We start from the raw sequence: 115,343 nt of genomic DNA, 5'->3' as shown, positions 1-115,343 counted from the left end.
CAAGAGGAAGCTTTGGTTTTGTCTTTGGATGAATATAACGCAATTAAAAAGTTTTGTAAGCAAAATGGAGTTTCTGTTCCTCTCTATTTTAAAGGATTATATGCATATTTATTAAGTGTTTATTTTAGAGAAAGGAATCTACAGTTTTTTGAAATCGTTTCAGGGAGGCACAGATGGGGGGAAGAGATAGTTGGTTGTTTCTACGGAGTGCTTCCGGTTGTTATAGACCTTGGGTCGGTTTGCAACGAGGTAGTGGAGTTCTTACAATGCTTAAGAATACAAAAGAAATCCCTTAATAATCACGATATGGTCTCTATTATGGAACTAAAAAGGATCATAGGTGATCAAGGGGTTTCTTTCTTTTATAATTTTCAAAACTTTTTTTTCAATAGTGAAACGGATCAAACGTATATTGAGGATATCATTAATTATGCAGCTGAAGAAATTCATTTGCTGGTAGCTGAAACTGCAGCTGGAATTAGACTGAAACTAACCAACAGTACCAGTTCAACGAACTTGAATGGTTTTTTGTCCGTACTGCAGAATATAAGTCGTCAAATTATCAAAGGAGTTAATAAGTTCGATCAAATAAAGTTCGATAATGTAGGCAACGTTATACCGGCTCACTTTGTAGCTGTACAAAACAATATGACAATTCATGAATTACTAGAAGAAAAAGTAAAAGTAAGGGCGGATCAGGTAGCCGTATGGTTTAACGGAATCACATTAAGTTATGCCGAATTACAGGATTACTCTAACAGAGTATGTAATTTTTTGGTTCATTCACAAGGGGTTTTGCCCGGTGAGAATATAGGGGTTTTACTCGATCGATCCGAGAAGATGATTGTAGTAATTTTAGGTATATTGAAGGCGGGCGCCACTTATGTTCCGATTGACCTATCGTACCCAACTGAGAGAATACTTCATATTATTAATGATGCCCATATTAATACCGTCATGTGTGATACCCAACTCCCTCAGACAAGTCAATATAATTGCATAAATATTGAAGAGCTGTGGGATCAATTGCAAACTGTTTCAAGCGAAACACATCGCAATGGAAATAACAATGATGACATTCCTGCTTATATTATCTACACATCAGGAACAACGGGAAATCCTAAGGGAGTAATAGTAACACATAAGAATGTAGTAAGTCTTCTCTCTAATATAAATTCTCTATTTCAGCTAAATAATAGTAGAGAAGTATGGACAATGTTTCATTCGATATGTTTCGACTTTTCCGTATGGGAAATGTTTGGGTGCTTAATTACTGGGGGGAAACTCGTAATTGTTCCAAATTCGATTACTAAGGATTATGAGCAATTCGCAACACTAATTGCGGAACAAAAGGTTACAGTATTAAATCAAGTCCCGTCTTCGTTCTATCATCTATCTTCTGAAATTCTAAGAGGTAAGATTGACTATAAGAATATAGAATTAAAGTATGTTATTTTTGGTGGTGAGGCATTAAATAGCTCCATGTTAATCGACTGGATTAATGTCTATCCTTCTATAAAACTAGTGAATATGTACGGCATTACTGAAACGACAGTACATGTTTCATATAAAGAACTTTCTAAGGAAGACATAAATACTGGATGCAGGAGTATTGGCAAACCAATTCCTTCCCTAAATCTTTATATTGTAGACGATAAAATGAGACGACTGCCTCCTGGAGCAATAGGCGAAATTGTCATTGGGGGTGGTGGAGTAGCAGCGGGGTATCTGAATCAGCAAGACTTAACCAGTAAAAAATTTGTTACGGCAGCCATACAGGGGATTGAACAAAAATACTATAGATCCGGTGACGTTGGATTAGTCCTGCCTGATAACGACGAAGTTATTTGCCTTGGCAGAGCAGATGAGCAAGTAAAAGTTAGAGGTTTTCGCATTGAAGTGTCAGAGGTTGAGAATGCGTTGGTGAGACATGGGAAAGTTTGTTCGACCGTGGTTACTGCAGAAAATGATAGCATGGGTAATAAGATTCTTGTAGCATATCTAACACTTAACAGCACTCTACTAGTTCAAGATATTCGTTCACATTTGAGCGAGATTGTCCCTTACTACATGATGCCATCCAGGTTCACGGTTGTAAGCGAAATTCCATTAACAAGGAATGGTAAGGTAGATAAAAAAGCACTTTCGTTAATTCAAGGCTATAGTTTGGATCAAACGGAATCTTACTCTCCCGCAACTACAACCTTGGAGATTGCTCTAATGGAGATTTGGGCTGAACTCCTCGGTATACAACCTAATGGGATAGAGGATGATTTCTTTTTACTCGGAGGGCATTCTTTAAATGTAATATCATTAGTATCTATTATGCATAAACGATTTAACGTAAGAGTACCCATAAATAAAATTTTCGAATATTCGACAATTAGAAAGTTAGCCTGGTATATTGAGGCTGAATCCCAAAACAACATTGAGAGTAATCTAGATACAGCAGCTAATTCAATTCCCAAATCAGCAGAAGGTATAGAGTATTATCCTTTATCATCTGCCCAAAAAAGGATATTTTTCTTATCTAAAACCAATGTGCATACGGCATACAATATCACTGGAGCATTACATATTAGGGGGAGGATAGATCTTAATAAAGTAGAGAATATTTTTAATAAATTGATCCAACGGCATGAGATGTTAAGAACCGGATTTGAAATTATTCAGGATGAACCTGTACAAAAAGTGTATTCACATGTTGACTTTTCTCTAGAACGGTTTGTTGCTCATACTAAGCTTGGACAATATAAATTGTTGCGTAAATTTATACGGCCGTTTCAGATTGAGAAACCAGGCCTAATTAGAGTGGGGGGGGTAGAAATAGGAGATAATGAATATCTTCTGATGATTGATATGCACCATATAATCGCTGACGGCATTTCAGTTAACGTATTAATAGAAGAATTCATGGAATTATACCAAGATAACGCAAAACTGGATACCCCAACTTTGACGTATAAAGATTACGCGGAGTGGCAGCAAAACATTATATATGATGAAGGGGTTAAACAATATTGGAAAAAGGTGTTTGAGGATGGAATTCCACTACTAGACATGCCTTCAGATTCCGTACGGCCAATGTATAATGACTACTCGGGTGACAGCTATACGTTTGAAATTCCTGGTATGTTAATGGAGCGATTACGCGGAGTAGCCTTGGAGAATAATACGACCTTATTCATGTTACTACTAGGTGCATATTATGTTTTCCTCCATAAATATAGCGGATGCGAAGACATTGTTGTTGGTGTGCCTGTTTCTGGTAGAGATAATTTGGAATTGGAAAATATTGTAGGTCTATTTGTGAATACAGTACCAATTAGAATCCAAATCAATTCAGAGAAAACTTTCAGTGAACTACTACACAATGTTAAAACGAACACCATAGACATTTTTGATAATCAAAAATTACCTTTAGAAGTACTTGTAGAATTGCTTAACGTGAAGCGTGATATCAACAGGAATCCGATATTTGATACTACTTTTTCATTCAATATGACTGATAGCATTAAAATCGAGGGTCTTACTATTAACCCAATTGAAGTAAAATCAAAAACATCAAAATTTGATATGTCTTTGAATGTTAATCGGTCAGGGAACATATGGTTATGCAGTATTGAATATAGCACTCGCTTGTATAAGAAAAAAACGATCGTAAATTGGATGTCAATGTACTTAACTATTTTGGAGAGTATCTCCAATGGTCATTGTTCGTCAATTGGCAATATGAAGATAATTTCTGACATTGAGGAAAAACGAATAAAGGAGGACTTTAACCAAACTCACTATGAATATGATAAAGAGAGCACCATCACTAAACTGTTTGAAAACCAGGTTGTTCGTCTCCTGGATCGAGTCGCTTTAATAATGAATGATCGGCAAATTTCTTATAGGGAGTTACATGAACGATCTAATCAATTGGCAAACTTATTATTAACAATGGAATTGCCTGAGAATCCTATTATCGGCTTAATGGTTAAGAGATCCATTGATATGGTAGTAATTTTGTTAGGGATTCTGAAGGCTGGGGGCGCATATCTGCCAATCGATCCAAACTACCCTATAAATAGGATAAATCACATGTTGACTGACAGCGGTTCTAAGCTCTTGATCGTCGACAGCGAGTGTCCAAGTAATATTTCATTTGAGGGTGAAATAATTGTATTGGAGGATATTCATTACATTGAAGAACAAAAGAAATTAGTCCGTAACAATATTCACTCTAGGGACTTGGCATATCTTATTTACACTTCTGGATCTACAGGGCTCCCAAAAGGGGTTATGGTTGAGCACCGTTCAGTCGTAAATTTATATCATAGTATCAAGAACCGTCTCGAATGGGACGAGTCAAAAACAGTACTTGCTCTAACAACGATCTCTTTTGACATTTTTGTTATAGAAGTAATCTTACCGTTGCTTACAGGGATGAGTGTGGTTATTGCAAGTAGCGAGCAACAATATTTACCTTCAGAAATATTAGGACTAATAAAGAATAATAACATATCGATTGTCCAAATGACACCTTCACGTGCAGAACAGTTATTAATTGAGAACGGTCATAGCGACTTTTTAAGAGATGTTGAGACTTTTCTAATTGGTGGAGAAACATTAAAAATGGGAATAGTGGATAGGTTGCGGACATTAAGCAATGGTAGAGTCTATAACATGTATGGTCCGACAGAAACCACGGTTTGGTCCACGATGAAAGAAATGACTCATACCAATACAGTTAACATTGGTACTCCATTATACAATACAAGAGTCTTTATTTTAGACCATAATATGAAAGTTCAACCAGTTGGAGCGATCGGTGAATTATATATCGGGGGTGATGGGCTCGCGCGCGGATATTTTAACCATGATAGATTAACATCCGAGAAATTTACAAACAGTAATTTCGGGACAATTTATAAAACAGGCGATTTGGCTAAATGGTTACCATCAGGGGAAATTGAACTGTTAGGCAGAACCGACCATCAGATAAAGATCAGAGGGTATCGTATAGATTTGGAGGAAATTGAAAATGTAATTAGCATGTACTTCGAAGGAAGTAGATGTGTAGTATCTGCAAAAGATGATCCCAATGGTCAACTATTTCTCATTGCCTATATTGAAAGAGAGACTAATATTAATAAGAAAGAATTAATAGCTTATTTGCGAGATTTTCTCCCGAATTACATGGTCCCAGTTTGTTTTGTTGCGTTAGATCCGTTGCCCTCTACTCCAAATGGAAAAATAGATCGCGGGGCATTGCCAATGCCTGATGAGATATACGTGACGGAATCGAAATACGAGGAGCCAAGAGACGATCTTCAACAACAAATACTATCATGTTGGGAGGAGATATTACAGGTAGAAAAGATTAGTATTCACGATGATTTTTTCGAAATAGGAGGTAACTCCATCAATGTAATGCTTCTTACGGAACGATTGAATGCTGCATTTAATCAAAATATTCCAATAATTGAATTGTTCAGGTGTTCAACCATCGAAGCGCAATCTCATTTTATAAAGGGACTGTCGATAACTGGAAATGCACCTTTGATTGAGAGATCAATAGAGAAAATATATTATCCTCTATCTGCAGAGCAAAGCAGGATGTATGTCCTTAATCAATTGGAGCCTAACTCAACAAGTTACAATATGCCTGTTCTCCTTAGGATAAAGGGCAGGCTTAATAAAGAAAGATTAGTCAAGGCAATAAATTCATTAGTCGAAAGGCATTCATCTTTGCGAACAAAATTTGATTATGTGAACGGCGATATTGTACAAGTTATCATTGATAATTATTGTGTTGATTTAGAAGAAACAGTTTCTGAACAACAAAACCTGGAGGTTGTAGTTAAACAATTTATCCGGCCCTTTGATTTATCGTCCCAATTGCCGTTAAGGGTTGGATTAATCGAATGTAAAAATGAAGAATTTTTACTGATGTTCGATATGCATCATATTATATCGGATGCTTTATCAATAATGAATATGGCGAAGGAATTCGCTGCATTGTACAGGGAAGAGCCACTCCCTCCATTAGATATAGAGTACAAAGATTATGCAGTTTGGCAGAATCAGGAAAAGGGGGCTGGTCGATTCGATAGTATGGAAAAGTATTGGCTGCAGGAGCTTTCCAATATTAAAGCCAACGAATCCCTTCCAAGTGATTACACTAATCCAGATATAGAAATTGATGGTTGTAAAATAGATGTTTGGTTTAGTGAAACTGAAGCTAAACAGATTAACAATTTGGCAGTGAAGCTAAAGACAACAAAAAATGTAATACTACTCTCAATATATAAAATGCTTATATATCACTTTTCTGGAAATGAGGATATTGTAGTCGGAGTTCCGATAAACGGAAGGTCACAGTTAAATATGGATAATGTCGTTGGGAATTTTGTGAACACATTGCCGATAAGAGTGACGATCCACTCAATTAATCAATTCCAAGACATAGTGGATAAGGTAAAGACGAAAGTATATCAAGCAATTGGTAATCGTGAATACCAATTAGATTGGTTAATTATGAAACTAGGAATCCAGGGTGTCACGGAAAGCAACGCTCTCTTCGATACCGTATTCATTTACCAAGAAGAACCTGTTATACATGGTTTGGAAAAGGATATAGCAATATCGCTTTTCCAGTGGAAGCAAATTGAAACTCAGTTTGATATTCAATTTGTTATATCTGAAGCGACAAAAACAATACGATTGACTATTGAGTACAATAGAAAAAAATATTCGGATGCACTGGTTAAAAAGTATGCCCATTACTACCACGAAGTACTAAAAGTTGTTTTGGCAAATCCAGAGGTTAACATATCGCAATTGAAGCTTATTACAAGCGATTGTGGTAAATAATATTATTAATTTGTTGCTGCTTGTTCTACTAATATAAGACAGGGCAATTCAGGGGGGAAATAAATATCGACTTGCTTCGCCATTTTTCCAAAGTTGAAAATGGCGAAGATTTCGCTGTATCGCCTACAAAATCGACAAGTACCCCCTGCATTTACCTACTTTGCACGAGAGTGTTATGACACGCTGGCAAAACTGGACGACTCTTGGGAACAAAAAAGTGATAGTTATCCCAGGGGCAATTTATGCGGTCTTTACCGCTATTGCATTTTGATATGATTTTATACCGGATTTGTGAATCAAACTTAGATCTATAGCTCAATATACAAATAAGCGAGTTTCAATTGGGGATGTATATGGAAATACAAATTCCGAAAGCACCTTTATTGGCTATAAAAGCTTGTTTGAATATGAATAACATTCGAATGTCTGATGTGGACCGAATTACCATTTTCGGTAAAATGATTAAAATGAGGGAGGATTATAGACCGTTCGCACCTGCTATTTTAGAAGAATCTGCTCGAGAATATTTTGAGATCCCAGAACAGTATGAAGCGAATATGTTTTCTTTTATGAATATGGTTTTAAAGGTAAGAAGTGAAAAACAAAAATCATTAGGCGCGGTAACACATGTGGATGGGTCAGCAAGAGTACAAACCGTATCCTCAACCAATAATCGACTGTTTAACAATTTAATTGCTTCATTTGAAAAGAAAACGGGAGTTCCTGTTCTGTTAAACACCTCCTTTAACAATAACTATGAGCCTATCGTAGATTCTATAAACGATTCTGTGGTTTGTTTCTTAACGACACAATTAAATTACTTATGCATTGGAAACTACCTTATCAGAAAAAGACCATTAAAATCTGAGGGAGTTATGAGGTTAATCCCCGTTTTACCCTAGTATGTGTCACTTAATAAGAGAAAGAAGACCAGTAATGATGGCGTTCAAAATGGATTATGTTTATGAAATAAGTTTTTGTTATTTTTTTGGTCAAACCGTATCTATTTCAAAAAAAGTTTACGATTTTTTAATAGAAGTCGATCACTCCAAATCGGTGGGAGAAATTATCCAAAACCAATCATTCTTCAATATAGATGAACGGATTAAAATAGAAGACATAGTGGATTTATGGACAAGACGCTTGCTAAAGTTAACTATAAAAAACTGAAGTTTTGAGGATTTTAATCTTAAGGAGGAAAATTTATGCATGAAAATATCGATTCTATGATGATTGTAAAGCATGCATTAGAGAGATATTTAATCCAAAGTAAAGATATTCAATATTTAGGTGAAAGTGAAAATTTAAACTATAGAATAAAAGCAATAATGAATGAAAAAGAAAATGATTTTCTATTAAAAATCAGATATTCTTCTGCTAATCAAAACTTAGTTGAGATTATTGAATCGGAACTTAAATGGCTTGAGGCGCTGGAAAGTGATTTAACTTATAACGTTCCTGGTCCTGTAAGAAATAAGGAAGGAGAGCACATTACCACAATAACAATCGACAATTCTGACGAAAAAATATATGTATCATTGTATAAATGGGTGGAAGGTGATTTGCTTAATAGACCACCGACTATAGAAGAAACAATTAGCTTTGCTAAATTGGTGGCTGCATTACACAAACAATCAAAGAATTGGGATATTATAGATAAGTCTAATGTGCGAGTATACGATGCTGATAATTTAATCTCATCTTATACACAACTATCCCAAAATTTAAATGCACTTATCACCGAAGAAGCTAAGATATGTCTTGAACAAACTATTCAAAAAATTTCTTGCGAAATTAATAATCAAAAAATAACAAGAAATACTTGGGGTATGATCCATTCTGATCTTCACGAAAGTAACTATGTTTTTTATAAAGATGAACCTCGACCTATTGATTTTTCAAATTGTGGATTAGGATTTTATCTATTTGATATAGCTGAAATATTTATGCATCTTTCACATGAAAACCAAAAAGTATTTATATCAACCTATAGTACTATTCATCAACTTCAAGATAATTATGTTAATGTTATTGAAGCCTTTTTTCTTTGGTCAATAATCAGAACATTTTCTTTCCATTCAATAAATCCAGAAGAACATGAAAATACTGCATCTACTTTAAATTGGGTTATAGATACCTATTGCAAAAAATACCTTGAAGATGAAAACTTCCTTCTTTACTAAATGTTTTATTTAAATTCATAAATGCGAATTATGTATCAATAAATATATTAATCGAAAAGTAGGTTTTGCCAATGAATATAACTACAATAGTAGAAGATGCTATCAGAAAAGTTTTAGAAGTTCCAGAGAATCATCCACTTAACGAAGGGCTGTTAGAAAACGGCATCAACTCCCTACGATTCATACAACTAGTTATAGAGTTAGAACTTCAATTAGATATTGAATTTTCTGACGAATATTTAAGTGAAGATAACTTATCAACCATTACTATTGAAGAGTTTTCAAATTATATTATTAATAATTTTGGTATATCTAATCAAGGGTGAGCAACATCCTCCTGCATATAATGATTAAGGAATTTGGGAATGAAATTAACTATTGAACCGGGCCTCATTTCGTTAGCATTTTAATGATACAACTATAAATGAAGTCGACTCGGTTTCGTACTCGATCACTAAGGAGGAGGGAAACTACATTGGAATCCAATTAGAGATAACTTATCTCCAGCCACTGATCGTTATGATTAACAATCGCCACGAAGACTGAAAAGAATACTTTCCTAGGATACGCATTCAACTAGACCTATGGTTTATGGGATTGCTTAAATGCTTCAAGGATTATTCGACGATATCATGCTGAGAAAATTAAATAAGTATAATGAAGTATTATAAATTATCGGTTTACAATTTAATACAAACCGTATAAAATTGATTGGAATGACAATTGGGTATTACAACAACCTGTTTTACTATGATAATCGTTGTTTCGGCACGTTATTAATAACAGGGGACATATATATGTAACTTTGAATGCGGTTACACCGGATGAATGGGCGAAGCTATGTCTGTTTGTCCCACTGACGTCACATCACATATTCTATTATCTGGAGACATGCACCCTTGAGGTGTTTTTTTTTTGCGACAACACAACTAACATGTTTGAGCACTGCTAAAGAGAAGAGGTGAGCCTCCTTATGGGAGATGAGAAATCTTAAATGTTTACCAATTATAGTATCAAATCTACTCGTAAAATCTTAGAGTTGTTATTGAGCCTTTGAGCCATGATATGTTTGTTCCAACGAACGCTTAGATTATCATTATGGCGCAACCTAGAATTCCGTTGAGGCGAAAAATCTTATCTATTTTATATTTTGTTCTATTTTTTCATCCTCTGCCGGAGGGATAGTATTCCATTAAATACCAAATGACATGCGGTGAAATAGTCGAAGAACTAAATCTGACTGGCATGAACTTAGAACGGTATGTACAGAGACTATATAAATGCTACAATTCCAAATTTACAGCAAGCTTGGTGGACGCCACGTTTCACCTGTTCTGGTAGAACTAGGGTCACTGATTCCGGCATTGATGTATCTATCGATACGCTAAGCGATGACGATAATATTGCAAATGCCTCACCTTAAAGATATGCCGAAGCATGTATTGTACTGAACCGGTCAATAAGAGCGAATTATACGATTCTAAGGAGGATTCTAAGATTGTGAATATGATGAATCATCTGTTAACTCAGCCGCAAATGAGGGTTTGGCTGATAGACCAAATGAATCCTGGAACACCGATAAACAATCTAGGCGGGACAGTTCGATTTCGTACAAATTTAAATATTGATTGGCTCAAAGAAGCAATCAATTACATAATAAGGACTCAGGGAGGAATGCGTGCACGTTTCTTTCTAGAAGAAGGCCAAGCATTTCAGTATGTTGAAGAATTTTCTCATATAGATATCCCTTATCTAGACTTTTCGAAATCCATTTCTCCAGAAATGGATTTTGAAACCTGGGTGGAGAAGGAATCAAAGAAACCATTTGATATATATCGGGAACGGATGTATCGGTTCGTGATTATTCGTTTTAATCAACAAGAAACAGGCTATTTTATTAATATGCATCACATGATATCAGATGGCTGGAGTTTTAAACTGCTTACTGAGCAGATTCTTCGGCAGTACAGCGAGCTTGCAGGATTGAATACGGAACCTGTAACGCTTAACGCGGGTTGTTATACCGATTATATTGAAACTGAGAAGGTATATTTTGATTCCGATCGGTATCAGAAGGATAAGCGTTTCTGGCGAGAAATGTTCGCTAACATAGACCTAGAACAGCTGATGAGAACATCCGAAGATTTTAGTGCCAAGCGGCTAACATTCTTTATAAAACAGGAATACGTCGGTCGAATCGCGGATTTCGCACAAGCGAATAAATTGACTTTAAATACGTTCTTTACGGGCGCAATTTCGTTATTTCTGTCGCGAATTACACAGCAAAACAATGTAATCATAGGCATTCCGGTTCTGAACCGTTCCGGTGGCAAGGAGAAGAAGACCATCGGGATGTATACGAGTACAATGCCCATTCATGTTCATATAGGTGAAGAAAAGCAGATTATAGATTACTTCGTTGAGGTTCAGCGGAATTTAACCAAGTGTTATTTCCATCAGAGATATCCGTACAATTACTTGGTTGAGGATTTGCAAATTCGACGCCGAGGTTACGATCAATTATTCCAATATTGTGTCAATTATAGCAATGCCAAGCTCCCTTCGAGTATGGGACAAGTCGAGATCGTGAACGAGGAATTTTTCCCGGAGATGCAACCCTACGCGTTGCACTTCTTGATTAAGGACTGGTACGAGGACGGGACGATACGATTAGATATCGATTATAAGAATTGCGAATATACGGAGAGAGAGATCCGTTTAATATTCAACCAACTTATTGAACTGATTGAACGTATCGTCGCTAACCCGTATATGTCTCTTCGCAGCATTGATATTCTCTCAGAAGCAGATAAACGGAAGCTATTGTATGAGTATAATTCAACGAAGGCAGATTATCCGAAAGACCAGTTATACCATCAGTTAGTGGAAGTACAGGCACTGGCAACCCCTGATAGAATCGCGGTCACGCATGGCAATGAATCCTTGACGTATAGAGAATTGAATGCGAGAGCAAACCAGCTGGCACGGTTCCTACAAGTCAGGGGTATCCGACGGGGGCAAGTTGTCGCATTGATCGCGGAACATTCGATGAATACGGTGGTTTCTGTTCTGGCCGTCATGAAAGCAGGCGGCGTGTATCTCCCTCTTGATCCCGAATATCCTAGGGAGCGTATGCAGTATATTCTAGACAACAGCGGGGCAAATCTCATTCTGACGAACGTTCATATCGATGGGGAAATCGGCTTCAAGGGTGATGTCATTCATCTGGAATCCGATGACTTGTTCTGCGGGGACGATACGAATTTGGAGACGGGGAACAGCCCGGATGATCTCGTCTATATCATATACACATCTGGCTCTACAGGCACACCTAAAGGAGTAATGGTTCATCATCGGGGACTGGTGAATTATGTATCTTGGGCGGCGAGAACCTATATAACCGATAGAGACGATAAATTCGCACTATATACTTCCCTAGCGTTTGACTTGACCATTACCTCCATGCTTGTGCCGCTAATCGCTGGCAATGAAGTCATCATCTACAGGCAGGATGCCGAGCGCTTCGTGCTGCATCAAATCTTGGAAGAGAGAAGAGCGAGCATAGTTAAGATAACCCCGGCACATCTGGCATTAATTCAAGACTATTCTTTGGCCGAGACAGCTGTACGCGTTTTTGTCGTGGGCGGGGAGATGTTCCAAACAGCCCTTGCAAAGACTATGACAGATTCGTCTGGCGGAAGAGTAGCGATTTATAACGAGTATGGACCGACAGAAGCTGTTGTAGGCTGCATGATTTATAAATTTAATGAATTGCAATGCAACGAATCCGTTCTGATCGGTAAACCGATTAGTAACGTTCAAATTCTTTTGCTCGATTCCGATAAGCGTATTGTCCCCTTTGGATCCGTAGGCGAGATATACATATCCGGAGATGGAGTAGCCTCTGGTTACATTAACGCACCGGAACTTACCGCGGACAAGTTTACTCCGTGCTTGACCGACCCCGGCCGCAACATGTACAGGACTGGCGACCTTGCCCGCTGGCTGCCGAATGGGGAAATGGAATATATCGGGAGAGCAGATCATCAAATCAAGTTAAACGGTTACCGCATCGAGCTTGGAGAAATTGAAAGCCGGGCTTGCATGTATGAAGTCGTCAAAGAGGCGGCAGTTAAAGTATTCAGCAATTCGAACGGCCACAAATACCTTGTGCTGTACGTTGTTGGGAGTCGGAAAATAACTTGGTTGGATCTGAAGAACTTTCTTGTCGAATATTTGCCAGGTTTCATGATACCCCAGTCGATGGTAGTGCTGGACAGAATGCCGCTAACCATCAACGGTAAGATAGACAGAGATGCGTTGGCAGTACCAGATTCCAATTCGGAGAGCGCCGAATTAACGAATCACTCTAAGGATGAGGGGTTGCAAAAGCTCCATCGGATCATGAGGGATGTATTGGGCATCGAAGCGCTGGAATGGAACGATAACTTTTATTTCGTGGGCGGTGACTCGATAAAGGCGATTCAGATCGCATCGAAGTTTAACGAGGATGGGCGTTATTACTTAAAGCCAAAGGATATTCTGATGTCTAGCGTTGTAGGAGATATTGCTTTTGAAAAGATATACCAAAGCGATAGGGAACATAAGCCGGCCCAAGGATTGCTCCAATCATCTCCCATCATCAACTGGTTCTTCGCGAACCGTCTAAAGAATGTGAATTATTATAATCAATCTGTGTTGCTTCGGGTATTAGGTGTCATGGATAGAGAGCTACTTGAACATGCGGTTCAACGCATCATGGAAACTCATGATTCGCTACGTTTGTACTATGATCAAGCATTATCCATGCTCAAGTACAAGGATTTAGACCCTGGGATGGTCTCGGTAGATCGTGTTGATCTTTCGATTTATCCTGCTGAGGTCAGGTGGGACTTATTTAAAGATTATGCAGTAAAGTTGAAATCATCCATTAATGTTACAGAAGGGCCATTATTTAAGGCTGGACTTTATGATTTTGGAGATGGAGAACAACGGCTTCTACTGACTGCACATCATCTAGCGGTAGACGGGTTATCATGGCGGGTTATTCTTGAGGATATGAACATGATCTTATCTTATGAAGCAAGCGAGAGTTCGCAAGCGTATATTCGCAGATCCGATTCCTATCAGGATTGGGTAAATGCGTTGTACGAGTATAAGCCCACAATACCGTCAAGTATTATAGACTATTGGAGCAATTTGGCCACCAAGAAACCGACTAGACTTCCAGAGACCGGATTGAAAGAGAAAGGCCCGGGGATTGAAACGCTTCACGCGTTACTTTCGGCGGAGGATACGCATTCCCTCCTTACGAGCGCTAATCAAGCTTACGGCACACAGTCGTTGGAATTGATTTTCGCCGCCTTGGCTAGAGCGCTAGAACCGTATGCCGAGAATCAGCGCGTTGTGATCGAAGTGGAAGGACACGGGAGAGAAGAGATCGGAAAAGCCTTAGCCATCGATCGAACAGTAGGCTGGTTTACGAGTCTATATCCTTTAGAGCTAATCTGCGAGTGTTCTCGCTTATCAGATCACGTCAAGTCGATTAAAGAACAAATTCGTTCCGTCCCTAATAAGGGGTTCGATTACGGCATTATACAATACTTGGAGAATGCAGATAGGATTATCAGCAGAGATTACATCCGTTTTAACTTCCTTGGAGAGGCTGACAATACGATAGGCTCCTATTTTGAGTGGGCTCATGAAGACGCGGGACCGGATACATGCGAGAGCAATCCGATGACATGTCTTCTCGCGATAGATGCCATGATTGTAAGGGGTCAATTGCGCGTGGCGTATACATTCGACCCGCAAGTGTGTGACCCGGATGCTACAAAGCAGGTGATAGCATCCTTCCTGAAAGAGCTGAAAGAAATCATCGCGCATTGCAGCGCGAAAGAAAAACGAGATTACACGCCTTCCGACTTTGACTTGGTCAAGCTGTCTCAAGAAGACTTGAATCAACTGTTCGAATAGTCGGATGAATGCTGATTAGGGGATCTATGATGGAGAAGCTAGAGTTATTATGCCTACCTTACGCGGGCAGTTCGGCAATCGTATACGGAAGCTGGAAAAATCAGTTACACTCGGATATTGCTCTAAGAATGGTGGAATTTTCGGGTAGAGGCAGGAGATATGAAGAACCATTACTTGATTCCGTAGCCGGTATGGTAGACGACCTATACGTGCATTTGCGATTGGAGCAGCAGGACCGCCCCTATGCCTTCTTCGGACATAGCTTGGGGGCTATTCTTGCATATGAACTGGTTCAACGATTAATCGATGAGAACAAGCGCCTCCCGGAGCATATTTTCCTATCTGGTCAAACCGCCCCGCATAAGAAGGAGCAATATCGAATTGACCATGAATTGGATGATCCATCTTTCATTAAGGAAATTTTGAAACTTGGAGGAACCTCCAGCGAGGTGTTCGAGAACATGGAGCTTTCTAATTTATTCCTGCCGGTAATACGAAACGATATCAAGGCAGCCAATACGTATCGATACGTGGAGAGAAACAAAATTAACGTTCAAGTATCTGTATTATTCGGCGATAACGATCCTTTGAGCAACGACTTTAGCGATTACGGAGAGTGGAACATCCATACATCCGTGAAGTGTAAATTGCTGGAGTTTAAAGGAGGACATTTCTTTATCCACGATCATAAAGAGCAAGTCATTCGATACGTTAATGAGACACTGGCGGGCAAGTGAATCGAAACCGTCTAAATGCATGCAGTTTATTGGGGGGGCTTATTATACATGCAAATCGTAATAGAAGGAATTGAGCCCTATAATGAGTTGTTTTTTGATAATTGTTTCTATAATTCCTTCTTTCCAATCATAAGGGCATTCCATAAGGATGAGCTTCCGTTCTTTCTGAACGAGAACATCGTATATGAGTTAAGTCAGAAGGCGAACGAAGCGGTAATTGGTTGCCGTTATCGTCAAAGGCATAGTTTTGCCGAGCTTGTGGATAGCTTGTACTTAGGGGCGTTGACAAAGCATCGATCCGAAGATGTGACCGCTGACATCAAGTCAGCGATATCGAAAGGCAGGCCCGTCATATTATGGGTGGATTGTTACTATGAGCCTATACGATTAGACACGTATCTCAAGGAACATTGGCCTCATACTTTGTTGGTTTACGGGTTTGACGACAATGAGCAACGATTCCAAGTCATTGAACACAAGCACAAAGAAAACCTTTCTTACGAGAAACAATCGCTCTCCTATCATGATCTCCAAGAAGCGTACAGAGGGTATTTACAATATTTCATCAGTGAAGGTCATCTGACATTCTATGAAATTTATGAGCTTGATGGGCAGGAGTTGATATCGGGCGAGTTCGGCAAGATAGAAGTAGTAAAGCATCTGTCGGACCTCTATTCCTCGCAGATGGGAGATGTAGATAAGAGAGGGCTAGCACAATTGCAGAAGTTTGAAGATACAGTAAAACATCTGCAGGAAGAACAGTACTCTTCGGCTACCTACTATTCAAAAGTGGTAGAAGGCTTGAATAAGATAATTAACTGCAAAAAAGTGGAAAAGATTCGGATGGCGAAGCTGATTGACGATCCTTCCATACTCGGTACAATGGATGAAATCGTAAACTTGTGGGTTCAAGTTCGAGCTGTAGTCGCAAAAACACTTTATACGAATCGAATGGGAAGCCATATCTGGCCTGGTATCTTGGAGAAGTTAAGTAAATTAGTCAGTCTTGAGGGATTGATAGGGACGGATATAGAGATATATTGCAAGCGGTTACAGGAAAAATGACAAATGAAATTACTCACGGCAATCTCGGAATAGGAGAGGTTACTTTGAAAATAAATCTGGTCGGCGTAGTCGGTGCTGGAGTAATGGGGAGCGATGTCGCCCTTGATCTTGCATGTAACGGTTATCGTGTTGTAATAGTTGATATTGATGAAATGATACTTGACAAATCAGATGAAAAAATGAAAAAAACGTTCTCGTTAATGAAGATGATGAGTCCCAAATATCGAAGTCTTGATTGGAATGTAATCGATGAGAAAATTGAATTTCATACGGAGTATAAAGCGTTAAGTCATGTCGATCTGATCATCGAGAACGTGACGGAAGACTGGAATGTGAAGAAGGCAGTGTATGAGGAATTAAGGGAAGTTTGCAAGGAAGAGACGTTGTTTGCTGTCAATACCAGCTGCATATCAATAACGAAAATTGCTGGTCTAATGAAAAGGCCAGATAACGTATTAGGCACGCATTTTATGAACCCGGTTCCGATGAAAACCTTGGTTGAGGTCATTAAAGGGCATCACACTTCGGAGGCTACAGTCGAGACGGTCACCGCGTTCTTGAAGTCGATGAATAAAGTCCCGGTTGTGGTTAATGATTTTCCGGGTTTTGTAACGAACCGTGTTCTAATGCTTACCATTAATGAAAGCATCTGGCTCGTCCATGATCGAGTTGGGCGACCGCAGGATGTCGACAAAATTTTCCGGCTTGGATTCGGTCATGAGATGGGCCCACTTGCTACGGGGGATTTGATCGGGTTGGATACGATATTGAAATCCCTAGAAGTATTACATGACAGCTACAACGATCCTAAATATCGGCCTTGCCCGTTGCTTAGAAAAATGGTTGATGCTGGGCTGTTAGGCAAAAAATCAGGGCAAGGATTCTATACGTATGACAAAAGAAATTAAGTGCGTGGTATGGGACCTTGACGAGACGTTATGGGATGGTACTTTGCTGGAATCCGAACAAGTTCGGCTCAAGCCGGGAATGAAAGAGATTTTGCACGTGCTAGACGAACGGGGAATTCTACAATCTGTTTGCAGCAAGAACGATTATAATCACGCCATGACGGCATTGAAAGAGCGGGGCTTAGACCATTTGTTCATATATCCGCAGATTGGATGGGACGCTAAATCTATCCTGATCGGCAATATTCAAAGGGAACTGAATATCGGCTTCGACTCCATTCTCTTCATTGACGATCAGATGTTTGAGTTGGATGAAGTTAAGAGCGTTCATCCGGATATTTTCTGCATGCAGACTATCGATCAGAGAACGTTTTTGGATATTGCAGAGCTAAATCCCAAGTTTATTACTGTAGATTCTGCTCGGAGAAGGTCCATGTATATGGATGACATGCAACGCAAACAAGATGAACAAACGTATAACGGGCCGAAAGAGCAATTTTTATCTCAGCTGAACATGGAATTTATAATCTCTCCTGCGACGGAGGAGGATCTGGCCCGAGCTTCTGAGCTTACGGTCAGGACACACCAGCTTAACGCAACGGGGGTCACTTATGATCACGATGAGTTAAATCGATTTAGACAGAGCGACAGTCATCGTCTGTACCTATGCGAATTGACGGATAAATACGGAACATACGGGAAGATCGGATTGGTATTGGCGGAAATTACAGATACGCACTGGCACCTCAAGCTCCTGCTCATGTCATGCAGGGTTATGTCAAGAGGGGTAGGCACCATTCTGCTATCTTTCATGATGGATCAAGCCAAAAAAGATGGTAAGAAAATGCTGGCAGATTTCAGAAAGACAGATCGCAATAAAATGATGTATATCACTTACCGCTTTGCAAATTTTAAAGAAATCGATGTACGAGAAGACGGGGAACTTTTGCTTTTGGAGAATGATTTATCGGTCGTGCAAAAATATCCGGAGTATATTCGTATCATCGTTAAAGAAAGGTGACGGCCATGGAACATTCAGAAGCAGCAGTATTAATTAGAGGGTTTATCGGAAAACATCTAGTTGTCTTTGATGATGACGCAACATTTACCGATGAAGACCATATTTTTCAGATGGGATTCGTTAATTCTCTATTCGCAATGGAGATGGTTGGATTCGTAGAACGCGAATTCGGGATCACCGTCGAAGGCGATGACCTGGACATCGCGAATTTTAGTTCCGTCCGTAACATCCTTCGTTTCGTTGAGCAAAAACGTACGGTGATGTAGCTATGGTCGATCATCAGGAGCATTTTCTTAAAGAAGCAGAGCAATTCGTTAAACATAACATCGATCCATATGCAACTTCCTTTGACAGAAGCGAGATGCTTCCAAGAGAGATGATAGATAAACTTGCGGAGAAGAAGTATTTGTCAGCCAATCTTCCTATCAAATATGGGGGCCTAGAGCTTTCTCCTGTGAATTATGGCAAGTTTACCGAAATAATCGGGAAGTCGTGTTCTGCTGTTCGTACATTAATCACAGTTCACTCCACGCTTGTCGGAGAATCGATATCCAGATGGGGAACAGCGAATCAAAAGGATAAATGGTTGCCGCTAATCAGTGCAGGTAGCGTACTGGGCGCATTCGCGCTATCTGAACCCGACACGGGGTCTGACGCTAAAGGAATCCAAACGACATACCGGCGAACAGCAGATGGGTATATCCTGAATGGCAGGAAGAAGTGGATTTCTTTCGGTGGTATCGCAAATGTCTTTCTTACTATCGCAAAAGACGAATCTAGCGAGAGCATCACGGCATTTCTAGTCGAGCGGGAATCTAAAGGTCTTTGCTCGACCCCAATTTCCGGCATGCTGGCGGGAAGAGCCACGCACCTAGCGGAAATCGAACTAGATCATGTTGAGGTTCCCGCCGGCAATGTGCTGGGGAAGGTGGGAAGCGGGTTTACGTACGTTGTCAATCATGCACTAGACCATGGACGTTATAGCATTGCTTGGGCTGGGGTCGCTATTGCTCAAGCTGCTCTTGAGGAAATGGTGAAATACACGAGAACCCGAAGTCAATTCGGTAAAAAATTATGTGAGTTTGAGTCGGTTCAAACTATTATCTCGAACGCAACGATAGATGTTGAGGCCGCAAGGTCTTATTGTATACGTGCGGGGGAATTGAGAGGCAGTCGTGATCCGGAAGGGATCATGATGACCACTATGGCCAAAATATTTTCCTCCCGTGTAGCAATGAAAGTATGTACAGATGCTGTTCAACTTCATGGAGCCAATGGCCTTCATTCCGATTTCAAGGCAGAGCGATTGTTCAGGGAAGCGAAAGTATTGGAGATTATCGAAGGTAACACGCAAGTTTTGGAGAAGGTAGTGTCCGGAGCTGTTTTATCGAAATACATGTCGTCGTAAGCGAGGTATAACAATGTACAGAAATAAGGCCAAGATCGTAATTGGCATCGTCTTATTATGGTGCGCTCAGATATGGGGAGCCTCCGCAGCGGGAGCGAGCGCAATAGACGATAAGGTCATTCAAGAAATCGATGGGTATATTGTAAAGCTTATGGAGGAATCAGGTATTCCCGGTCTTGCGGTCTCCATTGTGCAGGAAGGACAGGTAGCTTACGATCGAAACTTCGGATATGCGGATGTAAAGAAGAAACTGCCTGTCACCAATCAAACGAGATTTGAGCTAGGTTCGACTACGAAGGCCTTTACCGCTCTTGGAATTTTGAATCTGGAGGACGAAGGCAAATTAAAGTTGACCGATACGGTAGAAGCTTATCTTCCGTGGTTCCATATGGAATTCGAGGGTGAGCGAGAGGCAATCACCATTGGTCAGCTATTGCACCATACATCGGGCATCCCATATAACACGATCGGAGATATCCCTACGGAAGATTCGCCAACCGCCTTGGAAGAAACGGTAAGGAGGTTGGTCGGTACCGAGCTTGTCGAGAAACCGGGGAAGCAATTCGAATATGCGACCATTAATTACGACATACTCGGCTATATCATACAAACCGTATCTGGACAAACCTATCAGGATTATATCCGAGAGCACATTCTCAAGCCACTGGCTTTGAACGGTTCTGTCTTTTACGACGAGTACGACCAAGTACCGAATTTAGCGAAAGGTTACAAACCAGCCTTCTATCGTTATCGGGATTACTCGGCTCCTCTCTACACAGGAAATACGCCAGCAGGATACCTAATTACGACGAAGAATGATATGGTGCGCTGGTTACAAATACAGCTTGGGATCGTTGAAGATATACCCGAGAGGTTAAAGAAACTGGTCGCAAAATCGCAAGTCCCGGATCGATCCGTCTATCCGTCCATGGACGGGAGCTCCTATGCAATGGGGTGGTCCGTCTTTCAAATCGGTAGCGGTGAATTGTCGCATCTAGGGGCTAACCCTAATTACTCGTCGTACTTTGGATTCCGGCCGAATGATGGGATTGCCGTAGTTGTCATGGCGAATGCCAATTCAGACTATACGAATCTGATCGGCCATAATGTGATGAGAATGCTGTTGCATCAGGAAGTAACAAGCCTTAATTCCGATTTCTATAAAAAAATTGATAAGATGTCATCTTCAGTAACGGTTCTCTTTATTGGTATCGGACTATTATCGTTATGGATGTTAGCCAGGTTGATGGTAGAGATTCTTAGAGGTATCCGACGCTTTGTTGGATTATCATTCAAGCGCATCCTATTCATTGTCTCGGGAGCGGCTTTTGTTCTAAGCTTGCTAATTGCGATCTATTTCCTTCCGGATGTCATGTTCTCCGGAATGCCTTGGAAGTTTGTGCTGGTGTGGGGACCGTTGAGTATTCCATCAGCGATTATAGCTATATCGGCGACGGCACTGATTTATTATTTATATCTAGCAGGCTCCATTCTCTTCGTAAAGCAGAATAACAGTTCGCTAGTCAATATCGCTCTAATGAGTGTCATGAGCGGATTCGGCAATGCTTTCTTGATTTTTGTCATCAACCAGCAATTGGTCCAAATGAACGGCGATCAATGGGCCGTGGGGTTAATGTATTACTTCGGAATTGGCTTACTATTGTATGTTGCGGGTCAGCGTCTGCTTAGGAAACGATTGATCGTCATCACGAACGACAATGTGTACCGCAAGAGAATGCAGATCATCGATACGATTCTGCGTGCAAGATATCAGACTGTCGAGAAGTACGGTAGAGATAAGATCATGGCCAGTTTGAATAATGACACGGAAGTCGTAAGCACTTCCATCAACGTGGTTATAGGAGGACTTACAAACCTTGTTACATTGATTTGTTGCCTTGTATATCTCGGTACGTTAAGCTTGCCAGGGCTTCTCATATCTGTTCTATTAATCGGGCTGGCTGTGGGTGCTTATGCCATCGTGTCTCGACAAGCGGAACGTCTATGGGAAGAAACAAGAGATATGCAAAATGCATTCTTCCGGTTTATCAATCATTTGATTTACGGTTTTAAGGAGCTAAGCTTGTCGGCTCGTAAACGCAAGGAGTTTCGAGAAGATATGAACGAAATTAGCAATGCTTACCGGCAGAAGCGTGCACAAGGCGATATCGCCTTTGCTAACGTGTTTGTCCTTGGAGAACTTCTATTTACAATCGTGATCGGCAGCATCGCCTTCTTACTGCCTATGCTATTCAAGGATATATTGAGCGAAACCCTGAGGGGTTTCGTTTTTGTTTTCCTGTATATGACAGGACCCATTAATGGCATTCTTAACTGCATTCCGCAAGCTACCCAAATGAAGATTAGCTGGAAGCGGATAAACGATCTCCTTCATGAAGTATCGAGTATTGCACCCTCCAAGGAAGAGATTACAGCAGTTGATCGAAGGGAAGCACAAAAGATCGATGTGATCGATGTAGCTTTTCATTATGGGGGCGATTCTTCCACATTCGGGATCGGGCCCATCAGCTGCAGCTTCGCGAAAGGACAAATCGTATTCATCACAGGCGGAAACGGAAGCGGGAAAACAACATTCGGTAAGCTGTTGACGGGTTTGTACGAACCTGCCGCTGGGAGCATTCACATTGACGGACATGTTGCGAATCCTGCAGATATTGGCGAGGTGTTCTCTCCGGTGTTTAGCGATTATCACTTGTTCGAGAAGCTATATGGGATTGATACGAAGGGACGCGACTCTGAAGTAGCCCGTTATCTAACCTTGCTGGGGTTGGAAGAGAAGGTTGCCGTTCTGAACAATGAGTTCAGTACAATTGACCTATCCGCGGGGCAACGAAAACGACTAGCTTTGTTCATGAGTTATTTGGACGATCGACCTTTCTTGTTCTTCGACGAGTGGGCTGCAGATCAAGATCCGGAATTCAGAAGGTTCTTTTACACCGAGCTGTTGCCTAATTTGAGAGCAAAAGGGAAGGGCGTAATCGCGATTACGCATGACGATCAATATTACGGCGTTGCTGATAGAGTACTCAAATTTGAGCTAGGAAAGTTACAAGGGACATAAAAATTTATGCATGACTGACGTTCAAGAGAGATGGGGAGGAAATGAATTTTTTTGAAAAAGAATGTTCGTTTTTTGTTTGATATGCCTCTGATGCAATTAAATGGGAGCCAAACATAAATCTCTGATGTGGCCAGAATTATGGATATCAGCGGCTTTGATGGTGCCCTTATGTATTATCAGCACAATACAGCTTTTTGTTACCTTAGGAAATCGATCAGAACTTTCTTATTATTCATTAGGTTTTTTGTCAGGTGAGAGTTTCAATAATTTTTATTACCTTCATTGGGAAAATTAATTTGGAGGAGAAGATGATGAGTACTAATTTGATTGCTCGAGATAACGTGGAAGATATTTTACCACTAACTTCTATACAAAAAGGAATGCTATTTCAACAACTTATGTCACCCGACACCAGCGAATATTTTGTACAGCTTCATATTAAGTTAGAGGGATCAATCTTTTTGGAAACATTCATTAATGCATGGAATCTTATAATAAAAAATAATGAAATGCTTAGGACGTTTTTTAGGTGGGATAAGATCGAGGAACCAATTCAGATTATTCTAAAAGAACATCAGTTGAATTTTATAACTTTTGATTTATCTGGTGAAAACAAAGAAAATCAAGATAAACGATTAAAAGAAATTATTTCTGATGACAAGATGAAAAAATTTAATTTGACTGAGGTTCCATTTCGAATTACATTAATAAAATTAACCGAAAATAACTATTCGTTGCTTATTTCGAATCATCATATTATTTATGATGGTTGGAGTACTGCAATATTAATAGAAGAGTTTTTAAATCACTACTCTTCGATGTTTATGGGAAACGAACCGAATATACGCATTAAATCCAAATTTAGAGAATTTGTCAAAACCGAATATTCCTCAGTTATTGATGATGTTTTTTGGTCAAATTATTTATTAGATATTGAATCTTATCCATTACTTAATGGTTCATGGGATAAACAAAGAGACGAAAAAGATTTTAGAACATACGAAACAATTGGAACTAGAGAACTAAGCCAACAAGTAATAAATAAAGCACGTGAACAGAGGGTCTCACAATCAAGCATATTTTTTTTGGCTTGGGGGATAACACTTCAAAAGTACTTAGACCACAATGATATTGTGTTCGGTATTACGTTATCACAAAGAAATGAAAGTATTCCAGGTATTATGGAAAGTATTGGTTTGTATATCAATACTCTGCCGTTAAGACTTAAGTTTAGTTGTGAAGATATGGTAAACGATCAATTACAAACGGTAAATAATAATGTGACAGAGTTATCGCGACAAAGGAATACATCCTTAGTTGATTTAAACAATTATGTTAATTCGAAAGATGCTTTATTTGATACTCTCGTTGTTGTGGAAAATTACCCGATAAATAAAGCAATGATTAAAAAAAATGAATTTCTAGATATAACAGGATATATGGTAGATGAGCATACCAATTATCCTTTAAGTATGGCCATTACATTGAATGATGTATTTCAGGTGAACTTCACATACGATACATCGCTATATTCAGAAGAGGTAGTTAAGAATTTAGCTACTCACTTTATGACTTGCATAAAAGAACTAGTGAACAGTAATTTTGTAAGCACTAAAATTAGTGATATTTCCATTATTGATGCAGTTGAAGAGAGTTCAATTCTTGATTTAAATAAAAAAACTGTTAGTTATGAGGATTTTAAACCAATACATTACCTTATTGAAGATCAAACTAGTTTGACTCCAAATAATATAGCTGTGAAATTCAAAAATATGGAACTAACATACAAAGAATTGAATGGTAAAGCTAATGATCTCTCCAGAATATTAATAAAAAATGGGGTGACAAATGGTCAGTTTGTTCCGATATATATTGATCACTCATTAGAACTTGTTATTGCAATATTTGCGGTTATGAAAATTGGAGCAGTATTTGTTCCTATTGATACTAAGTGGCCTAAAAATCGAATTTCAGATATCTATAAACAACTCGGTGAAGTAAAAGTGACATTAACTAGCATTGTCGAGGCTGATCAACTGGGGTTACCCACAAAGTTGATAAAAATTTTAACTGATCAGTTGAATATAATTCCTAATAACCCTAGTATTAACGTTCAATTGGATGACCCTATTTATTGTATTTTTACATCCGGTTCTACTGGGAAACCAAAAGGGGTAATCATACCTCATCAAGGGATAACTAATAGATTTTATTGGATGAATGAATACTTCGAAAGCAATACAGTAGTGCCTGTTACACTTCAAACTACTAGATATGTCTACGATAGTGCTGTTTGGCAGCTTTATTGGCCATTAATTTGTGGAGGAAAAACAGTTATATTACCTTCGGACTTTGAGTTTCTTCCAGATAATGTATTAAAAATAATCGATGAGAACGATGTTAACGTAATAGACTTCGTGCCATCAGTATTTAATACGTTTGTAGATAATCTACAGTTTGGCGCAGACTTGAAAAGTCAATTGAAGTCTATTCGCCATATCATTGTAGGTGGTGAAGAAGCGAATATAAGTCCTATAAGAAAAATTATGGAGGAACTACCAACTATTAAATTTACGAATTTATACGGCCCTACTGAAGCTAGTATAGGTTGTGTTTTTTACCAGATAAAAGATAGCGAATTAAACAAGATTCCAATTGGTAAGCCGATTAATAATATGGACGTTTACATTCTAGATGGAAATCAAAAACTTATGCCTATAGGCCAAAAGGGAGAAATATATATATCTGGTGTTGGTCTTGGGATTGGATATGTCAACGATCCAGATAATACTAAAAAGGCTTTCGTCAAAAAAAGTTTTGGATATAGAGGTTTATTATATAAAACAGGTGATCTCGGTAGATGGCTTCCAAATGGAGAACTAGAATATTTGGGGAGGATAGATAATCAAATCAAGAAAAGTGGACATCGCATAGAACTTTCAGAAATTGATTCCGTATTATTAAAATTTAGTGATGCTACAAATATTGTAACAATTGTAACTGAAGATAAACAAATTATTACTTTTTATCATTCAAAAGACAAATCAATAGATTTGAAGAGTATTGCAATTAGAAAATTACCGAGATACATGGTTTCAAATCACTATGTTCATATAGAGAAGTTTCCTTTAACTCTATCAGGAAAAGTTGATAAGAATCAATTATTAACATATTTTCATCAAGAAAATAAAACAAATCAAATAGTTGAGCCAAGTAGTGAATATGAAATTGAGCTAAGTAAAATATGGGGCCGAATATTTAATACCGAAAAAATGATAGGTGTCGATGAGGATTTTTTTGATCTTGGGGGGCATTCATTGTTAATAATGTCACTAAGATCAGAAATATTAAAGAGATTTAATGTATCAATTCTTTTAAGTAGTTTGTTTGATATTTCAACGATTAAAGGGCAGGGAGAAATCATAAAGGAGAAATTAAAGGATAAAACACTTAATACTTCTAATAAACTACAAACAAATACATTGGATCATTATCCATTATCATCTGCACAAAACCGAATGTATATATTGCATCAAATGTATGTAGACAGTACTGTGAATAACATGTCGGGGATAGTTCGATTGTCAAAGAATGTATCACAAGATAGAATTGAATTCGCATTTAATTCATTGATTTCCAGACACGACATTTTACGTACGGCTTTCATGAATGATGAAGGACAAATTATACAAAAAGTTTTTCCAAAAGTGAGTTTCAACTTGGAGTTATTCGACAGTAGGATTCAGCCCTTACGTGACATTTATTTAGAGTTTATAAAACCTTTTGAGTTAGAAAAGCCTTGTCAATTTAGGGCAGCTTTAATATCTACTGATGAAGATCATTCGATATTACTAGTCGATATCCACCATATTATATCAGACGGTATGAGTGTTGAGATTATGATTAAGGAATTAGAATTACTTTATTATAATAGAAGTATACCAGAGCCTAGATATCAGTATTCCGATTTTATAAAATGGCAACAAGAAAAAAACAAAAACCAGGGATTTTTAGAACACGAAAAGTACTGGATTGATACTCTTAATGAAAATATACCAGTACTTCAACTCCCTACAGATTTCCCAAGACCTGCGATAAAAAAAAATATTGGTGATAGGTATGATTGTTGGATTAGTGATACTGAAATCATAAGTAATTTATACTTTCTAAGTAGAAAAACTAATACTACTGTTTTTATTACATTATTAACTGCATTTTATGTATTACTACAAAAGTACAGTGGACAAAACAATTTGATCGTAGGAACGCCAGTTTCTGGGAGGATTAACTCAGAATTTAACGATACTGTAGGACTCTTTATGAATGTAGTACCTTTAAAATGTACTATCGATTCTACTAAAACATTTGAAGAGCTGGCAATTGAAGTAAAAGAATTATTTCTTGGAGCGCTTGAATACCAGGACTATCCTATTGAATCATTGATTAAGAAAGTAATATTAGAACGAGATCTCAGTAGAAATCCTTTATACGACGCAATGTTTAGTTACGAATCGAGTTTGGAATCTGAAAAATCAGATATTTTTGGGGATTACACTTATATTAATAAAAGTACCTCGAAACTGGATCTAACTTTATTGGTTGAGGAGAAGAAGGACGGACTATTATTTTCAATTGAGTATGATACTACTCTTTTTAAGGAGAAAACAATCACCCGGATGATGGGCCATTATTTGACTATTATTGATCAAATTATAGCAAATTCTAAAATTAATCTGGAAGATATTGCGATTGTAACGGAACAAGAAAGGTATGAGTTGTTGTTTGGCTTTAATTCTGAAAAGAGAATCTCGCAACCATTCCATTCTATTGTTTCTTTAATTGAAAAATATGCAAAATCTAGATTAAATGACAAAGCAATTTATTTTGGTAGTGAATATTACACTTATAAAGAGATTCTTGAAAGTGTAAATAAAATCTCTGCTGCTTTGAAGGAAAAAGGTATATCAAAAGGTGATGTTGTAGCCTTGCTTTTGAATAGATCACTTGAATTGATTCCTTTAATTCTTGCATTATTAAAAGTCGGCGCAGCATATCTGCCAATTGATAATAATACACCAAAAGAAAGAATTAGATATATGTTGGAAGATTCTAAGGCAACTCTACTAATTACAGATCAAAAAGATTCTTACAATATTACAATAGTTTCTCTTTCTGAGTTAAGTAACTCATCGACAAGCCAGGGAAATGGTTTGGATTTAGTTTATAATTATCCAGGTGACTTAGCCTATTTAATCTACACTTCAGGTTCTACCGGTAAACCTAAGGGAGTTGAAATAGAGCATAGATCTCTTACAAATCTAATATATGCAATAAACGAGAAAATACCGTTTGAAAGAAGGAATAAGATAATATGTTTGACAACTGTTTCATTTGATATTTTTGTATTGGAGACTCTTATTCCGTTAGCTAATGGGATGCAAGTTATTTTGGCAAACGAGAATGATATCAATGATCCCAAAAGAACAGTTTCTTTAATGGAAAATCATAGCGTAGATTCAATTCAATCCACACCTTCTAGAATGGGGATTTTAATTAAACAAATGAACCGTAAGGTACTGGATAACTTGAAGATCGTATTAATCGGGGGTGAACAATTCCCGTTAAATTTACTTACGGAGTTAAAAGAAAAGACAAATGCAAGGATTTTTAATATGTATGGTCCAACAGAAACAACCGTATGGTCTACGGTAGGGGAACTAACAGATTCAACTAATATTCATATTGGGAAACCAATTTCTAATACCCAAATATTTATACTAGACCATAAGAAGAGACCTCTACCTGTTGGGGTTATTGGAGAGTTGTATATCGGCGGAGATGGAATCGCAAGAGGGTACACAAATAAAAAATTAACTGATGATAGATTTGTAGATGATCCATTTTTCAATAATAAAATGTATCAGACAGGGGATTTAGCTAGATGGATGCCAGATGGCACTATTGAATTATTTGGTCGAATAGATCATCAGGTTAAGGTTAGGGGATACAGAATTGAATTAGAAGAGGTTGAAAGAGTAATTGCAAGCTATAATCCATCTTTAGAAACAGCTGTAGTGAAGAAGAAAGGAAATAGTAAGGAAGATGTATTGTGTGCATATTTTCGTAGTGATATCAATTTAACTACGGAGGAGTTAATGAACTATTGCCAACACTATCTTCCTTATTATATGATACCCAATTATTTTATTAGATTGGATCATATTCCGCTTAATGTTAATGGGAAAATCGATAGGAAGTTATTGAGTGAAATAGAGTTATCGGAGCGAGAAGAGATATCTTCAATAGAACCTCAAAATGAAATTCAAAAGAACTTAATAGATTTATGGAAAAAAGCGATGTCCATTGACTATGAGATAAATATAAATACAGATTTCTTTGTAATTGGTGGACATTCCCTTAGCTTAATAACGTTGTCCCATTATATTACCGAAACATATGATGTTGAAATCCCAATTGTTGATCTATTTCGTTATTCTACAATAGAGCAACAAGCCTCATTAATTGAAAGATCAAAGCAAAATGTAAACTATATGGTTGAACCTGTAAGAAAGAAAGAAGCGTATCCATTAACAGCTGAACAAAGTCGTATGTTTATTTTAAGTAATATAAACGAAAATGATACTAGCTATAATGTTCCTGTTAATTTACATTTTACTGGGGATTTAGACGTTGACAAACTAGTTTCAACTATTCAAGAGATCGTAAATCGTCATGATTCTTTAAGAACATATATTGATTACGTGGATGGCCAATTTCTTCAGAAAGTTATAGAAAATATGGAAATAACTATTGAGCGTATTGGTGCCAGTGAAGAGGAAGTTCATAAAATTATTAAGAACTTTGTTAGACCTTTCGATGTAACAAAGCCTCCATTAATTCGAGCATGTTTAATAGAAATAAATCACGAAAGCTATATACTGGTAATGGATATGCACCATATAATAACAGATGGTACTTCAATCTCTATATTGGCGGAGGAATTTTATAATCTATACAATGGAGAGGAGTTAAAGGAATTAACTCTCCAATATAAGGATTACGCAGTATGGCAGCAAGATGAAAGGAATAAATTAGCCTTTTTAAAAGCGGAGACATATTGGACTAAGCATATCAGTAATAGAAATTCAAAAAAAGTTAGCCTTCCAGCTGATATTATTGAAGTTCATAATGAAGATGACAACCTAGGTAAAGTGCTACAAACATCACTCAGTCCAGTTTTGGTATCAAAAATCAGGGGAATTGCTCAAAACAGTAAAACAACAATAAATGCTATCATGCTCACCGCATATAAAATATTACTACATGGATACACAAAAGAAAAAGATATCGTAATCGGAGTTCCGCTATCATGTAGAGAAAATGGATTGGATAGGGTAGTTGGAAATTTTGTGAATACTATGCCATTTCGAACTGAACTTAATCCAACTAATACTGCTTCTGAGTTATTAAATCAGGTCTCGAAAACAATGTTGGAGGCAATCACGAATCGTAATTACCAATTAGATTGGTTGATAGCAAAACTAAATCTTCAAGGTAACTACCAAAGTAATCCGCTATTCGATACCGTTTTTATTTATCAATATAGAAAAGAACTATTGAAATTAGCAGATTTAGAAGTTGAATTATGTCCATGGAGGGAACTACAAGTACAATTCGATATTCAATTTGCCATTGAGGAATCGCTAGAGTCGATAATATTATCAATAGAATATAGTACTAGCAAATACTCAAAGGACGCTATCCATAAATTTGCTGAAAATTATATTGATATATTGCAACAAATAACTATTGATCCTGATCAAATGGTAAACAATATAGTTTGTCACTTTAATATCTGACCGAACCAGATCTCTCTGGGAAATAGAAGCGAAAGAATGAATAAAGCAAATTGATCGTTATACCCGACGTTGTGGTCGGAAGCTAAGGAGGTGGAGCCAATATACTTGGCAAAGCCTCTATTTTTATTACCGATCAAACTTGATACAGGAAAGAAATTGATTCTCTTCAGAAGCAACAAGTTTACCGCTATTGCTTTTTGATGTTTTTTGCGAATCAAACTTAAATCTATAGCTCAATATACAAATAAGCGAGTTTCAATTGGGAGGGATGCATATGGAAATACAAGTAAATGACCTCAATGCCTATCATTATTTTGATGAACAATATGGACCGTTAGCTAGTTTATGTTCTCTGCCAGAAGATCAAGCAATAAAAATAGAACATAAAGGATTAACTACTGAGTCCGATCGAATCCGTTACTTAAAGGAAAGGAAAATTTGTGAAAATATCATGTTTCGAAGCTTGGTTAAAAAAGGCGGAAAACCTGAAATAAATTATGCCTTATATTTTACTATCGGCGAGCAGAGGGTTGTTGGTGATTTATATTCAACGCATATGGTTATCCCAGTTAGAGATTTTGATCCGAAAACAATCAGCTTTACTTACACAGATTCATTCCACACATATAGCCGAATTGACAATCATCCAACCAGAAGAAAATTATACACAATTGAGGAGATCAATCATGTTATTAGCAACTATGGATTCCACTCGAATTTAAATGGGGAGGGGAGCTTATATAAATTTATTGAAATGCAAGTCTGGAGTTTACAAGCTATGAAAAATGCCATGAAAAAGAATAAATATATATAAGTAAATGAAAATTAGTCAGGAGACGGTTAGATGATAATATTGGGTTTAACAGGTAACCTAAATAAAATATTTGAACAGACAAATGAAGTTCCATACGATACAGATTGTGATGCGGCGGCTGTATTAATAATTAACGGAAAAGTCGTGACCGCTATTGAGGAAGAAAGATTAAACAGAATTAAACATTCTCCGAAAGCACCTTTATTGGCTATAAAAGCTTGTTTGAATATGAATAACATTCGAATGTCTGATGTGGACCGAATTGCCATTTTCGGTAATGAGGATATTCAAGATAATAAATACCGAACCCAGTTTCTTTATAATAATTACCAAGGAGACAGGAGGGTTACGAATATTCGTTCTGCTTTATGTGATTTATTGGAAGAGGAGTTTCAGGAGAAAGTGGATCCTAGGAAATTTATTTTTGTTTCGCACCATATTGCACATGCTTATAGTGCTTTTATAGCATCAGGATTTCAAAAATCACTTGTTTTATCGATTGATGGTGCTGGGGATGGAATATCAGGATTAATTTTAAATGGTGAAAATGGAAAAATGGAAATCATTCGAACTATTGAATCTTCCGACTCACTTGGTTTCTTTTATATGAAAGTTGTCAGATTTTTAGGATATAGCATAGGCGATGAATATAAGATAATGGGTCTGGCACCTTATGGTGATCCAAGTGTATATAGAAAAATATTTAGAAAGCTTTACAAATTAGGTGAAAATGGAACGTTTACTTTGTCTCACGACAAGCTGGATGTATTGTTCTATATGCTCAGTCCTAGACTCAAAGGAGAACCAATAGAGCAATCACATAAGGATTTAGCCGCTGCAGTGCAAGAAACTTTGGAAATAATAGTGATGCATATACTAGATTATTATAAAGAACTGACAGGTCATAATAATCTATCCATGGCTGGCGGGGTCGCTCACAATTGTTCAATGACTGGTAAAATACTTTACAGTAATCTTTTTGACGATATTTATATTCAGCCAGCATCACATGACGCAGGCAATGCGCTAGGCGCAGCATATTATGTTTTGTTAAATGAAGAGCCTGAAGTATCTTATAGCAGATTGAATGATGTTTATCTAGGAGAAGATATTGGAGATGATAAACAGATTGAGCAAGAACTTCAACTATGGAAAGAATTTATTGATATTTCAAAGCCCGAAAACATTGTAGAAGAATGTAGCCAATTACTTGCGGATGGGAATGTAATTGGTTGGGTACAGGGTCGTTCTGAATTTGGTCCCAGAGCTTTAGGTAACAGAAGTATTTTAGCAGATCCCAGACCGTCAGAGAATAAGAATATCATTAATAGAATGATTAAAACGAGGGAGGATTATAGACCGTTCGCACCTGCTATTTTAGAAGAATCTGCTCGGGAATATTTTGAGATCCCAGAACAGTATGGAGCGAATATGTTTTCTTTTATGAATATGGTTCTAAAGGTAAGAAGAGAAAAACAAAAATCATTAGGTGCGGTAACACATGTGGATGGGTCAGCAAGAGTACAAACCGTATCCTCAACCACTAATCGACTGTTCTACAATTTAATTGCTTCATTTGAAAAGAAAACGGGAGTTCCTGTTCTGTTAAACACCTCCTTTAATAATAACTATGAGCCAATCGTAGATTCTATAAACGATTCTGTGGTTTGTTTCCTAACGACACAATTAAATTACTTATGCATTGGAAACTTCCTTATCAGAAAACGACCATTAAAGTCTGAGGCAGTTATGAAGTTAATTCCCGTTTTACCCCAGTATGTGTCACTTAATAAGAGAAAAAAGACCAGTAATGATGGTGTTCAAATGGATTATGTTTATGAAATAAGTTTTTGTTATTTTTTTGGTCAAACCGTATCTATTTCGAAAAAAGTTTACGATTTTTTAATAGAAGTCGATCACTCCAAATCGGTGGGAGAAATTATCCAAAACCAATCACTCTTCAATATAGATGAACGGATTAAAATAGAAGACATAGTGGATTTATGGACAAGACGCTTGCTAAAGCTAACTGTAAAAAAATGAATTTTTGAGGATTTTAATCTTAAGGAGGAAAATTTATGCGTGAGAATATCTAATCATCAAAAAACAACAAGAAATGCTTGAGGGATGATATATTCTGATCTTGAAGACTTCCTTCTTTACTAAATGTTTTATTTTAATTCATAAATGTGAATTAAATATTTAAACTTTTTTACCATACAATATTAGGAAAGCGGGTTATGTCCAATGAATGTAACTACAATCGTAGAAAACGCTATCAGAAAAGTATTAGAAGTTCCAGAGAATCATCCACTTAACGAAGGGCTGTTAGAAAACGGCATCAACTCCCTACGATTCATACAACTAGTTATAGAGTTAGAACTTCAATTAGATATTGAATTTTCTGACGAATATTTAAGCGAAGATAACTTATCAACCATTACTATTGAGGAGTTTTCAAATTATATTATTGATAATTTTGGTATATCTAATCAAGGGTGAGCATCATCCTCCTGCATATAATGATTAAGGAATTCGGGAATGAAATTAACTATGAACCGGGCCTCATTGCGTTAGCAGTTTAATGATACAACTATAAATGGAGTCGACTCGGTTTCGTGCTCGATTACTAAGGAGGAGGGGACTAATTGGAACCCGAATTGGAAGAATTAAAAAATAAGAAATTATATGAAATTTATCAACAATATAGTGGCAGAGTTGACGAAAAGCTTTTTGTTAATCCTTTTGGTATACATGGTGTATTACATTCAAAGCGAGTTTTATTAATTAATTTATTAATTTCTAATCGTTTGGCGGTTTCGAGGGAAGATACTTTATTGTTGGCTGAGGCATCCGCATATCATGACATTGGTAGAAGACAGGATGGAGCATGTACGGTTCACGGCTTGTTGAGCTTTCGAAAGGCCAAAAGACTCGGTTTAATTAGGTTAGAGAGTGTAGAGGACTTAAATATATTGAAATTTATAATTGAAAATCACTGTATAGATGATACATCGGCATTGAAACAAATTAATTCATATAATATAGAAAATAAAGAGAGAGCAATTTTCTTGTTTAACATTTTTAAAGATTCCGATAACCTTGACCGAGTTAGGCTTGGTGATTTGGATGTCTCATATTTACGAAATGAGACATCCAAGGAGATGGTGCCCTTAGCGCTATATCTTTATAAATCAGGTAATAGCTTAGATAAAGTCTGGACGTGTTGATAAGTGAAATTTTATTGCGTGTTAATATCACATAAATATTTCTGATTATTTACAGTAATTTCAAAATTAAAGCAAGGGAGTTTTGATAAATGATTACATCGTATCTAAACATCAATTCCTATTTCGATTATCAGTTGCTTGAGCAATCTACGAAAAAGTCTTTAACAAGGGAAGAAATTATTCAATTAATTCCGCCTTCTCTTGCCGAGCTTGAATTGTCAAAGGAAAAGCATATTCCGATTCCGGAAGAAGTGTTGAATGTATACGCTCAGTACCGTTCGACACCATTGTTCCGGGCGGTTGCTTTCGAACAAGCGATCGGCACCGATTGCGAAATTTACATCAAAGACGAAGGAAAAACGCATTCGGGAAACCACAAAGCGAACAGTGCCTATCTAATCGCTTATATGTGCAAGAGAGACGGAATTAAGACAATCACAACGGAAACGACAGGCAACTGGGGCACCGCGTTGGCTAAGGCAGCGAACCATTTTGGAATCGAAGTATTATGCTTCATCGACGAGGAAAGCAATCGTTTGCGCCCCGACAGAGTCAAGATTATGGAGGACGCAGGTGCCAAGACGATCGTTGTACCTTTAGACGAGGAACATCAGGATTTGCTGACCTTGTCGGCGGATGCCGCCATCACGTATACCAAAACGTTAAGTAATTCGGCTTATATCTTTGGAAGCGTCTATGGATACTTCGTCATTCCACAGACCATTATCGGACTTGAAGCGAAGGAACAATTAAAGCAAATTGACCGTTATCCCGACATTGTAGTGGGAAGTTGCGGAGGGGGTGCCAATATTCTTGGCACCGCCTCCGTTTTTATTGCCGATAAACTTGACGGCGGAAAAGAAGTGGAAATTTTCTCGGCCGAAGCCACAAGTTGCCCGATCCTGACGGAAGGAAAATGGGGACACTATTCCATCGACAGCCAGAGCTACTACCCGCTAATCCATACGTATGGATTGGACGGCTTGCTGAATGACGGCAAGTATATCGGCGGTTTAGGTTCTACGATCGTTGCTCCTGCCGTGTCATATTTTCATAGTCAGAATATAATCCAGGCCAAAACGTTCACGTCGGAGGAAGCCAAACAGGCAGCTTCGCTATTCTATCAATCAGAACAAAAGCTGGTCGCTCTTGAAACGGGATATCAACTGGCTGGCGTCATTCATAAAGCCAAAACGAACAGCAACAAAGTCATTTTGGTGAATATTAGCTCAGGCGAGAATGACAGGAAAATATACTTTTCGTAATCCAAGCGATCGAGCGGGAAGAGGTAGACTAGACCATGAATAATTCTGTCGAAAATAAGGAAAAGGAAAAACGCTTGCAGAGAGAGTTCCCGCGTGTACAATTCCCTTACGACAATCGAGTGGATCCATCTCGCGTAGATGGCTCTTCTCGTAAGATAATTGAGCTCGAGGTGCCAGAAGTCGTGTCATCCAAAGTAGCATCGATCAGCAACCATTCCGATACGCGCATGCATATTGTCATAATGGCAGGTGTTCTATCGGTCCTTCAACGATATGCCGGCGTTCCTGAAGTGGCCGTTGGTTCGCCCGTATACAAACAAGTTGGCGGAGATGAGCATGTCCCAGGCTTTTTCCCGATCTCATGCAGGATTGACGACAAGGTATGCTTCAGGGAGCTCGTTCTTTCCGTCAATCAAACCGTGAGGAAGGCGCTTGACCACCCGGAACTAACTTGGACACCCGAGAGCGGGCCAGCGCCTGATATTGGCGTTATTGTTCAAATGGATGGCATACATCGCAGTATCGGGCATTCGTCCGCATACTCGGATATGACCTTTACTATCCAAAGGGAGGAAGGCAACTTATCGCTTAAGATCGATTTCGACGCGACACGATACGAAGATTCAGGAGTATCTTCAATCGGACAGCATGTGGTTCAGCTACTTGCTAGCGCGCTCTTCCAGTCCGACCAGCCGATCGACGAGATAGATATCTTGCTAGAAGCCGAACGTGCGAAAATATTGGATGAGTACAATCGTACAGAGAAACCTTGGCCCCACTGGAAGACATTGCACGGCCTTGTGCTCGAACAAGTACAGTGTAATCCCGATCGCATTGCGTTAGTGCATGATGAGGAAACGCTGACCTATCGCGAACTAAACGACAGAGCCGATAAAGTTGCACAATTCTTGAGCAAGCAAGGCGTTGTCAATGAAACGGTCGTAGCGATTATGATCAAACGTTCGATCGAGATGATTGTCGGCATATTGGGCATTCTCAAAAGCGGCGGAGCTTATTTGCCTATTGGGCCCAATACGCCGGTGAACAGGGCAACCATGATGCTCGAGGAGTGCGCGGCTTCGCTAGTCCTTACGAATACTGCTACGTTGACAGGTTCGAAGTCTTTACAGAACCTGCGAACTAGCAATGTAGCAGAAGTGTACGAAGTGGATCGGATCGTGGAAAACATCGATAACAACCTGCATGCGGACGTCAAAGTGGCCTCCAGTGACCTTGCCTATATTATGTTCACATCCGGGTCTACCGGTAAGCCGAAGGGCGTCATGCTTGAGCATCGCAACGCCGTGAATACGATCGATTGGTTCGTTACGATTACCGGGTTAAATGAGAATAGCCGTACCTTATTAACCTACAACTATACGAGCGACCCTAGCGTAGAAGATATTTTCGCCCCGCTATCAGTAGGAGCTACCTTATATATTACGGATGAATACTTAACGATTGATCACATTCGTTTTCGTGAATTCGTCCAACGACACGGGATTCACATCTTAAACTTCGTTCCGAGAATGATTCGAGAGCTCTTATCTGGTGCACCGAAGTTGGATAGTCTGGGGATCGTTCTGTCTGGCGGTGAGGAATTGGAGGATTCCCTAAAAGACGAGTTGCTCCAGTTGGGATATACCGTATACAACAATTATGGACCGACTGAGGCAGCCATTGACTGTTTATCGGAACGTTGCGGGCGGCAAAAGGTAACCCTTGGCGGTCCTATTCAGAATATGAAGTGCTTTATCATGAATCCGGCCCATCGACTTGTGCCGTTCGGAGGCATCGGCGAACTGGTTATCTCTGGAGTTGGTTTGGCAAGGGGCTATATCAATCAAAAGGAATTGACCGACAAGAAATTTATTGATAATCCGTTGCTTCCAGGCGACAGGATGTATCTAACGGGGGATATGGCAAGATGGTCGCGGACCGGCGCTATCGAATTTCTTGGAAGAAGCGATTCGCAAGTCAAAATCCGGGGGTATCGAGTCGAGCTGGGAGAGATCGAGGCTTCGCTGCTGTCGCATCCCCGTATTGTCGATGCAGTTGTACTTGCCAGACCGGATATGAGAGAAGATGACCTGGTTATATGCGCATATGTGGTTGTCAAACCTGGCTATCGAGAAACTGACGCTCGACAGCATCTTACGGAACAGCTCCCTGCGTATATGGTGCCAGAGCACATTGTGGAAATGGACAGAATACCATTGAATGCTGTGGGAAAAGTCGATAAGCTGTTGCTTCCTAAACTTGCCCCCGAACGAAATTCTGAAGCGGAAGTAGCGCAGGATGGCATGGACATGGAAGGAAGAGAAACACATCAACAGGGCAACGCAGAGCAGGTTTTGGCGGGGCTATGGAAGGAGCTGCTCGGAATCGATGCTGTTTCCCGCTCAAGCAACTTCTTTGACTTGGGTGGCACTTCGATGGATATGATTCGGTTGAATAGAATGATTCAAGAGCGAATGGGACTCCATATTCCAGTCGTCACCTTATTCAGATTTCCGACAATTGCCGCGCTTGCCAATCATATCGAAGAAAAGGAGGTCCACAAGTGAATTCATCCGAGACCAATCGGGCGGAGAAAGACCATGCGATTGCCGTAATTGGGATGGCCGGAAGATTCCCTGGCGCCGATAACATAGAGCAATTCTGGACCAATCTCGAAAACGGCGCGGAATCCATCACCTTTTTCTCCAAAGATGAGCTTGCTGAGCATGGCATCGAACCCGAGCTTTTAAATCAAGAAAATTATGTAAGAGCCACTGGGGTCTTAGAAAATGCTGAATATTTCGATGCGGGCTTCTTCGGTTATTCCGCTAGAGATGCGGAGACAATGGATCCTCAGATCCGTTTGTTCATGGAGTGCGCTTGGGAAGCATTCGAAAATGCAGGGTATACGCCGGATGACTATGAGGGACGCATCGGGCTATACGCAGGAGCTTCATCTAATGTGCTCTGGGAGTACTTGTCAAACATGGCTGACACGGATGATAATGTTCGCTTCGAGGCAGGACAAATCAATGATAAAGATTACCTCAACTCGAACGTATCTTATAAATTGAACCTGAAGGGACCGAGTGTTTCCGTATTCACGGCATGCTCTACTAGTCTTGTTGCCATCCACATTGCATGCAAGGATATTATTGAGGGACGCTGCGAAATGGCGCTAGCGGGAAGCTCATCTGTATCTCTTCCCCAAGAAAAAGGTTATTTGCATCAAGAAGGCGGTATTTCTTCGGCAGATGGGCATTGCAGAGCGTTCGACGAACAGGCGAGCGGCACATTACTCGGGAACGGTCTGGGCTGCGTAATCCTAAAAAAACTTTCCGACGCGGTCGCCGACCGTGATCATATTTATGCCGTTATTCGCGGGTCAGCGATGAATAATGACGGCGCAATGAAAGCGGGATTCTCTGCGCCAAGCGTTGATGGTCAAGTTGAGGTGATCAGAGCCGCGTATGAAGATGCCGGGGTATCGCCGGAATCGGTGAACTACGTCGAGACACACGGCACCGCTACCCGCCTGGGGGACCCAATTGAAGTGGAAGCGCTTCGTCTAGCTTTTGCGACGGATCAACGGAACTATTGCGGGATTGGATCGGTTAAGACCAATATCGGCCATTTGGACAGTGCCGCGGGCATTGCGAGTTTTGTGAAGACTTCTATGGCACTGAAGCATGGAAAAATTCCGCCCAGCCTGCACTACAGTAATCCGAATCCCTATCTTGATCTGGATAATAGTCCCTTCTATGTCGTGAGTGAGCTAACGGATTGGAATTCCGAAGGTCCTAGGCGTGCGGGGGTATCGTCACTCGGCATCGGAGGGACTAATGTTCATATCGTCATGGAAGAAGCGCCACCGCTTCCGGTCCGGCCTACTTCAGATAACGCCAAGCTCTTCGTCTTGTCTGCGAGAAGCGAAGTAGCGTTAGATCAGATGAAATCTAACTTTAAATCGTATCTGGAGCACAACCCGGCAATCAACTTAGACGATGCGGCCTATACGCTTCAAACGGGTCGTAAAAAGTTTCCATATCGGATGTCATTTGTATGCAGCAGCCGTGAAGAAGCGTTGGATTGTTTAGAAGCTGACCCGTTGAAAAGGACAAGAAGAATGCATTCTGAGGTTGAACAAGCCAAACTTGTGTTCATGTTCCCGGGACAAGGGGCGCAGTACATCAATATGGGTTTGGGACTGTATAAGAACGAAGCGGTGTTCAGAGATGAGCTCGATCAATGCTTCCAGATCCTACGAAACATAACGGGTACCGATTACAAGGAGATACTGTATCCTGCGGAAAACAAGCAATTGGAAGATCAAGGATTGGAGAATACATCATTGGCTCAGCCGCTCATCTTCAGCTTCGAATATGCATTGACCAAGCTGTTGATTCATTGGGGAATGGACCCGCATGCCATGATCGGATATAGTTTCGGCGAATACGTGGCTGCATGCATTGCCGGAGTATTCACGCTTGAAGATGCGCTGGGAATCACGGTGTTTCGCGGCAAGCTGATGCATGAGATGCCGGCAGGAGCCATGCTCAGTGTTCCACTGCCGGAGGATCAGGTGCTAGCGTCCTTGACTGAAGAAGTATCCTTGGCGGTCGTTAATGGACAGTCTTGCATCGTATCGGGAACGGTTGAAGCGATATCGGCTTACGAGTCAAAGATGAAAGCGATGAAATTGCTGTGCACACGGTTGCCAGTAACGCATGCAAGTCATTGCAGACTTACAGAAGGGATCGTTGACAGGTTTCATCAGTACATGCGAAGCGTGAAGTTATCCAAACCGAGCGTTGCATATATCTCAAGCATCACAGGTGGTTGGATTAATCCCGATCAGGCTATGGATCCGAATTATTGGGTCAGTCACCTGCAGGATACCGTTCGGTTTGCAAAGGGGATTGAGACATTGGCAAAGATCCCCAATTGTCTTTTCGTCGAAGTAGGTCCTGGGCAAGATCTTAGCGCCCTCACTAGAAGGTTTGTTGCCGAACAGCATGCCCGGCAGATTGTACCGCTTGTTCGCCCTAAGGTGAATTCGGTTCCGGACATTCAATATATCTTGAATAATTTGGGCTGGCTTTGGATCAATGGAGCATCAATTCGGTGGGATAACTTATATAGTTCTCAGGAACGGTATAAGGTGCATTTACCCGCGTACCCGTTTGAAAGACAACGATACTGGAAGTTAATGGACCTATATAAGAAGGGTGCAATCGGCCAGCAACCTGTACGCAGAGCAACCAAGGTTAACTTGACCGATTGGTTTTATACACCTTCCTGGAAATATGCGAAGCCCATAGGAGGACTGCGTCAAGCCGAAAAGATTCCTTGGTATGTGTTCTGCGACGGTTTTGGTCTAGGAGAGGCCATCGTGGAGTCGCTTCGTTCTCAAGGAATCGACGTCACCGCGATTTACCAAGGGTCGGCGTTTCAGGAGAAAAGCAACCAAACGATTGTGATGCAGCCTGAGATCGAAGAACATAATGCAAGGTTAGTGCGCATCATGGAATCCGCTAACTCCATAAATATCATTCATCTCTGGGGATTAACGGATGAAGCGGATTTTGAACAAATTCAAATCAGCGGGTTATACAGTCTCGTAAATTTGGCCAAAGCGCTTGGAGCATCCCGCATCCAGGGAGCAATCCGGATTCAGACGGTAGGCGACTCCGTATTTGAAATCGATGGAACCGAGACCATGGTGCCTGCCAAAGCAACGGTGACGGCGGTTAGTAAAGTCATTCCGCAGGAGAATGCGAACATCGCCTGCCAATATGTCGATATTGTGAAGCCGCAGGATAATGAGATGATTCGCGACCTTGCAGGGGATCTGATCAACGAGTTCCAATTGAATCGCTTGGAGCCTACGGTAGCCTATCGCAAGAGAAAGAGATTGGTACAAGATTTCCAAGCTCATCAGTTGACGCCGTTGCCCTCCGAAGGCCAAGAACAATATAAAGATAAGTCCTTCTACATCTCAGGCGGATTAGGCAATATCGGTTACACTGTTGCCGAACACCTAGCGGGAATAGGCGCAACGCATCTCGTCCTTTCAGGGCGGACCGAAATTCCGGGCCGGGGAGAATGGGGTAGCTGGTTATCCACTCATGGTCCGGACGATCACATTAGTAGGAAGATTGACAAGTTGAAGCGACTGGAAGCATTGGGTGCGAATGTACACTATATCCAAGCGGATGTGGCCGATGCCACCCTACTAAAGGCAGAAATTGGGGAATTTGAGCGTCTGTATGGCCCGGTCCATGGCGTAATCTATTCGGCAGGCGTCACAGAAGGGGATTCCTTAGCATTAATTAGCTCGATTCAAAAGACTCACTTTGAAACGCAGTTTCACTCTAAAGTGAAGGGATTGACGGTTCTTGAGGAGATTTTCAAGAACCAGAAGCTAGACTTCTGTATCATCTTCTCGTCCCTTGCTTCCATTCTAGGAGGGATCGGATTCAGCGCATACGCTGCTGCTAACGCTTACGTAGACCATTTTGTGTCCTGCCACAACCAAAAAATGCTTAACCGTTGGGTTAGCATCGATTGGGATGCTTGGCCCTCCGAGAAAGGGAAAGCATCCGGTATTCGGACAACCTTGGACCAGTATACGATGACCTATCAAGAGGGAATAGAGGCGATGTTCCGCATTATTGACCATGCGGTGATGGACCAGGTCGTCGTATCGACAGGTTCTCTTACGACACGGATTGAACAGTGGGTGAGCCAAGCAGGCGAAGAAAATGCGGATCTCGCGGATTCGGCTGATCGCTCATACGATTCCCGACCCAACTTGTCCTCGGATTATGTTGGATCGCGCAACGCCTCGGAAGAAGAATTGGTTTCCGTTTGGGAGCAGTTTTTTGGTGTAAAACCGATTGGCATTCACGATGATTTCTTCGAGCTGGGCGGCGATTCTCTTAAAGGCATAAATCTCCTTGGGAAAATCCATAAGCGAATGGGAGTGCGCCTACCTATCGCCGAAGCATTCAAGCATCCAACGATCGAAGGCTTTGCCCGATTTATCATGAATGGGGAGAAAGACGACTTTATATGCTTGCCAACCGCGCCGGAGCGATCTTATTATCAGCTCTCGGCGGGACAGAAACAAATATATTACATGGACGTGATGGCGCCGAATGCGTTGCGGTACAATATGCCGGCCTGCGTCGAAATCGATGGCAGCGTAAGCAAAGAGCAAGTCGAAATCGCATTTTGTGCTCTAGTGGACCGGCACGAAATGCTGCGAGCTACCATTCAAACGGTTGACGGAACTCCGGTGCAAGTCATTCCCGATCGCCATGAATCTTTCGCTATCGAGTATAGCGTGGTCAAGGGCGAGGAGTTGGAGGAAAAGAAGCGCCAATTTGTTCGTGAGTTTGATCTTGGAAGCGGTCCGCTCATCAGGGTAGCTTTGTGGAAAGTTCACGATCAACACCATATTTTAATGTTGGACACGCATCACATTGCATGTGACGGAGTATCCACAGGCATACTCATTGACGAATTTACCCGATTGTATCGAGGCGAATCCTTGCCGCCCGTTCGTACGCGATACCGCGATTACGTGGAATGGCAGCAGGAGCGAATTGCATCGGGCGTCTTAGCCGATCAGGAACGGTATTGGCTGAATCAATTCTCGGGTGAGATTCCTTCGCTTGACCTTGCGGCGGACGGTAAGAGGGGGAGCTCCAGCTCGTACCTGGGAGATAAGGTGTACGCGAGAGTTGACAAAGCAAGCACGGCCGAAATTATGCGGTTGTGCAAGGAACAGAATGTTACCTTATATATGCTGTTGAATGCGGTATTAGGGACGTTGCTGTACCGGTACACGCAACAGGAAGATATGGTCATCGGCTCTGCGGTTGCAGGACGAACGCACGAAGACTTCCAGGAAGTGATCGGCATGTTCGTGAACACGATTGCGATGCGTCACCGCCCAGAGGGGGATTTGCCTTTTGCGAGTTATTTGCAGAATGTAAAGTCGACTGTCATGGAGGCATTCGAGAACCAGGAGTATCCATTTGACCGGCTTGTGGAGAAGTTGTCATTGCATAGGGAGAACGGCCGGAATCCGCTGTTTGATATCATGTTTATTCTGCAAAATATGAACATCGGAGCAATCGAATTAGACGATGTCGTTGTTAAACAAAGCGACCAAACCGTTCTGGCTTCCAAATTCGATCTCACCTTGTATGCCGTAGAGAAAGATAAGGAAGAGATTGAATTTATATTCGAATATAGAACGGATCTATATTCGAATGAATATGTAGAACGTCTCGCTCGCCATTATATCAATATCCTGCTCGATGTCATTCGCAGGCCCACCGTGGAACTCGGGCTAGTTCAAATGTTAGACGAATCCGAGTTGAAACACATTCGGCATCTATTAAGCGGAGATGACCGTAAGCTGGATGAATCGTCGGTACTGGAACAATTCGAGAAGCTTGCGACCGCATATCCGCATCAAGTCGCAGTCTTATGCGATGGTTGCGAATTCAGCTATTCGGAATTGAATGCTAGAGCTAATCGGGTTGCAGCCTATATGCAGCATTCGGCAGTGGAGAGCAGTCCGTTCATAGCGATCATGGTAGAACCATCAATTCATATGATTGCTGGCATTCTTGGGATACTCAAGCTAGGGAAAGCTTTTGTTCCAATCGATCCGAAGTATCCGGCTGACCGCGTACGGCATATTCTTCGCGACAGCTGTGCAGGACTGATATTGACCCAAACCCATCTGATGGATCTTTGTGAAGAAGAGAATACGTTTGCCATTGATCTCGACGCATTGAATTGGGATTTGGAAGGCGAAATCACTCTTCGGATCGAACGGAAAAATGACAATGCCGCTTACATGGTCTACACATCTGGCTCGACCGGTGTTCCCAAAGGCGTTGTGGTAGGTCATCAAGCACTTTCGAATTTATGCGGATGGCACCAAGAACAGTTTCGCATCGGGGGAGAAGATCGCGCTCTGAAGTATGCAGGATTAGGCTTTGATGCAACGGTGTGGGAAATATTCCCTTATATTTGTTCCGGCGCAGGTATCGTGATGTTACCAGAGCGGCTAAAGCTAGATATGCTAGGGCTGTCTGCATTTATCAACGACATGGGTGTGACGATTGCCTTCTTGCCTACGCCTATTGCTGAACGGTTTATGGAGATAGGGGGGCCGTCATCGCTTCTGACATTATTGACTGGAGGCGAACAGTTGCGTAAATTCACTCCTGTTGACTATACCGTCTATAATAACTACGGACCGACAGAGAACACTGTCGTAACAACTTGCTTTACAGTTGAACGTTGGCAAGCGAACATTCCAATCGGAAGGCCGATCTGCAATGTAGACATCCACATTCTCGATAATAATCTACAGCAGCTGCCTATAGGCGTTCCCGGAGAGATTTGCATCTCAGGGAAAGGGTTGGCTAATGGTTATTGGAACAATCCGGATCTAACGAACGCGAAGTTCGTAATGCACCCGCTAGACCGTAATATTCGGTTGTATCGAACTGGCGACATGGGTAGATTGCTGCCTGATGGACAAATCGAATACCTCGGTAGAATAGATTCGCAGGTGAAAGTAAACGGGGTAAGGATTGAATTAGGAGAAATCGCCACGATCTTCATCCAACACAACGCAGTACGGGATTGCGTTGTGGATGCCGTCCGAAATCGGGACAACATGTTGGATCTGACTGCCTATATCGTATCGGAACAGCAGCTAACCTTGGATGAACTATTGCCGTTCTTGAAGAAGCAACTTCCGGTGCATATGATTCCCTCACATATCGTGCAAGTGGCGGATATCCCAATTAACGCGAACGGCAAGGTAGATCAGAAGGCGCTTACGAGTGCCGAAGGAGTTAAGTTGGTCAGACAGCATGGGGAGATCATCCCTTGCTCCACCGACACTGAACACAAATTGCATGCTGTCTGGAAAGAAGTTTTAAATTACAACGATGAATTCGGCACGGAAAGCAACTTCTTTGAGTTAGGCGGAAATTCTATGCGGGCGATAACGCTGGTCACAGCAGTGAAAGAAGCCTTTCAGGTGGAACTGCCGTTATCAAGAATATTCAATCAAGCATCGCTTCAGGAGATGGCAGAAGAGATCGAGCGCCTCCCGAAAGCAGAAGCTTGGAGCCGCATTTCTATCGCACCGAAAGCAGACCATTATCCATTGACTCCCTCCCAGAAGCGGATGTATTTGCTACAGCAGATGAATGAACAATCGATGGACTACAACATTCCATTTGTTCTTTCGCTGGAGGGGGAAATTGATATTGAACGTTTCCAACACGCATTTGAAGCGCTGTTTGCCAAGCACGAAGCCCTTCGAACAGAATTTACCGTTATCCAAGATCAAATTGTTCAGAAGGTAAGGGATGAGGTTGACTGCCAAGTCCAGTATGAGGAAATCGAAGAACCGCATGGCATGCAGGATGTACTGAAACGATTCCTGCGACCGTTCGACTTGACGAAGGCCCCGCTTTGCAGGGTAGTTTTAGTCAAAACGGGGGACAAAAAGCATTTGCTTATCATAGACATCCATCATATCGTTTCAGACGGCGAATCTGTAAAAATCTTGCTAAAAGATTTTACAGCTCTATACAAAGGCGAGGACACTCGTACACGTAGTACTTCCTATATGGATTATGCAACGTGGTTAGACTCCAATGAACAGCGTGCTCTCTTGAGCCGTCAAGCCGATTTTTGGTTGACTGCTTTGGACCAAGTGCCGTACCTGCAGATTCCAACGGACTTTCCTAGAGAGAAGAAGCTGGTTTCGGGAAGCGAGCTGTGCAAGGCAACGCTGAACGAGGAGTATACTTCAAAGCTAATGAGGTTATCGAGGAAGCACCAGGTTACGCCATTTATGATTATGTGGAACTCATTCCATATTCTGCTGGCTAAGTATTCCGGTCAAAATGATTTTGCGATCGGAACGCCGGTAGCTGGACGGAGACATACGGATATTCAAAATTGCGTTGGGCTATTCGTGAACTCGCTGGCTTTAAGGCATCATTTGGACGAATCGGACACGTTCTTATCCGGACTCCTGAAGGCGAAGCATTCGATTATTAGTGCGTTTGACCATCAAGATTATCCATTCGATGAGATCGTACGAAAATTAGGGGATTCCGGCGCTAATAGATTGATGCCTGTGTTTAATACAATGTTCTTCCACCAGTCGCTGGCGGATCAGTCCCTGGAGCTACCGGATTTGACCGTTCGTTCCGAGGACTTCCATAACGGAGCGTTGAAAGCCGAGATTTTGTTGACGGCAATCGAACAGCACCAAGATATAACGTTCCAGCTAGAATACGCTGTAGACTTGTTCCGGAAAGATACAGCTTCGCGGATGCTGGACCGCTATATCGAAATACTGAAACAAGCGCTGGATAATGAGAACATTGGCATTGGCGAAATGACGCTGTCAAGTGACCGATCGGTTGCCAAAAGCGTATTATTGCCGGAGCTTCTCGATGATTTCGTATTCTGAAGCAACCAGTAAGAGACTGGAGGATGTCAATGATATTCGTGATCGGAAAAGTGATTGCATACTTCTTCATTTGGACGCTGTATTCGTACGGCGTCCATCGGCTGGCGCATATTCCCCATAAGAAAAACATTTTATACAAAATCCATATCGTGCATCACCGTGTCAAGTACGGGGAATCAAATTGGCCTGAGCCTTCGAACTATTTTTTTTGGTTCGGGGGCTTGAAGGCTTCGCTGGATGTTTGGATAACGCTGACAGCACCCCTAATTGTACTTACCTTCATCGATCCGATTCCAGGAGGGATACTGCTGGCGTTTCATTATGCTTATGAAGTGTTCTTAGCTGGTAAGGTTGTTGATCACAACCCGAGAATCAGGGGCATCATCACCCGATGGCTATCAATAGGCACATACCATTTGAAACATCATGATTTGTACAAGTGCAACTATTCTTTTTTTATTACCTTGTGGGACCATATATTTCAAACAAGCGATAAGAAGTTTCTGGCGGTAAGAGGGATAAAGGGGAGAAGAGAATCTTGATGAGAGAGATGCTGACCGAAAAAACGGTAATTGCCAAGCAACTTGTTGCTGAAGAAGCTTACTGGCTGGGCAAACTGTCAGGCGTCGAAGACCATACCCACATTCCGTATGAATTGACCGATACGGCTGTGTCTGGGGAACGTAAACAAGCGAATATCATTATCCCTACGGAAATATTTGATAAAGTGAATGCCATCTGCGGGGGAGTTGAGGAACGCATCCACGTGTTATTGGTAAGCGTTCTCTTCGCGTTGTTGTATAAATGCACGGGTCGCCGGGATCTTATTATTGGCTCCCCGATGCACCATATGGGCAAGCTCGAGAACGGTTGGCTTAACGCTGTCCTCCCATTAAGAGAAAGCGTAGATGGCGAACTCAGTTTTAAGCAATTGCTCTCGAAAGTTAAGGTTACCGCTCATGAAGCATTTCAACATCAGAATTATCCAACGGACGTATTGTGGGATAAGCTCAACCTTGATCAATCGGGGGAAGGTTTTCCTCTGTCGGATTGCATGTTCATGCTTGAGAATATTAGCCCTGCAGGATGGGAAGATCAAATTGCTTGCGGAACGCTCTTTGCTTTCCGCTATTCGTCTACGGATTTGCAGGGTCGATTGGAGTATGACAGCTCTTTGTATACGGAAGCTGTGGCAACGAGGATTGCTGGATATTACGTCCACATGCTACGAGCTGTGGTGGCGCAGTCTGACGAGCAGTTGCGGAGTATTCGGCTCATTACGGAGGAAGAGCTTCACAAGTTGCTGTATGAGCACAATGCAACCAGCTTGGACTTGCCAATAAACAAGACAGTCGTGGATTTAATTGATAAACAGGCTGAGCTGTATCCAGAACAAATCGCAATCGTATATCAAGATGAGTCGGTCACCTATTCGGAGCTTATGGCGAGAGTGAAGCAGACGTCCTTCATCTTGCGCAACCATGGTGTAGGCCCCAACTGCATCGTTGGGCTCATGCACTCCCGTAGCATTAATCTAGTGGTTGGCATGCTTGCGATATTGAAGGCAGGCGGGGCATACTTGCCAATTGACCCGAACTTTCCTGAAGATCGCATAGCTCATATGATTACGGACAGTCAAACAAAGTGGGTAGTCACGGAGCGCGATTTGGTGGCAAGGCTTGAAGGCTATGCGTTGCACGTTATCGAAGTCATAGAGGGGACGGCCGATCCGGGATTTATGGCAGAGGCAGTTGCAACCCCGATTCACGGGGATCATCTGGCCTACTTGATGTATACTTCAGGCTCAACAGGAAAACCGAAAGGCGTCATGGTTACCCATGGTAATGTCCTCAACTTCGTAACCGGTATGGATGCGGTGATCCGGCCTTCGATGAACGAGGCATTTCTCGCTTTAACGACGGTATCATTCGATATATCCGTACTTGAATTATTGTGGACGTTATCGAAAGGGATACAGGTTGTCCTTAAGCCCGAGGACCATGTAATGAATCATTCGTACGATGCGTTTTTACGCGTCGGGCAGATGGATGAAGTATCTTTCAGCCTATTGTTTTTCTCGAATTATGGCGCAGAGGACGAGCGGGAAAAGTATCGGCTATTCTTGGAAACAACGCAATTCGCCGATCAGAACGGCTTTGAAGCAGTGTGGGTCCCGGAGAGGCACTTTCACGAATTTGGAGGCCTGTTCCCTAATCCGTCTGTTCTGTCAGCTGCTGTAGCTGTAAAGACGAATAAGCTACGCATCCGTTCGGGTAGTGTTGTAGCTCCGCTTCATCATCCTGCCCGCGTTGCGGAGGAGTGGGCCGTCGTCGATAATCTTTCCGGCGGCCGCGTCGAGCTGGCATTCGCTTCCGGCTGGCATTCGGATGACTTTGTATTTTACCCCGAGAGGTACGATAACCGGGTCGATGAGATGTTCGGGCAAGTCGATGTGATCCAGAAGCTTTGGCGGGGAGAGGAGCATCAGTTTCTGAACGGGTCCGGCAAACCAGTCAGTATCAAGACATATCCTAGACCGTTGCAAGCCGAACTTCCGATGTGGATTACGAGCGCGGGAAGCCGCGATACCTTTATTCGGGCTGGCCGAATCGGCGCGAATATTCTTACGCATTTGTTGGGTCAGGAAGTTGAAGATCTGGAAGAGAATATTAAAGTTTACCGAACGACGCTTGAAGAGTACGGCTATGATTCCAGTAAATCCAAGGTTGCAATTATGCTACACACGTTTATCGGGGACGACGAGCACGCTGTGAAAGCAAAGATCAAGTCACCATTCTGCGAATATATCCGTTCCAGCATTGGATTAATGAAGAATTTGGCACAAAGTCTTGACATTCCAGATGTTGAGAGTTGGCTTGGATCCAAAGTGAGGACAGACGAGCTTGTCGAGCTGGCGTTCGAGAAATATTGGTCCAGGGCAGCGCTATTCGGCACCCCGGAAACCTGTTCCTCCTTAGTCTCGAAACTCAGTCGAATGGGCGTCAACGAGATCGCTTGTTTAGTCGATTTTGGATTGTCCGAAGCAGATATCAGGGAAGGGCTAGAGCACTTGAACCAGGTGAAAGGCAAGTTTGACGGAACAATTGAGGCACGTCAGTCAGAACGGCAGCTCCGACCGGTTACCCAAATGCAATGTACGCCCTCCAGATTAAAGATCATGCTACAGGATAAGGAGTCACACAAGTTCCTTCGTTCGTTGAAGACGATTTTAATTGGCGGCGAGAAGCTGGATGAAAGGCTCATTCGCGAGTTGCGCGAGGTCACCGATGCAAGAATTTTAAATATGTACGGACCGACTGAAACGACGGTCTGGTCTTCGGCATATGAGATTCAAGCTGATCAGCAGGTATCTATAGGCAGACCTATTGCTAATACGCAAATCTATGTACTAGATGACGACCTTAGTCCGTTGCCGTTCAATACCGTCGGCGAAATATGCATAGCCGGTCTGGGGGTTACCGATGGATACTGGAATAATTCAGCTCTTACGGCAGAACGCTTTATTCCTAATCCATTTTCTAAAATAGAGTCTGACCGGATATACCGTACGGGAGATCTAGGTATCATGCATCGTGACGGAAGTATGGAAGTAGTTGGAAGGAAAGATAACCAGCTTAAGATACGAGGGTACCGAATTGAGCCTGGCGAGATTGAAACTGTACTGCATCGTCACCCACATTTGGAAGAAGCAGTCGTTGCCGGGCGGGAAGGATCGGAAGGGAATATGACGCTTGCCGCGTACGTCGTTGCCTCTGGGGAGGTTACAAATGCCGAGCTTATTCGTCATCTTCGCCAAGAACTTCCGCTCTACATGATACCGAGCGAATTCTTCATTTTAGATCGGTTGCCTTTGACACCTAACGGCAAGGTTGACCGAAAGAAACTATCAAAGATGGCTCGCGCATACACGGGAGATGCCAGCCTTCCATCAGGTGCTCTAGAGAATCGGCTGCATGGCATCTGGAAGGAGCTACTGGAGCGCGAAGACTTCGGGGTCAACAGCAATTTCTTTGAGCTTGGAGGTCATTCTTTAAGCGCTATGATGATGGCCTTCCGCATTCATCGGGGATTTCATGTACAGATCCCTTTGAGGGAAATATTTGATAGGCAAACGATTAGTGGTATCGCTGACTATATACGAACGGCGGAGCAGGAGACATATACGCCTATTCCTCGAGTTAAGGAGCGAACTTATTACCCGACAACGGCTTCGCAGAGAAGATTGTACATTCTTTCGGAGATACAAGGGGATTCGATCAGTTATAATATGCCAATGATTTATCGATTGGAAGGACCCTTGGATACAGAAAAATTATGCAACTGTCTGGGCAGCATTGTAGAAAGACATGAGATCCTCAGGACACGGTTCCAACTAGTCGACGGAGAACCGGTACAGCGAATGGTAGAACTAATGACGCTGGACATACCTTGCGAAACTTGCGAAGAGCATGAACTGGAGAGCAAGCTGAAAGAATTCGTTCGACCGTTTCGTTTAAAAGAAGACCTGTTAATTCGCAGTAAATTGCTACGTGTCGATAAGGAGACACATTATCTGCTCTTGGATATGCACCATATTATATCAGACGGTCCTTGGACGACAGGCATCATGATTCGCGAGCTTACGGCTTTATACAACGGGGACGAGCTTGAACCACGACCGTTGCAGTACAAGGACTACGCGATTTGGCATCATGAGCTACTGCGGTCCGATATCATGAAGCACCAAGAACAATACTGGTTGTCTGTCTTCAACGGAGAATTGCCTTTGCTCAATCTGCCCACAGATTATCCAAGGCCGCCGATTCAACGATATGAAGGGAAGCGTTTCGTTCACAAAATAAATAAAAAATTGACGAGCGAACTGGAGAGGCTGGCTGGTAAGCATTCCACGACGCTATTTTCACTATTGTTGGCGGTCTATTACACATTGCTGTCCAAGTATACTTCACAAGAAGACATCGTGATTGGCACGCCAACGGCGGGAAGAAATCATATGGATTTGGAAGATATGATGGGGCTATTCATTAATACGCTCGCGATCAGGAGTTATCCTTCTGGACAGAAAACGTTCCGTTCTTTCTTGGTAGAGGTCGCAGAACGAGTGCTTACTGCTTTCGAGCATCAGGATTATCCATTCGAGGATTTGGTCACGAAGTTGAATGTGCAACGCGACTTGAGTAGAAACCCGCTCTTTGACACGCTATTTGTGCTTCAGAATACGAAACACGAAGTCAATGAGATGGCAGGGCTGAAGTTTGAGGCGTTCGCTTACATGCCCGACATTTCCAAATTCGATTTGACTTTGCAGGCGGAAGAAATGGAAGGAGAAATCATACTTCATTTTGAGTACTCTTCAGCGTTGTTCGCAGAACGAACGATTGAGCGGATGTCGGAGCATTTCGTGCAAATTGCTATGCAGGTAGCAAATGATCCTGAGGTGCCGATATCCTCCATTGATATCATGACGGAAAAGGAACGCTTACAAATAACGCAGCATTTTAACGATACGCGACGGGAGTACGATCGAGAAGCTACCGTTCATGCTCTGTTTGAGAATCAAGCGGAGCGGTATCCGGATCGGATGGCGGTCAGATGCGGAACGGATTGCATCACATACAGGGATTTGAACGAAAAGTCGAGTCGCTTGGGGGGCTACATGCGAGCCAAAGGAATCGGCAAAGGGAACTTCGTGGGAATTATGCTCGAGAGGTCAGCGGATTTGCTGGTGGCGATCCTTGCAACGTTGAAAGCCGGAGCCGCTTATGTGCCGTTAGATCCCACTTACCCATCTGAGAGGCTGAATTATATGCTTGAGGACAGCAACAGCCGGTTGTTGCTGACACAGGAGGACCTCGCAGGCAGAGTAAGATTCGAAGGAGAGATGATTATTCTTGGGCGAGATGCAGGGATGGTACCTGTGGAGAATGACCTATCGGCTCCTAGAACGGCAAGCGAAGGCAGCGATTTAATGTATGTGATTTACACATCTGGTTCTACGGGCAATCCGAAAGGGGTAATGATCGAGCATCGTAACGTCGTTAATTTCATAGTTGGAATAACGGATACCATTCCGTTCGTTCCTGACTCCTCGGTGCTTTCTCTAACAACCCTATCATTCGATATTTTCGTGTTGGAAACGTTGTTGCCGCTCACGATGGGCATGCAAGTCGTTCTCGCAAGCGATCAGCAGAGTAAAGATCCGGACAGCTTGGCCAAGCTGCTTGATGAGGTGCCCATTGATACTATCCAACTGACGCCATCCCGCTTGCAGTATTTCCTTGGAAGTGTCAAAGTCAGCAGTCATCTAAAGACCGTGAAGAATATCCTCATCGGAGGAGAGATGCTTCCGCACTCCTTGTTGCATCGGCTCCGTGAAACGACACAAGCACGGATCTACAACATGTACGGGCCGACGGAAACGACTGTATGGTCATTGCTTGATCGGCTGGATACGAGTAGCGAAATTACAATAGGCAAGCCCATTGCCAATACGAGAGTTTATGTTGTGGACACGGAATGCCGATTGCTCGGCATTGGAATCCCGGGCGAGCTGTGTATTGCTGGTGATGGGGTCTCAAGGGGGTATTGGAACAATGCTGAACTGACCCGCACGAAGTTTATTCGTTCGCCGTTTGCAGATAATGAGCTCCTGTACAGGACAGGCGACTCCGTCAAATGGTTGCCGGATGGCAGGCTTCAATTCTTGGGAAGATTGGATAGCCAGGTCAAGATCAGAGGATACCGGATTGAAGTAGGTGAAATTGAAAGTATTCTCAATCAGTTTGAGGATGTGCGTGAAGCCGTTGTAGTCCCATGCCAGTCCAATGCGGGATTGCAATACCTGGCGGCGTATTACACCGCTAATCAATCAATTGATACAGCTCATATTAGAAGGCATGCAGCAAACAAACTCCCAGACTATATGATTCCTGCTGTATTTGTAGAACTGGATACCCTGCCGCATACGCCAAACGGAAAAATAGATCGGAAGGCGCTTCAGGCCAAGCAACCTCAGCTTGAACAAGAGAAGCAATCGGTAGCGCCTGCGACAGAGGTCGAGAAAGCGTTGATAGAGATATGGAATGCTCTAGTCGGTATAGGATCAATCGGGTTGCATGATAGCTTCTTAGAATCCGGTGGGAATTCGCTCATACTCGTCCTGTTGGCTGAACAGATCGAACAGCTGTATCCGGGCGTGATCACTGTGGCAGACTTGTTTGGTTTCCCGACGATCGGACAGCTGGCCGGACAGATCGAGTCAACACTGAAGGCAAATTCCGTATCCGGGAAAGAAGTGCATGGCGTGAAACTTCCGGAGCTTTATTTCCTTGCCGAAGCCGGTACAGTTAGGCAGGAAATCATGCAATTCGTGCTCACTGCGGATGAAACTTCGGCGATCACGCGCATTTCGAATCGGTACGGCGTACAGCACTTCGATGTCATTGCTGCCATCTATGCGTACCTGCTGGCAGATGTGATAAATCAGGACGAGGTTTCAATCAACATACAGACAGGAGCTTCGGTTAACTCCTTTGTGGTTCAGTTATTGGATGCGGAACACTTCTCCGATGTCATAGCCTCTGCCGCAAAAGGGCTTCTTCACTCAGAGAAGGTTGCCGATCCGCCAATCGTCAAGCCGGATGGGTACGCTTACTTTGTATTAGTTCAACATGCTACCAGAGCCGTACCCGGCCGCTATGATATAGCTTTTAGAGCTTGGCTTGCTGGCGGAGTCATTCATGTATCTTGCGAGAACATGACCTCGCGTGTGAGCATGCAAGCCGTCAACAGATTATTTCAAGCTTTCCGACAGCTTCTTTCGAACATAGAGGAAATGATTAAATCATAAAGACAAGGACTGATAAAGTTGATAAAAATTGCATTGTTATTCCCCGGTCAAGGTTCGCAGTATGTAGGTATGTGTAAGTCGCTCATCGCTGATCACGCCATCGTGAAGTCGACATTTGATGAGGCCAGCGAGGCGTTAGGCATCAATTTGACCCAAATCTGCTTAGAAGATCCCCACTCCGAATTGTCAAGGACGGAGATCACGCAACCAGCGTTGCTTACTGCCGGTGTAGCGATGTTTCGACAGTATATGCAGGAGATCGGCATTCTGCCTGCATATTTCGCAGGCCATAGCTTAGGAGAAATTACCGCATTGACATGTACGGGTGCCATCGCCTTCGAGGATGCAGTGCGAATCGTACGAGCAAGAGGCAGATTCATGCAAGAGGCGGTCGGCATCGGTCAAGGTGCGATGGCCGCCGTAAGCGAAGTCGATGTTCATGACGTGGAGGCGGCTTGTTCGGATGCGGGGAATGTCGCGGTTTCTAACTATAACTCGCCTCGGCAGGTTGTCATTTCCGGACTGGCCGAGGACGTTGAACGTGTATCAGAGCAATTAGCTGCGAAAGGTGCAGTGGTCAGGGCACTGAATGTAAGTGCACCGTTCCATAGTCCATTAATGGCACCTGCTGCCGCCCAATTCAGAGAAGAACTTCAACAATATAAGTTCAGAAATCCGATATGGGCAATGGTATCGAACGTCGATGCGAAAGTATACAGAGATTCCACGAAAATCATAACGAATCTGACAAATCAAATGACCATGCCGGTTCGCTGGTACGAAACGGTCAGCCATCTAAGTGAAGTTGGGGTTACTCACGCGTTGGAACTTGGACCGAAATCCGTGCTGAAAAATCTCATGCGGGATTGCGATACGTCGATAAAAACCTATTCGTATGACCACGAGAATGACCGTAAGGAGTTTGCCGTTCAGGTTGCCTCAGAGCTGAAGCGGGTACCGACCGTCGTGACCCGCTGTTTGGGTATCGCGGTGGCGACTCGCAACCAAAACTGGGATAACGAAGAGTATAAGCAGGGGGTAGTTATTCCGTATCGTCGTATCCAGGAAATGCAAGACGAATTGGACAAGTCTAATTCGAAACCAAGCTTGGAACAGATGAAAGAAGCGATTCTTATGTTAAAGAGTGTGTTTGCTACAAAGAGGGTACCTCAAGAAGAGCAGGAAGAGCGTTTTCACCAGCTACTTACCGAGACAGGCTCCGGGCATTTGTTAGCGGAATTCATATCGATGCAAGGTGTACATTCTTGAACCGAGTAGAGGGTGGTGAAGCTGTTAATGCGTAAGAGATTGCTTGATTGGAGCATGGAACAAAACGAGGATGGGCTCCCATCGCCCTCACCTTCTACGGTATCCAAGCATGATATCGCGATAATTGGCATGGACGGGCGAGTGGCAGGAGCCAACAACCTAGAGAATTATTGGCAAATGGTCGTAAATGGCGAGTGGTGCATTCGAGAATTGCCGGAACAACGTAAGCCTGACCCGGAGGCTTTTATGTCCAGAATGAAACATTTGGGTCTGGCGGAGAACGAATGGGAGTATTCCTTTGAAGGATTCCTAGACAATATCAGCGGTTTCGACGCTGAGTTTTTCCACTTGTCTCCCAAAGAAGCGGAGTTGATGGACCCTAACCAACGGTTGTTTCTTCAGGCAGCGTGGGCGGCTCTTGAAGACGCAGGTTACGGCGGCAAGCGAATCATTGGAACCAAAACAGGATTATTCGTCGGCTTCAGCTCCGACTTTGGGGAGTCCTACAAGGACTATATTCGGCTCCTTGCACCTGATCAGGAGGGACTATCGATTCCGGGCAATATTAAGTCCGTCATTGCAAGCAGGCTATCTTACTTATTGGATTTGAAAGGCCCGAGCATGCTGGTAGATACGGCATGCTCTTCCTCTTTGGTTGCCATCCATATGGCCTGTCAATCCATTCGTAACGGGGAGTGCGATATGGCGCTTGCCGGCGGAGTCAAGATTAATTTGCTGCCGCTAGTTGCAAGTATGGAAACCGATATTGGAATTAGATCTTCCGACAGCTTAACAAGGACCTTCGATGACCAAGCTGACGGAACGGGATTTGGCGAGGGTGTCGCTTGTCTATTGCTTAAGCCGCTTTGGAAAGCCATGCATGACGGAGATCATATCGAAGCGATTATCAAAGGCAGTGCGGTGAATCAAGATGGGCGATCATCCAGCCTCAGCGCTCCCAACCCTTCAGCGCAGGAAGAACTGCTGATTGCCGCTTGGGAAGACGCGAACATCCAGCCGGAATCCATCGCATATCTAGAGGCGCATGGAACAGGAACAAGGCTGGGAGATCCTGTCGAAATCAATGGGATTCAAAGAGCTTTTTCAAAATATACCGATAAGCGGCAGTTCTGTGCGATCGGATCTGTAAAATCGAACATCGGTCATCTCGACCATGCTGCCGGAGTGGCCGGACTTGTGAAGGCGATTATGGCCCTTAAACACCAGGTGCTGCCGCCAACCTTACACTTTAATCGTCCAAACCGCAGTATCCGACTCGAAGAGACCGCCGTATATGTCAATGATCGAATGCAAGTGTGGCCGCGAGGGAACGCGCCAAGACATTGCGGCGTCAGTTCTTTCGGTCTTAGCGGAACGAACTGTCATATCGTATTGGAAGAGGCGCCGAGCCTTGTTCTGTCTAGGGTTGACCATACGGAGACAAGCCATTTGTTTACGCTTTCCACTCGGGATGAAGACGCCATGCATAGGCTTATGCTCGAATATGTGGATTTCCTTGAGACCAAGGCAGAATTAAGTCGTTTGGCCGATATCTGCTATACCGTGAATACGGGAAGAGGCCGATATGCATGTCGTTTGGCTGTTGTGGCGAGCAGTAAGGAAGACTTGCTTGCCAAATTGAAAGGCATTGCGACTGACCCGAAACAGAGTTCGCAATCCGTGCAAGGAGTACATTACAATTGTGCAGTTCAAGGGGAAGAAGTTCGTATCGTTGAGATTCAGGATCCCAGGATAAAGTGTGCAGTTGAGAGCTATATGTCGGAACATGAGGTCGAATGGGAACAGCTTTATGAGGGGATCGATGTCAAGAAGGTGAGTCTGCCGACCTATCCCTTCTCGGCGGAACGCCGTTGGGTTGTGGCGAAGGAAGAGACGAGCCGGCCTGAGGTCAATATCGGACCGTCTGACGAGCGGCTTTCAATTCATAAAAGGAATCTATCCGATTGGTTCTACACGGCGACTTGGAAATATTTGAAGCTTGCTACTCAACCATTCCCGACCAGTCAACAGAAACCTTGGGTTGTATTTATGGATTCCCATGGTATAGGCACAAGCATAATCGATCAATTGCGAGCGGGGGGCAACACGGTGATTGCGGTTTCTGCCTCGTTTCGTTACGAAGTGACTAATCCGCATGAAGTGTCCATGCGAGTGGGTGATCAAAACGATTATGTTACTTTGTTCGAAACCCCGATTCTCAAACAAGCGGTCTCTGTGAATATTGTCCACTTATGGGGACTTAATAACTCAAGTAGCTTTGAGACGGCGCAGGTCAATGGATTATACAGCTTGATTCTCTTATCGAAAACAATCGGCAGGCTTGGGATGACGGATGGAACGAAAATTCAGGCTGTAACAGACCAGTTATTTGACATTACGGGCAATGAATCACTTAACCCTGATAAGGCGACTGTGCTCGCTGGCTGCAAAGTAATTCCGCAGGAGTATATGAATATCAGCTGCCAGTGTGTGGATTTGGATATGGCTGACCTCCCGGCGGGTACCACATTAGCAGCTAGACTGCTGGAGGAATTTAATGCTGACCGTTTGGAGCCCGTTGTAGCGATGAGACATGGTAAGCGACTCGTTCAACAAATTGAAGAATCAAGATCGTTCGGAGGAAGAGAGGATGCCTCTGCGATCGTTCAGGAGGCCGGGAATTATCTCATTGTCGGCGGGCTGGGAAATATCGGGTTTGTCGTTGCAGAATACTTTGCGAATATTGCTCATGTTCATTTGATTCTTGCAGGAAGGACAGTTCTTCCAGAGAGAAAGGATTGGGATCGTATGCTCGTCTCCGGCGACCTGGAGGTTTCGGTCCGCGCCAAAATGGAGAAAATCTTGCGTTTGGAAGCGCTTGGAGCCAGGGTTTCGCTCATTCAATCGGACATTGCGGATGAGCAGGCCATGTCGGAGAAGGTTAAGGATGTTGAGGCCGTATCCGGTCCTATCAAAGGTATTATTTACGCTGCAGGTATTTTGGAAGGGGAATCGATTGAACTCATTGATCGTATTCAAATCCCTCACTTCGAAGGGCAGTTTCAAGCAAAGGTCAAAGGACTTCAAGTACTGGACCGAATTTTCGAGGGACACAACCTGGATTTTTGCGTTGTTTTCTCTTCATTATCTTCAGTGCTTGGCGGTCTCGGCTTCTCGGCTTATTCGGCTGCGAACATCTTTGCTGACCATTTCGTCGTCAAGCATAATCAGACATCGGTCAATCGTTGGATCAGCATAGGATGGGATGCATGGCAGTCGGAGAGACGTGATGTATCGCTTAGGTCGACATTAGATCATTATACAATGGCGTACGATGAAGGACTTGAGGCCCTCAGCCGCATCATTGTCATGGGCAATCGTAAGTATGATCATGTCGTTGTATCGAGCGGATCTTTGGCCGAGCGGATGAATCAATGGATTCGAATGGGTACTGTTCAGCCTCAGTCTCCGCCCGTTCGTAACGCCGAGGGTTCGCTAGGAACCGGTATGAGGTCCGTAGCGATACTTGACTCCTTGCCTGCCGCCATAAGCATCGAGGGAAAAGATAACGGCAGTTACACGGCGACGGAAGTGAAGGTTGCAGATATATGGTCGAGAATGTTGGGGTTGACCAAGATAAACATTCACGACGATTTGTTCTCTCTCGGCGGCGATTCGATTATTGCTTTGAGGATCGCAAATCAAATAGGCAAAGAATTAAACATAAGTCTTCAGATCAGCGACCTGTTCGCGAATATGACGGTATCGGGATTGTCCGAACTCATTGACACGAGAAGCGCGAACGAAACGACTATAGGTCTTAGCTATATGAATCAAGCAATGATAGGTTCGGCGTTTGAATTGTCGCATGCACAAAAAAGAATTTGGGCTATACAAAAAATGAATCCCGAAATGACAGCGTATAACCTCATCTCAACGCTGTCCATTGAAGCTGAAGTATCGCTTGACCTCTTCCATAAGGCACTTAATCGGGTTGTAATGCGGCATGCGTCTTTAAGAACTTATTTCGTTGAGGATAACGGAGCGCCAAGGCAAATCATTAAACCGAGCGCAGACATTGTATCGGAAATGATCGATCTTTCGACGGAGGACTCGCCGCATATTAAGCTAGCAAGCCAAATCAGGCATCAGAATAGTTTGCCGATGGATCTAGGCGAGGTCCCGTTGCGAATCAAATTGTACAAGCTTCATGAGCGAAGGTATGAACTCTACGTCAACATCCATCACATCATAACAGACGGTTGGAGTATGAATATATTCAGTAACGAGCTGTTTGAAATCTATAACGGGCTGATAACCGGCCATGAAATCGAATTAGAGCCAGTTCCTCTGCAATACGTAGATTGGGTTGCGGAACAGGAGCAATTGGCATCCAGCAGCCGATATTTGGAAATGGAAGGCTACTGGATGAATGAGCTTTCCAAGCCATTGCCACTCCTAAACTTCATCACGGATTATAAGCGGCCGGAATTTCTGACTTATAAGGGCGGAGCCGTTCACTTTACGCTCTCGGACGTTCTGACTCAACAAGTGAAAGCCATGTCGCATCGCGAACGCATAACCATACAAGCTTTGCTGCTGGCAACCTATTTCGTTTTGTTGCAAGCATCGACCAGAGATGAAGATATTATCGTCGGCGTGCCGACTACCAATCGGAGCCGTGCTGACTTAGAACGAGTAATTGGATTATTTACGAATACCGTATGTATAAGAGCCCGATTGCAGCCTAATGATAGCTTCAGAGATTTCGCCAAGTATGTGAGCCAAAAGAGCTTAAAAGCTTTTTCGAACAGCCAGTATCCTTTTGATACGCTGGTTTCTAAGATTAATCCTGAACGTGATCCGAGCAGAACGCCGATATTCTCAGCCATGTTCCATTTCTCGAATCAAATTCCTCAAGAAGTGGAAGGGATAAGCTTATTCGATCTTAATTTATTATCCAAAGAGGAAAGCGGGCAGTTCACTTTCAGATTGGAATACAACCGCGATTTATTCCATGAAATGACGGCTTTGATGCTAGGTAATCATTTTCAATCCTTAATCACTCATATTATGGATAGGCCGGAGATCACGATTAACGAACTGGTCCGTCTCGTCAAGGATCAACGGACACAGGTGTCACCAGAAATTCAATCCATTGATTTTAACTTTTAGTTTAATAGGCTGTTATTCTGAATATACAAGGAAGGTGAATGAATGAATACGAGAGAAATGCAAATTGCAGAAAACATAAGCAAGGGGAAATTTCTCAAGTTAAAGGATCAAATTCATAATTTTGCGGGGATGGCCGACGCTTTGAGAACGCTTATTCGTAACGATATCGCAAGTATTGAAATTACCGAGCACATAACGCTAATACATCTCAAAGATGGCAGAAAGTATAAATGGAACCCTGAAATTCTGGATATGGCAGTTTGGTTATTAGAGAAAGGGACCGTAGAACCGGATGAAACAGCGATGGTTCAACGTTTGGTCGGAGAAGGGAATATCGCATTGGATATCGGGGCAAATGCGGGGTGGTACTCAATTTTATTAGCCAATTTAGTAGGCGGGAACGGAGAAGTCCATGCTTTCGAACCGTTGGATGATGCGAATCAGGCTCTGATTGGGAATGCGGAACTGAACGGTTGCAGAAACTTGCATGTTCATCCGTATGCCGTCAGCAATAAAGAGGGGGGGGCAGAATTATTTGTGCCTAGTTATCATCTGAATACACTGGCCTCCTTAACGTCCAATCCATATGTGAGCGAAAGCAGACTGAAGTGCCAATTGGTTTCTTTGGATAGATTTGTTCAGGACAATAGCTTAACAAATGTACATTTTATTAAAATTGACGCTGAAGGCCATGAACTAGCTATACTGCAAGGTGCAAAGCAGATGATATGCGCATGTCATCCTATTCTCATGCTCGAATGTTTGGATCAACAGGCATTCGAGGAAATACGGCAATTCCTTGAGCCAATAGGTTACTCCTTCTATATGGCGAAACAAGGCGTTTTGGTACAAAAAGTAACCCTAGGGCAACTGGGTCAGGAGAGTAATATATTCTGCATGCGGCCTGAGCAAGCGGCACCCTATCTGCACGAATGTTAGGGCAACAGCCATTCACTTGTCACCATTAATACATGGAGGTATTGTTTGTGATCGATGCGACGAATGGGTTCACGACAAACGAAAGTATGGATGAAGCAAACAATCCATTCATACAGTTTGAATTGCCTGGAGATCTATCGAGAAGTCTTCTGTCTATGGGTGGGAGCTCCGATTACGCGCTTTACGTCTTGTTAACTTCCGGTGTCTGGTATTTGATGGAATTGTATACGAACCAAAATCGGGTCGTGGTGGGTATGCCAGCAGTCGATGAAGACGAGAGTCCGGAATTTCTTAGTCCGCTAATGTTTCTTGAAGTTCAAACTACTGATCTACATTCCTATAAAGAGTTTCTCTTTTATTTAAAGGGCGCATTGTCGGAAGCTTTGAAAAACCGAAATGTGCCTGCACATCATCTGTACGACCGGTTGGCATTAGAGACGAGCCCGGACGGCAAATTGTTGCTCCAAACGATCGTATCCTTAGATACGTTGCATCATAAAAACATGGAGATCCGGAAGAGCGTCGAAAGCGATATATGGTTTCATTTTGAAAAAAGAGAAGAATGCATTTCCGTTCGTATTGACTATACAGTAGCCTACCAGGCTAACCAAGTCGAGCGCATCCATCATCATTTAATTCATTTTTTTCGAACGGTTACGGCTAATCCAGACGTCTTGCTGGATGAGATTACTGTGCTTACCGAGAATGAAATACAAATGTTGAAAACTATTAACGATACTCGAATCGTCTATGATTCCGATCAAACTATCCACGGTAGCATCGAGGCTCAAGCAGCAGATCATCCGGACAGGGTGGCACTATGCTATAAAGGTAAGGAAATGCGCTTTGAAGAGTTAAATCGCCGAGCCAATCAACTTGCTAGATTCTTAAGTGAAGTCCACCACGTTCAGCCGAACGATCGCGTAGCCCTTATGATGGATCGCTCGTTAGAGATGGTAATTGTCATATTAGCTATCCTCAAATCAGGTGCAGCGTATTTGCCGATCGATCCCACGATGCCTCCCGAACGTGTTCGGTCGGTTCTGGAAGACAGCGAGTCTAAGCTCATCCTTACGCAAAGCCAATATGCTTTTATTGCGGGAGATGCATCCATTGTTCTTATAGCAAATAACGAACAGGAGCGGATTAATCAGCAGCCTTCGCATAATTTGCCATCCATAGCTGTCGCTGAGGATTTAGCTTATATCATCTATACATCGGGTTCAACCGGAAAGCCTAAGGGAGTAATGGTCGAGCATCGAAACGTAATTAATTTCTTTGCCGCGATGGACGAACAATTAAAGCCGGATGCGAATGATGCGATGTTGGCTTTAACGACCGTTTCATTTGACATATCGGTCTTGGAGTTGCTATGGACATTAAGCCGCGGCGTTCAAGTGACCATTCATCCTAATGACGGGACGCAGTGGGAGGATTTTGACGCATACCTGCAACCAAGCCGCGTTGCTTCAATGGAATTTAGCCTGTTTTTCTTCTCTAGCTATGATCACGCTCAGGAAACCGATAAATATCGGCTTTTGCTGGAAACTGCAACGTATGCGGACCAACATGGATTTCGTGGTGTATGGACGCCAGAGCGGCACTTCCATGAATTCGGGGGGCTGTATCCTAATCCATCGGTAGTATCCGCGGCGTTGGCGATGGTTACGAACCGACTGAAAATTCGTTCGGGAAGCGTGGTGTCACCGTTGCATGACACAATACGAATCGCCGAAGAATGGGCTGTTGTCGATAACTTATCGAAGGGAAGAGTTGAATTGTCGTTCGCTTCCGGCTGGCATGCGGACGATTTTGTGTTCTCACCAGATAAGTACCAGGGGCGCAAAGAAGAGATGGTCCGGCAAATTGAACAGGTGCGGTCGCTATGGAGAGGGGAATCGGTGACCCGCCAGAACGGTTTCGATAAATCCATTGAGGTTAAAACGTATCCCAGGCCGATTCAGAAGGAATTGCCGATATGGATTACGACTGGGGGCAACCGCGATTCTTTCATTGAAGCGGGGAAAATGGGCGCGAACGTATTAACGCATCTGCTTGGACAAGATCTTGATCAGCTGAAAGATAACATAAGTCTTTATCGCCGTGCGTTGAAGGAGAACGGGTTTGAGCCACACAGCGGCAAAGTAGCGCTAATGCTTCATACGTTTATCGGCGAAGACATGGAATCCGTCAAAGAAATCGTTCGCAAGCCCTTTATCGATTACCTGCGCTCCAGTCTAAGCCTTATCAAAAATTTGGCCGAGGATTTTGCCATTGACCCTGCTGCGCTTGAAGACCCGGAGGTCATCGAGAAAGTGCTGGAAATGGCATTCGAAAAGTATTGGGATACGGCGGCTTTGCTTGGCACTTCCGATAGCTGCTCGGAATTAATTGAACAGCTTTCGGTGCTCGGCGTGGACGAGGCTGCCTGTCTCATCGATTTTGGCGTTGAGAAACAAGCCGTTATGGACAGCTTACACCGATTGGCTGCGTTGAAAGAACGTTTTCGTCCAGATAACGAGCAACTTCAGAAGGAGGCCGCCAGTCGAAAGATTACGATGTTGCAATGCACGCCTTCCCGATTAGGCATGTTGCTGACGGATGAACGTTCCCAAGCATTCTTGGGTTCTTTGAAGAAAATCATCATTGGCGGCGAGGCGCTTCCGACCCAGCTTGCGGAGTCGTTGCGGAAGCGGACAAGCGGAGAAATCTATAATATGTATGGCCCCACGGAGACAACTGTATGGTCAACGTGCTACAGGCTTATGAATATCGAAGGAACGATCCCGATCGGTCGACCGATTGGAAACACGCAGGTCTATGTACTGGATAAGCGTAGACGTATGACACCAATCGGAGGTTACGGGGAGCTATACATCGGGGGAGACGGGGTTACGCGCGGGTATTGGGCTCGGGAAAGCTTGACGGCGGAACGATACGTTCAAGACCCGTTCTCAGACAAGCCGAATGCCCGCTTATATCGAACGGGTGATATCGGGAAATTCCGGGATGACGGCACGATTGAATTCCTGGGCAGGGAGGATCATCAAGTCAAAATTCGCGGGCATCGCATCGAGCTTGACGAAATCGAGTACTGGATCAGAGAATATGAGCCCATTCGGGATTGCGTCGTGTCTGCACGCAAAGACGATGGTGAAGAAACGTATTTATGCGCTTACGTCGTGTCCAACAAACAGCTGAGCACATCTGAGCTTAGAGGGTATTTATTGCAACAGATTCCGAACTATATGGTGCCTGCACGGTTTGTCGTGTTGGATCAATTACCGCTCACTTTCAATGGCAAGATTGACCGCAATTCATTGCCTGATCCATCGAGCCTTGCATCTGTTAGGGAAGGGGACGACATGCCTTCGAGCGAAACGGAGAGGGAGCTTCAACATATCTGGGCGCAGGTGTTGAGGGTGGACGCAAATGCAGTCGGGATGTACGATAACTTCTTCGATCTAGGTGGAAATTCCATCTTGCTGATTCAGTTGAATTCCCAAATTAACAAACGTTTCCCGGATACGGTATCAATGACGACCCAGTTCTCCTTGCCCAACATCAAAGCTTTGGCGGGCTATATCGATAAGAAAGGGAAAGCTGCAATTGCCAGGGTAGCATTCCCGGATTCATATTTTGAAAGTAGCGGCGAGGAGACTTCATTATACAAGAAATATCAGTATCGTCTGGAAGGAGAGGCACTGACCGCGCTTCTTGATAAGTCAGTCTACCACCACACTTCCATCGAAACAATCGTACTGGCCGTTTATATTTACCTATTAAGCGAATTATCGGATTCTAGCATGGCTGAGGTAGAGTACATCTCCGAAGCCGAACATTGTCGTCTAAAAGTGGATGTTAGCCAAATCGAGGATCTCCCCGCCTTATTTGCTGCGGTTGAACGTTCCGAAAGGGTAAAGCGGGAGTGGAATCAGCACTCCCTTTTAGAGGCGGTATCTGGTGAGAACGGGAACTCCAACTCCGTTATAATTCTGTTCGGCGAGTTCCCGGAACAGGGCATTGTCGAAGCATCGATAGGTGCCAACCTGATCCGGCTGCAGGCAGAGGAGAATGAGCAAGGCATTGAATTATCGCTTGTCGCATGCGGTCATTTACTTAATAAAGAAGCTTGTAAAGGTCTATTTAATCGGATCATTCGATCATTATTGGGGTTTGCAAGCAGAAGGCAGGAGAGTTGAGGGATAAGTGTGAAGAAATTGTTTCAAGAAGACAATCAGGCTAGCTTTGAAGTATATGAGTCCGAATCTTCTCTTCAACAAGAACCAATAGCTGTTATCGGAATGGCGGGCAGGTTTCCGCTCGCTAATAATTTGGAGCAATTTTGGTCAAATTTGACTGTAGGCATGGACTGTATTACATCCATCCCAGACAGCCGGAAGAAGACGATCGAACGGTATTTTCAATTAAAGAATATGCCTCTCGATGATGCAGCCTATGCAAGAATGGCATACCTGAACCAGATCGACCTATTCGATTCGGAATTTTTCAACATTTCTCCTCAGGAAGCTAATCTTATGGACCCGAACCAGAGAATTTTTCTGGAAACCGCTTGGACTGCATTTGAAGATGCGGGGTATGGGGTAGAGAGGCTTAGGGGAAGCAAGACCGGTATATATGTCGGATATTCTAACGAAGGCACGAAGTATAAGGAGCTCATTGAAGATTTCGAGCCTGAATCGTTGCCTGTCGCAACGCCTGGAAATTTACAGGCAATCATTGCAAGCCGAATCTCTTATTTGATGGATTTAAGAGGCCCAAGCATGCTCATCGATACAACGTGCTCTTCTTCCTTGGTTGCAATCCATACCGCCTGTCAAGAGATTCGGAATGCCGAATGTGATATGGCGATAGCGGGCAGCGTGAAAATTCATCTTACGCCAATAGAAAGCGATGCCAAGATTGGGATTGAATCCTCGGACAGCAGAACCAGAACATTTGACAATTTATCGGACGGTATCGGACTTGGGGAAGGAGTCGCTGCCGTTGTACTGAAACCATTGCGGAGAGCCATTCAAGACGGTGATCGCATATATGCCGTAGTAAAAGGGAGTGCCAAAAATCAAGATGGAGCTTCGATGGGTATTACAGCTCCTAATTTGGAGGCGCAAGCGGATGTTATTACGAGTGCTTGGGCTTTTTCGGGCGTGGTGCCAGAGACGATCAGCTATATAGAAGCACATGGGACCGGGACGAAATTAGGAGATCCCATTGAGATTGCAGCGATTGAACAAGCTTTTCGGCGTTACACTTCACGTAAGCAATTTTGTGCAGTCGGTTCGATTAAGTCGAATATGGGGCATCTGGATACGGCTGCGGGGATAGCGGGGTTTGTCAAAGCCGTTCTTATGCTTCAGAATAAAGTTCTTATTCCTACGTGCCATTTCCAAAGGCCTAATCGAAAGGTAGAATTCGAGGGCTCCCCTGTCTATGTTAACGACCGTTTCATGCCGTGGGAGCCGATCGGTACGCTACGCAGATGCGGAATCAGTTCATTCGGGTTAAGTGGCACAAACTGCCATATGGTTCTCGAAGAATACGTTTCAGATGCCGCACAGACAGAAAAAGACAACCAGATGCATCTCATTGCTTTATCAGCCAAAAGCAAGAAAGCACTGATGGAATCGATTGCTCTCTATATCGATATGTTGCAAGAGGATAATAATATCTCGATCAACAATCTTTGCTATACGGCTAACGCGACAAGAGAACATTATTCGCACCGATATTTCGTGATATTTCGAAATCAGACGGAACTGGAGTCATGTTTACGGAGTGCCCTTGCCCATGATCTGCAGCTAACTGCCGGGGAATTGAGCCGTTATTCCGAACATAAACTGGGCAGTGTTCGGGGTACAGCCGATTCAACGCATATCAGCGAGGAGGAGCTGCATCGGATATCGAAGGAAGCAGACCAACTCATTGCGCAACTGGTGAAGACGGGTAAGGCTGACCCTTCGAAGCTATTCGATCTAGGGCTGTTATATGTTCGCGGAGCGAAAGTGAAATGGAGAGAGCTACAAAAAGGGAAGGGGACACGCACGGTCAATGCTCCAACATACCCATTCCAAAGAAAGCGGCATTGGCTTAGAAGCATGGATGCCGTGCAGTCGAATTGGGCAGCACAAACTGGCTATTACCAAGTGAAATGGGTCAAAGAGCACCGGCTTGGCAGAAATGCGGTCCATCGCGGAGGGTGCATATTGATACTCGGGCAGCCCGAAATGATGCGCGATCGACTTGCTGGCGAGGTCGCAAAACTGTTGAGGCGGGCAGGGCTGGATGTGGTTGAAGGAGTCGTAGCAGAACGGAACGAAAGTTACGGCAACGGATCATATGGATTCATGGACACAGATGCAGGATATCTATACTTATTACAGCAAATTGGAGAAAAATCGATTGATCAAATCATACATTTGGGAGGCTGGTATGAGCGCACTTCCTCAGCACAGCTGCTATCGGAGCCCGACCTATCGGGTTTAAACAGCCTTTTCCGTTTGGTACAGGCACTCGTCGTAGCAGAGAGAAAGCAGTTGATGGATGTTGTGCTCATTACCAAACAGGCTAATAGGGTTACCGGAACGGAGAACGTAACGCCGGAACACTCCTCTTATATTGTCTTTGGGAAAACCGTTGGTCAGGAACATTTGAATATTAGATGCCGAAGCCTGGATATCGATGATCTTTATAATATTGCAGATATAATTAGCGAACTTTCTTATAAGGGAAGCACATATTCGGTTGCTTATCGCAACGGTGAACGTTTTATTCAAAGAATCGAAGCAGCGGCATTCGTGCCTGCTCAGAAGCAAATTCTTAAGGACGGCGGCGTGTATCTCATCACGGGCGGTTTGGGGGATGTCGCTCTAGAGGTGGCAACATGGGCTGCCAAACAAAAGAAAGTCCGACTATTGCTTGTCAACCGCTCCTCGCTACAAGAAGCTGGTACGGATTCGAGCACGCGACTCGAGCGAATCAAAACCAAACGATCCAAGATCCAAGAAATCGAGGGACTTGGTAGCCAAGTACACCTATTTCAATTCGATATTGCTGATTCGCAAGCGTTATCGGAGCATTACTCCCAATGGCGGGAGCAATTCGGCAAGGTAGATGGGGTATTTCATTGTGCGGGGGTAGCGGCTCCTTCGTTGATTCAAGACAGGCAGCTATTGGAGGCGGAGGAGGTACTGCGTCCCAAAGTGCAAGGGACTTGGGCATTGAAGCGTGTGTTGTCACAAGAACCACTCGATTTCATGGTACTGTTTTCTTCGGTCGCTTCACTGATGGGCTTATACGGGAATAGCGATTATGCGGCGGCAAATGCCTACTTGGACGCGGTTGCGTCACAAGAAGGCGATGCTTCTGGTCAAGTCATATCAATCAGTTGGCCTGCGTGGAAGGATATAGGGATGGGGAGAGCACTGGATAATGAAGGGGAGCATCTATTCAGCCCTATTCTCCCTGTGCAAGCAATCGCGGCAATGGAACATGCGTTGTCCAGTTACCGTGGTCAAGTCATCATTGGGAGTATGAATATGACCCACCCGTTGCTCACGCATCATGATCTCGCGCCTATTGAAGTTTCGGTGGAAGTTCAGGGTGCCGGCAAGAGAAAGCCAGACGCAAGCGTTGCGCCTGCTAGGCAGACGGTGTTGTCAGGCAGTGCACAAGGGTATTCGGATACGGAAAAGCAAATTGCGAAGATTTTTACGGATGTTTTGGGAATCGAGGAGATAAGCATTCATGATCACTTCTATGAAATTGGCGGTAACTCACTGCTAGCAGTGGAGTTTATTAACCAGATGGAAAGAAGTTATCCCGGAATGATGGACATTGCCGACTTGTATTCCTACCCCAGCATCGCTCGAATCGCTGAGCATATCGACGGCAAAAGCAACAAGGAGCAGGAAGGAAAAGAGGACCCGCTGGACTTACTGCTGGACGGCCTTGAGGACGGGAGTTTAACATTCGACGAAGCACTGGATCTGTTTTCCAAGGGGGATTGACTGATGAAACAAATAGAGAAGTACATCTTATCTCAGGTCTCAGAGAAGCAATTGTCCAAACAGCAAGCCAAAGCGATGCTTCAAGAACTGAAGACAAAAAGGCTGAACGAAGAGTCGGCAGGAAAACCGCTTGCGATTGTCGGAATTTCCTGCAAACTTCCGGGTATCAAAAATCCTGATCAGTTCTGGGAGCGGCTGTGTCATGAGGAGAACATGGTGGGAATGTTCCCTAACTCCAGAATTCAAGACATCGCTGTCTTGAATCAAGCCGATCCATTCCGGGTCGGCGGTTATGTGGACGATATTGCTGGGTTCGACCCGGCATTCTTCAGGATTTCTGCCAAAGAAGCAGAGTTAATGGATCCGAGCCAACGGTTATTTTTACAATCCGCTTGGGAGGCATTGGAAGATGCGGGGATGCATCCTAGGAATCAGTCGATCGGCGTATTCGTCGGCATGGAAAGTACGGATTATCCCGAATATTCGCGGTTAATTACGGAGGACAACCCACTCGTGCAGACTGGGGCAAGCACGGGAATTTTGGCAAGCCGAATTTCTTATATTCTCGATCTGCATGGACCGAGCATGGTCATTGACTGTGCCTGTTCTTCCAGTCTGGTAGCCCTGCATACAGCATGCCAATATATTCGCAGCGGAGAATGCGATTCAGCATTGGTTGGCGGAGTCAGTTTATTCCTGAACCCTGCAGGTGATGGCGTAGTGGACTCTGCCGGCGGCCAGATCAGAACCTTTGACAAAGACGCGGACGGAACCGTCTGGAGCGAAGGAATCGCTTCCGTATGTGTAATGCCGCTGGAAGAGGCGTTGAAGAAGAATCATTTTATCTATTCGGTGATAAAGGGAAGCGCGGTGAATAATGACGGTGCATCCAATGGAATTACCGCACCGAGCGCCGAAGCTCAGGCTCAATTGTTGTTGCGTGCATGGGAAGTCGCTGGCGTGTCACCAGAATCGATCAGTTACCTGGAAGCTCACGGTACGGGAACTAAGCTTGGTGACCCGATTGAAATTAAAGGAATCACGCAAGCGATGCGGAAGCATACGGATAAACAGCAATTCTGTGCAATAGGCTCCGCTAAGACCAATATCGGTCATTCCAACGGCGCTTCGGGAATCGTTTCCGTCATCAAGATGGCATTATGCCTTATCAATAAGAAACTGCCACCTTCACTGTTCTTCGGAAGCCCTAATCCTTATATCAACTTTGTGAGTTCTCCGGTTTTCGTAAACGACCAATTGAGAGACTGGCAGACTGGGGAGAATCCTCGCATATGCGGGGTAAGTTCTTTCGGATTTAGCGGGACGAATTGCCATGTCGTACTGGAAGAGGCGCCGATTCGTGCCGAAGAAGAGGGCGAATCCCACCATCAGATGCATGTGTTCCCGCTTTCTGCAAAATCGCTGAATTCCTTGCGAGGTACTGTCGAAAAGTATATCGCGCATCTAACGAATAATCCGACATTGCGAATTTCTGATATTTGCTATACGGCAAGCAGAGGGCGCGGCCACTTCAACTACCGTTTAGCATTAGTCGTGGAGAGTGTCGAGGATCTGCTTCATTCGTTGCGAGAATTTATGCAGCGTGCCGATTGGGGGAACAGGGAAGGACGACTTTACGGTTCATTCAAACTCGTGTTCAATAAAGAAATCAAGTCGGTAGGGGAAATTACGGAGGATGAGCAGCGCATTCTGAGCGCGGAAGCAACTGCGCTTCTGTCCGGTAGCGGTGGAAATAATCGAGAACGAACAGTCTTGTATGCCCTGTGCCATAAATATTGCCTTGGTGCGGATATCGATTGGTCGTTGCTGTATCATGCGGACGAGGCAAAAATTGTACGGTTGCCGACCTATGCGTTCGAGTCTATCAAGTTTTGGGTACCGATCGAATCTCAAGTTTATTCATCCGGCAGGGGATCGAAACTTGCAATAGGCTCTTCTTTAATCGGTGAATTGTTGGCTGAAACGGAAGATCAATGGATATATGAGACTTCGATGTCGGTTGATGCTCACTGGATACTGAGCGAACACCGCGTGGCTGGCACGTGCATAATACCCGGTACGGCTTATCTGGAAATGGCACTACAAGCTGGAAAGCGAAGCTTGCGATATCCTGTAACAAGGATGGAAAATGTACAAATCCTCATCCCGTTATCGGTAGAGGCTGATGAAAATAAATGTGTCCACACGTTGGTGCGAAGAGAAGGTAGTAACTATACCTTTAGGATCGCCAGCAAGCTTAACGATGGCCCTGCAGTCGAGTCGCCATGGAGCGTACATGCGGTTGGCGAGCTGTTCTTTGACCATTCCATTGAGGCAACATCGGACAAACATACAGGTAATCTGCAGACAATGGTACAAACGATTCGCGAAAGTGAACCGAATCCTATCGTACCGGAGAATGGTCTGATTCAATTTGGTCCCCGGTGGAATAACATTCAGCATGTCCATCGGATGGAGAAGGAAGCTGTCGTCTCGCTTCAATTGCCAGAGGAATACCGGAAGGATATAGAGGAATTTGCGTTGCATCCAGCGCTGTTAGATATGGCGACATCGGATTTCAATAGACAGGATGGGAATTTTATTCCCCTGTTCTATAAGAAAGTCTCCATTATCGGTTCACTGCCAGACCGTTGCATAAGCAGAATCGTGCAGGCCAATCCAGACAATCGGGATGTCCGCAGGTACGATGTAACGATTTGCAATCCTGATGGGCATATCTTGGTCGCAATCGAGGGCTTCACTACGAAACGCGTCCAGGGTCAAGACCGCAAGCAGATGGACATGAATCGGTCAGCGCCATCCTTCTATCGCATGGAATGGAGGGAAGAGCACACTCGTCACTCCCCGATTGTAATGCAGCCCGATGAGACAACGCTTATTCTAAAGGGCGAAGGTGTGGTATCGGATGATGCGGCTGACGCCATTCAAAAGCTGGGGGGATGCGTCATTACGGCCGTTCTCGGAGACCGCTACGAAGAGACCGATGCGCGCAACTATATACTGCCTGCAGATGTCGAAGGATTTGATCACGTCGTTCGATGGGTCAAGGAATGCAAAGTCCGCCGAATTATTTATATGGCAACAATCGGCAACGCAGACGAAAATGACTCGCTGGCTAGCCTCCGCCACAAGCAAGAAATAGGGTTCACGGGCTTGTACCGCTTGACTAAAGCTCTGGTTAACGGAGGAATCCGAGAGGAAATTGACCTTGTGCTCATATCCGACTATGTTCATGAAGTAACGGGCACGGAATCCGTTCTAATGCCTGGTGGCGCTACGTTGTTAGGATTGGGCAGGGTTATCTGCGAAGAGCATCCCAACATTCACTGCAGAGGAATTGATATTGATCATCATACGGATGTCGAACAAATCGCGAGGGAAGCGTTAAGCGGGATCGAAACGCCTTATCTCGTTGCTTTCCGCGAAGGAAAAAAATATGCGGAGTATTTCGATACAATGGAACAATCTGCTAGCATCACCGACGAAGTATTGATCCGGGATGAAGGATATTACCTCATAACGGGTGGGTTTGGAAGTATCGGACTAGAGATTGCTCAATATTTGTCTGATCGAAGCCAAGCTGCAATTGTGCTTCTAAGCCGGACGATCCCGTCGAGGGAAACAAACGAAGCCCGTACAGCCGATGAGGTCGAGCGGGCAAGAAAAATGGAGATCCTTGATCAATTCGATCGTCTCGGTAAGACAATCGTCTATTGCGCGGCAGATGTTGCGGATGAGCAGCAAATGAGAGAGGTCTTGCGAAATTTGCAGTCAGAACACGGCCCCCTTCGAGGAATCGTGCATACCGCCGGTGTCGCAGGAAATGGTTTTGCAGTCATACGGGACGAAGAGGAATACCACGAAGCGTTGAATGCTAAAGTTTATGGCACATGGATTCTTCATGAACTCACTCGTCAAGAAGAACTTGATTTCTTCGTCATGTTCTCGTCTGTAACGTCGATTATTGGTGCGGCAGGACAAGGGGATTATACCGCGGCTAATCGGTTTCTTGATGCTTTTGAGGCTTATCGAAACCGTATATGCGGAAACACCTATGCCATCAACTGGGCAGCGTGGTCCGAAGTGGGAATGGCGAAACGGTTTGGTGGAAGTCAGGATGGTATATTCCATACATTGACGACCCAAGAAGGACTTGCGTATTTTGCAAAATCTCTTAGCTTGAAAGCAGGAAGGGTCATTGCGGGGACATTGCGGCCCGAGAGCTTGTCGATCCTTCAATCCTCCAATTCGATTCGAGTAACGAACGAGGTTATCGCATCCTTAACGCACAAGGAAACGGTAAGCGCAGCCGTGAAGAGCAACAATTTGTTAGGTTGGAAGCAAACGGAGCTTGAAGGGAAGCCGGATGTGCATTACACCGATATGGAAAGAATCGTAGCGAATGTGTGGGGTCAAGCATTGGGCACGTCCACCATTAATGTGCATGACAACTTTTACGCGCTTGGTGGGGATTCTATTTTAGCGCTCCGGATTGTTAACGATATTACAAAGCATTGTCGGATCACAGTGGATATCGTCGATTTGTTCGAATACCCTTCCGTCCATGAATTAGCAAAATATCTCGACCATAAACAAACGAGCGAACACCAACATCCCGTTGCGGGTGACAACGCGAATGAGGTGTTATTTGAGCTGTCATTAGCACAACAACGCATATGGTTCTTACAAAAGTTTGATCCAGAAATGACCGCATACCAATTGTTCACCAATATTCCGATTCAGAACGAGATGAACGTTGAGCGATTTAAGGAAGCTTTGAACATATGTGTGCACCGGCATGATGCCTTGCGTACGCGATTTGTAGAGAAGGATGGGGAGCCATGGCAATATTTCGCTTTGGATGTCGGCGAAGTATTCGAATTCATTGATTTGTCCGACCGATCGAACCCTAAGGAATCTGAATTGGAGATGGTGGAACAGCAATGCTCCAAGCCTATGGATCTGTTCGGTACCCTATTCCAGGTAACCTTATTTAAGCTTGAAGATACCAGCTATCATTTATTTTTTAACGTGCATCATTTAATTACGGACGGATGGAGCAGCAACCTGCTATTCAACGAATTGCTAAACGTTTATGACTCGCTAAGGGAATCGAAACCGCTTCGCTTGCAGGACCCGGCTTATCAATATGCCGATTGGATTCGTGTACAGAACCAGTGGCTAAATAGTTCGGAATTCCAAGAGTCAGAAGTCTACTGGCAACAGCAGATAGCCAAGCCGTTGCCTATGCTAAACCTGCCGATAGATTACTCGAGGCCGCCTGTAAAGACTTATAATGGTGGGTATTTGCTTCATACGTTCGACCAAGAACAAACGGAATCCTTGAAGCAACTTGCCGCATCATGCAATGTAACCCCATATATGCTGATGTTGTCTTTGTACGGCATATTCCTTAACAAGATTAGCGGGGATTCAGATATCATCATAGGATGTCCGTCAGCCGGAAGAACAGGAAGCGATTTTGAGCATGTCATTGGGTTGTTTATGAACGTCCTGTGCATCAGAATCAAATTCAGCGATAACCAACCCTTCAAATCGTTAGTCGAACACGTAAAGCAACAAAGCTTACAGGCTTACAAGCATGGCAGATATCCATTTGAACGATTGGTTACCAAAGTCAATCCGGAGCGCGATGTAAGTCGAAGTCCAATCTTTACAACCATGTTTCAATATTATGATCACATTCCGCAACCGAATGAAAGGTATAGTCAGTATGACTTGAGCTTGTTATGCAAAGACTCGGACGGACAGATCGAAGCGAGAGTAGAATATAATTCCGATTTATTCCATCGGGAGAGCGTTATTCAGCTGGTAAGTATGTTCGCACACCTCATTGAAGAGATTTTGCGTGACCCGGACGTTAACATGAGGGACATCCAATATGTTCCCGCCACCCTTATGAAAAAGTTGAGAGAGGATTTTAACGATACGAAGGCAGCATTTCCTAACGGGAAAACCGTGCATCAGCTTGTACATGAACAAGCGCTTCGTACACCCGACCTTGTAGCGGTCGTTAACGGAGAACAATCCCTTACTTACGGGGAGCTTGAGGAGCGATCCGACCAATTGGCGCTCTGGTTAAAGCGGAACGGAGCAGGTCGGGGGGATCTGGTTGCATTGGCTATGGGTAGAACCACAGAAGCGGTGGTTGCTATTCTGGGCATTCTTAAATCGGGAGCAGCATATTTGCCTATCGACGTGAATTATCCTAGAGACCGGGTCGAGTATATTCTGGAAGACAGCGGCGCGAGGTTCATCGTGACGCAGTCTTCATTGGATGTAAGTTTACCGGAGGGGTGCATCGTTTGCAATATCGATACATGGCATGGAGAGGATGCCGACCGGAATGGGGTTTTGGCATATTCCTCCATGCCTAATGATCTTGCATATATCATCTACACTTCGGGCTCCACGGGCAAACCGAAGGGCGTAATGATTGAGCATCTGTCCGCGGTCAATTTTATTTACGGCATGACCGACCAGATAGACTTTTTGACAGGTAAGTCAATTTTGGCTCTCACTACAGTGTCATTCGACATCAGTTTCCTAGAGTTGGTGTTGCCTTTGACACGCGGCATGAAGATCGTAATGGCGAGCGAGGAAGTGCAACTGGATCCCAAACTGCTTGCCGACGAGATAGGAAAGCAGGGTGTGGATATGCTTCAAATGACTCCGTCCCGCATGGCCTTGCTTCTGCGTTCGGGGCATACCGCTTGCCTGAAGCATGTATCTGAAATCTTGATCGGCGGAGAGCCCTTCCCGGAGATAGTATTGAAGCAGTTGAAAACGCTGACCGCAGCGAAAATTTATAACATGTACGGACCGACGGAAACGACAATATGGTCCACCATGAAGGATCTAACCGAAAGTACAGCCATATCAATCGGAAAACCGATCTCCAATACATCGATCTATATTCTGAGTGAAGACGGTCAGTTGCTGCCTCCAGGGTTTGTCGGAGAGTTATGTATCGGAGGAACTGGCGTCGCGAGGGGATACCGGAACAAGCCGGAGCTGACGGAGATGAAATTTGTTAATAACCCGTTTGAGCCAGGTACGAAACTGTACAAAACCGGAGATCTAGCTAAATGGTCGATTAACGGTGAACTTCAGCATTTGGGACGAAATGACAACCAAGTAAAGATAAGAGGATATCGTATCGAAATCGGAGAAATCGAGTCAGCGCTCTTAGAGGTAACTTCGATAAGAGAAGCGGCCGTCGTTACGAGGCAAGACCGATCCGGCCATATGTTCCTTTGCGCTTATATCGTCTCGGATGAGAATTTAGGCGCTCCGCAAGTTCGCCAAGAGCTGGCGAAGGGATTGCCGGAGTATATGATCCCCTCCAAGTTTGTGGCTTTGGATTGTCTCCCGATGACGCCGAACGGAAAGATTGACCGCAAGGCCTTACTGGCGGAAGTATCCAAGCACGACGAACCGACGCCGTCCGCTCTCAGTGAAACGGAAAGAAGGTTGATGAGCATATGGCGTAGCGTACTGGACCTGGACGCCGTCGCTCCGGATGCGAATTTCTTCGAACACGGCGGACACTCCCTGAACGCAGGAATGATGATTGCGAGAGTCAACAAAGAATTTCATGTGGATATGAGGCTCAGCGAATTGTTTCAGAACCCGACAGTCCAGAGGCTGGCCAATGTCATAGAGAAGGAGCATCAGGTTGCTTCTCGATCCATCGAGCGATCTGGGGATATGCCTTATTATCCGCTTACTTCAGGGCAAAAAAGACTGTATGTGCTGCATCATTTGGAACGTAATTCGGTCTCTTACAACATTCCCGCAGTCTTCTCCATCCGCGGACCGTTGGAACCAAGTCGCATCGTATCCGCTTTTGGAAAGCTGATGGAGAGGCATTCGGTCCTTCGCACATCGTTTGGCATCCGCAATGGGACAGTGGTGCAGCTCATCGCGTCTGATATTCTTCCTGATGTAGAAGTATCCATGATGGAGAAGGATGAAATCTCGCGGGTCATTTCCGAGTTTATTCAACCGTTCGATATTGCGAATGCGCCCTTGTTCCGTATGAAAGTCGGAATCATTGATGATCGCAACGCATTCGTGCTCTTCGATATGCATCACTTGATCGCCGATGGATTGTCCGTAGCCATCATGATGAAAGAACTCTTCAGGCTGTACCACCAAGAAGAGGTCATAAATTCGGTGATCCAATACAGTGATTATTCCGTTTGGCAGGCAAATTGGATGAAATCTGAAGCGTTTCGTAAGCAGGAGCAGTATTGGTTAAGCCGATTCGAACGGCCTGTGCCGATGATGAATTTGCCTGCAGATTATCCGCGACCGTCTGTCCAAAGCTTTGAAGGAAATACCATTGTTTTCTACGTGGATGCTCGTTCTACCGAGCGGCTGAAACGATTGGCGGAGGAGCAGGGGGCAACGGTATTTATGACACTCCTTGCGCTCTATTATGTGCTCTTGCATAACCATTCGAGTGTAGAGGATATCGTCATAGGTACGCCAGTCTCGGGGAGAACGCTCTCGGAAATTGAGAGCACCGTCGGGGTCTTCATCAATATGCTTCCTTTGCGCCATACGGTTCGAAAAGAAATGCTATTCATAGATTTTCTAAATGAAATCAGGCTGAACACCGTGGAAGCGCTCGACAACCAAAGTTATCCGTTTGAGATGCTTATCGAGAAACTGCATCTTGAGCGAGATTTAAGCCGAAACCCTATATTCGACACCGTCTTCGCTATGCAACAGAAATCGCAATCCGAATATCAGATTGGAAATTTGCGCATTTCGCCTGTCGAACCGAAGGTAAACGTTTCTAAGTTTGACCTTACATTGCAAGTGACGGAAATCGATTCGGAACTAAGCGTTGAGTTGCAATACTGTACGAGACTGTTCTCGGAAGATACGATTCGCAACATAGGTGATGATTACATCAGAATGATTAAACGACTCCTGGGCCATCCGAACGCAACTTTATCTGAAATTGGAGGACCAAGTCGCATGGAAACCAGTCGTTCACACCCGAACTTACCGGCCGTAAGGCACATAGAACAACCGACGGAGAAGCTAATGGCATCCGAGTTATCCCATGTTCCGCCGATTACAGCAATTCAGGAGGATGTTGCTGCGGTATGCAAAGAAGTGTTGGGGTTACAGAAACTAGGCGTGAGCGAAAATTTATTCCACATCGGTGGTGATTCCTTTCTCGTTGTCCAAATCCAGATCCAATTGGATGGAAAGTACCCTGACCTGATTCGAGTGGCTGATCTGTTCGCTTATCCAACCGTCGCTGAAATATCGCAATTTATCCAACAGGGACTTGCACAAGCTGTTGCGGAGTTAGACGGTCAAGAGGAAGGGCCAATGGTGACAGATATCACACTTTCAGAGGTGAATTGGGATCGGCTAGCTCAACCGGCGGCAAGGAATGGACTTTCCGTACAAGAGCTGCTGCTGTCGATCTTTATCTACTCGTATGCGGAGTTCGCAACAGAGGATAAAGTCATTGTCCTTGCAGGCTTGCATCCGAATCAGAGCCCTATACCCGTAGAGCTTGACCTCAGCGATATGACTAGTCAGGAAGAATTGTTCGTACGCGTTCGAAACAGCTGCATGAATCCGGTTCAGATGGCAGCCTTCGCGCAGGAATCCAATAATCGCATTCCCTATTTCTCTACGGCAAGCCATTTGGGAGATACGGGTGTGAACAAGTTTATACATTTCCATGTCGATGTGGATGGAGAGTCAGCAAGAATTAAATATAGGTACAGGGATTCATCCCCAATGACGGAAAACCCGGAAGGTCTGTTGTATGCTTTTATTAATATCTTAAACTTTATGTTACAACATGATGCTAATGGTATGCATAAGGAGTGAAGAGCTTGAGAAACGATTTATTTCGCATGGGTGATAAGAATCTATTGGAGAAGCCTGAAAATCTTCGTGTTGAGGAGACGGCTATTGAGACGAAGGATATAGCGGTAATCGGGATTGCGGGAAGGTTCCCGGATGCCCGGGACGTTCATGCATTTTGGAATAATTTACAGGCTGGTGTAGATTGCACTAGACCTTTTTTACAGACTAGAAGGAACGATACTGACCCGCTATTATCGCGCTTAGGCATGACGGAGGATGGAAATGACTATGCGAACGGTTCCTTTTTGGACAGAGTGGACACATTCGATTGCGAGTTTTTCTCCTTATCGCCTAAGGAAAGCAGTGTCATGGATCCGAATCAAAGGATCTTTCTAGAAACTGCTTACGAAGCCTTCGAAGATGCGGGATATGGAGGGAATAAACTATCAGGTAGCAATGCAGGGGTTTATGTCGGGTACAGCAGCGACTTCGTGCAAGAGTATAAACAATATGTGAAGGAAGTAGCACCTTCTCTTGCCGGGTTGTCGACACCTGGTAACATTAAATCGATTATTGCCAGCCGGATTTCTTATTTTCTTAATTTGCGGGGGGCGAGCATGGTCGTAGACACGGCCTGCTCGTCTTCGCTTGTCGCAATTCATTTGGCATGTCAAGCGCTTAGGGCAGGCGATTGCGAAATTGCACTGGCTGGAGGCATCAAGCTTAACCTTCTTCCGTTAAGTAACGAGAAGGATGAGGACCAGATCGGGATTGCGTCTTCCGACGGCATCGCCCGAACATTCGACGATTCATCGGACGGAACGGGCTTCGGGGAAGGTGCCGCGGCTGTGATTCTGAAGCCTCTCCAACAAGCGGTGCATGACGGAGACCACATCTATGCTGTCATTAAAGGCAGTGCGGTTAATCAGGACGGGAGCTCCGTCGGCATCACAGCGCCTAATCCTAACGCCCAACAGGAGGTAATTACTAGGGCGTGGAGAGATGCAGACGTTACTCCGGAAACGATAACGTACATCGAAGCACACGGGACAGGTACGAGATTGGGCGATCCGATCGAGATTCGTGCAATCACGCAGGCCTTTCAAGCGTTCACCAAGTCCAAGCAATTCTGCGCGATCGGTTCGCTTAAGAGCAATATTGGGCATTTAGACAATGCAGCGGGCATCGCGGGGTTCATGAAATGCGTATTGAGTCTGAAACATAGGAAAATCGTCCCCACATTGCATTTTCAGAAGCCGAATCGGGGCATCGCTTTTGAAGATTCCCCTGTATACGTCAACGATCAGCTTCGGGATTGGAAGTCGGATGGACCGCTTCGATGTGGCGTAAGCGCTTTCGGATTAAGCGGAACCAATTGCCACATCGTTCTGGAAGAGGCTCCCGTGAGGACAGATGACAGGCAAGAGGTGGTAATGCCCCAAATATTGACGTTATCCGCCCTTAATCGCAGTAGTATCATTCAATTGGCGGAGCGATACAAGGCATGGATTGAACGAAACGCGGATGCTTCGCTCTCCGACATGTGTTACACGCTTAATACGGGAAGAGGGCATCATACGAACCGCGTTGCGATTCCTTTCGAAGCCAAATCGGAACTTCTTCAACAGCTAGAGCTTCTTTCGAGGGATGCTGAATCAGCCTCCTTCCGAAAATTGTATTTTGAGGGCGAGCATAAAGTTATCCCAGACAGTTTAGGTAATCGCGTGATCAAACCCTCTGAGATTACGCAATCACAAGCTGATGAATTCACACGCCAAGCCGACGAATTATTGGATGATCTATCGAATAGCGGATTGACCAAGAATAAGCATGCCTTGAACCAGTTGTGCAGTTTGTATGTCGAGGGGGCATCCGTTGACTGGGAAAAGCTCTACCGCGGTGTCAAGACACGTAAAGTGAGTTTGCCTTATTATCCTTTTAGGAATCGAAGATGCTGGCTCAGCGATCATGAAGACGCATCTACGAATCACAGAACTCATCCGATCATCAGCCGCTCGGAAGCGAGGGAAGACGGAGGGGTTGTATGCTTCGCGGAACTGTTCCCAGAGAAAGAGTGGGTATTGAACGAGCACAAAATCAACGGGAGGTTCGTGCTCCCGGGCACGGCATATCTCGAAATTGTCACCGAGGCGTCGCGAAAGTGCGGCCTAGAAGGCGCAATCGATTTCAGAGATGTTATCTTCATGCAACCTGTCGCTTTGGAGCCTGGAGAATCAGCTACTGTCAAAATAACGATGAACAAGAATAAGAACGGGTTCGAGTTTGTAGTTTCCGATCCCGGTGATCATCCTAGCATCCTCTATGCGCAAGGTAAAGTGAGTGCTTCCATTCATAAACCTGAGCGACGGGACATCTTCACAATGATTGAGAAATTCGGGGCACCGATGGAGATCGTTGGCGATGATCAAGGGCAGAGCCAGATCGAGCGCGGTCCAAGATGGTTCTGTTTACGCGAAATTGCGCTCACGGAGCAGGAAGTGATAGCAAAACTCGAGTTGCCTGACCATTTCAAAGAGGATCTGGCATTATATCATATGCACCCCTCTCTGCTTGATTGCGCAGTAAATGCAGTTATTGATCATTTCGACGGCCTTCATCTTCCCTTCTCATATAAGCGGATGACCTTTATGGGGCCGAAACTGCCGGGGCTTGTCTATAGCCATATTCGAATCATAGACAGTAAATCCGTGCAAGACACGATTTCTTTCGATATCACGTTGATGGATCAATCTGGTCAAGTGATCTTTGAGATTGAACAATATTCGATCCGCAAAGTCCATTTGGCAGAAGGCCGTGCCGACAGGAAAAACACGAAGATGCTCACCGTTCTCGGATGGCAACCGGCGCTTTTGCAAGATACGCCTGCTGGATCGACTACGGGATTATCTGTCATCATTCGCGGGGAGGGAGCACGCGAACGCGAACTGGCAGATCGGTTAATTGCATCTGGCGGTGTGTTTAGAGAGATCGTCGGCGATCGCGACTGCAGCATGGTCTTCAAGCAACTACACGGTCAGCGGGTTAACCGGATTATTCATCTAGCTTCCTTAGGGTTAACGAATGACGCGGCTGATGTCGGGCAACTTGAGGATCAATTAGATTTCGGGGTTTACCATTTATTCCATATTACAAAAGGAATATTAGAAAACAGACTTAAAGGGCCAACGGAGCTCTTCGTAGTAACGCAGTATGCCAACGAGGTCACCGGGGAAGAGCCATGCATCCATCCTAACCATGCAGCCCTATTGGCCATGGGAAAGGTCATCGCACAGGAATATCCCAACTTGACCTTCCGGGGCGTCGACATGGATGAGGAATCCGCGTTCGAGTTTGTTCTAGCCGAAATGATGAGCGCCGAAACGGAATATCAAATTGCCTATCGGCAAGGACGCAGATATAAAGTTACGGCAACGCAGGTTCCGGTAAACGGGATAGTAAGCCAGCCGTATGAGTTACAGCAAGACGGCGCCTATCTTATCACGGGCGGGCTTGGATCGTTGGGATTGAAGCTTGCAGAACATTTCGTGCGTCGTAAACCCGACATCGCGATTGCACTGATTGCCAGGTCAGGCTTGCCGCAACGATCTGAGTGGGAGCATATTCTGCGTGATAAAGGTCTCGGCGATAAGACTCGAGATCGTATTGAGCAAGTGCTGAAATTGGAGCGCATGGGCGCAAAAGTCGAGGTACTTGAGGCGGATGTGGCCGATATAGTTAGTATGGAACGTACGATGATTCGTCTAAGGGAAAAATACGGTTGCATTCGTGGCGTAGTCCATAGTGCTGGCGTAGCCGGAGATGGATTACTTCTTACGAAGGACTTCGGCCAATTTAAGGAAGTCATTCGAGCGAAGGTGCACGGAACATGGGTACTGGAACAATTAATAGATGCAAGCGAAACGGAATTTGTGATTGGGTACTCTTCGATTAATGCATTAATCGGCGGGTTTGGTCAAAGCGATTATGCAGCTGCTAATGCTTATATGGATGCGGCAGCGTACCGATTTGCTCGAAAAGGCATGAAAGCAGTGGCCATCCAATGGCCTGCGTGGAAAGAAATTGGCATGGCGGTTGATAAAGGAGCTGTGTCCAATATAGACGGAATCATGGATGCGCTGACGACAGAGGAAGCTTTGGAATACCTGGACGTGATTATTGGAACCAATTATACGAACGTTATGCCAGGTAGGATCAATCAGGAAGCATTCCAGATGCTGGCCATAAATACGATGGCCGCCGGGCAAACGGCTGGGCAGCCAGCAGCCAAGGAAGCGGATCGCGTTAATCATCCGCAAGACGATATTGAAAGAATCGAACAAACCATTGTGGAAACGTTCGCAGAAGTATTAGGTCTGGAGTCGGTGGATGTTTACGATAGTTTCTTTGCTCTTGGAGGAGATTCAATTGTAGCAACCCATCTCTATAGGGCTTTGGACGAAAAGTACGAGGGCAAGATCGATATCGCTGACATATTTACGTATACGACACCAGCCGAGCTTGGTGCATGCATTCGAGCAAATATGGAAGGCTCGAAGCCGGTAGAAGCGCCCGTCCGCGAAGATCTGCTGGAATGGGCATTGCAGCGGCTAGCGTCTGGAGAGATCAGCATCGATGAGATGGAAGCCATCGTTGGAGACAAGAAGTAGAGACTCACTGAGAGGAGCAGCCAGATGCGAAATACGCAGAGGTATATTTATGAACAAGTTGCAAACCGAAATCTATCCCCCGACCTTGCAAAGCAGATGTTGGAGGAGTTGCAGATATTGTCTGATGCAGGGGAGGAACACATCGCGATTATCGGTATGTCAGGCAGGTTTCCGAGGAGCGAAAATATCGAAAGTTTTTGGGGGAAGTTGACAAATGGGGAGGACTGCGTGTCCTCCTTCCCCGCCCATAGACGGGAGGACATCAACAATGTACTCCAAAACAATGTATTGAGCTTAGCCCTGTATAAAGCGGTTCTTACTGAAGGAATGAATGTAAATGATGCATATGGGCCTGGAGGATTTTTGGACAGAATCGACCTGTTCGATGCAGAGTTTTTCTCTATTTCAGCCAAGGAAGCACGCTGTATGGAGCCTCACCAACGACTATTGCTGGAATCCACATATGAAGCGCTTGAGGATGCGGGTTATGGGGGAGAGAGTCTACATGGATCCAATACGGGAGTATTTATCGGGCGTGACCATACAGATATCCCTTTCTATAAGTTAATGGCTGAACCGGATTTATTGCACCTTACGGGGTCCTATACCGGCATTTTATCCAGTAGGATCTCTTACGTTTTTAACTTGAAAGGCCCTTCGGTTGTCGTCGATACCGCTTGTTCGTCTGGCTTGGTCGCCATTCATGAAGCTTGCAGCGCCTTAAGAGACAGAAGATGCGACACCGCTATCGCAGGTGGCGTCAATCTCATCTATTTTCCGGTAAAGGGCGATGGTATGTTCAGCATGATTACGTCACAAGACAGCATCGTCAGGACCTTTGACAAAAAAGCTACAGGCACCGTACTCAGCGAAGGGGTAGGGGCTGTGGTGTTAAAGCCGTTACGAAAGGCATTGGCTGACAGGGATAATATTCAAGCCGTCATTCTCACTAGCGTGTCCAACAATGATGGAGCATCGAATGGAATAACTGCACCGAGCCCGGAAGCACAAGAAGAACTGCTGATCTCTGCTTGGAAAAATGCAAAGATCAACCCGGAAACGATCTCCTATATTGAAGCCCATGGCACGGGAACATTAATAGGAGATCCTATTGAGACTAAAGCAATCTTCAACGCCATGAAGAGATTTACAGATAAGAAACAATTTTGTGCGATCGGTTCAGTAAAGTCTAATATCGGACACACGGTTGCAGCTTCAGGTCTAGCCGGGGTTACAAAGGTCGTGCAAGCACTGCGTCATAAGAACATCCCTGCATCCATCAATTTCGATCAGCCCAATCCATACATCCATTTTACGGACTCTCCGCTATATGTGAATGACAAGCTCATGCCATGGGAGAGTGACGGTAAGCCTAGAAGGGCAGGAATCAGTTCATTTGGATTTAGCGGTACCAACTGTCATATCGTTCTAGAGGAGGCTCCTGAACTGCAGCAAACCGCTGTCGAGCAATGGCAACCGGAAATATTCACATTGTCCACCCAGAACGAGTCTTCTCTAAGGGAGCTAGTAGATAGATACGTCGGAATGGTTCAACGGGGAATCGCTTGTTCGATTCAAGATTTATGCTATACAGCGAATGTGGGAAGAGGGCATTATTCGCATAGATTAGCATTCAGTGTTGAAAGTGAAGAAGATTTTTCAAGGAAAATAATAGAAATTGGACGATTTGGTTTGAAGGGGGATGCTGAGCGGGGGATCTATTATGGAGTGACCGAACCGAGTGATGGAATGAATCTTAAACAAGAGACTGATCATAGAATAGCTTTGCTAAGACAGCCAGGGCAGCGGAGCGAACCGTTAAAGGATATAAGCGAATTATGCCAATTGTACGTGCGGGGCGCGCAGGTAGATTGGGCTTCTTTATATTCTGATAAGCAACGAAGACGGGTAAGTATTCCTGTGTACGCTTTCAACCGAAAACGGTATTGGGCTGAGGTATTTACGACAAATCATCGACCCGAAATGGTGATGGCTGAACCCACTGTCCCTAACGAGTGTGCATTTGAAATGAAGTGGATTCCATCAGTAGCAAGCAAAGGCATGAACAGCAACGAGGCAGATAGAGTAACGTTGGTCATTCAAGGCGAAACAGATCTCTCGAAACAAATCGTGGAGCACCTTAGAAAAGAGGGTAAACAGACAGTCGCGGTCAGATTGGATTCGGCTTACCGACGTATGGAAGAAGACCAGTATGCGATCTCGGGTTCCCAAGAAGACTATGAACGGTTATTCGCCGAACTGCCGGTTGTGAATCGGATTATTCACCTATGCAGTATGGACGGTGCGGGTAATCCATCGGACGTAGGGCAATTAAACGCGAAGCTTGCAAGGGGAGTAAACAGCTTATTTCATATTGTGAGAGCGATGAAAGCGATCCGGGGTCGTCTCCCGATCGATCTCATGCTTGTGACGGACCATGTGAATCAAGTAACAGGCCGGGAGACCCTGCTAAAACCTACTCATGCTGCACTAAGCGGTTTAGGTAAAGTCGTTGTTAAAGAATATCCGGAAGTAACGTGCCGTACGCTCGATATCGATGACACATTCACTGTGGAACAACTCCATGACGAAATTCTGGTTCAGGAGTCTGAAATTATTGCATATCGCGAGGGAGTGCGATATAAGGGTACCTACGACCAAGTGCCGCTCCCTGAACCGAAAGAAGTATCGATTAGTCTCAAAGAAGACGGCGTTTATGTAATAACCGGTGGAACAGGTGGATTGGGATTGGAGTTTGCCAAATACTTCGCCTCGAAGGCCAAGGTCAATATCGCCCTGTTGAGCCGGAAGCCTTTTCCCGAGAAAAATTTGTGGAGAGATATCATTGAAGAAAATGAAGAAGATCCTATCATTTCAAAGTTAATCATGCTGCAGGAGATTGAAAAAATAGGTGGACATGTGCATATTCTTCAAGCGGACATCTCCGATGCGGATGGTCTAAGCATAGCCTTGGCGGAATTAAGGAGCACGTATGGCAGAATAAATGGGATTATCCATGCGGCAGGTGTGGCGAGCCAGGGCTTGATCATTCGCAAAAGCAAGGATGCTTTCAATGAAGTGTTACTTCCCAAAATTCAAGGGACATGGCTGCTTGACCAATTGACAGCGAAAGACCCGCTTGATTTCTTCATTATGTTTTCTTCAGCGATGACTTACCACGGTCATGGGGGTCAGGGTGATTACACTGCAGCCAACAGTTATATGGATGCATATGCATATTATCGCAAGAGGCTAGAGAAGAATACGTTAACACTGAATTGGCCGGCATGGAAGGAAACGGGCATGGCCGTTAAGTACGGGTTTAGTGAAAGCAATATTTTCAATGATATCAATACGAAGACTGCGATTAGCCTTTTTGAGAGCGTGCTGGGGGCTGATTTTACAACAGTGGGCATCGGAAGTCTAAATCCTCGTTTTATAGATGAGATGAAGCCTCAGACCCAGAACAATGCCATTGAGGTAAGGTTAGAAGGCCGAATGGACGGGACCTACTCTGATCTAGAAAGGGAGGTCGCACAGGTTTGGGGGCTCCTTTTTGAGACAAATTGCATTAAACTTACGGATGACTTTTTTGAATTAGGTGGTCATTCTCTATTGGCAATAAAGCTGGAAGCCGAATTAGAGGAACTGGGATATATGTTGGATGGATTGAACATTGAAGAACACAGTACATTCGAGAAGTTTGTTGCTATTTTAAGTAGTAAAAACAGCCGGTTGCTGGCGAAGGATGAGTTAGCCTGAAGTAGCTCGCTGTAGATAAATAACGAGGATATTCATAAATTGATTTGCAATTTTGAGTCTGAGCAAGCCGTCAATAATTACAGTTATATTGTTGCAAGAGAAATGATCTACACATTCGAATTACAATTAAGTTTTTTTATAAAAGAGAATTCCTGTTTGAATCTATTGTAAATCGAAAAGGCAAGTTAGCCCATTGAAATTGACTCAAGAATCAATAAAGCGAGAAAACACTTTAAAATCTGAATAGCACGCAAAAAAAAACAACTCTGAACGAATTATCACGGTGAAATTGAAACCTGAATACAGAAATCACTAAAAAATAGCGGCTTAGGGACTTACCTCCCTTAAGCCGCTATTTTTTTTATTTTCATATACTTCCCCCATTTTAAAAGCAGTTTATCCATCCTAACTGGAGCTCCCCCCACGATATAACTATCCATAAATCCGGTTATTTTATACGCTTCGTTAATCCCTGTCGAACTTAAAGTTTTCTTTACAATCCACAAAAGCTCCCATTTCGCATGCTAAAATACGGAAGAAAAAACGACATGATTCGCCAGTGTCGGGGTTACCATTCGACGGATAAGAAAGGTAACTTAACAACTTCAATCCATAGAGTTAGTAGCTTCAGGGAAGCCATGCTGACTCGCTTGGAAGCACTCCACCCGCAATATGCAAGGACTCCCGCCGTTCCTGTGGTTTCAAGTGGAGCTAGAGGGATGCCCGTATCTTCAAGTAACCGAAAGCCCCTCAGCACGGGTACTCGAATGGATACTGATACCCCGAACGTGATGAAAGCCCCAGCTTGGACAATGCCATGTTATGTACAAGTTATCCCCGCTTGATCCCCGCATCCAAGCACATGTGGATCGCAGGAAATCAGTGGCCCGCATCTGGGTCACTGGTTTGCACTTCGATTTGACATTTTGGGCTGCTTGGTCAAAGAGCGGTTAGACAGCGGTAGAATATTGCAAGTTTGCGATGGAGGGACTCTTAGAGGATTCAAATGAAAGAAGTGGAGGCCTGCGAAGCTAGTTTTCTTCCGAAACATTATAGTTGCTCATGTCGCTTCGCCTGCGATCCACTACTCTATTTCAAGGATGGGCTTCGTTTTAATGTTATTTGATGTGTTTTTAGTTTGATCTATACATAGAAGGGATGAATGAAAGTGAAGAAAGTAAAAAAACAGGGGTGGAAGTTAAGCTGGTGGATGCTAGTGTGGTTGCTGGTCATTAGTTTGGTCATGACTGCGTTTCCTGTATTGCCGGCGCAGTCGGCAGCAGCAGCTGAGCTGCCGATGCAGCAGACACCCATAACTAAAACCAGTGGATTCCAGGATGTGAGCCCAACAGACTGGTTCTACGATGCAATCATCCAGGTACAGGAGAAGGGCATATTTAGCGGTACAACCGCCAGCACCTTCTCGCCTAAAGGCACAATGACACGTGCCATGTACGTTACAGCACTTGGACGGATGGCTGGGGTAGAGAGAGGGGCGTATTCTACTTCGAGCTTTGCCGATGTTCAGGTGGGTAGTTGGTATGCGCCATATATTGAATGGGCAGTGCAGAAAGGGATTACCGATGGTACGGGCGGAGGTAAATACTCGCCCGATGCCACCGTATCCCGAGAACAAATGGCAACAATGACGCTGCGGTATTTGGAAAACGAAAAGATTCCTTATCAGACAGGCAATCCAATCACGACAAAACCTGCCGATCTCGCTAACATTTCACCTTGGGCAGCGGAAGCAGTTGTGAAGCTGTGGCAAGCGGGCGTGTTCACAGGTGACGAAAAAGGCAACTTTAACCCGCGCGTGCAAGCGTCTCGGGCGGAAGCGGCAGTTCTTTTCATGCGGAACAATGCGGTTGTGGAGGCGTGGAAAAATCAGAATCCATCGACGGTCACCCCGACACCAACGCCGACTGTAACACCGACTCCACAACCAACACCTACGGTGACGCCAAGTCCGAATCCAACGCCAAGCCCTGGAGGGAACAATGGCGGTAATGGAGGAGGAGGTGGAGGAACTCCTGGAGATAATAACGGCGGTGGAACACCAGGAGGCAACAATGGTGGTGAAACGCCTGGAGGAAACGGCGGTACCGATAATAAGACATATACACTTACTTTCGATAGCAACGGAGGTACGGCAGTTAAAGCGCAGACGGTCCGCAGTAACGAAAAGCTAACTAACCTGCCTGTTCCGATCAAGGACGGATACATCTTCCAAGGCTGGTTTACCGAAAGTGATCTTTCGTCCATCTTTGCGGAAGGAAGCACGGTAACTGCCGATACCAAATTGTATGCAAAATATACAGATAGCGTGGAAAATGCTGTACAGCGCACACCGAGTTACTCTGTCTTGAATGTCAAGCCAGACTTCACTCTCACGCTACAGGATGCTTCGGGCAGTTTGTCAGCAACGGATGTCCAAGCTGGATTGACGTTCGTGGACACGGCGAATCCGGATTTTGCAGGAGTTAAAGTCACGGGAGGGAATGGTCTTTTCACCGTCGCTTCCGCTGCTGAAGACGGCAAGTTTGTTGAAGGTAACACGTATCAGCTGACGTTGACGGATGAGAACCTGTCCTTCCAGGACCAAGATAAAACCACAAGCATTTATGTGTTTAGCGTTGCCAAGCAAAAAGCCATGAACGTTCCGCTTAATGCGAATATGATCTATCTGGATTTCCAAGAGGTCACGGATATGATGCTGAACGGTGCGGAGGTGGGTTCACCCGCAATTCCAGTGATCACTACAACAGTAGGCGGTAGCAGGAATTCGCTTGGGAAAGCGAGTGCAAGCGGAGGTACGTTTAAGTATGACGGCATTACCAAAATTCAAGTAGGTAATACCGTTGCAATTTACCAAGGGCTTCGACCGGATTTGCGTACAGTCGATACGACTGATGCAGATAATGGGGATGTGGCCTATATTCAAATTACAGCGGTGAATGGAACGACCTATACTTACGGACGAGCCAATGCCGATCAAGTGGTGTTCAGACCAGATGTATTGCCAGTTAGCATAGAGGTGGACACAGATGGTAATCCGAACAACAACTCTATCACGATTGAGCACATTGCTATAAATTATAGCGACAGCCTGTATAAACCGTTTGGATTGAACGAGCTGACCACAGTCGATGTGGGCGATTTTATCGGATTTTATAGAGGTGAATTCGCCGCAGAAGGTTCCGGGGTTACTCATTATGGGCGCATTACATCAATTAAACCTGTGGCAGAGATGGATATTATCACGTATGAGGATGTCACGCTAGAAGATATCCAGAATGCCTTCAATATCTATCAGAAGCAGGCCATTGACGGCGAAGATCTGTTATCGGACAAACAAATTGAGAAACTTGAAAAGCAGATCGAACAGCAAGCGATTGCCAGTGGATTCGTTGATCAAGCCGCGGATTATTTATCTAATTTAGCAATGGAAACGAAAGAACTGAGAGGCATTCAGAAGATTAAAGCTCAGTCCTCCTCGGGCAAAAGTAGTCGGATGAGGGTGGAGAATCTAAACGTTGTCGCGTCGCTGGGCACACAGTTGAAACATATTAGCGGCCGGAGCTCCGGGGTGAGCGCAACCTTGCAAGTGAGTGCTGATATCGTCGTAGATGCTAATGAAGAGAATGATCTCGTCATCCATATGACGGGTGCTTTCGTTCAAGAGATGGCGCTGGATCTTGGCATTAACGGCGATATGCAGGGGCATTGGCTGACAGCGTGGGGGATTCCTTACTGGTACAGCATTGATGATTATGTGATTACCGCGAATCTCGATGCCTATAGCTATACCGGCATTAATATTACCGCAGAGATGGGTTTTGTTGAAGTTGATAAGCTGGAAGCGGCATTAGACAATTGGTTGGATGCCAAGACTTCCGGTAAGTTGAGTCAAGTACGGGATATCGCAACCGAGATCAAAGTCATCATGAATGGTGTAGATGATAAAGATGCTATGGATGAGGAGAAGCTGAAGGAACAGTATCAAGAGATGCTGGAGGATGAAACGGAATGGGTAACGCTAATTAAGAAGACGCTCATTGAAAAAAGCAAGCGAGTGGCTTACGGAATCATCGAAGTCAAATTTGAAGCGGAGTTTGTTGTTAGCGCTCAAGTGAATCTGTCCATTGGAGCGGATTTCTATTATAAAAGTGCCAAGCGTTACTCGGTGACTTTGCGCATATTAAGTTTCAGCGGCACGAGCAATACGGTAAGCTTGCCGGGCGACGGCGACTACCAGTTTACCTTCTATGTCATGGGCACGCTAGGCTTGCGGGCCGGTATTCATATGGAGCTCAAAGCAGGGATTGGCAGCGTTGATTTGAATAGCATCGGGTTAGCTGTAGAACCTGGAGTATACGTCAATCTATGGGGTTACTTCTATTATCAGTTGAAGAATGTGAGCGGGGTGCAGAGCAGTAAAACGTTAGGTGCCTTGTTTATTGAGATTGGAATTTATTTAGAAGTCGAAATAGGTGCTCAACTGGGTGATGGGATGCTTGAAGATAGCCTTCCACTGTATGAGAATACATGGCCTTTATATACAGCGGGGATGCAAGAAAGCATTGAGGACTTTGCCTATCCACAGGATGATGAGCTTGGTGTGATCTTTAGGGGAGGGCCTGGCGGGGCCAGCATTATAGATTTGCCGGAGTCATGGCTCAAGATGAAAGGTTTCGATCTGAAAACAGGTATGGACATCCAAGAAATATTTGATATTTCGCATTTCGACATTCAAATAAGCGGCGATAACTTCATCTATAACCCGGAGAAGAAACAGATTAGTGTGAAAGACTGGAGGAAACTGTCGAGCACAGGCATGTTGGTGATTACTTGGAAGGCAGCACCTCTATCATTCAAGCCTAATGCGATCAAGCGCACCATTCCATTAAACTGGATCAAGAATAAAGATGGTGACATTTCAATCGAATTCAACCCATCGAATGGAGAACCATCCGAGATCGTAACTGCCGCCTTTAATGCGGTACTTACGGTGAAAAACAAAATCCCTGCATATCCGGGATATACGTTCGATGGCTGGTATACGGCTAGAATTGGTGGTACCAAAGTAGACATTCCGAAGCGGATGCCTGCAGGTTTATCTAACCTGTATGCGCATTGGACTGTGAACACGAATACACCATATAGAGTTAATTATTATTTGATGGATCCAAACGCTGGTAAATCGCCTACGCTTGCGGATTGGGAAATGCAGACAGGCATAACCAATGAACTTGTTCGTATCACCTCTGACCGATACAAAGATCGTGGTTATATGGAAGGTACGACACAAGGTACCATTAAGGGAGACGGTTCGACGATTCTGAATGTATTTTATAAACCGATCAGTAAGACTGCGACATTCAACTTAGGTTATGAGGGTGCTTCAGAAAAGCAAATCACCGACTTGATCTATACGAATATCGTGAGTCGAATTCGGGTCCCATCAAGACAGGGATATAAATTTGCAGGATGGTCACCTTATATGCCAAGTACGATGCCGACAGAGTCTACGACATTTACGGCAAAATGGACAGCCAAGGATGATATGTCTTACAAAGTCGTATACCTGAAGCAAGATATTGGACAACCAACGTATACCGTTGCAGATACGGAAACGCATTACGGTACAACTGATACAATGGCGGTACTTCCCGTCGAATCAATCAAGTCTTACGAAGGATTCACTGTAGACCCGACGTTCCCGGGTACTGTGCTGGAAGCCAACATTGCTGGCAACGGTACAACGGTTCTAAGGGTGTACTACAAGCGTAATATGTATAAGCTAACGATGGATTATAAAGATCAAAGTACACCTAAAAAAGTAGTCGACAACGTACCCTATGGATCAACGACTTCAATCCATATTGGTGATCCGATCTGGCAAGGCCATCAATTCAAAGGATGGTCGCCCGCCCCACAAGCAACGATGCCTGCGCAGAATGTCGAGTATACAGCGAAGTGGGACATCGACCAATATACCGTCAGCTTCAATAGTAATGGCGGAGAGGAGGACGTTCCTGATCAAATGTTGGATTATGGCGCAACGGCAAGTGAACCGCAAGCCCCAACCAATCCAGATAATCAAACCTTCGGAGGCTGGTACAGTGACAGTGCGTTGACGAAGCCTTACAATTTCGCAACACCAGTGACGAGTAATATTACGCTGTACGCGAAATGGATGCGTAGTTTTACGATGAGCTTCGACAGTAACGGCGGATCAGAGACTTCTGACCAGATGGTTTACGAAGGAACTAAACCTGTGGCACCTAAGTCGCCAACACGTGAGGGATATGTGTTCGCAGGTTGGTTTAGCGATACAGGCCTGACTAAAGGGTATAACTTCACAACCGAAACTGTAAAAGGCAATATCACATTGTATGCAAAATGGACAATTGCTCAGAAATATGAGTATCAAGTGCGATTCTACGAGACGGGTGTAGTACTGTTACAACAGCAGATGGTGAAAGAAGGTGGCGTGGCAGAGTCATTCGAACCAAAACCAAGAGAAGGCTATACGTTCCTGTATTGGAGAGATAAAGAGACACGGAGCAAGCCATTTGATTTTACAACACCGATCACACGAAATCATGATTTATACACGGCATGGCAAACGAATAGCTATGAGGTAAGCTTTATGAGTAACGGCACTAAGGTAAGCAGTCAGTCCGTGTATTATAATCAATCAGCAAAAACACCTTCAACGCCAACGAGGGAGGGTTACGTATTTAAAGGCTGGTATAGTGACACTGATTTGAAGAACGCATACAACTTTAGTAGCCCGGTGCTGAATCATATTACGCTGTACGCGAAGTGGGCACCTATGTTCACAGTGAGCTTCGACAGTAAAGGCGGGTCAACAGTAAACAGTCAGACAATTGAATACAATGCTAAAGCCACAACACCTGCCTCCCCAACGCAGACAGGCTACGCATTCGGTGGATGGTATAGCAATGAAGGTTTAACGGATGCCTACAATTTTGCATCGCCGGTGACGACAAACGTTACGTTGTATGCGAAATGGACACCTTTATTCACAGTAAACTTCGACCTTAAGGGTGGGGCGCCAGTAGTCGATCCAAAGACGGTGGTCGAAGGAAGTTTAGTTGCGACCCCTGTCGAACCTGTGCGAGAAGGTTATGTGTTTGGCGGATGGTACAGCGATGAAGGGTTGACCACTGCCTATGGTTTCGAAACCCCTGTGACGTCAAACATCACGTTGTATGCAAAATGGAAGGCTCTGTTTACAATAGGGTTCGTTGCAGGTATTGACTCAACTCCACCGGTTCGGAAGATCGTGGTAGAGGGCGATGTGGCTCATGCACCTGACGCTTCTGAACTTCCATCCAATCCAGGAAATATAATCTACGGATGGACTAAGGATTTTACAACTAAAATCCCTTACGATTTCGCAACACCGGTGACAGGGAACTTCAATTTGATTGCAATGTGGAGTAAGATTTACACGGTGAATTTCGAGACTAATGGTGGTTCAGCAGTAGAGACTCAGATTCTCGGTAGCCAAAATCTAGTCAAAGTCCCTGAACCTCCGACAAAGCCAGGATTTTTATTCGAAGGATGGTACAAAAATTCAGGTTTGACCGTTCCTTATGATTTCGAGCAATTGGTCATAAACGGAAACCTTACACGTACCATATACGCCAAGTGGACTGAACTCTAATAAATAGTTTGACAGAAATTTTAAAGGTTAGCTCAAAAGTCGATTGCCCTGAAATTCAGTGCAGTCGGCTTTTCGTATTATTGTAATGATAAATCATTAAGATATATTAGGAGAAAAAAACTAAGAGAGGCTTTCGCCCCTCTTTAGTTTTCCTTAAACTCCTGTGATTAAAAATTCCCATTGATATCTGTACAATTGGCTAATATACCTTCACGTCCGTTCCAAGCACAGACTTGTTCTGAACCGAATTGCCGGATAGATATACTTTTTTCAGATTGGGCAGCTTGCTTAAGATCTCCGCATTGGAAATGGCATTGTTTTCGAGATGGAGTTCTTCAATGGCTCGCCAGTTGCTCATAAATTCAAGCGAAGCTAGGTTACTGTCTTGTAGGGTAAAGGAACGCAGAGCGGACAGCTTGGCAAAGTAAGGCATCATCTGGTCCACTTCACTGACGGATGCATTGTTTATGCTAAAATAAGGCTCCTCTAAGGTTAGGTGCTCAAGCACTTTGTTCTCCGCGCCTACCTTTTGTTCGAAATTCAGCCTGCATTCAGAGCACACCAGCGATTTCACCTGCTTCAAACGAAATAAGGCATCACTTTCACTGTACAATGATGAATCATCAATGTTTAGTTTCTGTAAGCGAGGTAAGCGATCCAGAGCGTTTAGACGAGTGATATCACTGATCTCCGAAAGGAAAAGCTGTTCTAGCTTCGAGAATTTCCCTAGTGTAGCCAGATTTAACTCCCCACTTCCCCCACGGAGCGTCAGGCTGGTAACAGTAGGTGCCTTAAGTTCGGGGAGAAAGGCACCCGGAATTTCCACTTGTACTGCATTAGGCAAGGTCAGCGCTTCCGCATTCTCGTAGTACCCAGATAACCTCAATTCCCGCAAAGAGGACAGGCTATTTATGGCCTTTACCGAGCTAAGCTTGCTTAAGGAAGCAAGGCGCAGTTTGGTAATCGAGGTTTTACCGGCGAGCGGTTCCAAACTGGAAAAGTTTAAACTCTCGATGTCTAGCTTCTGTAGAGCAGGCATATTTTGCACAAAGTCGATGGACTTTACGTTGTTCAAATACGAAAGCTGAAGTTCTTGAAGCTGGGTTAAGGCGTATAACGGCTGCAAGTCTGTGGTTTCACTGTAGTTGATGGATAAGGATGTCAGCCCGGTCATGGACGATAACCATCCCAATTCATTGACAAAAGTGAGCGACAGGGATTTGAGCGGCAGTTTGTTTAACAAGTGAAAATCCGTTATAGACTCATCGACATAGGTAATCGATAAAGAGTTCAGGTTAGGAAATTCCAACAGTAAGGCTAATTCCTGGTTGCTGCGAAGCTGGGTAGAAAGGTGCGTAATTTTAGACTTGTCACCAAAGTAGCTGGAAAACGAATTAAAGGATTCGTTAAAAGCGCCACCATAGCTTTTCAGTCCAGACATGTGAGCAAACGTGGTTTGATCCGTCTGGGCAATTTCATAGGTTCCCGTCAGGTCGAGCGCTGTAAGTCCCGTAAAAGCTTCAAAATCTCGCTGATCGATCTTCTGTGCATTCAGCTTCTTGTCCTGAGTAACATAAGTGATCTTCTCGGCCTTTTCATCGCTGAAGGGATCGGAGAAACTATAGGTAAACTGCCATTGGTCACTATCCAGATAATCTACGGTCAAATAGCGCACACGAGCGAGTTCCTCTTCTGTCGGCAAGGCAGACCCTTTATCAAAGATATCCCGCAAAAAGGAGAGCAGAACCTCGCTTTCCGGCATCTTGCGTACAGGCAGATTGGCTTCTGTTTTTTGAAGCGTGGAACTTGTACTGTAGTAAAAATAAGCACCGATCGCACCCGATAGGATGAACATCAGTATCAGTAATAGCCTTACGGAGACGTTTGGCTTCGGCGCTACCTTAGGAGGCGTTCCGTGGTAATGATTAATGGTTTGGTCTACATAGTAGACATGATTTTGCTTCAACAAAAGCTCTGTTTCACAATACGGACACTTTAAAACTTGCCCCTCCTTGTATTCAATTCTTCCGTTGCAATTGGGACAGTTTAACGGAATAAATGCCACGGATGCCTCCTCCTTCATAATGATGATTGTAAGATCATACTGAACTGGCTCACACTATAGTTTATCGTTCTGAAGTGTTACGTTCAATATGAGAACGAAGTTTCACATAGAGAAGGAGCAGGGGGAACCTGCTCCTTTGTGGTCTATTTTTAAGTTTGAACGAGGGTAGTTATTATGAAGATAAGCATCATTAAATAGCCCACTAAGCGATGGATGTAATCGGATGTTTAACGTGCACAGGATAGAGGTTATCACCATGGTTTTTTACAAATAAGCCATCATTGTTGATTGAACTTATGAATTCCATATCTTTATTTTCATCCGGTGTAAAATGGAACGTCACTTTCTCGGTATCTGCACCGGCAATCTTATTCAGAATATCTTTCATATTGATTTCATTTAAGCTGACAACATCGAAGAGGTCGATATTGTTGTCTTCTTTCTGATAAATGACAATGACGTTTTCGTTTTCCAAATAATAAATATTATCACTAAGTACATTCAAGCAATAAAACATGAATATGCCAGGGGTATGATCGGTTGCAAACCGTTTGGAAACAGGCAAGCGTTGCGATGCGAATTGTTGAATAAGATGTAAATCCTCTGCGTCAGTTACATCTAGTTTCCGCAGGTTCGCAGATTCTAATGGGTTAGCTGTAAAATGAAAGTCCATTGAAAATAAATGTTCTTCTACAGCTTTGAACCCAAACTTGGGATAGAAATCAAGAACGGATTCATTGGCAAAAAGGTACATGAGATCGTACTTGTTTTCGTATTCCTCCAAAATTTTGTTCATTAAACGCGCAGATAGTCCTTTCCCGCGGTAGTCGGGATGTGTCATCACCGTGCCAATTTGGATTGCTTTTTTCTTCTCTCCGTGGATGATCAGCTCAAGGATATTGACAGATGCGTTGGCAACGACCTGATCTCCATCTACAAACGAGAAAGGAATGTATCCTTCGCCCCAGCAACCATGTTGGTACCAATTTTCAAAATGGATATCAAATGTACTCGCAGCGAGTTCAAAAAAACTGTTCCGAAGTGTGTCATTGTTTTTATAATTTTTCGTAAATTTCAAATCCTTCATGATATGTTCTCCTTAGCTTTTTTCTATGTATGTTAATAAGCCCAATTCCTCTTACATTTCTACCAGTATATTATTCGGCAAATAACGTTTAAACCCCTTCATTTCATATCCTCCTGTTATGTTAATAACAAAAGAAAAGAACCGCCAATAAGGCGCGGCTCTTGATTAGTAATCGTAAATTTATGTATCTTCTTGATCGTCTGTAACTTCGGCAACGGCTGTAATTGAAGCATAGGGGAAGCACCATCCACCCATTCGGCATTTATTGTGCTACATAGAGTACCCTGTCAATCAAACCGTAATCTTTGGCTTCATGCGCATTCATAAAATTGTCTCTGTCGGTATCTCGTTCAATGTTCTCCAAGGGCTGGCCTGTTTGCCCAGATAGAATATTGTTGATGTTATCCCGTAATCGAATAATGCGTTTAGCGCTAATAGCAATATCTGAGGCTTGACCTTGTGCTCCGCCAAGCGGTTGATGAATCATAATTTCGCTGTTCGGAAGCGCGAATCGTTTACCTTTTGCACCATTAGATAGTAAAAAGGCACCCATAGATGCAGCCATGCCAACACATAGTGTAGAAACATCGGCTTTAACCAAATGCATGGCATCGTAGATGCCCATACCTGCTGTAATGGAACCACCCGGTGAATTGATGTACATATGGATGTCTTTTTCCGAATCCATGGCATCCAAATAGAGCAACTGTGCTATAACGCTATTGGCCAACGCGTCTGTGATTTCCCCAGATACAAACAAGATCCGGTCTTGTAGTAGCCTGGAGTATATATCGTAGGTGCGTTCCCCGCGGGAGGATTGTTCGACAACGTAAGGAATCAGATTCATAGTGATTACCCCTTTAGTATCCATAGTCAATGCGATAATTCTTTTCGAGATGAGAAATCCTTTGTTCCAATATCTTTGGCTGAATGTAAACAATATTACTGTTATCTTCGTCATCATCATTGGTAGGAGGGGTATTGCTTAAGGCTTTGACTCGTTCAACAACGTGCTCATTAATCTCGGCTGTATCCATCTCTTCTTCAGAGACAATTTGAATCGAAATGTGTTGATGTACAGTTGTTTCTGCTGTCAGCAGGCTTACTACGATGGTCATTTCACCGCATGGAACAGCATCTTGCGTAAAAATTTCTATGATCACATCTTGGTAAGGAACATCCACCACGATATGTCCTTGATCATTCTCGACCAGACCATTCAGGTTCTTGGAACGATACATTCCTTCTGGCAACTGGATCTTGATTTCAGGCGTCTGGGTTAGATCTTCTGGATGGAGTTGTACCCATAGATGATTCATACCTTCTTCGTTTTCCATCTTGGACTTCGCGAATTGAATATCAAGCATTATAGATGTTCACCCCTTAGTGCTTGTGATACAGATTCGATGACTCTTTGTTTGACCTCCGCAGATATTCGAGGACTAATCGTGATAATAACATCGTCTGTAATCTTGAGTGTTTCGTTCTCAATAATGCGGCTTGGTTCATATAACGTAATTTGCTGGCTAATTTTCTCGATGTCTTCCATCGAAAGTTTCTTTAAGGTTTCCTGAATGGAGGCCAGAGTCTCACCCGTTCTGGATAGGGTGACGATTGCGCGAAAATGATGAAGATGGTTATCCGTGTAAACTCTTTTGTTGCCTACTAATTCAAGCGGAGGTACCATTCCGATTTGGGTGTAGTACCTCACGGTTCGCAGATTTATACGCGGCTCATCTTGCTGGAGAATTTCAGCGACTTGTTTAGCTGTATAACTATTCATGACACACCTCCTATGACATTAAACTGTTAGTGTTACAGTTAACTGTATTGTTTACAGTTTACTGTAACATAATTCGTTTGTCAAAATAAAACATTCAACCTTTATTGGGGATTGCATATTTGCAAGAGAGGAGAGATGTATACTGGATGCTATCCTAAATAAGCTATAGTTGTCCTTTCTTTTATCACCGTCCCAAGTCAAGCTTGATGTGTTATATTGATGGAGGACGTGCTAGATGTGTACAAGCTGTGCAAGAGTTAAGGAGTCATTTCAAGAATGACGTGCACCCGCAATCATGTGGAGTACTTCTCCATTGAATTCAAATTACTTACTATTCATTCATTACCATTACATAACAGGTGGGATGTAAGATGTTCTTTTTTGTTACATTACTCGTGTGTTTCATTGTATTCATGTTGCTGACGTCGTTCTTCAACAGGAAACATAAAGTGCTGATCTCGTTCGCCAGTGCTCTTGTGGTGAGTATGTTACTTCAGGTGCTGGAGCAATTTTATCTGAGCAGTATTTTGGTGGCGGCGTTTCTGGTTTACTTTATCATCGGGAATATCAGCACGTTCAAAAGCAACCAGTTGAAGCTGAGCTTGGCGGTATTATTCAGTACATCGATCGTAACGCTCGTCCTTTCTTTTACATATTTTAATCAAAAGACAACACCACCAGATGCCGAGATTCTTAGAGTCATGTTTATCTATTATCCGTTGCTTGTTATATTCACCGCGTGCTATGCCTATATGCTTCTTAACCTGTTTAATTTTAAAATATTGCAGGCGACCAATCCGCTCCTGTATATCTTGAATAAAGTTCGTGCCTGGCGGCGGATGATGCATATGTTCTGGATTATTTCACGCAAAGGTTTGGCTCATTTGATTCAGCAGGATCATGCCAAACTGCCATATGTTATTGCTGAGGTACTGGATAACATGGGTGGTGTATTCGTGAAGTTTGCCCAGGTGTTATCGACCAAAAAGGACATGTTACCTGCAAACTACATCCAAGCCTTCTCCAGTTTACATGATCAGGTGAAACCGCTAAGCCCACAGGAGCTGAAAGTGATTATCGACACCAAAATCGGCAATATGGATGAAACGTATGAATCCTTTGGCATGGAACCCATAGCAGCGGCTTCGATTGGACAAGTTCATCTGGCGAAGCTGAAGTCGACGGGAGAGATGGTTGTTGTCAAAATTTTAAGACCTGATGTAAAGCAGAAAATGACGGTCGATTTGGATATTTTAATCCAGTTTGTATCATGGCTATCCGAGCGCTCTGTCAAAATCAAAAGACTTGGATTAATTCAGCTTGCTGAAGGGTTCAAACAGAATTTGATCGAGGAAACGGATTTTGATATTGAAGCCTTGAATACGAATCTAATCCGCAAAGCATTCGAAGAACACAACATTCGTATCCGTGTCCCCGAGATCCATTCGGAGTATTCGACAAAACAGATCTTAACCATGGAATATATCGAAGGAACCAGCTTCACGAAAGCAGTGACAAGCGATGTTTCGGAGAGGGTGATGCACGCGTTTTTGGATCAGATTCTAGTGATAGGTATCTTTCATGCAGACCCGCACCCCGGAAATCTGATGCTGACCGCTGATGGAGAGGTTGCACTGATCGACTTCGGTTCAGTGGGTTACTTAACGGATGAAGAACGGGGCGGGATGTTAAGCTTCCTGATGGGATACAGCAATCGAGATACGAAAGAGATGGCGTATGGTTTGACACGAGTTTGTGAGGATGGGCATTTGCTGGATGAAAAGTTGATTGAACAGCGTCTGAGCCGACTTTTGTCCGAAGCGTCTTTCTCACCAGACCCGACAAGTGTCATGATGAAACGAATGATGTCCATGATCACGGAGATGGGGATGTCGTTAAAACCTACGATTGCCGGGGCATTCAGAGCCATCATTACGTTGGATGGGACGCTGTCATCTGTAGATGATACGTATTCTTTATCCGCAGCCAGTCAATCTTACGCAACCCATATGGATAAAGGACAAGTAGTCAAAGAGCGTTTAACAAAGGTCAAAGAGCAGATAACGGATTACATTCCGAAGTTATTGGAGTTGCCTATTCTGAAGGACAATAAAATTATGATTGCTCGTGAGGAAAATCATTCACTGCATGATTTTATGGGCACTCTGACCGTAGGGATCTTCACGGTAATCTGTATGGTTGTCATGCTTGCCAGCTTTGTGGTGCATGGTGAATCGATGCGGTTTTTACTTGCTCCGTTATCCATATCTGGTTTTGGAGTAGGCATGATCATATTGATCATGGCTGTAATTAAACAGTTGAAACCGAAGGTGTAAGTAAGGTAGGAATTAGACAGAATGAAGGCTACCATGCCCAAGGAATTATTAAACAAATTTCTGAATGACTTGGAGTCCTCACAACGTGAAGACGGTGGCTGGAGCGATGAGCATGGCTTGAAGCATTGGCAGGCGTATAATACGATTTTTACGTTATCGGTGCTTCGGAATTATGGAAGGTTGTAATTCAAGGAATATTCTGTTTGCAAAAATGAACGGCCTGAACTTACCTGAGTTCGGGTTATTTTTCTTTTTCAACTTGTAGGACGTTTTAATCCCTGTTTCATCTAAAAGGATCAAGTCGAATACCCGATAAGTATTATAATAAAAAGCCGCCAACCTTTAGCATGAACGGAAGAGGAGAATGAACCCGATGATACGTGTCATGTTGATTGACGATGAAGAAGCTGCACTCGATTTGCTTGAAATTTTGCTGGGTCAGATTGGGAATGTGGAAATCGTCGGAAGATACTTGAACCCCATTCAGGCTCTAGAGGATTTTAAAAAAATAACGGTAGATGCCGTATTTCTGGATATTCAGATGCCGGGAATGAAGGGAACACAAGCAGCTCGTCACATCCGAAGTATGTTTCCTGAAATGCCCATCGTATTTACAACAGCCTATGCAGAATTTGCGGTAGAAGCATTCGAGATTGAATCAACGGATTATTTGCTAAAGCCTTTTACAACGGGGCGATTACAGAGTACACTGACACGCATCAATAAACATTTGCAGGAACCTGCCAATCGGCCTGAAGCCAACATAGGTTCTATTCCGCTTGTGCAGTGCCTTGGAGGATTTCAGATTATATTGCCTGGTGAACCTAAGGAAATCGTGTGGAAAACGAAAAAAGAACGGGAGCTTTGCGCATTTCTAATCCATCATGAAGGGAAACGTGTTAACGCTCCTGTGATTATTGAGGCACTGTGGCCGGGATACGATCTCGTGAAAGCTAAAACGTATCTATACACCTGTTTGTCCTATCTTCGCAGAAGTTTGGCGGAGCATGAGGTTCCGATCCATATTAGTAAAGGGAATCAGGGGTTTACTGCTGAACTGAATGAAATGACAGTGGATGCTTCTGCATTTGAGAACCTACTTATTCAAATACTTTCCGAAGAGTCATTAAGTGAGAGAAACTATGATCAGATGAATCGGATGTATACCGGTGATTATATGGAAGCATGCGATTTTGGATGGGCTTCTGCCAGACAGTCGGAGATCAGGTCACAGTATGTGCATGCACTTCGCAGATGGCATATGTATTTTCGAAGCCAAGGCAAACTTTCGCTTGCAGCAGATAGCTTGCAGCGTGTGATGGCACTGATGCCCGATTCCGAGGTTGATGGCCGTGCGTTAATCCGAGTTCAGCTTGAACTCGGGAACCGAAGTGAAGCGCATCGTGTATGTTTGCAGTTGGAACAGGCTGTTCGTGTTCAGCTGGGAACAGAACTGGAGGATGAAACGATGCTGCTGGTTCAGCAAATGCTGAAAGATCGGAGCGCAGCGTTCAATGAGACGTAAACTATGTGCAGTACTGATCACCATAGCCATGTTGTTGGCCACCTACGGATTACTTTTAACCTATTTTACATTCAATAAAAAACCGATGCCGATTGCAACAAACGGTGTTATGGACTTGAGACAATGGGATTTCGAAACGGAAGGTGTGGTTCGGCTTGACGGGGAATGGGCGTTTTATCCGCATCGTCTTTTCTTTAGCCATCCTTTTGGAACACAGAGTAAAGAGGGGAAATCTGCCCAATTCATTCAAGTTCCGGGAACATGGTCCAAACAAATGGGTACACTTGGGACAGCTACTTACCGACTAAAGATTCTGGTTGATGATGACAGCGCCGTATATGGGTTGAAAACAGCCTCTATACTCATCTCCAACAGGCTGATTATCAATGGACAAGTCGTTGGCTCCAGCGGGCAGCCTGGTCCAAGTAACAAGTATTGGGCACTTAACAAGCCTTATGTAAGCTATTTTACGCTAAAGCCAGGATGGAATGAACTTCTTGTTGAAGTTGCCAATCATGAATTTAAGGTTAATAGCGGGATCAGTGAATCGATACAATTCGGTAAGGCAGACCAGATTTCAAGCATCCGTGACCGTGCAACGGCTCATGACTGGATCGTGCTTACAGCTTTTCTGATTATGGGACTGTATTTTATCGGGTTGTTTTCACAGCGCAGAAATGATCATTCCCTTGTTGTATTTGGACTTGTTTGTGTATTTATTGCCGCGTTTACGAGTGTAAGCGGGGAAAGAGTGCTATTCGATGCCATTGGTCCAGTTCCATTTTGGTTATATTTTCGTATTCAGATGGTGCTGACTGTCGGAGTTGGTGCAGGATTTTTCCTATATGTGTATACCGCCTTTCGTTCTTACAGCTACAAATGGCTTACCAAAGCAGGTCTGGTCGCAGGTGCAACCCTGTTGCTTCTGCATATGGGTTTTGCAGCACAGATTACGACGGGGGTATTCCGTCTTCTGACATCGCTGTACGTCACATTTTCTTTGTTGTATGCAACGTATGTGTTTGTCTACGCCGTCCTGAACAAGGTAGCTGGAAGTTGGTATCTTGCTGTGGCAGCTATGGCTTTGAACGCACTGGTGCTCAACCAGAACCTGAATGTTTATTTTGGCGTTCCGATCTATTCTTTGGCGCCTGTCGAGCCGTTTTTTGTGCTGCTCATGCTCGCGCTGTTGATGTCGCTCCGCTTCTCCAACGCTTTCAAGAGAATTGAAGAGCTCTCCGGGCAACTGCTGGAAGCAGACAAACATAAGGATGATTTTCTGGCACGTACCTCGCATGAATTCAAGACGCCTCTTCACGGCGTGATGAATATATCCAGGTCTATGCTTGAGGATGTAAAGAATCCACCAGGGGCTGATCAACAGGAAAAGCTTCAGTTAATGATCGATATCACGAGAAAGCTGTCTCAGCTTGTCTACGATATTCTAGATTTGTCCAAGCTGAAGCAGGGCCAGCTCAGGATTGAGCGGTCAGCTGTCGATGTATGCTCGGTTGTGGAGATGCAGGTCCGTTTCTATGCTTATCTAAGTATGGAAAAGGAAGTAGAACTCGTAAATCAGGTGCCGACAGGATTGCCTCATGCATATGGCGATGAATCAAGGTTAAGCCAGATCATTGGGAATTTGCTGGATAATGCCATCAAGCACACGGATAAAGGAACGATTGTAGTTACAGGAAGAGAGCACAGAGGTATGTTGCTTTATGAAGTTAGAGATACGGGAGCAGGTATTCACCCCGAAGATATGCCATATATATTTGAACCATTCAAAACGATTGATGGCACAGAGAATCGGGGCACAGGTTTGGGTTTGAGCATTGCCAAGCAACTGGTAGAATTGCAAGGGGGCATGCTGAGTGTGCATTCCACACAGGGAATCGGGACAACCTTCATCTTCACTCTGCCAATGGCAGATTCAAACGGTAAGTTCAGCGAGGCTCTGGACGATATGTCCGCCCCTTACCCACCACCTGTGAGGAGCGATTACTCGTTCCCAACCCCACATATTATGAATTCTGAAGGTAAACGCACCGTATTAATTGTGGATGATCAGTATGTGAATCTAAAGGTACTGCTGGACACCCTTCAATCTTTGGACTACCGGGTCATTGCTGTCAAAAGTGGAGGGGAGGCACTTCGTGAGATCGAGCGGCCGGGGAGAATTGATCTTGTGATTCTGGATCTGATGATGCCGGGCATGTCCGGATACGAAGTCTGCCAGGAAATCCGCAAGCGCTATACCTTGTTGGAGTTGCCCGTACTGATGGTCACTGCCGCGTTTCAGCCGCAAGACAAAGTGGCTGCCTTCCAGGTGGGAGCCAACGATTATCTTCCCAAGCCGTTTGATCTTGAGGAGCTGAAAGCTCGAATCGGCAGCCTGCTCGCCATGAAAGAATCGCTGGGACGTGCAGTCGATATGGAAGTGGCTTTTCTTCAATCACAGATCAAACCACATTTTCTATACAACGTGCTTAATAGCATTGTGTCTTCCAGTTATACGGATGTGGAACATGCACGGAACATGATTGTTTCACTAGCTGATTACTTGCGGGGCAGTTTTCGGTTCAGTAATACGGATGAACGGATCGCATTTGCAGAGGAGTTCAGCCTGATTCAAACGTATGTGGAGATCGAGCAGGCCAGATTTAGAGGTCGCATCTGTTTCGAGTACGAAATACCCGAGGCTGCTTATCAGGTACAAATGCTACCGTTAATGCTCCAGCCATTAGTGGAGAACGCCATTCGCCATGGCATTGGTGATCAGATCAATGGCGGTAAGGTTACATTGACAGCGGTGAGATCAGAGGCATATTGGGTATTCACTGTAAGCGATGACGGGGGAGGAGTTTCCCACGAGCTCAAGCAACAGTTGCTTGAGCCAATTAAACCGAGCAGTCAGCAAGGTGTTGGATTAAGAAATATTGATAAGCGATTACGATTTGAATACGGCACTGCACTGGAGATAACAAGCGAGCCAGGAGTTGGAATGAGTGTTGCTTTCCGCATTCCTGATGTGCAGTCTTAAACAAGATATAATTGAATGTTTCCCAAGTATATCCCAGTATGTCCAAGTAAATAGTCCTATCGTGTAAACGATGGGGCTATTTTGTTGTAAAAAATGCAGTGAATGAGACAGGAAAAATATCTTATACCTTAAATTAATGTAAAATTTTGTCGAATCGAGTCGGTTTTTTAAGGTTTTTTTAAGGTGCTTTAAGCTATGCTGAGTGAGCTGAATGTAATAGATGAAATAATAGAGCGAGATAATGGGGGGATCGATACGTGGTATTTTTAGAGAGCACAAAAAGGAAGAGATACAGCACTATTCGAAGAATGGCACATTTGTTTTTAGCCATGATTCTCTTAATACCATCTTTGATGATTGGCGGTGACAAGACTTTGGCAGCATCCAGTGGCTGGTCGATCATTGATGGGGGCGGAGCAAATGGGCTTAACGTCAATCAAACGATGCCTGCTGAAACACCTTCAATAGCCGAGTGGAACGGGGAGATTTACGTCGCATGGCGTGAGCGAATCCAGACGACTCCTGCAATCTACCAGATTCGGGTTAAAAAGTTTAATGGATCGGGTTGGGTGAGTGTTGATGGAAACCATCCAATAAACGGTTTGAATGCAGACGTTACCAGAGATGTTGGATCTCCGGAGCTGGCGGTGTACAACAATGCTTTGTACTTAACCTGGCTTGAAAGAAATGCATCTTATAATAACCAGGTTCGAGTTAAAAAATATAATGGCACCCTGTGGACGAATGCAGAAGGCGGCACAAACGTTGGAATCAATGTGGATCCCTCAGTAAGCGCACTTAGCCCCAAGCTGACCGCGTATAAAGGCGAATTATACGCTATTTGGACAGAAGCAAGTAAAGTACGAGCCAAAAAGTATGATGGTACCACGTGGACAAGTATTGATGGTGGAGGAACGGGTGGGCTTAACATCAACCCTTCTAGTGGTGCCGGAACTCCTATAATGACTGTTATGGGAGATGATTTATACGCAGCGTGGTACGAGTTTATGACCGGTCCCAGTTATCAATTACGTGTTTTAAGGTATGACGGATCAAATTGGGCGGTCGCCGACGGAGGGGTGGGATTAAACAGATCTGCCGCGAGATTTCCGATTAATCCCTCTCTTACTGCTATGAACGATGTCCTATATATGGCCTGGACAGAACCGATAAATAGCACGGACGAACAAGTTCGTGTGAAGAAGTTTGAAGGCGGTGTCTGGTCCAGTATTGATGGCGATGGTAACAATGGAATAAGTATAACCCCGGGAGCACGAAGTAACACTGTCAAGTTAGTAACATTAAGCAACGAATTATATGCCATCTGGTCCGAAAATTCAGGTGTGTGGGCAAACGGTATTCCTATTTTTAAAGTCCGTGTGAAAAAATATGATGGCAACGGGTGGACATTCGCGGAAAGTGGTAAAAATGGTGGCTTGAATGTCTATAGCGATAGAACCGCTACTACGCCTTCAATCGTTTCAATGAACGAAGCTCTCTATGCAGTATGGAGTGAGAATGATAGAACAGTGACGAATATTCGTGCTGGTAGATACACCCCCCCACCTCCTCCTAGCGTTAACGGGGTTACTGTGACCCCTGTTACGGCTAGTATTCAGCAGGGAGGGAGCAGACAGCTAACGGCCAGTGTGGATGCAGTGGGGGAAGCGGCAACGACAGTGACGTGGAGCAGTAGCGACACTACGAACAAGGTAACCGTAGACAATGCGGGAATAGTGAGGGTCACTCGGGACGCAACACCAGGTGATTACTTGATTACAGCAACTTCAACACATGATAACAGCAAAAAAGCAACGGCTACGGTAACGGTGACTTATGCGCCAGCTGTCAACAGTGTTACTGTAAACCCAAGCACGGCCAGTCTTTTGCAAGGGGAGAGTACACAGCTCACGGCCAGTGTGGCATCTGTAGGGGGAGCCCGGACAACAGTGACGTGGAGCAGCGATGATACAAATAATAAGGTTACCGTAAACGGGACGGGAAAAGTGGCCGTTGCAGCGGATACGGCGCCGGGTGATTACACGATTACGGCGACTTCCACCTTTGATACCAGTAAAAAAGGGTCAGCAGTCATTACGGTGGCATACGCACCTGCTGTGACGAGCGTTAATGTTACCCCGAACACCGACAGCATGATGCAGGGAGAGAGCAGACAACTTCTGGCAACGGTAGACACGGTGGGCGGGGCTGCAACGACAGTGACGTGGAGCAGCAGTGATGTGGATAACAAGGTTGCAGTAAGTGAGACAGGCTTTGTTACTGTTGCGCCCGATGCTGTACCTGGTCTTTATTCCGTTACGGCGACCTCAACTATAGACAGCAGCAAATCAGATACGGCAACCATTACCGTGATATATGCTCCAGCCGTCCATGGTGTCACCGTGACCCCTGACCCTGCGAGTATTGTTCAAGGAGATAGCTTACAGTTGGGAGCGAGTGTAGACGTTGTCGGTGGAGCTTCGACGGATGTAACGTGGAGCAGTAGCGACATTAGCGGTAAAGTGTTGGTTAGCAACACAGGCAACGTAACGGTTGCACCAGATGCGGTACCAGGCAATTACATCATTACGGCAACTTCGGTAGAGGATAGCAGCAAGGCAGGAACGTCAACGGTGACTGTTACGTATGCGCCAGCGATTCAGGAAATCAGTATTCAACCGGATAGCACCCGTGTGTCGCAAGGAAGAAGCATGCAGCTTGCTGCGACGGTAACTGCTGTTGGTGGAGCGGATGCAACGGTACATTGGACCAGCAGTGACGATAGCAACAAAGTAACGGTGAGTAATACAGGCTACGTTAGTGTGTCTTTGGATGCTGAACCAGGAGACTACACGATTATGGCAAGCTCGGTGTTCGACTCTTCCAAAACGGCAACAGCAACCATCAAGGTAACGTATGCACCTGCAGTGAACAGTGTGGTTGTAAATCCGGATACGGCGAGCCTTATGCAGGGAGAGAGTAGACAGTTGGAAGCCATCGTGGATATTACAGGTGATGCTGATGTGATGGTAACATGGAGCAGCAATGACATCAAAAGTAAGGTTAACGTAGATGATACAGGCTACGTTACGGTAGCTGCCGATGCGGAGCCGGGTAAATATATCATTTCCGCGACTTCTACAGTAGATAGCAGCAAAAAAGGAAACATGAACCTTACGGTCACAGCGGCCCCGACATATACGATTGCTGGGATTGAAAATCAGAATTTGCAGTCGGTGCTGCTCGGTTATGATTCAGGTTCTCAGGAGACGATTACAGTTCCTGTTCAACATACCGGAACTGGCAAGTTGGTTAATCTATCTGCATCTCTTGGAGGCAATGATCGGGATGCTTTTGTTATCACACAACCAGCGGTGGAATTGGAAGCTGGCGATAAGACAAGTTTTAATTTGCATGCTATAGATGGTTTGCCAGCAGGGACATATACGGCGACGGTAACATTGACGGCAGTTCACATGTTGCCTGTGACTTTCAACGTCACTCAGGCGGTTAACTTGCCAAATGCCCCAGCTAATCCTCGTCATCTTACGGCAGAGAGCGGGCATGGTAAAGTTACGCTGAAATGGGATATGGAACCGGATATCACAAAGTATCGAATCTATATGGCAACGGATGCTGATCCAAATCATAGAGTAGAAGTGAATGAACAGGCTACGTCGCCATACACAATCCCTGATTTGATTAACGGAACGAAATATTATTTTGTGGTAAAAGCAGAGAATGCGGGTGGACTTAGTGAAGCTTCCAATCTGGTTACTGCGATCCCTTCAGACAACCCGGGGATCCCAACGGATGTTACAGCAACTCCGGGTGATGGACAAGTTGTCGTGAAATTCAACCCGCCTGTCGATGACGGTGGTAGTCCAATCAAGGAATACGAAGTAACCGTATCACCAGGAGAACGGAAAGTCACAGGTCAAGCTAGTCCAATAACAATTACTGGATTAAGCAATGGAACAAGGTATACTTTTACGGTAAAAGCAGTAAACGAAGCGGGTAAAAGTGCACCATCAGCTTCATCCAATGCAGTCGTTCCAACAGCAACCTCCGTACCGCCAATCAATTCGCCCGGAACACCATCTACCTCGACTGCACCTGGGCCGTCTAATACTCCAGCTCAACCAGCTCCGACGGGAGTAGATATTTTGGTGAATGGCAAGGCGGAGAGTGCCGGACAGGCAACGGTAACCAAACGGGACCAGCAAACGGCATTGAAGATTGTGGTTGATCAGAAAAAGCTTAATGACAGATTGGTTGAGGAAGGGCGACATGCAGTGGTTACGATCCCGATTAATCAATCGTATGATGTTTTTGTAGGCGAACTTACGGGTCAAATGATCCAGACCATGGAAAACTACGAAGCTGTTCTTGAGTTCAAAACGGATCAGGCGTCATATATGGTTCCTGCTGATCAGATTCGTATTTCCGAGTTAGCCAAACAGATCGGAGGCGCGACGGATTTGCAGGCTATCAAGGTGCAGGTTGAAATCGCATCCCCAACGGCTGCAGAGCAGAACATTGTGAATCGAGCAACGGCACAGAAAGAGCTAACGCTTGTAGCTCCGCCACTGAACTTTATGGTTAACGCCATCCGTGGAGAACAATCTGTCGAGATCAAAAATTTCGATGTTTACGTCAGAAGATCGATTGTGATTCCGGAAGGCGTAGATCCAACCAAAATTACGACTGGTGTTGTCGTAGAACCTGATGGCTCCGTGCGTCATGTGCCAACCAAGGTTCTTAACACCAATGGAAGATACGAGGCTCAGATCAACAGCCTGACCAACAGCACCTATGCTGTCGTATGGCACCCTTTGGAATTCAGTGATGTTGTGCATCACTGGGGTAAGGATGCGGTCAATGATATGGGCTCACGTATGATTGTGGAAGGTTTTAGTGATGGTACGTTCAATCCGGATCAAGCCGTTACCCGTGCAGAGTTCGCCACGATGGTTATTCGTGGGCTGGGACTTCGTACAGAGAGTGGAGACACATCATTCTTAGATGTCCAATTGGGGCAATGGTATAGCGGGGCTATTCAGGCAGCGCACAACTATGGGTTAATTAACGGTTACGAAGATGGTACCTTCCGTCCGGATGACACCATTACCAGGGAACAAGCAATGGTCATTCTGGAGAAGGCAATGCAGATTACCGGACTGAAAGCCAAACTGAACGACGATTCACCAGAAGCAATGCTTCAGAGCTTCCACGATGGTACTGCAGTATCTTCTTGGGCACGCATCGGGGCAGCGGATAGTGTGAAGTCGGGCCTTGTGCAAGGTCGAAGTCAATCTGTACTAGTACCACAGGGCAAGATGACTCGTGCCGAGGTTGCAACCATGTTGCGACGTTTGTTGCAAAAGTCGGATCTCATTTAATTCAAAAGCAGAACATAGGCTGGATAAGCCTGTTGTTCTGCTTTTTTATACGGCATGGAATGTCTGGATTATCTCATAGATGACCTGCTTTTTGTGCGCAATCTGACATCACATAAAGGTACGTTAACTTCACATGAACCCATCAATCTACGGCAAAATGCAACACTGCACTATACAACATTTTGTTCCGAACAGGATCAAACGTAACTTGATGCTGAACCTGCTTCACACGTAAAAGAAGGGCTTTGTTCACGCCCATCCGTTCATCGATCGCTCGTTCCAGTTCCTGAAAGTCATAAGCTTGAAGGCATTCAACCTTGTCCTTCATGATATCCAGTGAAATTTCCATACGTGTGTAGACCTCCATAGTGTACAATTGGCCAAAAATCCAGAGTCTGCCGAGATTAATTGTAGTCGAGCCTTCGGGGATCAGCAAGTGAAAATCAGTTAAACCGCATGATTATTTTATTTTAGATAAATTCATTTTGGGAGGAATGGTTCCGAGTAGTCTTGCGATTTTCGTAATCTGCCCTCGATGATGAAATTCATGGGTCGTGCAATGGGTAAAAAGCCATAATTCGCTTAATTCAGCGGTTTCACTCATCCAACTGGCTTGAATGTCCGCATCCCAGTTGTCTTTGAATTTATGGAGGAAATCATCAACCAGCAAATCTGTCTTTGCAAATAATGCACGCATTTCCTGTACATCTCTGATGGATTCTGGCTTTAACTTAGGAATGCTTCGTCCAAGACCGCGGACGCCTAACCATACACGATAACAATCTGTGACATGAACATGCAGGTTACGGATGGATTCTCCGCCTAATGCGTTGGCGGTTTGCAAGTAAGCTGCAGGGGACATCGTCT

43 protein-coding genes (2 of these 43 cut by a window edge) are annotated in these 115,343 nt (G+C 44.1%); 36 read left to right on the top strand and 7 right to left on the bottom strand.

The features are described from left to right. From ABIE27_RS20780 to ABIE27_RS20630, 31 genes are all read left to right on the top strand, one after another. Positions 1–6,861 carry the 3' portion of a non-ribosomal peptide synthetase gene (locus tag ABIE27_RS20780; protein WP_123064840.1) on the top strand. It extends 1,998 nt beyond the left edge of the window, so the window shows 6,861 of its 8,859 coding nt (coding positions 1,999–8,859); its start codon lies beyond the left edge, outside the window; it ends in the stop codon at positions 6,859–6,861. 353 nt (positions 6,862–7,214) lie between these two features. Next, complete coding sequence (locus ABIE27_RS20775; RefSeq protein WP_429351389.1) at positions 7,215–7,763, top strand: carbamoyltransferase C-terminal domain-containing protein; 549 nt, start codon at positions 7,215–7,217, stop codon at positions 7,761–7,763. A gap of 303 nt (positions 7,764–8,066) precedes the next feature. Further along, positions 8,067–9,044: a phosphotransferase enzyme family protein gene (locus tag ABIE27_RS20770; protein ID WP_123064843.1), complete on the top strand. Its 978-nt coding sequence runs from the start codon at positions 8,067–8,069 to the stop codon at positions 9,042–9,044. A gap of 71 nt (positions 9,045–9,115) precedes the next feature. Next, positions 9,116–9,370: a phosphopantetheine-binding protein gene (locus tag ABIE27_RS20765; protein ID WP_123064844.1), complete on the top strand. Its 255-nt coding sequence runs from the start codon at positions 9,116–9,118 to the stop codon at positions 9,368–9,370. Between the two features lie 1,111 nt (positions 9,371–10,481). Further along, positions 10,482–15,020: an amino acid adenylation domain-containing protein gene (locus ABIE27_RS20760; protein WP_429351388.1), complete on the top strand. Its 4,539-nt coding sequence runs from the start codon at positions 10,482–10,484 to the stop codon at positions 15,018–15,020. A gap of 29 nt (positions 15,021–15,049) precedes the next feature. Beyond that, entirely contained in the window at positions 15,050–15,757 is a 708-nt protein-coding gene (locus ABIE27_RS20755; protein ID WP_429351387.1) for a thioesterase II family protein, read from the top strand. A gap of 48 nt (positions 15,758–15,805) precedes the next feature. After that, complete coding sequence (locus tag ABIE27_RS20750) at positions 15,806–16,822, top strand: BtrH N-terminal domain-containing protein (protein WP_429351386.1); 1,017 nt, start codon at positions 15,806–15,808, stop codon at positions 16,820–16,822. Between the two features lie 44 nt (positions 16,823–16,866). After that, the gene (locus tag ABIE27_RS20745) at positions 16,867–17,730 is read left to right on the top strand and encodes a 3-hydroxyacyl-CoA dehydrogenase family protein (RefSeq protein ID WP_275670038.1); all 864 of its coding nucleotides are present in this window, start codon (positions 16,867–16,869) and stop codon (positions 17,728–17,730) included. After that, entirely contained in the window at positions 17,714–18,751 is a 1,038-nt protein-coding gene (locus ABIE27_RS20740) for an HAD-IIIC family phosphatase (protein WP_123064849.1), read from the top strand. Before ABIE27_RS20745 ends, ABIE27_RS20740 begins: the two co-directional genes overlap by 17 nt. Positions 18,752–18,756: 5 nt before the next feature. After that, a complete protein-coding gene (locus ABIE27_RS20735) occupies positions 18,757–19,017 on the top strand; it encodes an acyl carrier protein (protein ID WP_123064850.1) in 261 nt (86 codons plus the stop codon). 2 nt (positions 19,018–19,019) lie between these two features. After that, positions 19,020–20,159: an acyl-CoA dehydrogenase family protein gene (locus tag ABIE27_RS20730; RefSeq protein ID WP_123064851.1), complete on the top strand. Its 1,140-nt coding sequence runs from the start codon at positions 19,020–19,022 to the stop codon at positions 20,157–20,159. 13 nt (positions 20,160–20,172) lie between these two features. Further along, positions 20,173–23,241 carry a cyclic peptide export ABC transporter gene (locus ABIE27_RS20725; protein WP_429351385.1) on the top strand — a complete coding sequence of 1,023 codons (3,069 nt, stop codon included), beginning with the start codon at positions 20,173–20,175 and terminating at the stop codon, positions 23,239–23,241. A gap of 311 nt (positions 23,242–23,552) precedes the next feature. Then, positions 23,553–31,100: an amino acid adenylation domain-containing protein gene (locus tag ABIE27_RS20720; protein WP_429351384.1), complete on the top strand. Its 7,548-nt coding sequence runs from the start codon at positions 23,553–23,555 to the stop codon at positions 31,098–31,100. A 274-nt stretch (positions 31,101–31,374) separates the two neighbouring features. Further along, complete coding sequence (locus ABIE27_RS20715) at positions 31,375–31,914, top strand: hypothetical protein (protein ID WP_123064854.1); 540 nt, start codon at positions 31,375–31,377, stop codon at positions 31,912–31,914. Positions 31,915–31,944: 30 nt separating this feature from the next. After that, positions 31,945–33,957, top strand: coding sequence for a carbamoyltransferase family protein (locus tag ABIE27_RS20710; protein ID WP_123064855.1), 2,013 nt, complete (start codon positions 31,945–31,947; stop codon positions 33,955–33,957). A 204-nt stretch (positions 33,958–34,161) separates the two neighbouring features. Then, positions 34,162–34,416: a phosphopantetheine-binding protein gene (locus ABIE27_RS20705; protein ID WP_123064856.1), complete on the top strand. Its 255-nt coding sequence runs from the start codon at positions 34,162–34,164 to the stop codon at positions 34,414–34,416. Positions 34,417–34,562: 146 nt separating this feature from the next. After that, entirely contained in the window at positions 34,563–35,144 is a 582-nt protein-coding gene (locus ABIE27_RS20700) for an HD domain-containing protein (protein ID WP_123064857.1), read from the top strand. A gap of 89 nt (positions 35,145–35,233) precedes the next feature. Then, on the top strand, positions 35,234–36,409 hold the full coding sequence (locus ABIE27_RS20695) for a pyridoxal-phosphate dependent enzyme (RefSeq protein ID WP_123064858.1): 1,176 nt from the start codon (positions 35,234–35,236) through the stop codon (positions 36,407–36,409). Between the two features lie 35 nt (positions 36,410–36,444). Then, entirely contained in the window at positions 36,445–38,976 is a 2,532-nt protein-coding gene (locus tag ABIE27_RS20690) for a non-ribosomal peptide synthetase (protein WP_123064859.1), read from the top strand. Next, positions 38,973–47,939 carry an amino acid adenylation domain-containing protein gene (locus ABIE27_RS20685; protein WP_429351383.1) on the top strand — a complete coding sequence of 2,989 codons (8,967 nt, stop codon included), beginning with the start codon at positions 38,973–38,975 and terminating at the stop codon, positions 47,937–47,939. The genes ABIE27_RS20690 and ABIE27_RS20685 overlap by 4 nt, the downstream gene beginning before the upstream one ends. Positions 47,940–47,968: 29 nt before the next feature. Then, the gene (locus ABIE27_RS20680) at positions 47,969–48,481 is read left to right on the top strand and encodes a sterol desaturase family protein (RefSeq protein WP_123064861.1); all 513 of its coding nucleotides are present in this window, start codon (positions 47,969–47,971) and stop codon (positions 48,479–48,481) included. Next, a complete protein-coding gene (locus ABIE27_RS20675; protein ID WP_123064862.1) occupies positions 48,481–55,809 on the top strand; it encodes a non-ribosomal peptide synthetase in 7,329 nt (2,442 codons plus the stop codon). Before ABIE27_RS20680 ends, ABIE27_RS20675 begins: the two co-directional genes overlap by 1 nt. Positions 55,810–55,827: 18 nt before the next feature. Further along, entirely contained in the window at positions 55,828–57,078 is a 1,251-nt protein-coding gene (gene fabD, locus ABIE27_RS20670) for an ACP S-malonyltransferase (protein WP_429351382.1), read from the top strand. Positions 57,079–57,105: 27 nt separating this feature from the next. After that, the gene (locus ABIE27_RS20665) at positions 57,106–62,253 is read left to right on the top strand and encodes a condensation domain-containing protein (protein WP_429351381.1); all 5,148 of its coding nucleotides are present in this window, start codon (positions 57,106–57,108) and stop codon (positions 62,251–62,253) included. A 42-nt stretch (positions 62,254–62,295) separates the two neighbouring features. Continuing rightward, positions 62,296–63,192, top strand: coding sequence for an FkbM family methyltransferase (locus ABIE27_RS20660; protein ID WP_123064865.1), 897 nt, complete (start codon positions 62,296–62,298; stop codon positions 63,190–63,192). A 47-nt stretch (positions 63,193–63,239) separates the two neighbouring features. Then, a complete protein-coding gene (locus ABIE27_RS20655; RefSeq protein ID WP_161556943.1) occupies positions 63,240–67,394 on the top strand; it encodes a MupA/Atu3671 family FMN-dependent luciferase-like monooxygenase in 4,155 nt (1,384 codons plus the stop codon). A 9-nt stretch (positions 67,395–67,403) separates the two neighbouring features. Beyond that, positions 67,404–71,219, top strand: coding sequence for an SDR family NAD(P)-dependent oxidoreductase (locus tag ABIE27_RS20650; RefSeq protein WP_123064867.1), 3,816 nt, complete (start codon positions 67,404–67,406; stop codon positions 71,217–71,219). Between the two features lie 3 nt (positions 71,220–71,222). Next, entirely contained in the window at positions 71,223–81,128 is a 9,906-nt protein-coding gene (locus ABIE27_RS20645; RefSeq protein ID WP_123064868.1) for a hybrid non-ribosomal peptide synthetase/type I polyketide synthase, read from the top strand. Positions 81,129–81,133: 5 nt separating this feature from the next. Beyond that, positions 81,134–85,774, top strand: coding sequence for an SDR family NAD(P)-dependent oxidoreductase (locus ABIE27_RS20640; RefSeq protein ID WP_123064869.1), 4,641 nt, complete (start codon positions 81,134–81,136; stop codon positions 85,772–85,774). Between the two features lie 24 nt (positions 85,775–85,798). Continuing rightward, on the top strand, positions 85,799–89,536 hold the full coding sequence (locus ABIE27_RS20635) for a type I polyketide synthase (protein WP_123064870.1): 3,738 nt from the start codon (positions 85,799–85,801) through the stop codon (positions 89,534–89,536). Between the two features lie 1,168 nt (positions 89,537–90,704). Continuing rightward, entirely contained in the window at positions 90,705–97,235 is a 6,531-nt protein-coding gene (locus tag ABIE27_RS20630) for an InlB B-repeat-containing protein (RefSeq protein ID WP_429351380.1), read from the top strand. A gap of 199 nt (positions 97,236–97,434) precedes the next feature. On the opposite strand, the gene ABIE27_RS20625 is transcribed toward ABIE27_RS20630, so the two are convergent. The 5 genes from ABIE27_RS20625 to ABIE27_RS20605 form a co-directional block, all read right to left on the bottom strand. Beyond that, on the bottom strand, positions 97,435–99,090 hold the full coding sequence (locus ABIE27_RS20625; protein ID WP_429351379.1) for a leucine-rich repeat domain-containing protein: 1,656 nt from the start codon (positions 99,088–99,090) through the stop codon (positions 97,435–97,437). 412 nt (positions 99,091–99,502) lie between these two features. Beyond that, complete coding sequence (locus ABIE27_RS20620) at positions 99,503–100,387, bottom strand: GNAT family N-acetyltransferase (protein ID WP_429351378.1); 885 nt, start codon at positions 100,385–100,387, stop codon at positions 99,503–99,505. 262 nt (positions 100,388–100,649) lie between these two features. Next, entirely contained in the window at positions 100,650–101,234 is a 585-nt protein-coding gene (gene clpP, locus ABIE27_RS20615; protein WP_429351377.1) for an ATP-dependent Clp endopeptidase proteolytic subunit ClpP, read from the bottom strand. A 13-nt stretch (positions 101,235–101,247) separates the two neighbouring features. Next, positions 101,248–101,754, bottom strand: coding sequence for a hypothetical protein (locus ABIE27_RS20610; protein WP_429351376.1), 507 nt, complete (start codon positions 101,752–101,754; stop codon positions 101,248–101,250). Next, positions 101,754–102,170: a MerR family transcriptional regulator gene (locus ABIE27_RS20605; protein ID WP_429351375.1), complete on the bottom strand. Its 417-nt coding sequence runs from the start codon at positions 102,168–102,170 to the stop codon at positions 101,754–101,756. The genes ABIE27_RS20610 and ABIE27_RS20605 overlap by 1 nt, the downstream gene beginning before the upstream one ends. Before the next feature lie 371 nt (positions 102,171–102,541). Here ABIE27_RS20605 and ABIE27_RS20600 point away from each other — a divergent pair, with 371 nt between their 5' ends. The 5 genes from ABIE27_RS20600 (at position 102,542) to ABIE27_RS20580 (ending at position 114,476) form a co-directional block, all read left to right on the top strand. Continuing rightward, complete coding sequence (locus ABIE27_RS20600; protein WP_429351374.1) at positions 102,542–104,506, top strand: ABC1 kinase family protein; 1,965 nt, start codon at positions 102,542–102,544, stop codon at positions 104,504–104,506. A gap of 21 nt (positions 104,507–104,527) precedes the next feature. Continuing rightward, the gene (locus ABIE27_RS20595) at positions 104,528–104,692 is read left to right on the top strand and encodes a hypothetical protein (protein WP_161556945.1); all 165 of its coding nucleotides are present in this window, start codon (positions 104,528–104,530) and stop codon (positions 104,690–104,692) included. Between the two features lie 187 nt (positions 104,693–104,879). Further along, a complete protein-coding gene (locus ABIE27_RS20590; RefSeq protein ID WP_123064878.1) occupies positions 104,880–106,031 on the top strand; it encodes a response regulator in 1,152 nt (383 codons plus the stop codon). Further along, the gene (locus ABIE27_RS20585; RefSeq protein WP_429351373.1) at positions 106,021–109,074 is read left to right on the top strand and encodes an ATP-binding protein; all 3,054 of its coding nucleotides are present in this window, start codon (positions 106,021–106,023) and stop codon (positions 109,072–109,074) included. The genes ABIE27_RS20590 and ABIE27_RS20585 overlap by 11 nt, the downstream gene beginning before the upstream one ends. Positions 109,075–109,382: 308 nt before the next feature. Continuing rightward, positions 109,383–114,476 (top strand): Ig-like domain-containing protein, encoded by a 5,094-nt coding sequence (locus ABIE27_RS20580; RefSeq protein ID WP_429351372.1) that lies wholly within the window; start codon positions 109,383–109,385, stop codon positions 114,474–114,476. A gap of 142 nt (positions 114,477–114,618) precedes the next feature. Here the strand turns inward: ABIE27_RS20580 and ABIE27_RS20575 are convergent, their stop codons facing one another. Beyond that, complete coding sequence (locus ABIE27_RS20575) at positions 114,619–114,825, bottom strand: DUF2536 family protein (RefSeq protein WP_123064881.1); 207 nt, start codon at positions 114,823–114,825, stop codon at positions 114,619–114,621. A gap of 111 nt (positions 114,826–114,936) precedes the next feature. Next, positions 114,937–115,343: the 3' portion of a DinB family protein gene (locus ABIE27_RS20570; RefSeq protein ID WP_123064882.1), read on the bottom strand. Its footprint extends 67 nt past the window's final position; 407 of the gene's 474 nt are visible here — the last part of the coding sequence; its start codon lies beyond the right edge, outside the window — the gene reads right to left on this strand; the stop codon is at positions 114,937–114,939.

It is taken from the genome of Paenibacillus sp. 4624 (assembly GCF_050435065.1).
In the GTDB taxonomy this organism is placed as follows: Bacteria; Bacillota; Bacilli; order Paenibacillales; family Paenibacillaceae; genus Paenibacillus; species Paenibacillus amylolyticus_D.
This window is presented reverse-complemented; position numbering and strand designations above follow the sequence as displayed.

Coding starts and splice junctions, on each gene's coding strand:
- ABIE27_RS20645 (WP_123064868.1), top strand. CDS start 71,223: ATGAAACAAATAGAGAAGTACATCTTATCTCAGGTCTCAGAGAAGCAA.
- ABIE27_RS20660 (WP_123064865.1), top strand. CDS start 62,296: ATGAATACGAGAGAAATGCAAATTGCAGAAAACATAAGCAAGGGGAAA.
- ABIE27_RS20595 (WP_161556945.1), top strand. CDS start 104,528: ATGAAGGCTACCATGCCCAAGGAATTATTAAACAAATTTCTGAATGAC.
- ABIE27_RS20580 (WP_429351372.1), top strand. CDS start 109,383: ATGGCACATTTGTTTTTAGCCATGATTCTCTTAATACCATCTTTGATG.
- clpP (WP_429351377.1), bottom strand. CDS start 101,234: ATGAATCTGATTCCTTACGTTGTCGAACAATCCTCCCGCGGGGAACGC.
- ABIE27_RS20770 (WP_123064843.1), top strand. CDS start 8,067: ATGCATGAAAATATCGATTCTATGATGATTGTAAAGCATGCATTAGAG.
- ABIE27_RS20605 (WP_429351375.1), bottom strand. CDS start 102,170: ATGAATAGTTATACAGCTAAACAAGTCGCTGAAATTCTCCAGCAAGAT.
- ABIE27_RS20675 (WP_123064862.1), top strand. CDS start 48,481: ATGAGAGAGATGCTGACCGAAAAAACGGTAATTGCCAAGCAACTTGTT.
- ABIE27_RS20590 (WP_123064878.1), top strand. CDS start 104,880: ATGATACGTGTCATGTTGATTGACGATGAAGAAGCTGCACTCGATTTG.
- ABIE27_RS20625 (WP_429351379.1), bottom strand. CDS start 99,090: ATGTTCATCCTATCGGGTGCGATCGGTGCTTATTTTTACTACAGTACA.
- ABIE27_RS20765 (WP_123064844.1), top strand. CDS start 9,116: ATGAATATAACTACAATAGTAGAAGATGCTATCAGAAAAGTTTTAGAA.
- ABIE27_RS20585 (WP_429351373.1), top strand. CDS start 106,021: ATGAGACGTAAACTATGTGCAGTACTGATCACCATAGCCATGTTGTTG.
- ABIE27_RS20680 (WP_123064861.1), top strand. CDS start 47,969: ATGATATTCGTGATCGGAAAAGTGATTGCATACTTCTTCATTTGGACG.
- ABIE27_RS20620 (WP_429351378.1), bottom strand. CDS start 100,387: ATGAAGGATTTGAAATTTACGAAAAATTATAAAAACAATGACACACTT.
- ABIE27_RS20665 (WP_429351381.1), top strand. CDS start 57,106: ATGCGTAAGAGATTGCTTGATTGGAGCATGGAACAAAACGAGGATGGG.
- ABIE27_RS20690 (WP_123064859.1), top strand. CDS start 36,445: ATGAATAATTCTGTCGAAAATAAGGAAAAGGAAAAACGCTTGCAGAGA.
- ABIE27_RS20725 (WP_429351385.1), top strand. CDS start 20,173: ATGTACAGAAATAAGGCCAAGATCGTAATTGGCATCGTCTTATTATGG.
- ABIE27_RS20740 (WP_123064849.1), top strand. CDS start 17,714: ATGACAAAAGAAATTAAGTGCGTGGTATGGGACCTTGACGAGACGTTA.
- ABIE27_RS20575 (WP_123064881.1), bottom strand. CDS start 114,825: ATGGAAATTTCACTGGATATCATGAAGGACAAGGTTGAATGCCTTCAA.
- ABIE27_RS20735 (WP_123064850.1), top strand. CDS start 18,757: ATGGAACATTCAGAAGCAGCAGTATTAATTAGAGGGTTTATCGGAAAA.
- ABIE27_RS20755 (WP_429351387.1), top strand. CDS start 15,050: ATGGAGAAGCTAGAGTTATTATGCCTACCTTACGCGGGCAGTTCGGCA.
- ABIE27_RS20600 (WP_429351374.1), top strand. CDS start 102,542: ATGTTCTTTTTTGTTACATTACTCGTGTGTTTCATTGTATTCATGTTG.
- ABIE27_RS20750 (WP_429351386.1), top strand. CDS start 15,806: ATGCAAATCGTAATAGAAGGAATTGAGCCCTATAATGAGTTGTTTTTT.
- ABIE27_RS20775 (WP_429351389.1), top strand. CDS start 7,215: ATGGAAATACAAATTCCGAAAGCACCTTTATTGGCTATAAAAGCTTGT.
- ABIE27_RS20695 (WP_123064858.1), top strand. CDS start 35,234: ATGATTACATCGTATCTAAACATCAATTCCTATTTCGATTATCAGTTG.
- ABIE27_RS20760 (WP_429351388.1), top strand. CDS start 10,482: ATGTATTGTACTGAACCGGTCAATAAGAGCGAATTATACGATTCTAAG.
- ABIE27_RS20710 (WP_123064855.1), top strand. CDS start 31,945: ATGATAATATTGGGTTTAACAGGTAACCTAAATAAAATATTTGAACAG.
- ABIE27_RS20720 (WP_429351384.1), top strand. CDS start 23,553: ATGAGTACTAATTTGATTGCTCGAGATAACGTGGAAGATATTTTACCA.
- ABIE27_RS20610 (WP_429351376.1), bottom strand. CDS start 101,754: ATGCTTGATATTCAATTCGCGAAGTCCAAGATGGAAAACGAAGAAGGT.
- ABIE27_RS20715 (WP_123064854.1), top strand. CDS start 31,375: ATGGAAATACAAGTAAATGACCTCAATGCCTATCATTATTTTGATGAA.
- ABIE27_RS20635 (WP_123064870.1), top strand. CDS start 85,799: ATGCGAAATACGCAGAGGTATATTTATGAACAAGTTGCAAACCGAAAT.
- ABIE27_RS20705 (WP_123064856.1), top strand. CDS start 34,162: ATGAATGTAACTACAATCGTAGAAAACGCTATCAGAAAAGTATTAGAA.
- ABIE27_RS20730 (WP_123064851.1), top strand. CDS start 19,020: ATGGTCGATCATCAGGAGCATTTTCTTAAAGAAGCAGAGCAATTCGTT.